This is a genomic window from Bradyrhizobium sp. ISRA464, assembly GCF_029910095.1.
Taxonomy (GTDB): Bacteria; Pseudomonadota; Alphaproteobacteria; order Rhizobiales; family Xanthobacteraceae; genus Bradyrhizobium.
Map to the genome: position 1 here is coordinate 856,515 of NZ_CP094526.1, position 115,343 is coordinate 971,857.

Annotated in this window: 98 protein-coding genes (2 of these 98 cut by a window edge); 57 read left to right on the plus strand and 41 right to left on the minus strand. The window is 64.8% G+C overall.

Annotated elements, in window-relative coordinates; translation table 11 throughout:
* The 3 genes from MTX19_RS04005 to MTX19_RS04015 form a co-directional block, all read right to left on the minus strand.
* On the minus strand, positions 1–144 hold the 5' portion of the coding sequence (locus MTX19_RS04005; protein WP_280982531.1) for an HPr kinase/phosphatase C-terminal domain-containing protein. Its footprint begins 423 nt before the window's first position; the window shows 144 of its 567 coding nt (coding positions 1–144); the start codon lies at positions 142–144; the stop codon falls past the left edge of the window.
* Positions 141–1,949, minus strand: a complete 1,809-nt coding sequence (locus MTX19_RS04010) for a sensor histidine kinase (protein ID WP_280974331.1) — start codon at positions 1,947–1,949, stop codon at positions 141–143. Before MTX19_RS04010 ends, MTX19_RS04005 begins: the two co-directional genes overlap by 4 nt.
* A 115-nt stretch (positions 1,950–2,064) precedes the next feature.
* Positions 2,065–2,766 carry a response regulator transcription factor gene (locus MTX19_RS04015; RefSeq protein ID WP_139479670.1) on the minus strand — a complete coding sequence of 234 codons (702 nt, stop codon included), beginning with the start codon at positions 2,764–2,766 and terminating at the stop codon, positions 2,065–2,067.
* A gap of 238 nt (positions 2,767–3,004) precedes the next feature.
* Here MTX19_RS04015 and MTX19_RS04020 point away from each other — a divergent pair, with 238 nt between their 5' ends.
* On the plus strand, positions 3,005–3,739 hold the full coding sequence (locus MTX19_RS04020) for a DUF2470 domain-containing protein (RefSeq protein WP_280982532.1): 735 nt from the start codon (positions 3,005–3,007) through the stop codon (positions 3,737–3,739).
* Positions 3,740–4,648: 909 nt separating this feature from the next.
* Positions 4,649–6,265: a phosphoenolpyruvate carboxykinase gene (locus MTX19_RS04025; RefSeq protein ID WP_280982533.1), complete on the plus strand. Its 1,617-nt coding sequence runs from the start codon at positions 4,649–4,651 to the stop codon at positions 6,263–6,265.
* A gap of 231 nt (positions 6,266–6,496) precedes the next feature.
* Here the strand turns inward: MTX19_RS04025 and rocF are convergent, their stop codons facing one another.
* The 3 genes from rocF to MTX19_RS04040 form a co-directional block, all read right to left on the minus strand.
* On the minus strand, positions 6,497–7,474 hold the full coding sequence (gene rocF / locus MTX19_RS04030) for an arginase (RefSeq protein ID WP_280982534.1): 978 nt from the start codon (positions 7,472–7,474) through the stop codon (positions 6,497–6,499).
* 184 nt (positions 7,475–7,658) lie between these two features.
* A complete protein-coding gene (locus MTX19_RS04035) occupies positions 7,659–8,477 on the minus strand; it encodes a thioesterase family protein (protein WP_280982535.1) in 819 nt (272 codons plus the stop codon).
* A 215-nt stretch (positions 8,478–8,692) separates the two neighbouring features.
* Positions 8,693–11,203, minus strand: a complete 2,511-nt coding sequence (locus MTX19_RS04040; RefSeq protein ID WP_280982536.1) for a glycogen/starch/alpha-glucan phosphorylase — start codon at positions 11,201–11,203, stop codon at positions 8,693–8,695.
* 301 nt (positions 11,204–11,504) lie between these two features.
* On the opposite strand from MTX19_RS04040, the gene MTX19_RS04045 reads away from it, so the two are divergent.
* Positions 11,505–11,738 carry a hypothetical protein gene (locus tag MTX19_RS04045; protein WP_280982537.1) on the plus strand — a complete coding sequence of 78 codons (234 nt, stop codon included), beginning with the start codon at positions 11,505–11,507 and terminating at the stop codon, positions 11,736–11,738.
* A 335-nt stretch (positions 11,739–12,073) separates the two neighbouring features.
* On the opposite strand, the gene MTX19_RS04050 is transcribed toward MTX19_RS04045, so the two are convergent.
* Positions 12,074–12,364, minus strand: coding sequence for a GIY-YIG nuclease family protein (locus MTX19_RS04050; RefSeq protein WP_280982538.1), 291 nt, complete (start codon positions 12,362–12,364; stop codon positions 12,074–12,076).
* Positions 12,365–12,561: 197 nt separating this feature from the next.
* On the opposite strand from MTX19_RS04050, the gene MTX19_RS04055 reads away from it, so the two are divergent.
* The gene (locus tag MTX19_RS04055) at positions 12,562–12,993 is read left to right on the plus strand and encodes a hypothetical protein (RefSeq protein ID WP_280985849.1); all 432 of its coding nucleotides are present in this window, start codon (positions 12,562–12,564) and stop codon (positions 12,991–12,993) included.
* Between the two features lie 64 nt (positions 12,994–13,057).
* Here the strand turns inward: MTX19_RS04055 and MTX19_RS04060 are convergent, their stop codons facing one another.
* On the minus strand, positions 13,058–13,852 hold the full coding sequence (locus tag MTX19_RS04060) for a DUF2865 domain-containing protein (RefSeq protein WP_280982539.1): 795 nt from the start codon (positions 13,850–13,852) through the stop codon (positions 13,058–13,060).
* A gap of 209 nt (positions 13,853–14,061) precedes the next feature.
* Positions 14,062–14,625 carry an orotate phosphoribosyltransferase gene (gene pyrE, locus MTX19_RS04065; protein WP_280974322.1) on the minus strand — a complete coding sequence of 188 codons (564 nt, stop codon included), beginning with the start codon at positions 14,623–14,625 and terminating at the stop codon, positions 14,062–14,064.
* A gap of 266 nt (positions 14,626–14,891) precedes the next feature.
* On the opposite strand from pyrE, the gene MTX19_RS04070 reads away from it, so the two are divergent.
* The gene (locus MTX19_RS04070) at positions 14,892–15,518 is read left to right on the plus strand and encodes a glutathione S-transferase family protein (RefSeq protein ID WP_280982540.1); all 627 of its coding nucleotides are present in this window, start codon (positions 14,892–14,894) and stop codon (positions 15,516–15,518) included.
* A gap of 167 nt (positions 15,519–15,685) precedes the next feature.
* Here MTX19_RS04070 and MTX19_RS04075 read toward each other — a convergent pair whose 3' ends face one another.
* Positions 15,686–16,321, minus strand: a complete 636-nt coding sequence (locus MTX19_RS04075) for a LysE family translocator (RefSeq protein WP_280982541.1) — start codon at positions 16,319–16,321, stop codon at positions 15,686–15,688.
* 539 nt (positions 16,322–16,860) lie between these two features.
* Here MTX19_RS04075 and ltrA point away from each other — a divergent pair.
* Positions 16,861–18,183, plus strand: coding sequence for a group II intron reverse transcriptase/maturase (gene ltrA, locus MTX19_RS04080; RefSeq protein ID WP_280980119.1), 1,323 nt, complete (start codon positions 16,861–16,863; stop codon positions 18,181–18,183).
* 265 nt (positions 18,184–18,448) lie between these two features.
* Here ltrA and MTX19_RS04085 read toward each other — a convergent pair whose 3' ends face one another.
* The 6 genes from MTX19_RS04085 to MTX19_RS04110 form a co-directional block, all read right to left on the minus strand.
* On the minus strand, positions 18,449–19,846 hold the full coding sequence (locus MTX19_RS04085; protein WP_280980118.1) for an IS1380 family transposase: 1,398 nt from the start codon (positions 19,844–19,846) through the stop codon (positions 18,449–18,451).
* Positions 19,847–20,047: 201 nt separating this feature from the next.
* On the minus strand, positions 20,048–23,098 hold the full coding sequence (polA, locus tag MTX19_RS04090) for a DNA polymerase I (protein WP_280982542.1): 3,051 nt from the start codon (positions 23,096–23,098) through the stop codon (positions 20,048–20,050).
* 252 nt (positions 23,099–23,350) lie between these two features.
* Positions 23,351–24,088 carry a response regulator gene (locus MTX19_RS04095; protein WP_280982543.1) on the minus strand — a complete coding sequence of 246 codons (738 nt, stop codon included), beginning with the start codon at positions 24,086–24,088 and terminating at the stop codon, positions 23,351–23,353.
* Positions 24,085–25,833 carry a DUF3369 domain-containing protein gene (locus tag MTX19_RS04100; protein ID WP_280982544.1) on the minus strand — a complete coding sequence of 583 codons (1,749 nt, stop codon included), beginning with the start codon at positions 25,831–25,833 and terminating at the stop codon, positions 24,085–24,087. The genes MTX19_RS04095 and MTX19_RS04100 overlap by 4 nt, the downstream gene beginning before the upstream one ends.
* Entirely contained in the window at positions 25,803–27,794 is a 1,992-nt protein-coding gene (locus MTX19_RS04105; RefSeq protein WP_280984687.1) for a HAMP domain-containing sensor histidine kinase, read from the minus strand. The genes MTX19_RS04100 and MTX19_RS04105 overlap by 31 nt, the downstream gene beginning before the upstream one ends.
* Before the next feature lie 97 nt (positions 27,795–27,891).
* Positions 27,892–28,137 (minus strand): hypothetical protein, encoded by a 246-nt coding sequence (locus MTX19_RS04110; RefSeq protein ID WP_280982545.1) that lies wholly within the window; start codon positions 28,135–28,137, stop codon positions 27,892–27,894.
* Between the two features lie 198 nt (positions 28,138–28,335).
* Between MTX19_RS04110 and ugpB the strand changes: the two genes are divergently transcribed.
* A complete protein-coding gene (gene ugpB / locus MTX19_RS04115) occupies positions 28,336–29,637 on the plus strand; it encodes a sn-glycerol-3-phosphate ABC transporter substrate-binding protein UgpB (RefSeq protein WP_280984688.1) in 1,302 nt (433 codons plus the stop codon).
* A gap of 106 nt (positions 29,638–29,743) precedes the next feature.
* Entirely contained in the window at positions 29,744–30,697 is a 954-nt protein-coding gene (locus MTX19_RS04120; RefSeq protein ID WP_280982546.1) for a phosphotransferase, read from the plus strand.
* Positions 30,698–30,727: 30 nt separating this feature from the next.
* Here the strand turns inward: MTX19_RS04120 and MTX19_RS04125 are convergent, their stop codons facing one another.
* A complete protein-coding gene (locus tag MTX19_RS04125) occupies positions 30,728–31,258 on the minus strand; it encodes a MarR family winged helix-turn-helix transcriptional regulator (protein WP_280982547.1) in 531 nt (176 codons plus the stop codon).
* Between the two features lie 157 nt (positions 31,259–31,415).
* Between MTX19_RS04125 and MTX19_RS04130 the strand changes: the two genes are divergently transcribed.
* Positions 31,416–33,272 (plus strand): feruloyl-CoA synthase, encoded by a 1,857-nt coding sequence (locus tag MTX19_RS04130; protein WP_280984689.1) that lies wholly within the window; start codon positions 31,416–31,418, stop codon positions 33,270–33,272.
* A gap of 482 nt (positions 33,273–33,754) precedes the next feature.
* Here the strand turns inward: MTX19_RS04130 and MTX19_RS04135 are convergent, their stop codons facing one another.
* On the minus strand, positions 33,755–34,279 hold the full coding sequence (locus MTX19_RS04135) for a MarR family winged helix-turn-helix transcriptional regulator (RefSeq protein ID WP_280974313.1): 525 nt from the start codon (positions 34,277–34,279) through the stop codon (positions 33,755–33,757).
* Between the two features lie 82 nt (positions 34,280–34,361).
* Here MTX19_RS04135 and MTX19_RS04140 point away from each other — a divergent pair, with 82 nt between their 5' ends.
* The 3 genes from MTX19_RS04140 to MTX19_RS04150 are packed head-to-tail and all read left to right on the plus strand — an operon-like array spanning position 34,362 to position 37,171.
* Positions 34,362–35,564, plus strand: coding sequence for a cytochrome P450 (locus MTX19_RS04140; protein WP_280985850.1), 1,203 nt, complete (start codon positions 34,362–34,364; stop codon positions 35,562–35,564).
* Positions 35,565–35,575: 11 nt separating this feature from the next.
* A complete protein-coding gene (locus tag MTX19_RS04145; RefSeq protein ID WP_280982548.1) occupies positions 35,576–35,899 on the plus strand; it encodes a 2Fe-2S iron-sulfur cluster-binding protein in 324 nt (107 codons plus the stop codon).
* Between the two features lie 60 nt (positions 35,900–35,959).
* Positions 35,960–37,171: an ABC transporter substrate-binding protein gene (locus MTX19_RS04150; RefSeq protein ID WP_280982549.1), complete on the plus strand. Its 1,212-nt coding sequence runs from the start codon at positions 35,960–35,962 to the stop codon at positions 37,169–37,171.
* A gap of 308 nt (positions 37,172–37,479) precedes the next feature.
* Here the strand turns inward: MTX19_RS04150 and MTX19_RS04155 are convergent, their stop codons facing one another.
* Both MTX19_RS04155 and MTX19_RS04160 read right to left on the minus strand, forming a co-directional pair.
* Complete coding sequence (locus MTX19_RS04155; RefSeq protein ID WP_280982550.1) at positions 37,480–38,754, minus strand: NAD(P)/FAD-dependent oxidoreductase; 1,275 nt, start codon at positions 38,752–38,754, stop codon at positions 37,480–37,482.
* A gap of 115 nt (positions 38,755–38,869) precedes the next feature.
* Positions 38,870–40,276 (minus strand): DHA2 family efflux MFS transporter permease subunit, encoded by a 1,407-nt coding sequence (locus tag MTX19_RS04160; RefSeq protein ID WP_280982551.1) that lies wholly within the window; start codon positions 40,274–40,276, stop codon positions 38,870–38,872.
* Positions 40,277–40,436: 160 nt separating this feature from the next.
* On the opposite strand from MTX19_RS04160, the gene MTX19_RS04165 reads away from it, so the two are divergent.
* The 3 genes from MTX19_RS04165 (at position 40,437) to tnpA (ending at position 42,336) form a co-directional block, all read left to right on the plus strand.
* Positions 40,437–40,745, plus strand: coding sequence for a hypothetical protein (locus MTX19_RS04165; protein ID WP_280982552.1), 309 nt, complete (start codon positions 40,437–40,439; stop codon positions 40,743–40,745).
* A 19-nt stretch (positions 40,746–40,764) separates the two neighbouring features.
* Positions 40,765–41,649: a sigma-70 family RNA polymerase sigma factor gene (locus MTX19_RS04170; RefSeq protein ID WP_280982553.1), complete on the plus strand. Its 885-nt coding sequence runs from the start codon at positions 40,765–40,767 to the stop codon at positions 41,647–41,649.
* A gap of 222 nt (positions 41,650–41,871) precedes the next feature.
* On the plus strand, positions 41,872–42,336 hold the full coding sequence (gene tnpA, locus MTX19_RS04175; RefSeq protein ID WP_280984622.1) for an IS200/IS605 family transposase: 465 nt from the start codon (positions 41,872–41,874) through the stop codon (positions 42,334–42,336).
* Between the two features lie 420 nt (positions 42,337–42,756).
* Here the strand turns inward: tnpA and MTX19_RS04180 are convergent.
* Both MTX19_RS04180 and MTX19_RS04185 read right to left on the minus strand, forming a co-directional pair.
* Positions 42,757–43,823 (minus strand): IS630 family transposase gene (locus MTX19_RS04180; RefSeq protein ID WP_280979624.1). Its coding sequence is split into 2 segments (ribosomal slippage): positions 42,757–43,337 and positions 43,337–43,823, totalling 1,068 coding nucleotides; the frame shifts between segments, so codons are not numbered across the junction.
* Between the two features lie 398 nt (positions 43,824–44,221).
* Positions 44,222–44,773 carry a hypothetical protein gene (locus MTX19_RS04185; protein WP_280982554.1) on the minus strand — a complete coding sequence of 184 codons (552 nt, stop codon included), beginning with the start codon at positions 44,771–44,773 and terminating at the stop codon, positions 44,222–44,224.
* A 389-nt stretch (positions 44,774–45,162) separates the two neighbouring features.
* Between MTX19_RS04185 and MTX19_RS04190 the strand changes: the two genes are divergently transcribed.
* From MTX19_RS04190 to MTX19_RS04210, 5 genes are all read left to right on the plus strand, one after another.
* Entirely contained in the window at positions 45,163–46,335 is a 1,173-nt protein-coding gene (locus MTX19_RS04190; protein ID WP_280985852.1) for an ABC transporter substrate-binding protein, read from the plus strand.
* A 232-nt stretch (positions 46,336–46,567) separates the two neighbouring features.
* Entirely contained in the window at positions 46,568–47,485 is a 918-nt protein-coding gene (locus MTX19_RS04195) for a branched-chain amino acid ABC transporter permease (RefSeq protein ID WP_280974303.1), read from the plus strand.
* Positions 47,482–48,429 (plus strand): branched-chain amino acid ABC transporter permease, encoded by a 948-nt coding sequence (locus MTX19_RS04200; RefSeq protein WP_280982555.1) that lies wholly within the window; start codon positions 47,482–47,484, stop codon positions 48,427–48,429. The genes MTX19_RS04195 and MTX19_RS04200 overlap by 4 nt, the downstream gene beginning before the upstream one ends.
* 4 nt (positions 48,430–48,433) lie before the next feature.
* Entirely contained in the window at positions 48,434–49,201 is a 768-nt protein-coding gene (locus tag MTX19_RS04205) for an ABC transporter ATP-binding protein (protein WP_280984690.1), read from the plus strand.
* Positions 49,194–49,922 (plus strand): ABC transporter ATP-binding protein, encoded by a 729-nt coding sequence (locus tag MTX19_RS04210; RefSeq protein ID WP_280982556.1) that lies wholly within the window; start codon positions 49,194–49,196, stop codon positions 49,920–49,922. Before MTX19_RS04205 ends, MTX19_RS04210 begins: the two co-directional genes overlap by 8 nt.
* 81 nt (positions 49,923–50,003) lie before the next feature.
* On the opposite strand, the gene MTX19_RS04215 is transcribed toward MTX19_RS04210, so the two are convergent.
* Both MTX19_RS04215 and MTX19_RS04220 read right to left on the minus strand, forming a co-directional pair.
* On the minus strand, positions 50,004–51,440 hold the full coding sequence (locus MTX19_RS04215; RefSeq protein WP_280985853.1) for a glutamine synthetase family protein: 1,437 nt from the start codon (positions 51,438–51,440) through the stop codon (positions 50,004–50,006).
* A 120-nt stretch (positions 51,441–51,560) separates the two neighbouring features.
* Entirely contained in the window at positions 51,561–52,919 is a 1,359-nt protein-coding gene (locus tag MTX19_RS04220) for an aromatic ring-hydroxylating dioxygenase subunit alpha (protein ID WP_280982558.1), read from the minus strand.
* A gap of 111 nt (positions 52,920–53,030) precedes the next feature.
* Between MTX19_RS04220 and MTX19_RS04225 the strand changes: the two genes are divergently transcribed.
* Positions 53,031–53,816, plus strand: coding sequence for an IclR family transcriptional regulator C-terminal domain-containing protein (locus MTX19_RS04225; protein WP_280982559.1), 786 nt, complete (start codon positions 53,031–53,033; stop codon positions 53,814–53,816).
* Positions 53,817–53,821: 5 nt separating this feature from the next.
* Here MTX19_RS04225 and MTX19_RS04230 read toward each other — a convergent pair whose 3' ends face one another.
* Positions 53,822–54,766 (minus strand): helix-turn-helix transcriptional regulator, encoded by a 945-nt coding sequence (locus MTX19_RS04230; RefSeq protein WP_280985854.1) that lies wholly within the window; start codon positions 54,764–54,766, stop codon positions 53,822–53,824.
* 109 nt (positions 54,767–54,875) lie between these two features.
* Between MTX19_RS04230 and MTX19_RS04235 the strand changes: the two genes are divergently transcribed.
* The 5 genes from MTX19_RS04235 to MTX19_RS04255 all read left to right on the plus strand — a co-directional run bounded on the left by MTX19_RS04235 (position 54,876) and on the right by MTX19_RS04255 (position 62,282).
* Positions 54,876–56,417, plus strand: a complete 1,542-nt coding sequence (locus MTX19_RS04235; protein WP_280982561.1) for a benzoate-CoA ligase family protein — start codon at positions 54,876–54,878, stop codon at positions 56,415–56,417.
* Between the two features lie 358 nt (positions 56,418–56,775).
* Positions 56,776–57,582, plus strand: coding sequence for an alpha/beta hydrolase (locus tag MTX19_RS04240; protein ID WP_280982562.1), 807 nt, complete (start codon positions 56,776–56,778; stop codon positions 57,580–57,582).
* A gap of 340 nt (positions 57,583–57,922) precedes the next feature.
* On the plus strand, positions 57,923–59,611 hold the full coding sequence (gene boxC, locus MTX19_RS04245) for a 2,3-epoxybenzoyl-CoA dihydrolase (protein WP_280982563.1): 1,689 nt from the start codon (positions 57,923–57,925) through the stop codon (positions 59,609–59,611).
* A gap of 126 nt (positions 59,612–59,737) precedes the next feature.
* Entirely contained in the window at positions 59,738–61,189 is a 1,452-nt protein-coding gene (boxB, locus tag MTX19_RS04250) for a benzoyl-CoA 2,3-epoxidase subunit BoxB (RefSeq protein ID WP_280982564.1), read from the plus strand.
* 250 nt (positions 61,190–61,439) lie between these two features.
* Positions 61,440–62,282 (plus strand): alpha/beta hydrolase, encoded by an 843-nt coding sequence (locus MTX19_RS04255; protein WP_280982565.1) that lies wholly within the window; start codon positions 61,440–61,442, stop codon positions 62,280–62,282.
* A 145-nt stretch (positions 62,283–62,427) separates the two neighbouring features.
* Here MTX19_RS04255 and MTX19_RS04260 read toward each other — a convergent pair whose 3' ends face one another.
* On the minus strand, positions 62,428–63,228 hold the full coding sequence (locus MTX19_RS04260) for an SDR family NAD(P)-dependent oxidoreductase (RefSeq protein WP_280982566.1): 801 nt from the start codon (positions 63,226–63,228) through the stop codon (positions 62,428–62,430).
* Positions 63,229–63,328: 100 nt separating this feature from the next.
* Positions 63,329–64,387 (minus strand): polysaccharide deacetylase family protein, encoded by a 1,059-nt coding sequence (locus MTX19_RS04265; RefSeq protein WP_280982567.1) that lies wholly within the window; start codon positions 64,385–64,387, stop codon positions 63,329–63,331.
* 168 nt (positions 64,388–64,555) lie between these two features.
* Here MTX19_RS04265 and MTX19_RS04270 point away from each other — a divergent pair, with 168 nt between their 5' ends.
* From MTX19_RS04270 to phoB, 14 genes are all read left to right on the plus strand, one after another.
* Positions 64,556–65,950 carry an OmpA family protein gene (locus MTX19_RS04270; RefSeq protein ID WP_280982568.1) on the plus strand — a complete coding sequence of 465 codons (1,395 nt, stop codon included), beginning with the start codon at positions 64,556–64,558 and terminating at the stop codon, positions 65,948–65,950.
* Between the two features lie 2 nt (positions 65,951–65,952).
* Entirely contained in the window at positions 65,953–66,249 is a 297-nt protein-coding gene (locus tag MTX19_RS04275) for a hypothetical protein (protein ID WP_280982569.1), read from the plus strand.
* Between the two features lie 108 nt (positions 66,250–66,357).
* Positions 66,358–66,948, plus strand: a complete 591-nt coding sequence (locus tag MTX19_RS04280; protein ID WP_280982570.1) for a TetR/AcrR family transcriptional regulator — start codon at positions 66,358–66,360, stop codon at positions 66,946–66,948.
* Positions 66,945–67,853 carry a haloalkane dehalogenase gene (locus tag MTX19_RS04285; protein ID WP_280982571.1) on the plus strand — a complete coding sequence of 303 codons (909 nt, stop codon included), beginning with the start codon at positions 66,945–66,947 and terminating at the stop codon, positions 67,851–67,853. Before MTX19_RS04280 ends, MTX19_RS04285 begins: the two co-directional genes overlap by 4 nt.
* Before the next feature lie 18 nt (positions 67,854–67,871).
* A complete protein-coding gene (locus MTX19_RS04290) occupies positions 67,872–68,099 on the plus strand; it encodes an Rdx family protein (protein WP_280982572.1) in 228 nt (75 codons plus the stop codon).
* Between the two features lie 2 nt (positions 68,100–68,101).
* On the plus strand, positions 68,102–68,563 hold the full coding sequence (locus tag MTX19_RS04295) for a GNAT family N-acetyltransferase (RefSeq protein ID WP_280982573.1): 462 nt from the start codon (positions 68,102–68,104) through the stop codon (positions 68,561–68,563).
* Between the two features lie 296 nt (positions 68,564–68,859).
* On the plus strand, positions 68,860–69,915 hold the full coding sequence (locus MTX19_RS04300; protein WP_280982574.1) for a lysylphosphatidylglycerol synthase domain-containing protein: 1,056 nt from the start codon (positions 68,860–68,862) through the stop codon (positions 69,913–69,915).
* 81 nt (positions 69,916–69,996) lie between these two features.
* A complete protein-coding gene (locus MTX19_RS04305) occupies positions 69,997–71,301 on the plus strand; it encodes an ATP-binding protein (protein WP_280985855.1) in 1,305 nt (434 codons plus the stop codon).
* A 133-nt stretch (positions 71,302–71,434) separates the two neighbouring features.
* Positions 71,435–72,445 (plus strand): phosphate ABC transporter substrate-binding protein PstS, encoded by a 1,011-nt coding sequence (gene pstS, locus MTX19_RS04310; RefSeq protein WP_280982575.1) that lies wholly within the window; start codon positions 71,435–71,437, stop codon positions 72,443–72,445.
* Between the two features lie 228 nt (positions 72,446–72,673).
* Positions 72,674–73,672: a phosphate ABC transporter permease subunit PstC gene (gene pstC, locus MTX19_RS04315; RefSeq protein WP_280982576.1), complete on the plus strand. Its 999-nt coding sequence runs from the start codon at positions 72,674–72,676 to the stop codon at positions 73,670–73,672.
* Between the two features lie 4 nt (positions 73,673–73,676).
* Complete coding sequence (pstA, locus tag MTX19_RS04320; protein WP_280982577.1) at positions 73,677–74,522, plus strand: phosphate ABC transporter permease PstA; 846 nt, start codon at positions 73,677–73,679, stop codon at positions 74,520–74,522.
* Positions 74,519–75,337 carry a phosphate ABC transporter ATP-binding protein PstB gene (gene pstB, locus MTX19_RS04325; RefSeq protein ID WP_029079896.1) on the plus strand — a complete coding sequence of 273 codons (819 nt, stop codon included), beginning with the start codon at positions 74,519–74,521 and terminating at the stop codon, positions 75,335–75,337. The genes pstA and pstB overlap by 4 nt, the downstream gene beginning before the upstream one ends.
* An 11-nt stretch (positions 75,338–75,348) precedes the next feature.
* The gene (gene phoU, locus MTX19_RS04330; RefSeq protein WP_280982578.1) at positions 75,349–76,068 is read left to right on the plus strand and encodes a phosphate signaling complex protein PhoU; all 720 of its coding nucleotides are present in this window, start codon (positions 75,349–75,351) and stop codon (positions 76,066–76,068) included.
* Between the two features lie 58 nt (positions 76,069–76,126).
* A complete protein-coding gene (gene phoB / locus MTX19_RS04335; RefSeq protein WP_044541087.1) occupies positions 76,127–76,837 on the plus strand; it encodes a phosphate regulon transcriptional regulator PhoB in 711 nt (236 codons plus the stop codon).
* Between the two features lie 98 nt (positions 76,838–76,935).
* Here the strand turns inward: phoB and MTX19_RS04340 are convergent, their stop codons facing one another.
* A complete protein-coding gene (locus MTX19_RS04340) occupies positions 76,936–77,448 on the minus strand; it encodes a GcrA family cell cycle regulator (RefSeq protein ID WP_280982579.1) in 513 nt (170 codons plus the stop codon).
* A 484-nt stretch (positions 77,449–77,932) separates the two neighbouring features.
* Between MTX19_RS04340 and MTX19_RS04345 the strand changes: the two genes are divergently transcribed.
* From MTX19_RS04345 to MTX19_RS04355, 3 genes are all read left to right on the plus strand, one after another.
* The gene (locus MTX19_RS04345; protein ID WP_280982580.1) at positions 77,933–79,141 is read left to right on the plus strand and encodes an aspartate aminotransferase family protein; all 1,209 of its coding nucleotides are present in this window, start codon (positions 77,933–77,935) and stop codon (positions 79,139–79,141) included.
* Positions 79,141–80,067 (plus strand): ornithine carbamoyltransferase, encoded by a 927-nt coding sequence (argF, locus tag MTX19_RS04350; protein ID WP_280982581.1) that lies wholly within the window; start codon positions 79,141–79,143, stop codon positions 80,065–80,067. The genes MTX19_RS04345 and argF overlap by 1 nt, the downstream gene beginning before the upstream one ends.
* Positions 80,068–80,217: 150 nt before the next feature.
* Complete coding sequence (locus tag MTX19_RS04355; protein ID WP_280982582.1) at positions 80,218–81,219, plus strand: Hsp33 family molecular chaperone; 1,002 nt, start codon at positions 80,218–80,220, stop codon at positions 81,217–81,219.
* A gap of 134 nt (positions 81,220–81,353) precedes the next feature.
* On the opposite strand, the gene apaG is transcribed toward MTX19_RS04355, so the two are convergent.
* Positions 81,354–81,752 carry a Co2+/Mg2+ efflux protein ApaG gene (gene apaG, locus MTX19_RS04360; protein WP_280982583.1) on the minus strand — a complete coding sequence of 133 codons (399 nt, stop codon included), beginning with the start codon at positions 81,750–81,752 and terminating at the stop codon, positions 81,354–81,356.
* Positions 81,753–82,012: 260 nt separating this feature from the next.
* Here apaG and MTX19_RS04365 point away from each other — a divergent pair, with 260 nt between their 5' ends.
* From MTX19_RS04365 to MTX19_RS04390, 6 genes are all read left to right on the plus strand, one after another.
* Positions 82,013–83,275 carry an OpgC domain-containing protein gene (locus MTX19_RS04365; RefSeq protein ID WP_280982584.1) on the plus strand — a complete coding sequence of 421 codons (1,263 nt, stop codon included), beginning with the start codon at positions 82,013–82,015 and terminating at the stop codon, positions 83,273–83,275.
* A complete protein-coding gene (locus MTX19_RS04370) occupies positions 83,272–84,036 on the plus strand; it encodes an SGNH/GDSL hydrolase family protein (protein WP_280982585.1) in 765 nt (254 codons plus the stop codon). Before MTX19_RS04365 ends, MTX19_RS04370 begins: the two co-directional genes overlap by 4 nt.
* A 5-nt stretch (positions 84,037–84,041) precedes the next feature.
* Positions 84,042–85,061: an SGNH/GDSL hydrolase family protein gene (locus MTX19_RS04375; RefSeq protein ID WP_280984691.1), complete on the plus strand. Its 1,020-nt coding sequence runs from the start codon at positions 84,042–84,044 to the stop codon at positions 85,059–85,061.
* A 376-nt stretch (positions 85,062–85,437) separates the two neighbouring features.
* On the plus strand, positions 85,438–86,940 hold the full coding sequence (gene glpK, locus MTX19_RS04380) for a glycerol kinase GlpK (protein ID WP_280982586.1): 1,503 nt from the start codon (positions 85,438–85,440) through the stop codon (positions 86,938–86,940).
* A gap of 256 nt (positions 86,941–87,196) precedes the next feature.
* Positions 87,197–87,790 (plus strand): GNAT family N-acetyltransferase, encoded by a 594-nt coding sequence (locus MTX19_RS04385; RefSeq protein WP_280982587.1) that lies wholly within the window; start codon positions 87,197–87,199, stop codon positions 87,788–87,790.
* Positions 87,791–87,990: 200 nt separating this feature from the next.
* A complete protein-coding gene (locus MTX19_RS04390) occupies positions 87,991–88,617 on the plus strand; it encodes a glutathione S-transferase family protein (protein ID WP_280982588.1) in 627 nt (208 codons plus the stop codon).
* 712 nt (positions 88,618–89,329) lie between these two features.
* Here MTX19_RS04390 and maiA read toward each other — a convergent pair.
* The 3 genes from maiA to metF form a co-directional block, all read right to left on the minus strand.
* Positions 89,330–90,130: a maleylacetoacetate isomerase gene (gene maiA, locus MTX19_RS04395; RefSeq protein ID WP_348638378.1), complete on the minus strand. Its 801-nt coding sequence runs from the start codon at positions 90,128–90,130 to the stop codon at positions 89,330–89,332.
* An 81-nt stretch (positions 90,131–90,211) separates the two neighbouring features.
* Entirely contained in the window at positions 90,212–94,078 is a 3,867-nt protein-coding gene (metH, locus tag MTX19_RS04400; protein WP_280982589.1) for a methionine synthase, read from the minus strand.
* Positions 94,079–94,081: 3 nt separating this feature from the next.
* A complete protein-coding gene (gene metF, locus MTX19_RS04405; RefSeq protein ID WP_280982590.1) occupies positions 94,082–94,996 on the minus strand; it encodes a methylenetetrahydrofolate reductase [NAD(P)H] in 915 nt (304 codons plus the stop codon).
* A gap of 401 nt (positions 94,997–95,397) precedes the next feature.
* On the opposite strand from metF, the gene MTX19_RS04410 reads away from it, so the two are divergent.
* Positions 95,398–96,453: an LLM class flavin-dependent oxidoreductase gene (locus tag MTX19_RS04410; protein ID WP_280982591.1), complete on the plus strand. Its 1,056-nt coding sequence runs from the start codon at positions 95,398–95,400 to the stop codon at positions 96,451–96,453.
* On the opposite strand, the gene MTX19_RS04415 is transcribed toward MTX19_RS04410, so the two are convergent.
* Together MTX19_RS04415 and MTX19_RS04420 are read right to left on the minus strand one after the other, a co-directional pair.
* Positions 96,434–97,294: a prephenate dehydratase gene (locus MTX19_RS04415; RefSeq protein ID WP_280982592.1), complete on the minus strand. Its 861-nt coding sequence runs from the start codon at positions 97,292–97,294 to the stop codon at positions 96,434–96,436. The genes MTX19_RS04410 and MTX19_RS04415 overlap by 20 nt on opposite strands.
* 33 nt (positions 97,295–97,327) lie before the next feature.
* The gene (locus MTX19_RS04420; protein WP_280985856.1) at positions 97,328–98,068 is read right to left on the minus strand and encodes a 3-deoxy-manno-octulosonate cytidylyltransferase; all 741 of its coding nucleotides are present in this window, start codon (positions 98,066–98,068) and stop codon (positions 97,328–97,330) included.
* Between the two features lie 202 nt (positions 98,069–98,270).
* Between MTX19_RS04420 and MTX19_RS04425 the strand changes: the two genes are divergently transcribed.
* The 6 genes from MTX19_RS04425 (at position 98,271) to MTX19_RS04450 (ending at position 106,751) form a co-directional block, all read left to right on the plus strand.
* Positions 98,271–98,819, plus strand: a complete 549-nt coding sequence (locus MTX19_RS04425) for a cytochrome c family protein (RefSeq protein ID WP_280974260.1) — start codon at positions 98,271–98,273, stop codon at positions 98,817–98,819.
* A 217-nt stretch (positions 98,820–99,036) separates the two neighbouring features.
* Positions 99,037–100,938, plus strand: a complete 1,902-nt coding sequence (locus tag MTX19_RS04430; RefSeq protein ID WP_280982594.1) for an extracellular solute-binding protein — start codon at positions 99,037–99,039, stop codon at positions 100,936–100,938.
* Positions 100,939–100,954: 16 nt separating this feature from the next.
* Positions 100,955–102,832 (plus strand): extracellular solute-binding protein, encoded by a 1,878-nt coding sequence (locus MTX19_RS04435; RefSeq protein WP_280982595.1) that lies wholly within the window; start codon positions 100,955–100,957, stop codon positions 102,830–102,832.
* Positions 102,829–103,938: a microcin C ABC transporter permease YejB gene (locus MTX19_RS04440; protein ID WP_280974257.1), complete on the plus strand. Its 1,110-nt coding sequence runs from the start codon at positions 102,829–102,831 to the stop codon at positions 103,936–103,938. The genes MTX19_RS04435 and MTX19_RS04440 overlap by 4 nt, the downstream gene beginning before the upstream one ends.
* A complete protein-coding gene (locus MTX19_RS04445) occupies positions 103,938–105,122 on the plus strand; it encodes an ABC transporter permease (protein WP_280982597.1) in 1,185 nt (394 codons plus the stop codon). The genes MTX19_RS04440 and MTX19_RS04445 overlap by 1 nt, the downstream gene beginning before the upstream one ends.
* A gap of 3 nt (positions 105,123–105,125) precedes the next feature.
* Entirely contained in the window at positions 105,126–106,751 is a 1,626-nt protein-coding gene (locus MTX19_RS04450) for an ABC transporter ATP-binding protein (protein WP_280985857.1), read from the plus strand.
* 102 nt (positions 106,752–106,853) lie between these two features.
* Here MTX19_RS04450 and MTX19_RS04455 read toward each other — a convergent pair whose 3' ends face one another.
* Both MTX19_RS04455 and MTX19_RS04460 read right to left on the minus strand, forming a co-directional pair.
* A complete protein-coding gene (locus MTX19_RS04455; protein ID WP_280982598.1) occupies positions 106,854–107,696 on the minus strand; it encodes an NlpC/P60 family protein in 843 nt (280 codons plus the stop codon).
* Complete coding sequence (locus tag MTX19_RS04460; RefSeq protein WP_280982599.1) at positions 107,689–109,068, minus strand: leucyl aminopeptidase family protein; 1,380 nt, start codon at positions 109,066–109,068, stop codon at positions 107,689–107,691. The genes MTX19_RS04455 and MTX19_RS04460 overlap by 8 nt, the downstream gene beginning before the upstream one ends.
* Positions 109,069–109,275: 207 nt before the next feature.
* On the opposite strand from MTX19_RS04460, the gene MTX19_RS04465 reads away from it, so the two are divergent.
* A complete protein-coding gene (locus MTX19_RS04465; RefSeq protein ID WP_280982600.1) occupies positions 109,276–110,085 on the plus strand; it encodes a tetratricopeptide repeat protein in 810 nt (269 codons plus the stop codon).
* A 199-nt stretch (positions 110,086–110,284) separates the two neighbouring features.
* Here MTX19_RS04465 and MTX19_RS04470 read toward each other — a convergent pair whose 3' ends face one another.
* The 5 genes in view from MTX19_RS04470 to MTX19_RS04490 are tightly spaced (at most 24 nt apart) and all read right to left on the minus strand, a layout consistent with a single transcriptional unit that may run on beyond the window.
* Positions 110,285–111,259 (minus strand): type II secretion system F family protein, encoded by a 975-nt coding sequence (locus tag MTX19_RS04470; protein ID WP_280974252.1) that lies wholly within the window; start codon positions 111,257–111,259, stop codon positions 110,285–110,287.
* Positions 111,260–111,268: 9 nt separating this feature from the next.
* Positions 111,269–112,246, minus strand: coding sequence for a type II secretion system F family protein (locus tag MTX19_RS04475; protein ID WP_280982601.1), 978 nt, complete (start codon positions 112,244–112,246; stop codon positions 111,269–111,271).
* Positions 112,247–112,258: 12 nt separating this feature from the next.
* A complete protein-coding gene (locus tag MTX19_RS04480) occupies positions 112,259–113,722 on the minus strand; it encodes a CpaF family protein (protein ID WP_280985858.1) in 1,464 nt (487 codons plus the stop codon).
* A 24-nt stretch (positions 113,723–113,746) separates the two neighbouring features.
* Positions 113,747–115,015, minus strand: a complete 1,269-nt coding sequence (locus tag MTX19_RS04485; RefSeq protein WP_280982602.1) for an AAA family ATPase — start codon at positions 115,013–115,015, stop codon at positions 113,747–113,749.
* Positions 115,012–115,343, minus strand: partial view of a CpaD family pilus assembly protein gene (locus MTX19_RS04490; protein WP_280982603.1) — the 3' portion only. The gene runs 421 nt beyond the window's last position; the window shows 332 of its 753 coding nt (coding positions 422–753); the start codon falls outside the window, past its right edge; its stop codon occupies positions 115,012–115,014. The genes MTX19_RS04485 and MTX19_RS04490 overlap by 4 nt, the downstream gene beginning before the upstream one ends.

Below are 115,343 nucleotides of genomic sequence, written 5' to 3' on the forward strand. Positions count from 1 at the left end.
GGCTGTCGGAACCTGTCCGGAGCGGCCGGCAAGAATCAGGTCGAACGCCAGGCGGGACTTGCCGGCGCCTGACGGCCCCCGGATCAGCACGGCACGCTCGCCGACGAGAACGGCGGACGCATGCACGCTGACATTGCGGCTCATAGTATCGGCAGCCTGACCACGAAGCGCGCGCCGGCGACCGTGGGCTTGCCGTCCTCACCGGCCGGGCCCAGGCGATTTTCCGCCCAGATGCGCCCGCCATGCGCTTCGATGATCTGCTTGGAGATCGAGAGTCCAAGGCCGGAGTTCTGGCCAAAGCCCTGGTGCGGCCGGTCGGTGTAGAAGCGCTCGAAGATCCGCTCCAGCGCATCCTGGCCGATGCCGGGCCCGTCGTCGTCGACGACGATCTCGACCTCGTTGCGGATGCGCCGGCAGACGATGCGCACCTTGTCGCCGGGCTTGGAGAAGGACTGCGCGTTCGACAGCAGGTTCGAGATCACCTGGCCGAGCCGCGAATCATGGCCCGGCACCGAGAATGTGTCGGTCGGTCCGCGGCCGTCGAAGCGGGCCTCCACTGCGACGTCGTGGCCGAGCCGTGTCTCATTGGCGACGCCGGTCAGCGTCGTCAGCAGCCGGCGCAGATCGACCTGCGCCATGTCCTGCCGTTGCAACTCGGCATCGAGCCGGCTGGCGTCCGAGATGTCGGAAATCAGGCGATCGAGCCGCCTGACGTCGTGCTCGATCACGGCGAGCAGCCGCGCGCGGCTGCTGTCGTTGCGTGCCAGCGGCAGCGTCTCCACCGCTGAGCGCAGCGACGTCAGCGGATTCTTGAGTTCATGCGCGACATCGGCAGCGAACATCTCGATCGCCTCGATGCGGCTGTAGAGCGCGTTGGTCATGTCGCGCAGCGCGCCGGAGAGATGGCCGATCTCGTCGCGGCGCCCGGTGAAGTCGGGAATCTCGACGCGGGTCTGGATGCGGTGGCGGACGCGCTCGGCACCGTCGGCGAGCCGCCGCACCGGACCTGCGATCGTGCTTGCCAGCAGGAGCGACAGCATGATCATGACCGCGGAGGCGACGCCGCCGACCTTCAGGATGGCGAGGCGTTCGGACATCACCATCTGGTCGATGTCGTCGCCCTGGGTGGTCAGCATCAGCGCGCCGCGCACGGCTCGGAAGTGCTGCACGGGGACCGCGACCGACACCACGACGGCACCGCGCTCGGTGACGCGGACCATGCTGCTGTTCAATCCCTCGAGCGACTGCGCGACTTCCGGATAGCCCTTGCCGCCTTCGGGCCCGAGTTCGCGGTAAATCGGCAGGTCGCCGCGGTTGAACCAGGTCTTGATCGAGATCTTGGCTCTCTCGTACAGCGACGGCTTCTCCGATGGCGGCGGCAGCTCCATGCGAAGCACGTCGCCGCGCGCGAACAGGTTGCGGCTGTCGAGGATCAGTCCGCCGTCACGGTCGAAGATGCGGGCCCGCGTCTTGGTCGGCGCGATCAGGCGGCGCAGGATCGGCGCGACGCGCTCGGGATTGATCGGGAAGTCCGCCGATTCATCCGGCTGGCCAAAACTCTCGCCGGGCTTCAGGTCGAGCAGGCGATCGGGATCGATGGTGACGGTGTTGCCTTCGACGGTCGCCGACGCAGCGATCGCCTCCGAGATGATCTCGGCATAGACCATGAGGCTCTGCGTGCGCGCCTCGATCAGGCCGGCACGGAACTGCGAGAGATAGAGGATGCTGGCGACCAGCGCGACAAGTCCGGCCAGGTTGAGCGAGACGATGCGGCGCGTCAGGCTCGAGAACGACAGCGCAAAGAAAAACTGGCCGGCACGGCGCAGCCAGCCGAGCGGGCGCCGCCAGCCTTTCTCCTGCGCCACGTCGTCAGCTACTGCATCATGTTCGAGGAGCTGTGACGCGTCCTCGGTGTTCAGTCCCTGCTCGGGCTGCGTTCGATCAAGCACTGGCAAAGCTGCCGGTTGGTTTGGATGTCGTCCCGCGAAGCACGCAATCGCCCGCGCAACCTTACCCCAGCCGCGCGGGCCCTGTCAGTTAACAAAGCGCCCCTGGAAGCGCAGATCAGGCTTCCTTGAAGCGATAGCCGACGCCATACAGCGTCTCGATCATCTCGAACTCGTCGTCCACCACCTTGAACTTCTTGCGCAGCCGCTTGATGTGGCTGTCGATGGTGCGGTCGTCGACATAGACTTGGTCGTCGTAGGCGGCGTCCATCAGCGCATTGCGGCTCTTCACCACGCCGGGGCGGGTGGCGAGCGCCTGCAGAATCAGGAATTCGGTCACCGTCAGCGTGACCGGCTCGTTCTTCCAGGTGCAGGTGTGGCGCTCCGGGTCCATCCGCAGCAGGCCGCGGTCGAGCGCACGGGCGTCCGGCTCCTTCGGCGGGGCGGTCGGATCCTTGGGCTGGCCGCGGCGGAGCACGGCCTTGACGCGCTCGACCAGCAGGCGCTGAGAGAACGGCTTGCGGATGAAATCGTCGGCGCCCATTTTCAGGCCGAACAATTCATCGATCTCCTCGTCCTTGGAGGTGAGGAAAATCACCGGCAGGTCGGACTTCTGCCGCAACCGTCGCAGCGTCTCCATGCCGTCCATGCGCGGCATCTTGATGTCGAGGATCGCAAGATCGGGCGGCGAGGTGCGAAAACCATCCAGCGCCGATGCTCCGTCCGTATAGGTCATGATACGATAGCCTTCGGCTTCGAGCGCAATCGAGACGGAAGTGAGAATGTTGCGGTCGTCGTCGACCAAGGCGATTGTGGGCATGTGCTGCTTTCACAATGAGAGTGGCTTAAGCGGCGGGCATTCCAGCGACGCGCCGTACAATAGGGCTTCGAACGCAGTCAACGAGCAATGCAAGCTGGGCTGAAGTGTGACCGAGTTCCGCAAAAACGCTTCTGCGACCCATGCGTTGGACCCCCATATAGCACCCTGAGATGATGAGGAAAGGCCCTTTTTCGCTAAGAAATCGGCCGGTTCCGCAATAAAATGACCCGATAGACCCATGCAACCGACCCCCGATTTCAATCCCGCTCACCAGGTCCGCTCGCTGCTTCGACGCAGCCGCCAGGGGGCGCTCGCCACACTGATGGCCGGCAGCGGCGATCCCTATTGCTCGCTGGTCAATCTGGCGGCCCATCCGGACGGCTCGCCGATCCTGCTGATCTCGCGCCTAGCGCTGCATACGAAGAACATCCTGGCCGATGGCAGGGTCTCGCTCATGCTGGATGAGCGCGCCGAAGGAGATCCGCTGGAAGGGGCGCGGATCATGCTGGCGGGTCGGGCGGAGGAGGCCGCCGCGGTTGAGACACCGCTGCTGCGCCGGCGCTATCTTGGCGCCCATCCCTCCGCCGAAGCTTTTGTAGACTTTAAGGATTTTGCATTCTTTCGGATCCGGCCCAGCGGCGCCCATCTGGTCGCCGGATTTGGCCGGATCATCGATCTGAAGCCGGGGCAGTTTCTGACCGATCTGAGCGACGCTGCGCCCCTGCTGGAGGCAGAGGCGGGCGCGGTGGCGCACATGAATGAAGATCACCGCGAGGCGATGAATCTCTACGCCACGCGCCTGCTTGGGGCAGAGAGCGCGGATTGGATCTGCACCGGCTGCGATCCCGATGGCATGGACATGCAGGCGGACCGCAAGACGCTGCGGCTCGACTTCTCCGAAAGGGTTACGACCAGTGCGGAATTGCGCAAGATGCTGGTCCGCCTCGCCGGCGAGGCGCGCGCCAAGGGATAGTTCAAAAAGAACAATCCGAACGATTGTCGGCCGACCGAGCCGCGTTGCCGTCGTCGCGACGAGGCATGGTGTCGCATGGCCGCGGCTCGCTGTGCATTCGTCGAGACCCAGCGCGGCGTCTGGTGATGGGGACCTTTGCCGCGCGCCTGACAGCGCGATCATCTTGCGCAGGCGGATTGTCACCGCCGACGAACCGAATGCGGTCGAAGAAAATCATGGCGTCACCGCGGGAAGATTCGATCGCGATGGGTGGAGCGCTGTAGCGCGCCTGGTTCGCTGATTGCGGTATCATCTACGGCGCTGCGCGGCCTCGCCGCAGACGATGAGATATGTATTGCGGAACCTTTGCCCCAGTTGTGCATTACAGCAATTCAGCTTCGGCGATGGCTCGTTGGCCTTGATCGAAGTTGCGCGACTGAAGCTCGGTGCCGATCAGGTGGTGCTGCCCCGTGCAACACGATAGTGGGCGACATGCGCGACGCAGCGGCGTTGCGTCAGGTCCTGCCGAAGCAACTCAACGACGTATCATCGCCGCGAAATGCATACCCGGCATTCTCGGTACTCTTGGCGTTGATCGGAGCGGGCGCGCTCCACGCACTGGCACCATTTGTGCATCGCAGTGCCATGGTTTCGGGGAAAACCGCGATCAAACCTCGCGCGACTCCCGTGAAATAGACAGGAAAACGAAAGCGAAGCGAAACAGTCCCGCGCTGCGGTATATGCGTCAAATGATCTGCCTGCCTTGGAATAAACCAAAACCCGGTCGACTAGCTTGGCAAGCCCGGCGATCCCCACTATTAGGTCGCCGGACCGGAGCCGGAAGGCTATATTCAACAGGCGGTCACCGCGGCGGGGCGCGATTGGCGACATTCGCGCGAACAAGGATACGCGGGTTCGAGGAGGTTCTTCGTGCAAGAGACGGGCGTGCATAACGGTGCCTTCGGCGCCGACAAATTCGGCTTAAAAAATCTCAAGGGCGTTCACTGGAACTACGGTGCGCCCCAGCTCTATGAGCACGCACTGCGCAACAATGAAGCGGTGCTATCGGCCGATGGCGCGCTCTGCGCGGACACCGGCGTGTTCACTGGCCGCAGTCCGAAGGACAAGTTCACGGTCCGCGACGGCCTCACCGACAAGAGCATGTGGTGGGCTGGCAACCAGTCGATCACGTCGGAGCAGTTCGCTGCGCTCTATGCCGACTTCCTCAAGCACGCCGAAGGCATGACGCTGTTCGCGCAGGATCTCTATGGCGGCGCCGATGCCAAACATCGCATCAAGACGCGCGTCTTCACCGAGCTTGCCTGGCATTCGCTGTTCATCCGCACGCTCTTGATCCGTCCCGAGACGTCGGAGCTTGCGAGCTTCGTTCCCGAACTCACGATCATCGATCTGCCGAGCTTCCGCGCCGATCCGAAACGTCATGGCGTGCGCTCGGAGAACGTCGTCGCCATCGATTTCGCCCGCAAGATCGTCCTGATCGGCGGCTCGCAATATGCCGGCGAAATGAAGAAGAGCGTGTTCACCACGCTGAACTACTATTTGCCCGAGAAGGGCGTGATGCCGATGCACTGCTCAGCCAATGTCGGCCCCGACGGCGACACCGCGATCTTCTTCGGCCTCTCCGGCACCGGCAAGACCACGCTCTCCGCCGATCCGAAGCGCACGCTGATCGGCGATGACGAGCATGGCTGGAGCGAGGACGGCGTCTTCAATTTCGAAGGCGGCTGCTACGCCAAATGCATCAAGCTGTCCGGCGAAGCCGAGCCCGAGATCTATGCCGCCAGCAAGCGCTTCGGCGCCGTGCTGGAAAACGTCGTGCTCGGTGAAAAGGACCGCGTGCCCGATTTCGACGACGGCTCCAAGACGGAGAACACCCGCTCGGCCTATCCGCTCGACTTCATTCCGAACGCTTCGCGCACCGGCTGCGCGCCGCATCCGAAGAACGTAGTGATGCTGGCCGCCGACGCCTTCGGCGTGATGCCGCCGATCGCCAAGCTGACGCCGGCGCAGGCGATGTATCACTTCCTGTCCGGCTACACCGCGAAGGTCGCCGGCACCGAGCGCGGTCTCGGCAACGAGCCGCAGCCGGAATTCTCCACCTGCTTCGGCTCGCCGTTCCTGCCGCGCGATCCGTCCGTGTACGGCAACATGCTGCGCGAGCTGATCGCCAAGCACAATGTCGATTGCTGGCTGGTCAACACCGGCTGGACCGGCGGCAAGTACGGCACCGGCCGCCGCATGCCGATCAAGGTGACGCGTGCGTTGCTGACTGCCGCGTTGAACGGCAGCCTGCGCAACGCCGATTTCCGCACCGACCGGTATTTCGGCTTCGCGGTGCCGACCTCGCTGCCAGGTGTCGAGCCGCACATCCTCGATCCGATCAAGACCTGGGCCGACAAGGCCGAGTTCGACAAGACCGCGCGAGCGCTGGTCGGCATGTTCCAGAAGAACTTCGCCAAGTTCGAGAGCCAGGTCGACGCCGAAGTCCGCGCCGCCGCGCCGGAAGTGAAGCTGGCGGCGGAGTAAAACCGCGCGCACCGGTCTCGCGATTTGAAAAGGCGGCCTTCAAGGCCGCCTTTTCTGTTGTGATTCTCTGCTGCGCGCAGCGCACCGATGTCTTGCTCCGTCATCCTGAGGAGCGCGTAGCGCGTCGCGAAGGATGAACGGCCCGGCTGGTGGCCGTCGACCCTTCGATACGCGCGCAAGTGCGCGCTCCTCAGGGTGACGGAGCGGAAGTCGTGTGCGTTTCGCCACTCGCTATTCACCCATCTCCGGCAACACCGCGTTGCTCGGCGTCTGGCGGTCGGTGATCTGCAGGCCGAACAGGCTGCCGATCAATTCGACCGCGACGCGCGCGGTGCGGCCGCGCTCGTCGAGGAACGGATTGAGCTCGACGATGTCGAGCGAGCGCACCAGGCCGGAATCGTGCAGCAGCTCCATGATCAGATGCGCCTCGCGATAGGTCGCGCCGCCCGGCACCGTGGTGCCGACGCCGGGCGCCACCGCCGGATCGAGGAAGTCGACATCGAAGGAGACATGCAGCACGCCGTTTTTCGCCCTGACGCGCTCGATCACGCGGCGGGTCAGCACGGCGACGCCGAACTCGTCGATCTGGCGCATGTCGGCGATCGACACGTTCCGCTGCCGCAGCAATTTGCGCTCCAGCGGATCGACCGACCGCGTGCCGATCAGGTCGAGCTGATCGGGCGGTATCGAGGCGCGCGGCAGCCCGCCGAGCAGGTTGTCGAGGCCGTCCTCGCCGCACAGGAAGGCCGCCGACATGCCGTGCATGTTGCCCGTGATGGTGGTGGCCGGCGTGTTGTAGTCGGCATGCGCGTCAACCCACAGCGCGAACAGCGGCCGGCCCTTCTCCTGCCAGTAGCGCGCGACGCCATTGATCGACCCCATCGACAATGAGTGATCGCCGCCCATGAAGATCGGGATCGCGCCGGAATGCGCCAGCCAGTAGGCGCGCTCGGAGAGCGCGCGGGTCCAGGTCTTCACCTCGTCGTAGAATTTGGTGTTTGCCGGCACCGGGCCGTCGGCGACGACAGCCGGGATCGCCAGGTTGCCGTGGTCGTCAACGGAAAAGCCCAGCTGCTCGAGCAGGCGCGCGATCCCTGCCGTGCGCAGCGCATCCGGTCCCATCAGCGGACCGGCCTGCGCCGCGCCGATCTCGATGGGAACGCCAAGCAGCGCGATGCGCGAGGGTCTGGACGTGTCGGCTTCGGACATGCGGCAATGCTCCAAAGGCGAGAAACAGAAGCGATGCGCCAATGTTCCCTCAACCCCTGAAATAGGCAATCCGATCGTAACAGACCAATGTGGATATTTGCCTTCGCCTCCGGCTCCGATTGAATCAGAACCGAAGCTGGCATTTCCTCAGGTGAACCGTTGTCCGCTTCGCTCGAAAACGCTTCTAGGCCTTGAAATAAGCGATCTGCGTCGTGGTGGCGAGCAGGCGGCCGGACGGCGACCACAATTCACCGTGCTGGTCGCCGTAGCTTTTGTGGAAAATCTTGGCGTCCGCGACGGCGAGCACGCGGGTGGTGTCCTCTGCGTCGAGGTCGGCCGCGTCGACATGGAAATAGGTCGTCAGCGACACCGTGCCGAACGGCACCAGCTCGCGCCGCGCGTGGAAAACGCGGCCGAAGAAGGCATCCGACATCGACATCAGCGACAGCAAATCGACCTTGCGCGGGGCGCGGTCGGCGATCCAGAGCTTTGAATAGGCGCTCGACGGCTGCTTCGGTGCGGCGCCGCCGAGCTCCGGTTCGCCCTCGACGAAGCGGAAGTCGTATTGATTGGCCCAGGTCATCGCGAGTTTGGGATAGGACCGCAGCTGCTCGAACGGCGTGGCGCCGGGAAACGCGGCCGGCTGGTGCGACCATGACGGCCGGCGCTCGGCGAACACGGCGGTCGCCAGCGTTGCGACCTCGCCTCCTCCCTGGGTCATTTCGACCGACCAATGCTGGCTCGAGCGGTTGGCCTTCACGAGGCGGACGTCGAGATCGAACGTGCCTTCGGCGACCGGCGCGCAATAGTTCACGGTGAGCGCCAGCGGATCGCCCGCGCGCTGCGGATGCTGCATCAGCGCCCGCAGGATCGTTGCCGCGGTGCAGCCGCCGAACGGCCCGACGAACGCCCAGTAATCCGGGCTGGTGCGCCCCTGCCAGCGACTGTCGCCGGCGGTAACTGCGGTGGCTTCATCGAAAAGGTGCGGGGTCTTGGTGAGCATACGAGTCCTTAATCGCAGACGTCCGTCTCTGTCATTGCGAGCGAAGCGAAGCAATCCATGCTTCAACAAGCGGAGGCATGGATTGCTTCGTCGCTTCAGCGCAAAATACTCCGCAATTTTGTCGCGAGCTCCTCGCAATGACGCGCAACATCAGTACCTCGGCAAGCGCGCCGAACTCAATGACGTTGGACGTAATCGATTTCCGTGCCCCGGGATTATCCCTTGGCCTCGCGCTGAGTCCCGATCTGTGGCGGCGCGCTCGGGTGCACCGGCACGTGCCAGATGTCCTCGGCATATTCGCGGATGGTGCGGTCGGAGGAGAACCAGGCCATCCGCGCGACATTGAGGATCGAGGCGCGGGTCCAGGCCGGGATCACCTGCCAGCGCGCGTCGATGCCGCGTTGCGCGTTGTAGTAGGAATCGAAATCGGCCGAGACCATGTAGTGGTCGAGATAACGCAGCGCGTGGCCGATCGAGGCGAAGCGGGCGGGATCGCCGGGCGAGAACTCGCCGCTCTCGATGGCGCGGATCGCGCGCTCCAGCCGCGGCGATTTGCGGATCACGTCGCCAGCGTCCAGTCCCTGCTTGCGGCGGACCATGACGTCGCCGGCCTCCATGCCGAAGATCGCGATGTTCTCCGGCCCGACCCAGTCGCGGATCTCGATATTGGCGCCGTCGAGCGTGCCGATCGTCAGCGCGCCGTTCAGCGCGAGCTTCATGTTGCCGGTGCCGGAGGCCTCCATGCCCGCGGTCGAGATCTGCTCGGAGAGATCGGCGGCCGGGATGATCACCTCGGCGAGGCTGACATTGTAGTCGGCGAGGAAGGCGACCTTCAGCTTGCCGCCGAGTGAAGCGTCGTTGTTGACGATCTCGGCGACGTCGTTAATCAGCTTGATGATCAGCTTGGCGTAACGATAGCTCGCCGCCGCCTTGCCGGCGAAGATCTTCACGCGCGGCACCCAGTCGCGCTGCGGCTCATCCTTCATCGCGTGGTAGAGCGCGACCGTCTCCAGGATGTTGAGCAGCTGCCGCTTGTATTCGTGGATGCGCTTGATTTGTACGTCGAACAGCGCCGACGGATCGACCTTGATGTTGTTGCGCTCTCCGATCAGCCGCGCCAGCGCCAGCTTGTTGTGGTGCTTGACGTCGCGGAACGACGTCTGGAACTCGAGATCGCTTGAGTGGCTCTCGAGCCGTTCGAGCAGCGAGAAGTCGTCAAGCACGGCCTCGCCGCAGGTCTCGCGCAACAGCGCGGTCAGCCTCGGATTGGCCAGCATCAGCCAGCGGCGGAAGGTGATGCCGTTGGTCTTGTTGGTGATGCGCTGGGGATAGAGATGATGGAGATCGTGGAACACGGTCTCCTTCATCAGGTCGGAATGCATCGCCGAGACGCCGTTGATGCGATGCGAACCGACGAAGGCGAGCTGGCCCATCCGCACGCGGCGGCCGCTCTTCTCGTCGATCAGGGACACCGAGGCGCGATATTCGATGTCGCCGGGGCAACGCTCATCGGCGAGCGCGAGATGCTGCACGTTGATCCGGTAGATGATCTCGAGATGCCGCGGCAACAGCCGTTCAAACAGCTCGACGGGCCAGGTCTCCAGCGCCTCCGGCAGCAGCGTGTGGTTGGTATAGGACAGCGTGGCGACGGTGATCTTCCAGGCCTCGTCCCAGCGGAAATTGTTCAGGTCGACCAGGATGCGCATCAGCTCCGCGACGGCGAGGCTCGGATGGGTGTCGTTGAGCTGCACCGCGGCCTTCTGCGCGAGATTGCGCAAGCCGCCGTCGGATGCGAGATGCCGCTTCACGAGATCCTGCAGCGAGGCCGAGACGAAGAAATATTCCTGCCGCAGCCTGAGCTCACGCCCCGCAGCGCTTTCGTCGTTCGGATAGAGGAACTTGCAGATCGCTTCCGCGCGCGCCTGCTCGGCGCTCGCGGACACGTAGTCGCCGGTGTTGAAGACGTCGAGCTCAAGCGGGTCGGGCGCGTGCGCCGACCACAGGCGCAGCGCGTTGACGTGCTCGCCGCGCCAGCCGACGATCGGCGTGTCGTAGGCCATCGCCTCGACCGTCTCCGTCGGGTGCCAGGTGGCGCGATCGCGGCCGCGTTCGTCGACATGCTCGACATGACCGCCGAAATGAACGTTGTAGACCACCTCCGGCCGCTGGAACTCCCAAGGATTGCCGAAGGCGAGCCATTCGTCGGGATATTCCTGCTGCCAGCCGTGGTTGATGATCTGGCGGAACAGGCCGAAATCGTAGCGGATGCCGTAGCCGGTGGCGGGGATTGCAAGCGTCGCCATGCTCTCCATGAAGCATGCGGCGAGGCGGCCCAGGCCGCCATTGCCGAGCGCGGCGTCCGGCTCGCATTTGCGCAAGTCCGAGAGGTCGACGCCGAGATCGCCAAGCGCGGCCTCGAACAGCGGCAACAGACCCATATTGTTCAGCGCGTCGGTGAACAGGCGGCCAATCAGGAACTCGAGCGAGAGATAATAGACGCGCTTGGCGCCGGCGTCGTAGCTCTCCTTCTCGGCGCTCAGCCAGCGATGCACGATGCGGTCGCGCAGTGCCAGCGCCGCGGCCTTGTACCAGTCGCGCCTGGTCGCCGCGTTGGCGTCCTTGCCGATCGCAAGCCGGAGCTTGGCGAGAATCGCGCTCTTGATTTCGGCCAATGCCAGTTCGTCGACCGGCTGATTCAGTGCCGGGTAGTTTGTTTGTTCCTGCAACGCGCCAATCCCTGCCGTTCAGACTTCCGGATCATGACGCAATTGCACGCATCATGATCTCATCTCCTTATTCGAGCGTGGTCGTTTCGGAAACCGGTTCCACTTGCCCCGACCATACCCCAACACAATGATACGCACGTTGCACCGCAATCGAAACCATCGAGAGAGCCTGCCGTGCGCCGCGCTGCCGTGATTTTATGCAAGGACCGGGCCGATCTGGGAACCCTTCGAACCTGCCATCATCGGTGTTACGATTGGCTTCGAAGCCGACATTTGGCGACATTTTAGCGGAGGATGCGCGATGAGGCTATTGATCGAGATCGCGGCCGCAACCTTGCTCGTGGTCTGCATCAGCGCCACGAGCGCCGCTTACGCCGCAGGCAAGATCGGCCGCAGCGCCGACGGACTGAGCTGCCGCTTCAGCGTGACACCGAACGCCACCCCGGCCGCCCGCTGTGCTGCGATCAAGCGGCAATGCGGCGGCAAGTTCTACGCGAACGCATGCGGCGACAAACTGCTGTCGGCTGCAAGCTGAGCCGCTCGCGCAGGCCGCAAGACGGCTGGTTCATTCGCGCGCGGCGGCCGGTTCAAACACGCGTTTTTCCAGGTGGCGGCCCGCGCGCCGCGCGCATCGGGAACACCGTGGTGATACGGATTTCCAAGGCTTAACGAGTTCCTTACAAAATCGACTGCCGCGCGTGGGGCAGGCGCATTTCATACCGAAGCAATTTTTACGGCCGGGCCGCTGACATCGTTCAGCGGCCCTTATTGCTCTTGAAGGGCGCGCGAGTTGATTGGCTGGGTGCGTGAAGTCCTGTTCCGCTCCAACATCGTCGTCCTGGCGAAAGCCAGGACCCATTACCCCGCCCGTCAAATGAGGCCCGACCGGTCGTTCCAGTCGGGATTTTCTGCTTCGATCAATTTGATCTTCCACTCGCGTTTCCAGAACTTCAGTTGCTTCTCACGCGCAATGGCTTCCTGCGGCGTGGCGAATTCTTCCACATGAACGAGACGGAAGATCTTGTACTTCTGCACGAACCTGGAGCCATGACCTGAACGATGCTGTTCGAGCCGCGTCCGAAGGTCGTTGGTGACGCCGATGTAGAGCGTTCCGTGATGATGGCTTGCCAAGATGTAGACGTAGTAGCTGCCTGCACTCATGGGTCGGCTCAAGCTCACAAGATGACGACCTGCCGGGGTAATGGGTCCTGGCTTTCGCCAGGACGACGTCCTTGGATGGTGCTATTAACTCCATCGGAACAAATTAAGAACACTTTAGCAAGTCTTTGATATATCATTGTGATTCGACGCCTGCGCCGACACAATATCTATGGTCTATCAGCCTCCGCGAGGACTACATGTCCACCATCGCCTTTGATCAGTTTGCCCTCACCCGCATTGCGGATTTCGCCCGCTCGTTGTCGCGGCTGCATCAGGCCTCGCGGCGCCAATGGGTCGATGACGACCAGCTCGACCGCGAGTTCAACGCGGTCTGCATGTCGATCTGGGGCTACACCACGGACGATTTCAGCGACGATCTGTTCTCGCTCGAGGATCACGCCTGGCTCGATTCGCTCGACGAGGCGCACGCGCGCATCTTCGCCGCCGAGCAGGGCTACGATCTCGTCGACGATCACGGGATGCTGACGGACTGGTGGGGCTATTGCTGGATGATCCTCGCCGAGAAGCGCGGCATCCTCAATCCGGAGAACCGTGCCGCCGCGCGCGCGGCGATCGAGGACAAATATCGGGCCGCGCCAAACGTGATCGGCGTGATCGTCGGGCGGTAGCACTGGTCGGGTCGATATTCCGGCTTCGATGCTCTGCATCGCCCCGGAATGACGGCGCGAGCCGTCAGTTCGCTTGCGCCCGCTTGGCCGGCTTCGGCGCCGTGGTTTTCGGCACCGCCGAGGACGGGGCCGAGGGCGCGGCGTCGCGGCTGGTTTCCGGCGGCGGCGCGTCGCTGGCGACATCGGCGCTGACCGGCGCGACCTTCATTTCACCGAGCCGGGCGCGGACCGCTGCCGTCAGCCCGGGATAGGACGCGACCGGCGTGAAGTCGAACGCCTGGTCGTTGCCGACGCGGATGCCGGTATAGGCGACAAGTCCGTCGGTGGTGGCGACTACGTCGCCGGCACGCAACGAGGCGTCGAGTGCGAGGTCGACCGGCGCAAGGCCGGCCGGATCGCGGCCGTTGCAGGTGCAGTCGGCGCGCAGCGCCTTGCGATAGGCGTAGGCGTTCTCGCTGTCGGCGTAGCGCTCGCCCGCGGTCGACGAGGCGCTGTCGATATTGCTGCCGTAGTAAACCTTGGTTGGGCTCGCCGGGCAGAAGGCCTGGCAGAGCTGCACCGGCGTGGCGTTGCCGCGCATGGTCAGCGGGAAATACTTGCCGTCGCAGCTGCGCACGCAGAAGGCCGGCCCCGATCCGGCGACGCGCGGCGCGGACACCGGCGCGGACGGCCGTTCAGCCTGCTGATTGAGGCCGAACGGGTCGGCAAAGAAATTGGCTTGCGGCGGGGCCTGGCGCGCCTGTCGCTTTTGCCCACCGCCGAAGAAGAAGTCGAGCAGGCCCTCGGCCGATACGCGAGCAGGCATGCACATGGTGACGCCCGCCAGCGTCGCGGTCACAAGCATCACGCGACGCTGCATGCGCCGATCATTCAATCCTGTACGCAACGCTCGCTCCACCCAACAGAAAGCGCCGTGGCGATCGCTGCCCCGGCACGATTCACCCTAGTGTGGGATGGTAAACGAGCGATTGATTGTGGTGAATCTACGGAGGGAAGCAGCGTGCGGCTGGTTCCATTCGTCATGCCCGGGTCAAACCCGGGCACGACGATAGAGGATGCGGTGAGAACTCAGCCCCTTAGAAACTCGCCTGCCGTGTACAGCGCGCGGAACGGCAGTCCGGCTTCTGCAAAGGTTTCGGTTGCGCCTTCCTCGCGGTCGACCATGGTGAAGACGAGCGCGACTTCTCCGCCGGCCTCGCGCACGGCTTCCACCGCCTTCAGCGCCGAGCCGCCGGTCGTGGTGACGTCCTCCACGATCACGATGCGCTTGCCTTGAAGCGTCTCGCCCTTGGCGAGTCCTTCGACCGAGAGCCGCGCGCCATGTTCCTTCGGCTTCTTGCGCACGAAGAACGCCGCGATCGGGTGGCCCTTCAGCCAGGAGAGCTGTGCGATGGCGCCGGCGAGCGGCACCGCGCCCATCTCGAGGCCACCGACGAAATCGAGCTTGTCGTCCTTCAGCGCCTCATAGGTGAGCTCGGCGAGCAGCGCCGCGCCTTCGGGGTCGAGCATCGTCGGCTTCAGGTTGAAATAGAAATCGCTCTTGCGGCCCGAGGCCAGCGTGATCTCGCCGCGTCCAAACGAACGCTTGCGAATGATCTCGGCGAGGCGGGCACGGGAGGCTGATTTCGACAAGGTTTTTTCCTACGGGTTCGAGGCGGGCGGCAATGTATCGGCGCTTTTCGCCACATTCCAGCGCGGAAATTACGCCGTCAACAGCGCCCGCGCGGCGATTTTCGGCGGACACATGTGCGGAAAGCGCGGGTTGTGCCGCCTTCCGGTTCCCCGTAAGCAGGCGCCAAAGCTGAGATCATGTTGCGGTTGCATCATGATCTCAGCTCATTGATCGAGCATGAAAGTCGGCGTCCACTTTTCCGGATCATGCCCGCGGGGAAGCGAAAATGACCATCGAACTCTACACCTGGAACACGCCGAACGGCCGCAAGATTTCGGTGGCGCTGGAGGAAATGGGGCTGCCCTACAAGGTGATCCCGGTGAACATCACCAAGGGCGAGCAGATGGCGCCCGCCTTTCTCGAAATCAGCCCAAACAACAAGATCCCCGCGATCGTCGACCCCGATGGCCCCGGCGGCAAGCGCGTCAGCATCTTCGAGTCAGCCGCGATCCTGCTCTATCTCGGCGAGAAGACCGGCAAGTTCCTGCCGAAATCGCTGGCGGACCGGATTCCGGTCTATGAGTGGCTGATGTGGCAGATGGGCGGTTTCGGCCCGATGCCGGGGCAGGTGCACCATTTCATCGCGCTGGAGAACGAGCAGGACCGCGCCTATGGCCTCAAGCGCTACATGGCCGAGACGCGGCGGCTCTATGGAGTGCTGGATCGACGGCTTGCGGGGCGCGAATTCGTCGCCGGCGATCTCTCGGTTGCCGATTTCGCGATCCTCGGCTGGGCCTGGCGTCACCCGCGCCACAAGGTGGATCTGGCCGATTTCCCCAACGTCAAGCGCTGGTACGACGCGCTGATGGCCCGCCCTGCGACGAAGCGGGGCATGGAAGCGAAGCTGGATTGAGGGGGCGCTGAGCGCTCTTGCCTTCTCCCCTTGTGGGAGAAGGTGGCTCGCATCGACAGATGCGAGCCGGATGAGGGGTCTCTCTCCGCGGAGGCAGACCCCTCATCCGGCTTCATCTCGCTTCGCTCGATTTCGCCACCCTCTCCCACAGGGGGAGAGGGTACTTGCTACGCCCTGCGCGCCTCGAGTGCCATCTTCACCGCGAGCCCCGTCAGCACGGTGCCCATCAGCCAGCGCTGCACGAGCAGCCAGGTCGGGCGCGTGCCGAGGAACACCGCGATCGAGCCTGCGGCAAGCGCGATCATCGCGTTGACGCTGACGCTGATCGCGATCTGGATTGAGCCGAGCGCGAGCGACTGCGTCAGCACGCTGCCGCCGGCGGGATCGATGAACTGCGGCAGCAGCGCGAGATAGAGCATCGCGATCTTCGGGTTGAGCAAATTGGTGACGAAGCCCATCGCGAACAGCTTGCGCGGGCCGTCGATCTTCAGCGTCTTGACCTGGAACGGCGAGCGACCGCCGGACTTCAGCGCCTGCCATGCCAGCCACAGCAGATAGGCCGCGCCGGCAAAGCGCAGCGCGTCATAGGCGTAGGGGATCGCGAACAACAGCGCGGTGATGCCGAATGCCGCGCACAGCATGTAGAACACGAAGCCGAGCGCCACGCCGCCGAGCGAGACGATGCCGGCCGCGGGCCCCTGCGTGATCGAGCGCGAGATCAGGTAGATCATGTTCGGTCCCGGCGTCAGCACCATGCCGAGGCAGATGAGCGCAAAGCCGAGCAACGCGGATGTATGGGGCATGACGGGGACTCGTGAGGGGATGCACGCACTTCTAGCCCGCATTTCTCAGTGCGCCCCGACGGCGCGCATCACCAGTGGAGGAGGATTCCACCCAGATAGTTGTCGATTGATCTGGTAGCTGACGAGCGGATCGGTCGGGTAACCGGCCGGTTCGAAGCCTCGTGACAAAGGCCGCCTTGGGCGGTCGAGCAATCCAGCGGGCCGTAATATGAGTGAAGTCTGAGCAGGCCTCGAAAGTGAAGATGCGGATGCCGACCCGCCTGAGATACGGGGAAGGCCGTGTGGATAGGGAAGCAATCGACGTGCGCACCTGTTTGATCCGCCGGGGTAGTGGACTCGGCACGCTGGAAGGGCGATGCGGGTAATCGGGGGAGACCCGCAGCGGGCGGAGGTCGCGTCTTCAACGTCGCAATTGGCGGCGGCCTGCAGCGGGAGTCGGACAGGGACGCGGTACCGTTGAAACCGGGTAATGCCGGCGGAGGGAAGGTCCCTGACTTCTGGTGTGCTTTCAAAGACGGTGAGGAAACAGGTGATTGGCGATGAGCCTCGAAACGCCTGAAAGGATCAGGACCCTTCAGAGAAAGCTCTATTGCAAGGCGAAGGCGGAGCCTGCCTACCGCTTCTATTTGCTCTACGACAAGATCTGCCGTGAGGACATTCTGCGCCACGCCTACGCGCTGGCCCGTGCCAATGCGGGTGCGCCTGGTGTTGACGGGGTGACCTTTGAGCAGATCGAGGCGTCGGGCGTGGAAGCATGGTTAGCGGGGCTGCGCGAGGACCTCGTTTCGAAGACGTACCGACCCGATCCGGTGCGGCGGGTGATGATCCCGAAGCCCGGGGGAGGCGAGCGCGCGCTCGGCATTCCCACGATCCGCTGTCGCGTCATTCAGACTGCCGCCAAACTCGTGTTGGAACCGATATTCGAAGCGGACTTCGAGGACAGTGCTTATGGCTATCGTCCGCGTCGCAGCGCGGTCGATGCGATCAAGGAAACGCACCGGCTGATTTGCCGGGGCTATACCGACGTGGTTGACGCCGATTTGTCGAAATATTTCGACACGATCCCGCATTCGGACCTCCTCAAATCGGTGGCCCGACGCATCGTTGACCGGCATGTGCTGTGGCTGATCAAGCTGTGGCTGCAAGCGCCGGTCGAGGAGCGGGACGGCAACGGGAAGCGGCGCATGAGTGGCGGCAAGAACAGCAAGCGCGGCACACCGCAAGGCGGTGTTGCAAGCCCGCTGCTCTCCGTCATCTATATGAACCGGTTCCTGAAGCATTGGCGATTGACCGGACGCGGCGAAGCCTTCCGCGCCCACATCGTCTCGTACGCCGACGACTTCGTCATCCTCAGCCGCGGCTATGCGCACGAGGCTCTGGCGTGGACGAAAGCGGTGATGACGAAACTCGGGCTGACGCTCAACGAGGCGAAAACCTCGGTGAAGGATGCCCGGCGCGAGAGCTTCGACTTCCTTGGTTATAGCTTCGGGCCGCATCGGTACCGGAAAGATGGCCATTGGTATCTGGGCGCGAGCCCGTCCAAGAAGAGTGTTCAGCGGCTCAAAGCCAAGGTGAGCGATATCCTGGTCCCCGGCAACACCGGGTGCTGGCTTGACGTGCGTGACCGGCTCAATCGCTTGTTGCGAGGCTGGAGCACGTACTTCGGCTACGGCACTCGGAAACCGGCGTACCGGACCGTCGATAACCATGTGTACGAACGGGTCCGCGGATTCCTGGTCCGACGTCACAAGGTGCCGTCGCGTGGCACCCGCCTCTTCCCGCGAGAGGCTGTGTTTGGCGCGCTCGGGGTCTTGCACCTCCGACGCGTCCACTTGGGACCGCCGCCGTGGGCCTTGCACTGAAGCCAGTCGGAAAGCCGGATGCGGTAGCTCCGCACGTCCGGTTTGATGAGCGAGGAAGGGAAACGGGGCGTTGCCGAATGGCCCAAGCTACCGCGCCCTTCCCCGACTCTACCAGGGCCGACTGATCTGACAACACCGATTTGGTGTGCCAGTATGGCCATGAAGGGTTGCTGCGCGGGAAGGCGCGGCTGGCGGGATTAGGTTGTGGGTTTCTCCGGTGGGCCAGTTGGCGATGCCGCGGTTTGGCGCGTCGCAGCTTCGCGTGTCAGGCCGGCGAGGCGCGGGCTCCGGCGGCTTTGGCCAGGCGGTGCGCGGCGATGCCCCACGGTTCGGCGGCCGGACAGGCCGAGGCCATGGCGATCTTGATGCGGCGGACGCTGATGCGCACCAGTGCGCCGATCTTCAGGAGCTTGAGGCGGATGGTGCCGCAGGTGGCGTCCGCAAAGATGGTTTCGGCAAGGCCGATGCGCCTCAGGGCACAGATCAGCACATAGGCCATCGAGGCGAACCACAACCGCAGTTGGTTGGCGCGCATGGTCGCCGCGGAAGTGCGGTCGGCGTAGAGATCGAGCTGGCACTCCTTGATGCGGTTTTCCATCTCGCCACGGGCGCAGTAAATGTCCTCGTAGAGCTGCCGCGCACCCGCCTCGGCCCGCTTGAGCGAGGTCACGACGAAGCGCGGATTGGCTTCCCCTTTTGTCCACTCCGCCTTGGCGACGACGCGGCGCCTTCGGCTCCAGGTGCCGCGCGTGCTCCACTGGAAGTCCTTGAAGCGGCGCGCCGGGCGGCCGGTCTTCTCGGCTGCAGCCCGCGCCGCGGCGAGCTCCTCTTCGATCATGGCGACCAGGCGCGTGTTGCGGGCGAGCCCGAACAGGTAATCCACGCGGTTCCGTTCGCACCACGCCATCAGCGCCTCGCGCGCAAAGCCACTGTCGGCGCGCAGCAGGATGCGCACGAACGGCCAGTGGACGCGGATTTGCCGGACAATCCGCTCGACCTCCGCGACGCTGCCCGCGCTGGCGTCAATGTCGGAGGGCCGCAGCTTGGCCGCCAACAGATGCCGGCCGCAGAACACGTACAGCGGCAGATAGCAGTAACAGTCGTAATAGCCGTGGAAGAAGCGTCCTTCCTGATGCCCGTGCAGCGGGTCGTCGGTGGCGTCGAGATCGAGGATGATCTGCGCCGGCGGTCGCTTGTGCGCCTCCAGGAATAGCGTCACCGGCAACGCCTCGATCGCCGCCGCGTCGTAGGCGATCTTGTGATAGCGCGAAGGCTCGTTTCGGCTCAGCTCCAGCCGGTTCAGCGTCGACTTGCCGGCCACCGGCGCGCAGTCCTCGCGCTTGGCCTCAAGCTTGCCCGCCAGCACCGCCATCAGCGGGTCGTGCCGCAGCTCGTCGTGATCGTTGAGATCTTCGTAGCCAAGTGCAATGCCAAAGACCCGTTGTCCGACCAACGTCCCGACCGCATGCTCGATCAAGTCCGGACGGCGATGATCGCGAAAGCAATCTGCAAAACGCCCCACCAGATCGATCGCTCGATCGGCGGCGCCCAGAAGCAGCGCTCCAGCGTCCGACGTCACCAGGCCAGCATCAAAGGCCGCTTCCACAGCCCGGCCTTCCACCACTCCAAAATCAAACCGTTCTGCGCTACACTCTGTCGGCATCGGGGCATTCCTTGAATCATCGCAAAGTCCTTCTCGCAAAAGAACTTTCGCTGATTCGCGCCCCGATGCGCCTCAACACTGTGAGAAATGCGGGCTAGCGTGCCGTCCGCTGCGCGGCCATCCTGGAATTGCTCTCGGAGCAATGTAGCGGAGGCGCTGATCTGCTACCTCGCCCCGCAAGCGGGGCGAGGTAGGGTTTCTTCAATGCGCCTCGTCCCAGTTGGTCGCAGCGCGCGCGTCGACCTGCAGCGGCAGCGACAGGGCCACCGCCGGGAAGGGCGCGTCCTGCATCACCTTCTGCACCACCGGCAGCGTGGCCGCGACCTCGTCATCGGGCACCTCGAAGATCAATTCGTCATGCACCTGCAGCAGCATCTGTGCCGACAGCTTCTTCTCGGCGAGTGCGTCCTCGATCCGGATCATGGCGCGGCGGATGATGTCGGCCGCGGTGCCTTGCAGGCGGGCGTTGATCGCGGCGCGCTCATTAAAGGCGCGCACCGAGGCGTTCGAAGCCTTGATGTCGGGGTAGTAGCATTTGCGGCCGAACAGCGTCGTGACGTAGCCGTTGCGGCGGCAGAAATCCTTGGTCTCGTCCATGTAGGCGCGGATGCCCGGGAAGCGCTCGAAATACTTCTTGATGTAGGCGGAGGCCTCCTCGCGGGCGATGCCGAGCTGGTTGGCAAGCCCGAAGGCCGAGATGCCGTAGATGATGCCGAAATTGATCGCCTTCGCGCGGCGGCGCACCTCGCTCGGCATGTCCTTGATCGGCACGCCGAACATTTCGGACGCAGTCATCGCGTGAATGTCGAGCCCGTCGCGGAACGCCTGGCGCAGCACCGGCACGTCGGCGATCTCGGCGAGCAGCCGCAATTCGATCTGCGAATAGTCCGCCGACACCAGCTTGTGGCCGGGGGTGGCGATGAAGGCGCGGCGGATCTTGCGGCCGTCCTCGGTGCGAACCGGGATGTTCTGCAGGTTCGGCTCGTTCGACGACAGCCGGCCCGTCGTCGTCGCCGCCAGCGCGTAGGTCGTGTGCACGCGGTGAGTCTGCGGGTTGACGTAGTTCGGCAGCGCGTCGGTGTAGGTCGATTTCAGCTTCGAGACCTGCCGCCACTCCAAAATCTTCCTCGGGAATTCGTGACCCTGCTCGGCAAGCTCGTCGAGCACCTGCGCGGTGGTCGACCATGCGCCGGTCTTGGTCTTGGTGCCGCCGGGCAATCCCATCTTGCCGAAGATGATGTCGCCGATCTGCTTCGGGCTGCCGACATTGATCGGCTCGCCCGCGATCTCCTGGATCTCGGCCTCGACGCGCGCGGCGGTCTGGGCGAAATCGCCCGACAGGCGCGACAGCACCTGGCGGTCGATCGAGATGCCGCGCCGCTCCATCCGCGCCAGCACCGACACCAGCGGCCGCTCCAGCGTCTCGTAGACCGTCAGCATCCGCTCGGCGATCAGGCGGGGCTTCAGCACGCGCCACAGGCGCAGCGTCACGTCGGCGCTTTCGGCCGAATACTCCGCGGCCTTGTCGATCGCGATCTGATCGAAGGTCAGCCTGCCCTTGCCGCTGCCGACGAGCCCGCCATAGTTGACGACGGCATGGCCGAACCAGCGCTCGGCCAGCGCCTCCAGCGCATGCGAGCCGCGGCCGGCATCGAGTGCGTAGGACATCAACTGCGCATCATCATAGTTGCGCAGCGTGATGCCGTGCTGCGCCAGCAGCACCGCGGCGAACTTGACGTTGAAGCCGACCTTCTGGATGCCCGCCGATTCCAAGAACGGCTTCAGCGCATCCAGCGCCTCGGCGGTCTTGAGCTGGCCCGGCGCAAGCCCCGCGTCGAACAGGCCTGCGCCGCCGCCGGGCTGCTTGTGGCCGAGCGGCACATAGCAGGCCTCGTTGGGCGCCAGCGCCAATGCCAGTCCGGAGAGCTCAGCCTGCATCGGGTCGATCGATTCGGACATCGCCTCGACAGCGAAATGACCGGTGTCGTGCACGCGCGCGAGGAACGTCTGCAGTTGATCGAGCGTGCCGATCGCCTGGTAGGCCTTGCGATCGAAGCCGATCTTGCGGATCGCCTCGCCGCGGGTCTCTGCGAGCGTGGCCGGCGTGCCCTTCAGGCTGGAGGCCTTGTCGTCCCGGGCGCCGGTCGGCTTGGTGCGCTCTTTCGCCGTTGGGGCCGTGCGCCCGGCAGCCTCCTGTCCGGGCCCGGGCGTCGGCTTCACGTCCGAGGGCGGCAGTGGTGAGAACACGCTCGCGCCGCTCCTGTTGCCGGGATCGGCCTCGACGTCGGCCGGGTCGATCTGCGAATAGTCGGCGACACGGCGGGTGAGGGTGGAGAACTCCATCGCCTTGAGGAAGGCAATCAGCTTGCGCGCGTCGGGCTCGTGCACCGCAAGATCGTCCAGCGGCACTTCGAGATCGACCTTGTCGTCGAGCAGCACGAGCTGGCGCGAGATCCGCGCCTTCTCGGCATTCTCGAGCAGCGCCTCGCGCCGCTTCGGCTGCTTGATCTCGGTGGCGCGGAACAGCAACTGGTCGAGGTCGCCGTACTCGATGATGAGTTGCGCCGCGGTCTTGACGCCGATGCCGGGAACGCCAGGCACGTTGTCGGTGGAGTCGCCGGCCAGCGCCTGCACCTCGACCACCTTCTCCGGCGGCACGCCGAACTTCTCGATCACCTCTTCGCGGCCGATGCGGCGATCCTTCATCGTGTCGTACATCACGACCTTGTCGTTGACGAGCTGCATCAGGTCCTTGTCCGAGGACACGATTGTCGTGGTCGCGCCGCGCTCGCTGGCCTGCCGCGCATAGGTCGCGATCAAATCGTCGGCCTCAAAACCGATCTGCTCGAGGCAGGGCAGCTCGAAGGCGCGCACCGCCTCGCGGATCAGCGCGAATTGCGGGATCAGGTCGTCCGGCGCCGGCGGCCGGTGCGCCTTGTACTCGGCATAAAGCTTGTTGCGGAAGGTGATCTCCGACTTGTCGAACACGATCGCCAGATGGGTCGGCCGGTTGTCCTCCGGCATGTCGCGCAGCAGCTTCCACAGCATGTTGCAGAAGCCGAGCACGGCATTGACCTGCAGCCCGTCGGATTTGCGGTTCAGCGGCGGCAGTGCGTGATAGGCGCGGAAGATGTAGGACGAGCCGTCGACCAGGAAGACGTGGTCGCCCTTCGCCGTCGCCTTGGCGGCAACGGGCTTTGGCGCGGTCTTGGAAGCGGGCTTGGCGGGGGCTTTGGGGGCTGTTTTCGGCATGGCCGAAATTTAGGGATTTTTGCGGGAATTGACAGCCTTGCGTGTGTGGATTCTGGGTGTGCCGCACAGCCAATTGTCGTCCTGGCGAAGGCCAGGACCCATTACCCCGGGTGGCTGTTGTTGGGCTTCGCTGGGGCCCCAGCTTTGTCAAGCTGAGGCAGTCGTGGTTATGGATCCTGGCTTTCGCCAGGACGACATCAAAAGGCGCGGCTGGCTTTCGACGGGACGACGAGCAAATTACGGACGAGAAAACTAAGCCTTATCGCCGGTCGGTGAGAACAGATAGCCGCCGCCCCGGATGGTCCGGATCACCGACGGCTTGGTTGGATCGAACTCGATCTTGCGGCGGATGCGCATGATGCGCAGGTCGACGGCGCGGTCGAAGGCTTCGGCATCGCGCGCATTGGCGAGTTCCAGCAGCCGCTCGCGCGACAGCACGCGCTTGGGATTGGCCGCGAACACCTTCAGCAGGCCGAATTCGGACGCCGTCAGCGGATGCTCATTTCCCTCGTCGTCGCGCAGCGCCTGGGCCTCGAGATCGAGCCATTTGGTGCCGAACCGCACCAGATGCTCCTTTTGGGCCTTCGCGCTCGCCGGCTCCGGCGCGGCCGCCTTCGCAGGTCCGCTTCGCCGCAGCACCGAGCGGATGCGCGCCATCAGCTCGCGCAGTTCGCAGGGCTTTGCGACATAGTCGTCGGCGCCGAGCTCGAGCCCGACCACGCGGTCGATCGGGCTGGCAGTGGCTGTCAGCATGATAACGGGGACGTTGATGCGGCTCTTGAGGTCGCGGATGATCGACAGCCCGTCTTCCTCGGGCATATTGAGGTCCAGCACGACGAGATCGGGCGTGCTGGTCTCGATCTCCTTGCGCAGGCTCTTGCCGCCATCGCACAGCGTCACGCCGAAGCCGTGCATCTTGAGGTAATCGCCGACCATTTCGCGGGCCGGTGCCTCGTCATCGACAATGAAGATATGCGGTGTCTGGCTCATGATGTCTCTGTCGCCGGCAATGTAACCGTAAAGGTCGATCCTTGTCCGGGGCCTGGGCTCTGCGCGGTCACATGGCCGCCATGCATGTCGATGATGCGCTTGACGATCGAGAGCCCCAGGCCGGTCGAACTCTCGCCCGCGGTCGGCTTGGCCGACAGCCGCTGGAACCGGCCGAACAGCCGCCCGAGGTCCTCCGGGCTGAGCCCGGGGCCCTGGTCGGCGATGCGGATCACGGTGTTGTCGCCCTCGTGGCTGATCGTGACGGTGATCTTGCCGCCGATTGGCGAATATTTGATGGCGTTGCTGACCAGATTGTCGATCGCCTCGCGCATCCGGTCGGCGTCGCACATCGTGACGAATTGCTGCGGACCCGAGACCGAGATGCTCTGCTGCTTGTTGACCGCCGAAGGCTGGTTCGCCTCGGTCACCTCGTTGACGAGGGCTGCGACGTCGACCGGCTCGCGGCGGATGGTGATGTCGAAGGCATCCGCCATCGCGTCCGAGATCAGATGGTCGACCATCGAGGTCAGCCGCCTGGTGGCGTCCCTGATATGCTCGACCTGCGCCGTGACGTTTTCCTTCGGGGAGCCGGCGCCGATCAATTCAGTCAGCATCTCGGTGCGACCGAGGATCACGCCGAGCGGATTCTTCAGGTCGTGGGCCACGGTGCCGAGGATTTCGTTCTTGAAGCCGTTGGCGCGCTGCAGCCGCAGCCACTGCGCCGACAGCCGCCGGTTGGCCTGCATCAGCGCGCGGGTGCGCTGCGCGACGCGGTCTTCGAGCTGGGTGTTGGCTTCGTGGAGCTGCTGGTACAGGATCACGTTGTCGAATGCGATCGACAGCCGGCTCGAGAAGATCTCGACCAGCGCGCGGTCGGTGTCTGAGAGCTGGCGCTCCGCCTGCAGGAGCACCACGACCTCGCGGCCGCTGCCGGTGCGCGAATAGAGCACGCTGCGGTGATCGGCGAATTCATTCTTGCGACGCTGGAAGGCGGCTTCCACCATCGCCCGCAGGTCGGGGTCGAGCGCCTTCGAGGAGGTGGTGCCGATGAAGCGGCTGTAGCAACCGGAGCAGGCCAGCACCGAGAAATCGTCGGCCGCGGCATTGCCGTTGTCGCGCAACACCAGGATGCCGGCGCAGTCGACATTCAGCAGCGAGGCGAGCTGGGTCAGCACGCCTTCGGCCAGCCGCTGCATCGACTTGAAATCGTACAGCGTCGAGGCGGCGTCGATGATGATCTCGAGCCCGCGCCGCGTCTGCACCATGCGCTCGAGCTGCTGGTAGCTGCGCAGCGCGGCCGTCAGCGAGGTGAACAGCTTGTCGGCGGTGAGCTCGGTCTTCGCCTTGTAGTCGTTGATGTCGTACTGCACGATGACGCGCCGTTCCGGCGCCTGGCCGGGCTGGCCGGTGCGCAGGATGATGCGGACGGTCTCGTTCTTGATCTCGTTGCGGATGTATTCGACGAGCTCGAGGCCGGCGACGTCGGTCTCCATGATGACGTCAAGCAGGACGGCAGCGACGTCGGGGTTGTCCCGCATCAGCGTGCGACCTTCGGCCGCGGAGTAGGCCGAGAGGATTTCCAGCGTCGCGCCGTTCAGATTGTAGTCGCTGAGCGCGAAGCGGGTGCCCTCATGCACCGCTTGATCGTCGTCGATGACGGCGATCTTCCATTTGCGCGCCGGCGAATCCTCCAGGGGACTCTCGGTATCGTCGATCAGGTGGAGGACATCGTCCTGTTCGGCCATTGACTGGTTCCGTCGGCTGCTGGGTCAGTGATAGTGGGCACGCCCTTGGCGATCCTCGGCATGATAATGCGAAAAGTGGTGCCTTGTCCCACCCTTGACTCCAGCATCATGCGTCCGCCGAGCTGCTGGGTGACGAGGTTGTAGACGATGTGCAGGCCAAGACCGGTGCCGCCCTCGTTGCGGCGCGTCGTGAAGAACGGGTCGAACGCCTGCCGCTGCACGTCCGGCGTCATGCCGGCTCCGTCGTCGGCGAAGATGATCTCGATATCGTCGGCCCCGCGTGCCCGCGCCGAGATCGAGATCGCGCCGGAGCGGCCGTCCGCGAAGGCATGATTGACGGCGTTGAGGAAAAGATTGGTTAAGATTTGCCCATAAGCGCCGGGGTAGCCGTCGATCAGGAGGCCCTCTGGCACATCGACCGTTAGCGTGACGGCGGCCTTCTTCAGCACCGGCCGCAGGCTCGCGACGATCTGGTCGGTTGATTCAGTTAAGTTGAACTGGCGCCGCTCGGCGTGCGACCGGTCGACGGCGACCTGCTTGAAGGACTGGATCAGCTCGCCGGCGCGCTGCAAATTGGCGACGAGCTGCTGCGATGCATCGCGCGAGCTACGGACGAATTCGTCGAGCTTCGAGCGGCGCAGCGGCCCGCTCTTCAGCTCGCTTTCGAACATTTCGGCGCGCCGGGCGAAGCTCGAAGCGACCGTGAGGCTGATGCCGATCGGATTGTTGACCTCGTGCGCGACGCCGGCGACAAGGCCGCCGAGGGCCGCGAGGCGCTCGGCATCGATCAGGTTCTGCTGTGCGGCGTTGAGCTCGAGCAGCGCGCTCTCGGCCTTTTCCTTGGCGGTGCGCAGCTCGTCCTCGGTCTTGCGCTTGGCGATGGCGTTCTCGCGGAACACCTCGACGGCGCGGGCCATCGCGCCGACCTCGTCCTTGGCCGATGCCCCCTGCACCGGCCGGTCGAGATCGCCCGAGGTGATGGCGCGCATCGACGCCATGATCTGCGCCAGCGGCAGCCGGATCGACAGCGCGATCATCACACCGGCGGACATGATGACGCCGAGGAAGATCACGGCGATCGACAGCACCCTGCGCGAGATGGATGACAGTGTCCTGTCGAAGGTCTCCTGCGCCTTCTGCTCGCGCTGGCGCATCTTGGCCGAGAGATCGTCGATCGCGCCGATTGCGTCGGCCTGGCTGGCGTCGATGGTGTTGCGCAGCAGCTCGGTGCGGTTGGCGAGTTGCTCGCTCAGCCTGGCGAGACCGTCGCGCAACTCCGCTGTCTTGACGTTGAGCCGCGCCAGCGCCATGCGCTGCAAGTCGTTCTCCGCAAGATCGGTCATGATCGGGATCGTCTTCTCGATCGTGTCGGTGTTGCGGCGGGCTTCCTCGGCCGATTCCGGAGCGAGCGACAGATAGTAGGTGTTGGCAGCGACCAGGAGCGACGTGAACGCTTCGCGGGACTTGCCGAGCGCCGGCCAGATCTGCGCGTCGCGATGGCCGGTCGCGCCCTCGATGATCGAATAGAGGCCCGCCATGTCCCTGGTCGGCGCCAGCACCTGCTCGTTATAGGTCTTGGATATCTTGGCCTGCACGGCGCGCAATTCGCCGAAGCCGTCGAGGAAGCGGCTGGTGACGCGTTCAAGCTCCTCGACCGACCCCGACAGCATCGGGTCGGTCGAGGCGCGCGTCGTCAGCGTGCCGAGCACGGCCTCGCGCAGCAGCAGGATCTCCGCGAACAGGTCTGGGCTTGGCTGATTGATGTAGCGATGGATCAGGTTTTGCAGGCGGCTCGTCTCGCTTTCGAGATTGGCCAGGATCCTGTCGGATTTCCGCACCTGGCGGACATCCTCCCAGGCCGAGCCGAGCACCTTGGAGCCGTTCCAGATCAGCACTGCGAGCACGATCACGACGGCGGAGTTGAGCAGCGCGATCGACAGGATGCGCCAGCGGATCGGCACCGACCGCAGCAACTGGACGATACGGAAACGGCCCTGCGGGCCGAAGCCCGGCGGCGGTCCTGCATTCCTGTCCTGTTGCGGCGCCGCCAAGTTCCGGTCACTCCACCTTGCGGATGCGTTCGATCAGCGCGGCTGCCGCGGGATCGCGCTCGGCGTTGGCATGGACGCCGGCCATCGCAGCCTCGAACGGCTTACGGTCGAAATCGGTCACGATCTTGACGCCGGAGTCCTCCGCCTGCGCGCGGAATTCGCGCGCAAGCGCATGCGCCGAATCTGCCATTGGCAACAGCGCGACGACGAGCGTCATGGTCCGCGAAAGGCAGGCGCGGCGGTACACAGGCAACAATTCCCCTTGTGATTTGTGTCCAGGGCGGGAAGAAAAGGTTCAACACATTTTTAGCAGAAGGCCGGTGGTTCGCCCATTGGCCAAATCGTTAATTCCGCGCTGCAACCACGAGCATAGATTGAAACCGCCGACGTGGCGGCTTATGACGGCACGTCGCCACCGGGAACGGTCATCGTGAAGTTCGGCTGGAAAGTTCTGCAGCTCGCCGCCGCAGCGGCCCTTCTGCTTGTGTCGCCCGCGCAAGCCAAGACCGATATCATGTGGTGGCACGCGATGTCGGGCGAGCTCGGCAAGCAGGTCGAGAAGCTCGCCGCCGATTTCAACGCTTCGCAATCCGATTACCGGATAGTGCCGGCTTACAAGGGCAACTATACCGAGACCGTCACCGCCGCGATCTTTGCATTCCGCTCGCGCAGCCAGCCGGCGATCGTTCAGGTCAACGAGATCGCCACCGCCACCATGATGGCGGCGCGCGGTGCCATCTATCCGGTATTCGAGCTGATGCGCGATCAGTCGGAGGCGTTCACGCCATCGGACTACCTGCCTGCGGTCGCCGGCTATTACGCCGATGTCGACGGCAACATGCTGTCGTTCCCGTTCAATGCCTCGACGCCGATCCTCTACTACAACAAGGACATGTTCCGCTCGGCCGGGCTCGATCCGGACGTGGCGCCGAAGACCTGGCCCGACGTCGGCGTCGCGGCGAAGCGGCTGCGCGCGGCGGGCATGATGTGCGGGATGACGACGTCATGGCCGTCCTGGATCAATATCGAGAATTTTTCCGCCTTCCATAATCTGCCGATCGCAACCCGGACGAACGGCTTCGGCGGGCTGGACGCGCAGCTGATCTTCAACAACCCGATCGTGGTGCGTCACATCGCGCAGCTCGCGGAGTGGCAGACGACGAAGATCTTCGACTATAGCGGCCGCGGGCAGGCGGCGGAGCCGCGTTTTCAGAAGGGCGAATGCGGCATCTTCATCGGCTCGTCGGGCACGCGCGCCGACATCAAGGCCAATTCGAAGTTCGAGATCGGCTACGGCATGATGCCGTATTATCCCGATGTGCAGGGCGCGCCGCAGAACTCGATCATCGGCGGCGCCACGCTATGGGTGCTGCGCGACCGTCCGCCCGCCGAATATGCCGGGGTAGCGAAGTTCTTCGCCTATCTGTCGCGGCCCGAGGTGCAGGCCGCCTGGCACCAGAACACCGGCTATCTGCCGATCACCCGCGCCGCGTTCGATCTCACCCGTGCGCAGGGCTTCTACGACCGCAATCCCGGAACCTCCATTTCAATCGAGCAGATCACGCTGAAGCGGCCGACCGACAATTCGAAGGGCATCCGGCTCGGCTCGTTCGTTCTGATCCGCGAGGTGATCGAGGAGGAGCTCGAGCAGGTCTTTGCCGGCAAGCGAACCCCGCAGGCCGCTATGGACAACGCCGTCGAGCGCGGCAACCATCTGCTGCGCCAGTTCGAGCGCGCCAATCCGGATCAGTGAGGCGCAGCGACCTTTGTTCCTCCCGTCATTGCGAGCGAAGCAATCCATCGTACCACGGAGAAATCGATTGCTTCGTCGCTTCGCTCCTCGCAATGACGGCTGACCCATGACGTCGGTCCTCCCACTCCTCACCGACTACGACACCTATCGCGCCTGGCGCGGCGACACCTCGCGCTGGCTGCCGGTTGCGCGCGAGATCGCCGATGGCCACGGGCTGCGGTGCGATGCACCGCATGTGTTCTCGACCGGCACGAATCTCGTCATCGGGATCGGTGACGATCTGATCCTCAAGATCTTCCCGCCATTCCTGCGTCCGCAATTCGTCTCCGAGCGCGCCGCACTGATGCAGTTGCGCGGCAGGCTCTGCATTCCGATTCCCGAGATCGCAGCCGTCGGCGAGCGCGACCGCTGGCCCTATCTCGTCATCACCCGTCTCGCCGGCGTCGTGGGCTCGGAGGTGTGGCCGTCGCTGCCCGACGCGCAGAAGGAGCGCGTGCTCACCGAGATCGGCGCTGTGATCGCCGAGGTGCAGCGCGTGCCGCCGGGCGCGCTCTCGGCGATCGAGCCGCGCTGGGATGTGTACATGCGCGGGCAGATCGCGCAATGCAGGGCCCGCCACGAGCGGCTCGGACTGCCGCAGAAATTGCTCGCCGGGCTCGACGATCTGCTGCGCGACGCCGCTGAGCTGATCCCGATGAATGCGCCGCCGGTGATCCTGGTCGGCGAGTACATCCCGGAGAATTTCCTGCTGGCGCGGAGCGGCGACGGCTGGCATGTCGCCGGGCTGTTCGACTTCGGCGACGTGCAGACCGGGTGGGGCGAGTACGACCTGCTCGGCCCGAGCGCGTTCATGGCGGCCGGCCATCTGCGCCGGGTGCGCAGCCTGTTCGACGGCTTCGGCATTTCACGCGAGGACGTGACGTTCGCGCTGAAGCGGCGGCTGATGGCGCTGATGCTGCTGCACCGGGCGTCAGATCCCGTCAGGCACATCTGCATCGAAGGCTGGCCGGAGAAGGTCGGCGACCTCGTGCAGTTGCTGGAGCTGATCTGGCCCGACTAATGGCGCGGCCTGATCAAGCTTGCCGAATCGTCAGGTGAAGCTGGAGAGGATCTGCAGCAGCCGCTCGCGGTTCTCCTTGCCGATCTTGTCGGCCACATGCCGCTCGTGCTTGGCGGCGAGCCGCTTGAACTGCGACAGGGCGGCTTTGCCTGATACGGTCAGGTGCAGCGCATGGGAACGGCGGTCGGTGGCGGACGCGCTGCGGCTGACGAAGTCGCGTTCCTCGAGGCTGTCGAGCAGATGCACCAGCCGCGCCCGCTCGATCCCAAGCCGTTTTGCCACCGCCATCTGGCTGAGCCCAGGATTGGCGCCGACCACGGTCATGACCGAGTACTGAGTCGGGCGGATATCGACCGCAGCAAGCGTCTTGATGAAGTCCTGGAAGATCCAGAGCTGGAAACGCCGCACCGCGTAGCCGGCGTGGCCGACCAGCGCGTCGAGGCCGATCTCGCCGTCCACGTCGTCGCCGTGTGCGCCGCCGTTCGCGCTGCGCGCCGAGGGGCGGCGGATTGCCGCTCCCGGTCGGGCCGCCCTGCGCGCCGCCTGTTGTTTCCTCGCCATGACCAGATGCTAGCGCGACGCCGTCACGAGGGAAAGATTGTTGTTGACGACAACAATTGGTGTCCGCAACATTATGGCCAAAGAGCCTGGATGGGACACGCGGCACCTTGCTGCCATGCGATGTCTCCACAACACGGGCGAGGAGGAAACCATGACGATGGCCACCGCCAGCGGAGACAATCCGAGCAGCCTGTTCGCGACGCCTGCGATCGTCGCCGATCGCCGCGCCGATGGCAGCATCCTGGTCCGCTCCACCACGCCGCTGAAGGAAAGCGCCCGCTGCGTCGGCGACTGGCTGGAGCATTGGGCGCGGCAGGCGCCCGATCGCATCTTCCTCGGCGAGCGCGGCAATGTTGACGCGCCCTGGACCACCACCACCTATCGCGATGCGCTCGGGATCGTGCGTCGTGCCGCATCCTGGATCCTCGGGCACGGGCTGAGCGCGGCGCAGCCGCTCGTCATCCTCTCCGACAACAGCATCGACCATGCGCTGTTCGCGCTCGCCGCCCAGCATGTCGGCGTGCCCTCGGCCGCGATCTCGCCGGCCTATTCGCTGATGTCGAAGGACTTCGACAAGCTGAAGGGCATGGTCAGCCTGCTCGGGCCCGGCGCGATCTATGTCGCGAGCACCAAGCCGTTCGCGGCGGCGCTTGCCGCGATCAAGCCGCTGCATCAGGCGACCATCGTCAGCAGCCATCCCGATGATGCCGACGCTTTGCCGTTCCGCAGCATCGCGACGACGGCGGAAGCTGCTGACGTGGCAACAGCCTTTGCGGCGGTGACGTCAGACACGATCGCAAAATTCCTGTTCACGTCGGGCTCGACAGGCACGCCGAAGGCGGTGATCAACACCCAGCGCATGCTGACCTCGAGCCAGCAGGCCAAGGCGCAGACCTGGACGTTCCTGGAAGCCTCCGGTGACGATCTGATAATCCTGGACTGGCTGCCCTGGAGCCACACCTTCGGCGCCAACCACAATTTCAACCTGGTGCTGCGCAACGGCGGCACGCTCTATATCGACGGCGGCAAGCCCGCGCCCGGCCTGTTCGCGACCTCGCTCGCCAATCTGCGCAGCGTGGTGCCGACGGTGTATTTCAACGTGCCGCGCGGCTTCGACATGCTGATCGCGGCGTTGCGCACTGACGAGGAGCTGCGCCGCAGGTTCTTCGATGGGACCAAGTTCGCCTTCTATGCCGGCGCAGCGTTGCCGCAGAACCTCTGGGATGCGTTGGAGGAGCTGTCGCTTGAGACCGTCGGCCGCCGGCTGCCGATGGTCTCGGCCTGGGGCTCGACCGAGACCTCGCCGCTCGCGACCGATTGCCATTTCCTCGCAAAGCGCTCCGGCAATATCGGCGTGCCGATCCCCGGCACCGAGCTCAAGCTGGTGCCGTCGGGCGACAAGTTGGAGGTGCGCGTGCGCGGCCCGAACGTCACGCCGGGCTACTGGAAGGCGCCCGATCTCACGGCGCAGGCCTTCGACGAGGAGGGATTTTACCTGATCGGCGATGCCGTCACCTTCGCCGATCCAGACAGGCCCGAGCTCGGCCTGTTCTTCGACGGCCGCGTCGCAGAGGACTTCAAGCTCAATTCCGGCACCTGGGTCAGTGTCGGCACGCTGCGCGTCGCCGGGATCGCTGCGCTGGCGCCGCTCGCGCAGGACATCGTGGTCACGGGCCATGGCCGCGACGAAGTCCGCTTCCTGGTATTCCCGAATATCGCCGCCTGCCGCGCGCTGGCCGGGCTACCCGAGAGCGCAAACGCCCGGGAGGTGATCGGCCATCCCGGCGTTCGCAGTGCAATCGCGCAGGGGCTGGCGAAGCTGAAGGCGCAGGGCGGCCATTCCTCCGGCCATGCCACCCGCGCGCTGCTGCTCACTGAACCCGCCTCCGTCGACGGCGGCGAGATCACCGACAAGGGCTACATCAACCAGCGCGCCGTGCTGACCCGCCGCGCTGCCGCAGTGGCGGTGTTGCAGGACGATGCATCGCCCGAACCGATCGTTTGCGCGGGCTGAGTTCGTTCGCAACTACCGACATTTAGCGCGCCCACCGCCGCCGCATCGGAGGTGCGCCCCCTCTCCCGCTTGCGGGGGAGGGTTGGGGTGGGGGTTCTCTCCACGAGTCGTTTCGTGGAGAGAGCCCCCACCCGGATCGCATCTCGCGATGCGATCCGACCTCCCCCCGCAAGCGGGAGAGGTGAGGCGAAGCCGCGGATATGGCGGTCCGCCCCATAAAGCTCCAATCAAAATCCCTCGGCCGTCCCCCCGAACCGGTTCCCGCCTGCTTCCTCTCGCCGCGCCGCACACGTCTGTCTTTTTAGTTGCCACGGCAACTAAGCTGTGCGAGTTTTCGCTCCAATCAGGCTCGGCCGGTCAACGGCCTTGCACTTTGGGGAGGACAAATGCTGCGCAGCACGGCGCGAACGGCACCGATGACTGTCGGAAGCTTGCGGAACGCCGCGGAAGCGCCGGATGGCGCGCTCGGGCCGGCCGTGCGGTCAGGTCGGGCTTTGCCCGGTCACGGTGCCGAGATTCTCGTGCAGCCGGCGCAGCAGGTCGATCAGCACCTCGCGCTCGTCCTTCTTCAGGCAGGACAGCAGCCGCCGCTCGCGCTCCAGCGCCGCGACGATCACCTTGTCGTGGACGGCGCGGCCGCGGGCGGTCAGGGTGATCGAATGGGTGCGGCCGTCATCCGGTGCGGTGCGGATCGTCACCAGCCCGCGCTTCTGCATCGCCGCGAGGTTGCGGCTGACCGGCCCTTTGTCGAAGCCGATGACGTGGCAGATCCGCGAGGCCGGAATGCCCGGCTCGATTGCAAGCTGCGATATGATCCGCCACTCGGTGACGTTGACGCCAAAATTCTTCTGGTAATAGGCGGTTGCGCTGTTCGACAGCTTGTTGGCGATGAAGGTGACGAGCCCCGGCACATAGCGGTTGAGGTCGAGCAGCGGGCCGTTGGCGGCCTCTGCGGGATCGGCCGGTTTCGGCCGGCGGGGCTTTCGGGGAAGGGGCTGACTGCTCATCTCTCGAATCATCGCTGCGAAACCGTTCGGGAGCAATAGACTTGCGCCCTGTCTTGACAAGATCAAACCTCGGGAGGTCCTGATGACTGCAACAGCCAGTACGTCCGTCCCGCATCTCGACGTCGATCCGTTCGCGCTCGAATTCTTCGCCGACCCGTTCCCGACCCATGAGCGGCTGCGCGAGGCCGGGCCGGTGGTCTATCTCGACAAGTGGAATGTCTACGGCGTGGCGCGCTACGCCGAGGTCCATGCGGTGCTGAACGATCCCGCGACGTTCTGCTCCAGCCGCGGCGTGGGCTTGAGCGACTTTGCCAAGGAGAAGCCGTGGCGGCCGCCAAGCCTGATCCTGGAGGCCGATCCGCCGGCGCATACCCGGACCCGCGCGGTGCTGAGCCGGGTGCTGTCGCCGACGGTGATGAAGCAGGTCCGCGACCGCTTCGCCGCCACCGCCGAAGCGCGGGTCGACGTGCTGTTGGAGAAGCGGGAGTTCGATGCGATCGCGGACCTGGCGGAGGCCTATCCGCTGTCGATCTTCCCGGATGCGCTGGGGCTGAAACCGGAGGGGCGCGAGCATCTGCTGCCCTATGCCAGCCTGGTGTTCAACGCCTTCGGCCCGCCGAACCAGTTGCGGCAGGAGGCGATCGAGCGCTCGGCGCCGCATCAGGCCTATATCGCCGAGCAGTGCCAGCGCGAGAACCTGGCGCCCGGCGGCTTCGGCGCCTGCATCCATGCCCGGGTCGACGAAGGCGAGATCACCGCGACCGAAGCGCCGCTTTTGGTCCGCTCGCTGCTGTCGGCCGGGCTCGACACCACGGTCAACGGCCTCGGCGCCGCGGTCTATTGCCTGGCGCGATTCCCCGATCAGTGGGCGCTCCTGCGCAAGGATCCAAGCCTCGCGCGCAACGCCTTCGAGGAGGCGGTGCGGTTCGAAAGCCCGGTGCAGACCTTCTTCCGCACCACCGCCCGCGACGTCGAGCTCGGCGGCGCACGCATCCCGGAGGGCGAGAAGGTGCTGATGTTCCTCGCCGCCGCCAACCGCGATCCGCGGCGGTGGGACAAGCCCGACACCTACGACATCACGCGCCGCACCTCCGGCCATGTCGGCTTCGGCTCCGGCATCCATATGTGCGTCGGCCAGCTCGTCGCGCGTCTCGAAGGCGAGGTGATGCTGTCGGCGCTGGCGCGCCGCGTCGCCGACATCAGGATCACGGGCGAGCCGATGCGCCGCTTCAACAACACACTGCGCGGGCTCGACAGCCTGCCTGTCACAATCACGCCCGTATAGCGAGGATCTCAATGCCTGCCATCACCTTCATCCATCCGAGCGGCGAGAGCACGCGCGTCGAGGCCAATGACGGCGAGAGCGCGATGCAAGCAGCGACCCGCAGCGGCCTCGACGGCATCCTGGCCGAATGCGGCGGCAACGCGATGTGCGCGACCTGCCACGTCTATGTCGACGAGGCCTGGCTAGCCCGCCTGCCCGAAAGGGGCGACGACGAGGACGCGCTGCTCGACGGCACCGCCGACGAGCGCCGCGCCAACAGCCGTCTGTCCTGCCAGATCAAGCTGTCAGGCGCGCTCGACGGGCTGGTGCTGCGCCTGCCGGAACGGCAGGTCTGACGCTTTTCAGTTAGCCGGCGCGATGCCGGCGTAAGACCTGATACAAGGGAGGGGGAGACAATGAGGGGTTTGGGGGTTGGTCTGGCGCTGGCATTGGCCTGTGCCGCGGGCAGCGCACGCGCGGAGATTTCCGACAATGTGGTGCGCATCGGCGTGCTCAACGACATTTCCGGAATCTTCCAGGACACCAACGGCATGGGCTCGGTCGAAGCCGCGCGCATGGCGGCGGAAGATTTCAACGGCGGCGGCAAGGGCATCAAGGTCGAGATCATCTACGCCGATCACCAGAACAAGGCCGATGTCGGCTCGGCGGTCGCGCGCAAATGGCTCGATGTCGAGGGTGTCGATGCCATCGTCGACGTGCCGAACTCGGCCGTCGGGCTCGCCGTCAACACCATCCTGCGCGATAGCAGGATGACGTTCCTGGCGTCCTCGACCGCAAGCTCCGATCTCACCGGCAAGGCTTGCTCGCCGAACACCATCCAATGGGTCAACGATACTTGGGCGACCGGCAACACGACGGCCGCCGCGATGATGCAGCGCGGCGGCAAGGACTGGTATTTCGTCACGGTGGATTATGCGCTCGGCAAGGGCATCGAGGCCGAAGCGACCAACTACATCGAGAAGCACGGCGGCAAGGTGCTCGGCTCCAGCAAGCATCCGCTCGGCACCTCCGACTTCGCTTCCTTTCTGCTGCAGGCGCAGAATTCCAAGGCCAAGGTGATCGGCCTCGCCAATGCCGGCGGCGACACCATCAACGCCGTGAAGCAGGCGGCCGAATTCGGCATCCAGCAGAGCGGCCAGACCATGGTCGCGTTCCTTTTGTTCGTGAACGACATCCATGGCATGGGGCTGAAGGTCGCGCAGGGCCTGCAGCTGCTCGAGGCCTTCTACTGGGACATGAACGACGACACCCGGGCCTTCGCCAAGCGGTTTGCCGCGCGTCCCGGCATGAACGGCAAGATGCCGAGCGGCAACCAGGCCGGCGTCTACGCCTCCACGCTCGCCTATCTCAACGCCATCGCCGCCACCGGCAGCGACGACGCCAAGGTGGTGGTGCCGCAGATGAAGACCTTCAAGGGCAAGGACAGGCTGTTCGGCGACGTCACCATCCGCCAGGACGGCCGCGTCATCCACCCGATGTATCTGTTCGAGGTGAAGAAGCCGGAGGAGTCGAAGTACCCGTACGACTATTACAAGCTGATCGCGACCATCCCGGCCGATCAGGCGTTCCGGCCACTGGCAGACGGCGGGTGTTCGTTGGTGAAGTGAAGCTGCATCCACGCACACAACTGCGCTCCCTCTCCCACGCAACTCGGGTTTACCCGAGTTGCGCCATTCTCAGCATGTCGAAGTCGGATAAATCCGACTTCGACTGGGAGAGGGCTGGGGTGAGGGGTATCTCTCCGCACGGCGCACTGCGAGGAGACACCGCAACCCCTCACCCGGATCGCATTCCGCTTCGCTTCATGCGTTCCGGCCTCTCCCATAAGGGGAGAGGCGAACCGAGTTCGTTGCGCGAGCAATTAGCCTCATGGCAGTAAGGACGCACGCGGATCATCGCGTGCCGGCACGATCCCCTACTGCGCCACCTTGCTGCTGCCCTGGGTGATCAGCCGCGCCGCGCGCTGGTCGCGGGCGTGGATCCAGAGCCAGCTCAGCGCGACGCTGAGGCGGTTGCGCAGGCCGATCAGGAAGTAGATGTGGGCGATGCCCCAGATCCACCATGCGAGTGCGCCGCGCAGCTTGAGCCAGCCGAAATCGATCACCGCGAGCCGCTTGCCGATCTGCGCGAGGCTGCCGGCGTGCTTGTAGCGGAACGGCGGCAGCGTCCTGCCCTTGAGTCGCGCCTTGATCAGGGCGGCGACGTAGCGGCCCTCCTGCTTGGCGGCCGGCGCGATGCCGGGCACCGGATTGCCGTCGGGATCCTTGACCGTGATGGTGTCGCCCACCGCGAAGATGTCGGGATGGCCGGGCACCGTCAGATCGGGCTCGACCTGCAGGCGGTAGGCGCGATCGGCCGGCGCGTTCAGCCATTCGGCGGCGCGGGAGGCGCGCACCCCGGCGGCCCAGACGATGGTGCGCGCCGCCAGTTTCTTGCCGCCATAGACCACGCCGTCGGCCGAGCATTCGGTGACCGCTTCGCCCAGCATTACCTCGACCCCGAGGCTTTCCAGCGAACGCTGCGCATAGGCCGAGAGATCCTCGGGAAAGCCCGCCAGCACGCGCGGGCCGGCCTCGATCAGCACCACGCGCGCCTTGCGGGTGTCGATATGGCGGAAGTCGCGCGGCAGCGTGTCATTGGCGAGGTCGGCGATGGTGCCGGCCATCTCGACGCCGGTCGGGCCGGCGCCGATGATGACGAAGGTGAGCAGCGCCGCGCGTCTTTCCGGATCGGTCTCGCGTTCGGCGCGCTCGAAGGCGACCAGAATGCGCCGCCGCAGGGTGGTGGCGTCCTCCAGCGTCTTCAGCCCGGGCGCGAACGGCTCCCATTCGTCATGGCCGAAATAGGCATGCCGTGCGCCGGTGGCGAGGATCAGGGTGTCGTAGGGGACGCTGTCGCCGTCATCGAGCAGCACGCGCTTTCCCGCGGCATCGACGCCGTTGGCATTGGCGAACAGCGTCGTCACCTCGGGACGGTCGCGCAAGAGATAACGGATCGGCCAGGCGATCTCGCTGGTCGCAAGCGAAGCGGTTGCGACCTGGTACAATAGCGGCTGGAACAGATGGTGGTTGCGGCGGTCGATCAGCGTGATCTCGACCGGCGCGCCCGCCAGCCCGAAAGCGGCCTCGAGCCCTCCGAAACCGGCGCCGACGATCACCACGCGATGAGGTTTGGCCGGCGCGTCTGTCATGGGATCTTGCCCCCGGTTTCGAACGGCTGCGTCACCTCGATTATGCATTCATTCGTACCTCCATTCCAAGACGAATTGCCTGATCGACCGATAGCAAAACCCTATCGTCACAGCCTCACGCGTCCTGCGGCGCGGCCGCGCCCATCGCGCGTTGCCGCGCCGGGAGGATAAATCCCGCGGCCGCGCCGGCCAGCGACAGCGTCGCGGCCAGGCTCATCGCCGCGGCAAATCCGCTCTCGAAATGAACTGCTGAATCGGCGGCGCCATTGGCGGAGAACTCCGCCACCAGCGCGGCGATGCCGAACATCCCGCCGAGGAAGCGGCCCATGTTGAAGGCGCCGGAGGCCTTGCCGATCTCGGTCACCGACACCGAGCTCAGAACCGCGTTCTGCGCCGCCGGCATCGCCATCGACACCCCGACGCCGGCCAGCACCAGCGGCGCGACCAGGTCGGCGTAGGGGATGGTGGGGCTCACGATCTCGCTGATCCAGCCGAGCCCGATCGCCTGCATCAGCAAGCCGGTCACTACCAGCGGCCGCTCGCCGAACCGGTTGACGACGGCGCCCGCGACCGGCGCCGTGACGAACAGCGTCGCGGTCCAGGGCAGCAGGCGAAGCCCGGCGCTGAAGGCGTCGAAGCTGAGCGTGGTCTGCAGGAACTGCGGCAGCAGGAACAGCACGCCATACATCGCGGCGTAGAACAGCACGCTCGCCGCCATGCCCGAGGCAAAGGCGCGGGACGCAAACAGCCGCATCGGCAGCATCGGGGTTGCCGTGCGCAATTCCCACAGCACGAAACCGGCCGCGAATACGGCGCCGGCGGCCAGCGTCCCCATCACCTCGGCGCTCGCCCAGCCGACGGCGTTGCCGCGCAACAGGCTCCAGACCAGCGCCAGCGCTGCCGCGGCAACGAGCGACAGCCCGGTGATGTCGAGCGGTGCGGCCGGCCCGAAGCTTTCGCGCAGGCGCGTCAGCACCAGCGCGATCACGATCAGGCCGATCGGCAGGTTGATCCAGAAAATCCAGCGCCAGCCGAGATGGGTGGTGATGAAGCCGCCGATGGCGGGGCCGACGATCAGCGCGCAGCCGGTGATGCTGCTGAAAATGCCGAGCGCGCGGGCACGCTCCTCCCGGCCGAACGCGCCGCTCAGGATCGCCATCGCCAACGGCATCACGAACGCAGCTCCGGCGCCCTGCAGTGCGCGGGCGGCGATCAGTGCTTGCGCGTTGCCGGCCAGTGCGCAAGCGGCCGATGCTACGATGAACAGGGCGATCCCGGCCGCAAACATCCGGCTCCGTCCGAAGCGGTCGCCGAGCGCGGCGCCGGTCAGGAGCAGCACCGCGAAGGTGAGGTTGAAGGCGCTGACGGTCCATTGCAGCGTCTCCACCGCGCTGCCGAAATCGGCGCGGATGGTTGCGAAGGCCGTCGTGATGATCATGGCGTCCAGCGCCATCATGAAGGATGCCAGCGCGGTGACGCCGAGCACCCAGAGCTGCTCGGCGCGAGCGATCGGGGTCTGCATTTTTGCTCTCCATGGCCGCGCCGCCCTGTTGCGGCGCGCTTCGTCGCCAAGACGAGACGGGAGAGGCAAAGGATGCGGCCCAAGATTATTTTTGCCGGACCGCATCCTTTGGTGGCCGGCAAACGTCCTCGGGGAACGATGACCCTCAAAGGAGCGACCCATGAGACGGACCCTGATCAGGTATAAGGCGAAGCCGGAGATGGCGGACAGGAATGCCGAGCTGGTGAAGGCGGTATTTGCCGAGTTGAAGGCAGCGCAGCCGGACGGCGTGCGCTATCTAACGCTGCGTCTGGAAGACGACACCTTTGTGCATTTTGTCGAGGCCGCGGCCGAGGACGGCTCGAGCCCGATCCCGAAGCTTGCCGCGTTCCAGGCATTCCAGGATGGTATCCGCGACCGCTGTGCCGAACCGCCATTGGTGCGCGGCGCCAGCATCGTCGGCAACTACCGTATGCTGGAGGAGTCCTGACCGGAGTCGGAGTGGAATGATGTCAGCATCGCCTGTCGTCGATCTCAGCCAGCATCTTTCGGCGTTGCGCCCGAAGCTGCATCGCTATTGCGCGCGCATGGTCGGTTCGGTGATCGACGGCGAGGATGTGTTGCAGGACACACTGATCAAGGCGGTGGAAGCCTTCACTTCCGCCGCCCCGATCCAGAACGCGGAAGCCTGGCTGTTTCGGATCGCGCACAACACCGCGCTCGATTTCCTCAGGCGGCGCAACCGCCAGGAAGCGCTCCGCTCGCCGGAGGAGGTGGACATGATGGCCGGAGAGCTCGATGACGTCGCCCGCCGCGAGATCGCAGCAAGCAGCCTGCGCACTTTCATGCGGCTGCCGGTGGCGCAGCGCGCCAGCGTGATCCTGATGGATGTGCTCGGCTGCTCGTTGGCCGAGGTCTGCGACATCATGGATTTCAGCCTGCCCGCGGTGAAGGCGGCGCTGCATCGCGGCCGCACGCAGCTGCGCCAATTCGCCAGCGAACCGGACGATGCACCGCGGCCCGGCCTGTCGGAGACGGATCGCATCCGGCTGAACGCCTATGTCAATCGCTTCAACGCGCACGACTTCGATGCCATCCGCGCCATGATCGCCGACGACATCAGGCTCGAGCTCGTCAACCGCACCAGGCTGAACGGCAAGGCCGAGGTGTCGCGCTACTTCGGCAACTATTCCAAGGCCAGCGACTGGCACCTGGTGCCGGGGCAGGTCGAGGGACGTCCGGCCATCCTGGTGTTCGACCCGAACGAGGCGAACGCGCCGCCGAGATATTTCATGCTGCTCGACTGGTCGGCCGACAAGATCGCCGCCATCAGGGATTTCCGCCATGCGCCCTACGCCATCGACGGCGCGGAGTGGGCGGTGGATGCGGGTTGATCTGGGTGCGACAAAACCGGCGTAGGGTGGGTAGTGAAGCGTAACCCACCACATCACTGCGGCTGGCGGACGATGATCGCATTTCGGTGGGTTACGCCTTCGGCTAACCAAGCCTGCTAAGCCCCCGCCTATGGCGGGGCGAAAACCGGCAGTTCTACAGCTGCGGGAATGAAGTCATGGAGTCTCCTTGGGGAACCGCCAAGAACCCTCAAGGAGACCATGATGGAAGCAGAGTACAATCATCTTAATCACGCGACTTGGGAGTGCAAGTACCACGTCGTGTTTACGCCGAAGTACCGCAAGAAGCTGCTGTTCGGGAAGATCAAGCGACATCTGGGCCAGGTATTTCACGATCTGGCACGACGGAAGGAGTGCCGGATCGAGGAAGGTCACCTGATGCCGGATCATGTCCACATGCTGATATCGATACCTCCGAAATATTCGGTGGCGCAGATCATCGGGTATATGAAGGGGAAGAGTTCGATCTGGATCGCGCAGAACGTCGAACGGAAGATGCGAAATTTCCTGGGCCACAAATTCTGGGCACGCGGATATTTTGTCACGACCGTCGGCCGCGATGAGGAAATGATCCGGGCCTACATCAAGAATCAGGAAATGGCCGACCAGCAACTGGATCAGTTTGAGCTAAAGATTTCAGCTGCCCCAAAATCCAAGCAATCGTCCTAACATCCCTTAAAACCGCCTTTGGCGGTTCCCAATCAAACCTCCAGCTTTGCTGGAGGTTATTGGCTCACCCTACGGCTTCGGCGGACAAGTCGCTTCACTCGCGATGACGATGCGAGGAGACGAGGTGCGACAAAGTAACCCGACGGGCAAATGAGCGCTTCCGTCGTCGGGCAAATCAATGATCCAATCCCGCCCGTCTCACCCGATTGAGGGGCGCTTCGCGATCGTCACAAGTGTTGGGTTGAGATGCGGTGGACGCCGATGTCACGGCTGACGAGCGTGGCAGATAGCGGACGGTGAAGTCGTGCAGGCCTGACGCCCTAGTGGCAGGTGTCTCATCAGTAAGAGCAAGCTCTCTCACTGATGACGGTGACAACAAGCCCAGTCTCGCCGGGGAGAGCACGTATAATACCAATGGCCCTAAGGATTGACTGTTGCCCAAGTGCGGCTTGTGATTGAGGCGATGCGATCTGGATCATTTGCGAAGAAGTTCCAGGCTTCGCAGGTCTTGGCGACGATATCGTCGTAGTCGTCGAAGACGGTGATGGCGAGCTTGTTGGCGCGCAGGTACTGCCAGACGTTTTCAATCGGATTGAGCTCGGGCGCATAAGGCGGCAGCTGTAACAGAGTGATATTTTCCGGAGCTCGGACGGTGCCGGCACTGTGATAGCCGGCGCCGTCGAAGACGAGAACGGCATGTGCGTCGGGTGCAACTTTGCGGCTGATTGCCTCCAAATGCAGTGACATCGCCTCTGCATTTGCCGTCGGCATGACAAGACCCGCGGCGACGCCACGTTGAGGACAGGCGGCACCGAAGAGATAAGCCCAATCGTAACGTCGATCGCGCGGCGCGCGAGGCCGTGAGCCACGCTTGGCCCACACGCGTGTCAGCGTGCCCTGCTGGCCGATCCGCGCCTCGTCCTGGAACCAGATTTCGATCGGCTTGCCTTGGGCGTGAGCGGGGAGCGTTGTCGTGAGGGTCGTAGCAAAGTTTTTTTGAACGCTTCCTGAGCCGCTTCATCGGCTTGCGGATGGCGCGGCCGCACCGAGAGCCGGCGGTACCCGAGCTTGGCCAGAACCTTGCCGACCGAACGTTCGTGCAGTTTGACGCCAAACCGCCGCTCAAGCGCGTCGCGCAAATCCACCCGCCGCCAACGTACGACCCCATGCTGCTCAGGATCGGGACCGGCCTCGACCAACGCGGCCAATTCGGCCTGCTGCTCTGTCGTCAGCCGCGACCGCGGTCCCGTCGGTTTGCGCGACCGCAGTCCCGCCAAGCCTTCGGCGTTATAACGATGCACCCAGTCCCGCAGGGTCTGACGATCCATCCCGCAACTTTCGGCTGCCTTCTTGCGGTCCGCGCCCTCCAGCACAAGCGCAAGCGCCAATATCCGCCGCGCTACCGTACTATTCTTCTCTCTGCGCGCCGCCTTCCGAAGCTCGCCCGCGGTCAAATCAAGCCGCGTAATCGCTACCGCTGCCCCCATCGATATTGCTCCTGTCTACGCAGCAACATCGATTCAGAAACTCACTGATTTGGGAATCCCAAATGTGAGTCAAATCCGGGGGCCGTTGGTATAAGCCGTAACCCATCGCGCAGGGAAAGCCGGGATCGTTCCGGTTTCACCTGTGGTCCTACCTCCCGAGCTTTCCATTTGCTCGGGACCCATGGGTGCGATCGGCACCCGGCTTTCCCTGCGCCCTCTGCTCGAGATGAGGGCGGAACGAGATGCAAAGCTCGGACGATTCCCGTCGCGAGAATGCGGATGCGTGAGCTACAAAATGCGCAACACGCTCGGTGTCGTCCCGGCTTTCGCCGGGACGACACCGAGTGTGGGACGCGACCTTGGCTTCTGCTGATGCGGGGACGACAGTAGAGATGCGCCTACTTCGCTCTGCCGCCGAATTCGCCATTGGCGATGCGCGCGATGCGGTTGGCGGCTGCGGCCGGCGCACTGTTGTTGCGCTGGAAGTCGTCCACTGTCCCGCCCTGATCGCGCGGCAGCGGCGAGGACGCTTCAGAATAGCCACTCGGCCAGACGAACAGTGCCAGCATGAGGGCGGCATTGATGAGCCCGCCAACCAGCGTTCCGGTGAACTGCGGATTGATCGCCCATTCCGGATATCTGCTCGCGATCAGCCGGTCGATCACAACCAGCGCAATCCAAGCCACCATCACGCAAACGGGGTCCCATCCGATGTCGCGGACCCGCATCGACTGCAGCATGAAGGTGATGGCAAGCGCGGCAAAGAAGGCGATCTGCATCGGGCCGCTGCTGGCGGCCTGTACCAGCAGCACGTCCGTCCTGCCGCTTCCCGGCGTCGTGCCGGTGACCCCATAGGCCAGCAGCACAAGGCCGGCTGCAAGCGCGAAGATACAGAGCAAGAAAGGCACCCGGCTGATCCGGGCGTTGAAGCCGAACAGGTAACCCAGCATGTGACGCGTCCCTTTCGGCCGACCGTCGCCTCGGACTGCTTTCCGGACCGTGAAGGCAGGGCGGCCTCGCCGGCGCGTGGTTTCCGGTTGCTTTACCGAATGCATCAATTCTGCTGCAGTGCATCACGGGAGGTCGGCGCCTGCGACGATAGTTGCCCTCGCAACCGGCATTATATTTCTTGCCACGGTTGGCTTAGACGAATTATGGTGCAAGGTGCTGGGGTATGCGCCGAAGGTTCTAAATGGGGCCATCGGTTCGTGCTTGCTGCGCACTCGCGATTTCGCGCACAAAACATGTCGCCGGGAACGGCGCGCCAAGCGTGGCCCGCAAGGTCGGGGCTAAAGCCCGGTCTGGCGGGACGTTCACCTGGTTGAGGAGGGGAGTGAATATGAACAAGGCATTTTGGCTGGCAGGCGCCATGGCCATGGCGCTGGCACAGCCGGCGACCGCGGCCGGCACCATCAAGATCGGATTTGTCTCGACCTTCAGCGGCCCGACCGCCGTGATCGGCAATGACATGCGCAATTCCTTCGAGCTGGCGCTCGACCACATGGGCCGCAAGATGGACGGCAAGCCGGTCGAGGTGATCTACGAGGACGACCAGCAGAAGCCCGACATCGGCAAGCAGAAGACCGAGAAGCTGGTGCAGTCGGACAAGGTGGATTTCATCGTCGGCTACATCTGGTCGAACGTGCTGCTGGCCTCGCTGAAGACCGCGGTCGATTCCAAGACCTTCCTGATCTCAGCCAATGCCGGTCCGTCGCAGCTCGCCGGCGAATTGTGCTCGCCTTACGTGTTCTCGACCTCTTGGCAGAACGATCAGACGCCCGCCGCGATGGGCCTCTACATGAACCAGAAGGGCGTCAAGTCGGTATTCCTGATCGGTCCGAACTACGCCGCCGGCAAGGACATGCTCGCCGGGGTGAAGAGCACCTTCAAGGGCCAGGTCGTCGGCGAGGAATATACGGTGTGGCCGAGCCAGCTCGACTTCTCCGCCGAGCTCACCAAGGCGCGCAACTCCAAGGCCGAGTCGATCTTCGTGTTCTATCCCGGCGCAGCCGGCGTTCAGTTCCTGAATCAGTACGTCCAGGCCGGCATCAAGCAGCAGATCCCGCTCTACACCGCGTTCACCGTCGACGAATTGTCGCTGCCGCTGCAGAAGGACAATGCGATCGGCATTCCCGGCGCGCAGGAATGGGTCAACGACCTGCCGAACGAGCAGAACAAGAAATTCGTCGCGGACTACCGCAAGAAGTACACCGGCCTGCGCCCGACCTATTACGGCGCCCAGGCCTATGACGCCGCCCAGCTCATCAACAGCGCCGTCGTCGCGGTGAAGGGCGACCTCACCAAGAAGGACGCGATGAAGGCCGAGATGGAGAAGGCCAACTTCAAGTCGCTGCGCGGCCCGTTCAAGTACGGCAACAACCACATTCCGATCCAGAACTTCTATCTGCAGGACGTGGTCAAGGACGCCGACGGCCAGCTCTCGCTGAAGACGGTCGCGACCATCGTCAAGGACAACCAGGATCAGTTCCACGACAAGTGTCCGATGAAGTGATTTGAAGTCACCTCGCCCCGCTCTTGCGGGGAGAGGTCAATCGCGAAGCGATTGGGTGAGGGGCTCTTCCTACAAGCTCGACTCGTCGCGAGAGCTCCTCACCCCAACCCTCTCAGGGCGAGCTCTGCTCGTCCTGGCCCCGCAAGCGCGGGGCGAGGGAGAACAAAAAGCCGTAAAGGCGGCGGCGCATGCGCGCTGCCGCTGTTTCATTTGAAGGTGACGTAGCCTCACGATGTATCTCGTCGTCGAACAACTCCTGAACGGCCTGCAATTCGGCCTCCTGCTGTTCCTGCTGGCGGCCGGCCTGACGCTGGTGTTCGGCATCATGGACTTCGTCAATCTGGCGCACGGTTCGCTCTACATGATGGGCGCCTATTTCGCCGCGACCTTCGTGGCCTGGACCGGCAGCTTCGTGCTCGGCGCACTGATGGCGCTGGGCGCCAGCCTGCTGCTTGGCGTCGTCCTCGAATATGTCGCGCTGCGACATCTCTATGGCCGCGACCATCTCGACCAGGTGCTCGCGACCTTCGGCCTGATCCTGTTCTTCAACGATGCCGTGCGGCTGATCTGGGGCCCGGCCGGCCTCGCGCTGCCGCTGCCGGCCTGGCTGACCGTGCCGGTGCAGATCATTCCTGGCGTGTACTATCCGGCCTATCGCCTGCTGATCATCACGGTCGCGCTGGCCGTGGCCGCGTTGCTCTATCTCGTGGTGATGCGCACCCGCGTCGGCATGCTGATCCGCGCCGGTGCCTCGAACCGCGAGATGATCGGCGCGCTCGGCATCAACATCAAGCTGCTGTTCACGCTGGTGTTCGGCCTCGGTGCCGCGCTCGCCGGCCTTGCCGGGCTGATGCAGGCGCCGATCCTCACCGTGCAGATCGGCATGGGCGAGAACATCCTGATCCTCGCCTTCGTCATCATCGTGATCGGCGGCATCGGCTCGATCCGCGGTGCCTTCCTGGCGGCGATCTTCGTCGGCATGATCGATACGCTCGGCCGCGCCTTCCTGCCGGACCTGCTGCGCAAGGTGCTGAGCGGGGCTGCGGCGTCGACCGCGGCGCCGGCGCTGTCCTCGATGCTGATCTACCTTCTGATGGCGATCGTGCTGGTCGTGCGGCCGGAGGGGCTGTTTCCGGCCGCCAAGCGATGATGCCCAAGCTCAACGTCCCCGGCGCCGTCGCGGCGCTCCTCTGCGTCGCCCTCGCCCTGCTGCCGGTTTACTCGGCGGTGTCAGGCAATATCTTCATCCTCACGCTGTTCACTCGCATCGTGATCTTTGCGCTCGCCGCCGCGAGCCTGAACCTGATCATGGGCTATGGCGGCATGATGAGCTTCGGCCACGCCGCCTATCTCGGCATCGGCGGCTACGCGGTCGGCATCCTTGCCGCCGAGGGCATCGGCTCCGGCTTCATCCAGTGGCCGGCGGCGCTGGCGGTCTCGGCGCTGTTTGCTCTGGTGATCGGCGCGCTCTCTTTGCGCACCCGCGGCGTCTACTTCATCATGATCACGCTGGCCTTCGCGCAGATGGCCTATTACGTGGCCTCCGGCCTGTCGCGCTACGGCGGCGACGATGGCCTCACCATCTACAAACGCAGCGATTTCGCCGGCCTGATCAACCTCTCTGATCGCACAGAGTTCTACTATCTCTGCCTCGCCTGTCTGTTCGGCGGCCTCTATTTGATCTGGCGCATCGTCAATTCGCGCTTCGGCCTGGTGGTGCAGGGCGTCCGCTCCAACGAGCAGCGCATGCAGGCGATCGGCTTCCATGCCAACCGCTACCGCCTGGTCTGCTTCGTCATCGCTGGCACCATCTGCGGGCTATCCGGCGCGCTGCTCGCCAACAACACCGACTTCGTCAGCCCGGCGGTGATGTACTGGACCCGCTCCGGCGATCTCATGGTGATGGTGATCCTGGGCGGCATGGGCTCGCTGTTCGGCCCGGTGCTCGGCGCCATCGTCTACCTGGTGCTGGAAGAGCTGCTGTCGCAGTTCACCGAATATTCGGGGCTGATCCTAGGCCCGGTGCTGCTCCTGATCGTGCTGTTCGCGCGCGGCGGCATCATGGGCCTGCTCGGGAGGATGAGGCGTGACTGATTCCTTGGCTGATCCCTTGCTCCGCGTCGACAATCTGGTGCGCCGCTTCGGCGGCATCACCGCGACCGACAATCTCTCGATGGAGGTTAAGCCGGGCGAGCTGCACGCCATCATCGGCCCGAACGGCGCCGGCAAGACCACGCTGATCAGCCAGCTCACCGGGCAGTTGATGCCGAATTCCGGCACCATCCAATTCGGCGGCCGCGACGTCACACGGCTGCCGTCCTACAGGCGAAGCCGGCTCGGGCTGGCGCGCTCGTTCCAGATCACCTCGCTGCTGAAGGACTTCTCGGCGATCGACAATGTCGCGCTCGCAGCGCAAGCCCATGACGGCCACTCCTTCCGTTTCTGGGGCAATGCGCGGAAAGAGCCGCATCTGCGCGAGGCCGCACGCGCCGCGCTGGAGCGCGTCGGTCTTGGCGCGCGCGCCAATGTCGTGGTCTCGCAACTGAGCCATGGCGAGCAGCGCGAGCTCGAGCTGGCGGTCGCGCTCGCCACCAGGCCGCAGCTCCTGTTGCTGGACGAGCCGATGGCCGGCCTCGGCGTCACCGAATCCGCGCGGATGGTCGCGCTGCTCAAGGAGCTGCGCAAGGAAGTGACCATCGTGCTGGTCGAGCACGACATGGAGGCTGTGTTCGCGCTGGCCGACCGCATCACGGTGCTGGTCTACGGCCGCGTCATCGCCTGCGACGTGCCCGATGCGATCCGCAAGCACGATGAGGTCAAGCGCGCCTATCTCGGCGAACAGCATGCGGTGACGCGCCATGGCTGAGACCAAGATGGTTGAGACCCTGCTCGAAGTCGACGCGATCGAAACCTGCTACGGCCTGAGCCAGGTGCTGTTCGGCCTGTCGTTACAGATCAAGGCAGGCGAGATGGTTGCGCTGATGGGCCGCAACGGCATGGGCAAGACCACCACCATCCGCTCGATCATGGGCCTCACGCCCGCGCGCGCCGGCGCCATCCGCTTTGCCGGCGAGCAGGTGCGGGGCCTGCCGTCCTACAAGATCGCGAAGCTCGGCATCGGGCTCGTGCCCGAGGGACGCCAGATCTTCCCGAATCTCACCGTACGCGAAAATCTTGTCGCCGCGTCGGGCAACCGCCTGGGCGCATCCGATCCGTGGACGCTGGAGAAGATCCACGTGCTATTCCCGCGGCTCGCCGAGCGCGGCAACAATATGGGCGTCACGCTCTCCGGCGGCGAGCAGCAGATGCTCGCAATCGGCCGCGCGCTGATGACCAATCCGAAACTCCTGATCCTCGACGAGGCGACCGAGGGCCTTGCGCCGCTGATCCGCGACGAGATCTGGAGCTGCCTGTCGATGCTGAAGGGGCAGGGGCAGTCGGTGCTGGTCATCGACAAGAACGTCGAGAACCTCGCCCGCATCGCCGACCGCCACTACATCATCGAGCGCGGTAAGACGGTGTGGTGCGGCACCAGCGAGCAGCTGATCGCCGAGCCCGATCTGCAGCACAAGTATCTGGGGATTTGAAACTGGAAAGTGAAACGCTCAATCTACCTCCGTCATCCTGAGACGCGCGTGCCGCGCTCCTCAGGATGACGGATCACTTAGTCAAAACATCTCGAAATATTCGCGATGTTCCCAATCGGAGACCTCGGCCTGAAACCGTTCGATCTCGGCGTTCTTGATGTGGACGTAATAGTCGACGAACTCCGGCCCCAGCGCCTGACGGAAGAACGGATCGTCGTTGAGCGCAAACACCGCTTCGCGCAGCGACTTCGGCAGCAGCGCGGCCTTGGTCTCGTAGGGCGTGTCGGCGGAAGGGCCGGGATCGAGCGTGCGGTCGACGCCGTCCAGGCCGGACAGGATCTGGCTCGCCATGTAGAGATAGGGGTTCGCGGCCGGCTCGCCGATCCGGTTCTCCAGCCGTGTTGCAGGATCGTTCGCACAGCCGAGCACGCGGATCATCACGCCGCGGTTGTCGCGGCCCCAGATCGCGCGATCCGGCGCCAGCGAATAGGAGCGGTAGCGCTTGTAGCCGTTGATGGTCGGCGTCGTGAACACGGTCGAGCCCCGCGCGTGCTCGATCAGGCCGGCGAGATAGGCGCGACCGAGCGGGCTCAAAGGCTCGCCGGTCTCCTTCGCCATGAAGGCGTTCTCACCCGTGGCGCGCGACACCAGCGATTGGTGCAGGTGCCAGCCGCTGGCAAACACGTTCGGCAGTTTCGGCCGGCACATGAAGGTGGCGTGATAGCCGTGGCGCCGCGCGATCTGCTTCACCGCGGAGCGGAACAGCACCATGGTGTCAGCCGGCGCGAGCCCAATCGTCGGCTGGAAGGTGAACTCGCACTGGCTCGGGCCGAATTCGACCTCGACCGAGCGCAGCGGCAGGCCGAGCGCGACGATGTCGCGGCGGATGATCTCGAGCGCGGGCTCCATCAGGTCGTAGCGCTGCTCGGTCAGATATTGGTAGCCCTGCGACAACAGGCTCACCGACGGCGGCCTGCCGGGCTGGCCGGCATCCTCCGGCGCCATGTGGGCGTCGTCGAGCTTGAACAGATGGAATTCGACCTCGAGCCCGGCCACGAAGTCGTAGCCGCGGCTCGCGAGCTGATCGAGCACCTTGCGGTAGAGATTGCGGGTGGCGAACGGCACCGGCCGTCCGTCGCTGAAATAGAGGTCGCAGAGCAGCCAGCCGGTGTTGGGCGTCCACGGCAGCACGCGGAACGTGGTGGGATCGGCGACCATCAGCACGTCGGCCGCGCCCTCCATCTCCTTCATGCCGAAGCCGCCGCCGGCGGTGAACACCGGGAACACCGTCTTGTGCGAGGTGTCCTTGGCCAGCATCGTCGTGGTGATGGAGCAGCCGCCCTCGAGCGAGCGCACGGCTTCGCTTGCGATCAGCGTCTTGCCGCGCGGGATGCCATGCTGGTCGGGAAACGACAGCCTGACGACTTCGAGGTTGTTCTCCTCGACGATGCGGCGGAGGCGCTCTGCGGCCTCCTTCTGCTCGTTCGACCACAGGCCGTGGCGCTCGACGAAGCTCACAGCGTCACTCCTTTGTCCGATCAGTCGTCATTGCGAGGAGCGCAGCGACGAAGCAATCCATGCCTCCACAAGCGGCGCGATGGATTGCTTCGCTTCGCTCGCAATGACGGAGAATGGCCATCACTCGGCCGCGGTCAAATGATGCACCTTGCCGGCGATCTCGCGCGGCACGGGGGCGGCCCACGGCGCGCCGCGGCGGCGTTTGACGTCGACCTCCATCCAGTAGAGCTCCCAGCCCTGTGTCGGGCCGATGCCGTCCATCGTCGCCGGGCCCTGGATGCTGCGCGCGGTGGCGTCGTCGAGGAACAGCATCGGCTTCTCGCCGCCCGCGACCTTCTCGATCTCCTGCCGCAGCAGCCGGCGATACTGCACGATCGCCTTGTCGCTCTGGCCGAGATGCTCGTTGGTGCGATCCTGGATCGGGCCCATCGACTCCACCGCCCACTGGTCGTGAACGTTGATGTCGGTGCCCATGCCGGTGTAGGTCGCGGTTGCCTGCTCGTGCGGGTCGAAGCCGTAGTCGTTGGTCTTGTTCTTCCGCGACTTGTAGTCGGGCAGCTCGTAGAGCTCGAGCCGCTGGTCGCGCATCTTCTGTTTGTCGACCGGCGCCGTGTAGCTGGTGAAGATCGCGTACCAGTAGCAATTCTCGTCGTCGATCGGCACGTGCCACTGCGTGATGGTCATCTCGGTCGACATCGGGATGACGAAGCCGTGCGGAAACAGCTGGTTGGTCACGCGCACATGGGTGCGCTCCTCGTCGAGCTCGCGCAGTGCGATCAGGCGCAGGCCGTATTCGGTGTGCTCGACATTGATGATCGGCCGATCATATTCGCGCAGGACCTTGGTCATCGGCATGTCGCTGCCGGCCGACGCGCCGCGGAATTGTTTTCCGTAGGCGGCCGAGGTGTCCTCGTCCTCGAAGAAGCGATGCAGATAGGAGGCGTGCGCCGGGTCGATGCCGACCTCGAGCGCCTGCAGCCAGTTGCAGTTCATGTGGCCCTTGAAGGCAAAGGTGTGGCTGTCGGGCGCGACGAAGCAGTCGATCTCCGGAAATGCCGGCGGTTCGCCTTCGCCGAGATAAGCCCAGAGAATGCCGCTCTTCTCGACCACCGGATAGGAGCGCTGCTTGATGCCCTTGCAGAGCTGCGATCCAACAGGCTCGGCCGGCGTCTCGATGCACTGGCCGCTCGCGTCGAATAGCCAGCCATGGAAGGCGCAGCGCAGGCCGCCATTCTCCAGCCGGCCGAAGGCGAGGTCGGCGCCGCGATGCGCGCAGTGGCGATCGATCAGCCCGTAGCGGCCGTCTTCGCCGCGGAACAGCACTAGGTTCTCGCCGAGCAGGCGCACCGGCCGTACCGGGCGCGCGCCCTGCAACTCGTCCACCAGCGCCGCCGGCTGCCAATACATCCGCATCAGCCTGCCGCACGGGTCCTTAGCCCCGGTGCGGGTGATCAGGTCGTTCTGTTCCTGGCTCATCATGGCGGCGTCTCCCAAGATCGGATTTGTTCGCCTATTGAACGAATGTGCGAATTATGCCATGTCTGGTTTGGACAGCAAGTCCAATTTTTGAACCGTTCAAAGCCGGACCCGATGCCCAAGCTGAAGCGGACCGATCAGGACGAGCGTGCCACCGACTTCGTCGAGAGCCTCGATCGGGGCCTGCGCCTGCTGCAGGTGTTCGGCACCGTCAGTGGCCCGGCGACACTGAGCGATCTCGCACGCGCCGCCGACCTGCCGCGCGCCACGGCGCGGCGCATCCTGTTCACGCTTGCGCATGGCGGCTTCGTTGCGACCGACGGCAAGCTGTTCACGCTGACGCCGCATGTGCTGACCCTCGCCGGCTCCTATCTGCAATCCAACCAGGTGGTGACGGTATTGCAGCCGGTGCTCGATCGCATCGCGACCGCGGCGCAGGAGATCGCTTCGCTCGCACTTCTCGACGGCGACGACGTCGTGTTCGTGGCGCGCTCGAGCCCGACGCGGGTATTCTCCGCCGGCCTCGATATCGGCTATCGGCTGCCGGCGTTCTGCACCTCGGTGGGGCGTGCGATGCTCGGCCGGCTCGGCGATAGCGAACTCGCGACACGGTTGAAGGCGATGCGCCGTGAATCCGTGACGCCGCAGACCGTGACCGATCCGAAGCAGCTGCTCGCCACCATCATCGCCGATCGCGAGCAGGGCTATTCGCTGGTCGACCGCGAGGCCGAGCCGCACTTCCGTTCGATCTCGGTGCCGGTGCGCCGCTACGACGGCACCATCGTCGCTGCCATCAACATGGGCGCCCATGTCGATCGCGTGCCGATGCAGGAACTGATCGACCGTTTCCTGCCGCTGCTGCGCGACGGTGCGGAGGATGTGAAGAGCCGGCTTCTGTGAGGCAGCTACAGCGCCACGCTGCGCAGGCCGAAGCTGCGCGCTTCGTTCTGCAGCACCGGCCGCACTGAATCGATCAGCCGCGCGGCGGCGGCATCAACCGAGAGGCCGGCGGTGTCGACCACCGCTGACGCGCGTGCGTAAAGCGGCTCGCGGCTGACCAGGATGTTGCGCAACTCAGCCATCGCGGAGCGGTCGTCGGCCATCGGGCGCAAATCGCCCTGGCGGCGGACGCGGGCCATGTGCTCCTCGGGCTCGGCCTTCAGCCAGATCGTGTAGAACGACGACAGGATCAGGTCGAAGGTGAGCGGTTCGGAAACGATGCCGCCGCCGGTTGCGAGCACCATCGGTTCCTTGCGCGCCAGCAGCTGCGTCAGCGCCGCCTGCTCCATGCGGCGAAAGCCTTCCTGGCCGTAGAGCGCGATGATCTCGGCGACGGAGAGGCCATTCTGTGCCTCGATCTCCTTGTTGAGCTCGACGAAGCTCCAGCCGATCTTCTTCGCCAGCATCCTGCCGAGCGTGGTCTTGCCGGCGCCGCGCAGGCCGATCAGCGCAATGCCGGAGAACGACGCGCGCCGCGGCGCCGACGGGCTGCCGCCGGCGAGGATATCCTTGGCCTGCGCGATCTGGTTCGGCGAAGCTTTCCGCAGCAGGTCGCGGATCACCGCCCAGTCGGGCACCGGCTCGCTCGACGGGATGAGGTCTTCGAGATGCGCGCCCATTGCGCCTGCGACGCGGCGCAGCAGCACGATCGAAACATTGCCTTTGCCGCTCTCGAGCTGGGCGATGTAGCGTTCGGAAATGCCTGAGACCTTGGCGAGCACCTTGCGCGACATGCCGCGCAGGGCGCGCATCGTGCGCACGCGCTGGCCGAGCTGTTCGAGGAAGCCGGTTTCCGGATCGTTATCCTGGGTCATGATCCTCGTGCGACGCGCGCGGGTTTTCGGAAACATAGTGCCGATGAGGATTGACAGCAAGCCGATGTAGTGGCTTTGTATGAATTATAATTCTTAAATTCACAGGAGAGGGAAGCGTGGCGCGTCTGGGTCCGAGGAGCGGGGCATGACTTACAACGCGGTGACCTGGCTGCTCGACCGTAATGTCGATGAAGGCCGCGGCAACAAGGTCGTCTTCGACGACACCGTGTCGAAGCTCACCTATGGCGAGCTGCAGCAACAGACCCGCCGGCTCGGCAACATGCTGCGCCGGCTCGGCGTTCGCCGGGAAGAGCGCGTTGCGATGATCATGCTTGATACGGTCGATTTCCCGATCGTGTTCCTGGGCGCGATCCGCGCCGGCGTGGTGCCGGTGCCGCTGAACACGCTGCTGACCGCGGAGCAATATGCCTACATCCTCGGCGATTGCCGCGCGCGCGTGCTGTTCGTCTCCGAAGCGCTGTTGCCGGTCGTGAAGGACGTCATCGGGCGAATGCCCGACCTCGAGCACGTCGTGGTCTCAGGGCAGGAGGCGCACGGCCACAAGAAATTCTCCGACGAGCTCGCGCGCGAGAACGATACGTTCGCGACCGCGCCGACGCATACCGACGAGCCGGCGTTCTGGCTCTATTCGTCGGGCTCGACCGGCATGCCGAAGGGCGTGCGCCATCTGCATTCCAACCTCGCCGCGACGGCGGAGACCTATGCCAGGCAGGTGCTCGGCATTCGCGAGGACGATGTCGGTCTCTCCGCGGCGAAGCTGTTCTTCGCCTATGGCCTCGGCAATGCGTTGACCTTCCCGATGTCGGTTGGCGCCACCACGGTGCTGAATTCGGAGCGCCCGACGCCGGCCGTGATGTTCGCGCTGATGAACAAGTATCACCCCAGCATCTTCTTCGGTGTGCCGACATTGTTCGCGGCGATGCTGAACGACGAGGCGACGAAGGCGCAGCGCGGCGGCGATCGCCTGCGCATCTGCACCTCCGCGGGTGAGGCGTTGCCGGAATCGGTCGGCAACGCCTGGAAGTCGCGCTTCGGCGTCGACATCCTCGATGGTGTCGGCTCGACCGAGCTCCTGCACATCTTCCTGTCGAATGCCCCCGGCGACATCAAATACGGCACCTCGGGCCGTCCGGTGCCCGGCTACAAGGTGCGGCTGGTCAACGAGCTGGGTGCCGAGGTGGCCGACGGCGAGGTCGGCGAGCTCCTAGTCGATGCGCCCTCGGCCGGCGAGGGTTACTGGAACCAGCGCGGCAAGAGCCGCTCGACCTTCGAGGGTGCGTGGACCCGCACCGGCGACAAATATGTCCGCGACGCCGAAGGCCGTTACACCTTCTGCGGCCGCGCCGACGACATGTTCAAGGTCTCGGGCATCTGGGTCTCGCCGTTCGAGGTCGAGAGCGCGCTGATCACCCATCCTTCGGTGCTCGAAGCCGCTGTCGTGCCGGAAGCCGACCCCGAGGGACTCTTGAAGCCGAAGGCGTTCGTGGTGCTGCGCCCCGGCAGCTCGACCGACGGGCTGCACGAGGCGCTCAAGGAGCACGTCAAGCAGAAGATCGGGCCCTGGAAGTATCCGCGCTGGATCGATGTCGTCGACAGCCTGCCGAAGACGGCCACGGGCAAGATCCAGCGGTTCAAGTTGCGCGACGGTGAAGGCGCGAAGCACTGAGGCTCCCGTGAGAAGCTGCGCGCATCAGAACTCCCGTGAGGTGAGCATCCTGGGCACGCTCCCTCCCCCCTTGCAGCAGGGCAATCGCATATGACCTGCGCGCACTCCGGGGCTGACGTTTACGCGTCGTCATGGCCGGGCTTGTCCCGGCCATCCACGTCTTTCTTCGCGTGGAGAACCAAACACGTGGATGCCCCGGACAAGCCGGGGCATGACGAGTTTGTGGGTAGACCAGCCAAACCACAGGCATCGAACGCGCAGCATAACTGGCATATGCGATTGCCCCTCCCCCGCAAGGGGGGAGGGAATGAGAGAGCCGTTGTTGCGTCGCTCGCATGTTGAGAGAACGGAGTTTCGCATGACCCTTTCGCCCTCGGGCTTCCTTACTATCGACCGCGCCGATCTCGAATACCGCATGATCGGCCCAATGCCGGACGCCGCCCCGACTATCGTGATGCTGCATGAAGGGCTCGGCTCGGTCGGGCTGTGGGGCGATTTCCCGGAGAAGCTGCAGGCTGCGACCGGCGCCGGCGTGTTCGTCTATTCCCGTGCGGGCTATGGCGCGTCGAGCCCGGCCAAGTTGCCGCGCCCGGTCGATTACATGCATATCGAGGCGCTGGAGGTGCTGCCGAAGCTGCTCGATCAGATTGGCTTCCGCCGCGGCTTGCTGGTCGGCCATTCCGACGGCGCGTCGATCGCGGCGATCTATGCCGGCTCGCGTCAGGATCATCGCCTGCAGGGGATCGCGCTGCTCGCGCCGCATTTCATCGTCGAGGACATCTCGGTGAAATCGATCGCCGAGATCAAGACGGCGTATGAGACCACCAATCTGAAAGAGAAGCTCGCGCGCTGGCACAAGGATGTCGACAACGCGTTCTACGGTTGGAACGGCGCCTGGCTCAATCCGAAATTCCGCGACTGGGATATCTCCGACTACCTCGCCTATATCCGCGTGCCCGTGCTGATCGTGCAGGGCAAGGACGATCAATACGGCACGATGCGCCAGGTCGAGATCGCGAGCGAGGAGTGCTACTGCCCGGTCGATGTCGCGGTTATCGAAGGCGCCGGCCACTCGCCGCACCGCGAGGCGCCCGCCGTGACCCTGGAGGCGGTCACCGAATTCGCCAAGGCGGCGCTTCGGGATGACCAGACGCTGGCCGCGTGAGAGGCTGCGAATGCATCCAGGTCCGTCATTGCGAGGAGCTCGCGACAAAATTGCGGAGCAATTTTGCGCTGAAGCGACGAAGCAATCCATCGCTCCGCATGTGCGGGACGATGGATTGCTTCGTTTCGCTCGCAATGACGGGGATGGAGCAGCGCGCGCCATCTATCGGGCCATCCTGACGTCCATCATCCGTCTAGGTCATTGGCCGAACGGGCGATTCCGTGAACATGAAACAAAATGCATGTTTTTGAATTTTGAACTGGACCAGTTCGAAAACATGCATTATTGTGCATATAGCTGAACCGACAAAGTCAAACAAACAACGTTGAAGGGTGGCCCAATGGCTGGCGACGATCGCGTCCTCGCAGGCGGGGCGAAATACATCGATTTCCAGACCGAGCCGTCGCGGTACCGGCACTGGAAGCTGGACGTGCAGGGCGACGTCGCGACGCTCACCATGGACGTCGACGAGAACGCCGGCCTGTTCGAGGGCTATCAGCTGAAGCTGAATTCCTACGACCTCGGCGTCGACATCGAGCTGGCGGACGTTGTGCAGCGGTTGCGCTTCGAGCACCCCGAGGTGAAGGTCGTGGTGATGCGCTCGGGCAAGAACCGCGTGTTCTGCGCCGGCGCCAACATCCGCATGCTGGCGGGCTCGACCCACGCCCATAAGGTCAACTTCTGCAAATTCACCAATGAAACCCGCAACGGCCTGGAGGACTCCAGCGAGAACTCCGGCCAGAGCTTCATCACCGTCGTAAACGGCACCGCGGCCGGCGGCGGTTACGAGCTTGCGCTCGCGACCGACCACATCATGATGGCCGATGACGGCGCGGCCGCGGTCGCGCTGCCGGAGGTGCCGCTGCTCGCGGTGCTGCCGGGCACCGGCGGGCTCACCCGCGTGGTCGACAAGCGCAAGGTGCGCCGCGACCATGCCGATTTTTTCTGCACCATCGAGGAAGGCATCAAGGGCAAGCGTGCGGTCGCCTGGCGCTTGGTCGACGAGATCGCACCGAACTCCAAGCTCGAGGGCAAGCTCGCCGAGCGCGTCAAGGAGTTTGCCGCGAAGTCGAAGCGCAACGGCGCGGGTCCGGGCATCGCGCTGACGCCGCTGAAGCGGATCATCGACGACAGCGCGATCCGCTACGGCTTCGTCAGCGTCGATATCGACCGCGCGGCGCGCATCGCCACGATCTCGATCAAGGCGCCGGAAGCAGCGCCGCCGGCAAGCATCGACGGCATGATCGCGCAAGGCGCGTCGTTCTGGCCGCTGCAGGTCGCGCGCGAGCTCGACGATGCGATCCTGCATCTGCGCCTCAACGAGCTCGGGATCGCGATGCTGGTGTTCAAGAGCCACGGCGACGCCGCCAGCGTCGTCGCTTATGACGGCTTCCTCGAGGCCAACAAGGCGCACTGGCTGGTCAACGAGATCAGGCATTTCTGGAAGCGCGTGCTCAAGCGCATCGACGTCACCTCGCGCACGCTGGTGACGCTGGTCGAGCCCGGCTCCTGCTTCGTCGGCACGCTCGCCGAACTCGTGTTCGCGGCCGACCGCTCCTACATGCTGATCGGCCAGAAGCAGGGCGACAACCGCGCCCCGCCGACGATCGAACTGACCGCGATGAATTTCGGGCCGTATCCGATGAGCCATGGCCTGACCCGGCTGCAGTCGCGCTTCCAGGCCGATCCGTCCGATCTGGAGCGCGCGCAGGCGTCGATCGGCAAGGCGCTCGATGCGGAGGAGGCCGAGGAACTCGGTCTCGTCACCTTCGCGCTCGACGATATCGATTGGGACGACGAGGTGCGCGTGTTTTTCGAGGAACGCACCTCGTTCTCGCCGGACGGCCTCACCGGCATGGAAGCCAATCTGCGCTTCGTCGGGCCGGAGACCATGGAATCGAAGATCTTCTCGCGCCTCACGGCGTGGCAGAACTGGATCTTCCAGCGGCCGAACGCGGTCGGTGAGGAGGGCGCGCTGCGCCGCTACGGCACCGGCCAGAAGGCGCAATTCGACATGACGCGCGTGTAGGAATTTGCCGCGTCATGCCCGGCCTTGTGCCGGGCATCCACGTCTTCCTTCCGTCAACGAAGCAAGACGTGGATGGCCGGGTCAAGCCCGGCCATGACGAAAGAAATCTGCCCCAAGGAGGCTGCCATGAACGTCAACATCATGAACGTCGATTACTCGACCAAGATTCCGAACAACGTGAATCTCGCCGAGGACCGCCAGGTGCTCAAGGCGCTGGAGGGCTGGCACCCCGGCTACATGGACTGGTGGAGCGACATGGGCCCGGACGGCTTTCAGGAATCGCTCGTCTATCTGCGCACCGCCTATTCGGTCGATCCGCGCGGCTGGGCCAAGTTCGATTACGTGCGCATGCCTGAATATCGCTGGGGCATCCTGCTTGCGCCGCAGGAAGAGAACCGCGTGATTCCGTTCGGCGAGAACTACGGCAAGCCGGCCTGGCAGGAGGTGCCCGGCGAGCATCGCGCGCTGCTCCGTCGCCTGATCGTGATCCAGGGCGACACCGAGCCGGCGTCGGTCGAGCAGCAGCGCCATCTCGGCAAGACCGCGCCCTCGCTCTACGACATGCGCAATTTGTTCCAGGTCAATGTCGAGGAAGGCCGCCATCTCTGGGCGATGGTCTACCTCTTGCAGAAGTATTTCGGCCGCGACGGCCGCGAGGAAGCGGATGATTTGCTGCGCCGCCGCTCGGGTGACGCGGATTCACCGCGCATGCTCGGCGCCTTCAACGAGGCGACGCCGGACTGGCTGTCGTTCTTCATGTTCACCTACTTCACCGACCGCGACGGCAAGATGCAGCTGCATTCGCTGGCGCAGTCGGGATTCGATCCGCTGTCGCGCACCTGCCGCTTCATGCTGACGGAAGAAGCCCATCACATGTTCGTCGGCGAGACCGGCATCACCCGCGTCGTGCAGCGCACCTGCGATGCGATGAGGGAAGCCGGCATCACCGATCCGACCGATATCGCCAAGGTCCGCGCGCTCGGCGTGATCGACCTGCCGACGATCCAGAAGAAGTTGAACCTGCACTATTCGCTGTCGCTCGACCTGTTCGGCTCGGAAGTGTCGACCAACGCCGCGAACGCCTTCAATGCCGGCATCAAGGGCCGCTACAAGGAAACCACGATCGACGACGATCATCAGCTCAAGAACTCGACCTATCCGGTCATGAAGCTGGTCGACGGCCAGATCAAGATGGTCGATGAGCCGGCACTGACCGCGCTCAACATGCGCCTGCGCGACGACTACACGCAGGATTGCGTCAAAGGCATGCTGCGCTGGAACAAGGTGATCTCGACCGCGGGCTATGACTACAAGCTCACGGTGCCGAACACCGCCTTCCACCGCCAGATCGGCGAGTTCAAGGATGTTCATGCGACGCCCGACGGCCTCTTGATCGACGATGCCACCTGGGCCAAGCGCAGGAATGAGTGGCTGCCGTCGAGCGAGGACGGTGAGTTCATCGCCTCGCTGATGAAGCCCGTGACCGAGCCCGGCCAGTTCGCCTCCTGGATCTCGCCGCCGAAGGTCGGCATCGACAACAAGCCGGGCGATTTCGAGTATGTGAGGATCGAGAGCTGATCACCTGAGGGTTCTCTCTCCTCTCGGAGAGGGCAGGAGAGGGGCGAGCCGAGAGGTCCCTGGCTTGCCCCTTTTCTTTGTTGAGAGCGGTACGCTCGTGGCTCCGACGACATGGTCGCCGGTATGCGAAGCGGGGCGTGCCGGAGTGAAGCGCGTCCCGTCTTGACAAGCGCGACGCGTTCGCGCCGAAATCCAAACACGATGGACCGCGACGACAGGCGTCGCGGTTCCGGAATTCGGCGGTGCCATCATGAGTGAAGAAGAACCTTTTCCAGGCGCTGACCTGCGTCCGCTCAAGCTACAGATCGACGGGCAAACGATCGCCGGCTTCGAGAGTCCGGGCACCGGCCGCGACATCCTGCTCGTCCACGGCAATTCGTCGTCATCCCGGATATGGCAGAAGCAACTGCAGGGACCGCTCGGCGCCAAATATCGGCTGGTTGCGATCGACCTGCCGGGTCATGGCGCATCGTCGCCCGCGCCCAATCCGGAGCATGGCTATTCGGGCGAAGGCTACGCCGCTTGCCTTGCAGCCGTCGCACGCGAAATCGGCCTGAAGGATGCGGTGGTCGTGGGCTGGAGCCTCGGCGGGCATACGGTGCTCAATGCAGCCGCGTCGCTGCCAATGGCGGCCGGGCTGATGATCTTCGGCACGCCGCCCGTTGCCAAGACGCCGGACGGATTTTCCGGCTTCAAGGGATTGTCGGCCACCACCTTCACGCCGGCGCCGAGCGATGCCGAGATCGAGGAGTGGATGCAATCGGCCTTTGCGCCGGGCTATTCGCCGCGTCCATCCTTCTTTGAAGCCGATTTTCGTCGCACCGACGGCAACGCACGAGGCTATCTCGGCGCCAGCGTGCAGGCCGGCCGCTTCGCCGATGAGGTCGAGATCGTGCGCAACCTGAAAATCCCGCTCGCGATCGTCCAAGGCAGCGAAGAACAGCTCGTCGATCTCGGCTATCTGCAGCGGCTGTCCGCTCCGACGCTGTGGCGCGGACAGGTCCAGGTGATCGAAGGCGCCGGCCACACCACGCAATGGGAGAAGGCGGAAGCCTTCAATCGCACCCTCGACGCATTCGCGTCGAGCCTTTGAGCGCGGTCAGCAAGGCCTGTCGTCACCCGCGAATGCGGGTGATGACAGTATTCCAGAGACAGAGCAGGAATCGAGAGGCCGCGGCGTAGTGGATGCCCCGGTCAAGCCGGGGCATGACAGTGAGATTGTGGGCGATCGCTCGGTCCTACCCGGCGATCTCGGCGCCGGCATTCGCGTAGACCACGCCACCGTCGACCGCGATCGTGGCTCCGACGACATAGTCGCCGGCACGCGAGGCGAGATAGATCGCAACCCCCGCCATATCCTCGTCGGTCCCGACCCGCCGCGCCGGAACGCGCTTGGCGACGTCGTCGGCGTGGTCGCGCGCGGCCCGGTTCATGTCCGACTTGAATGCGCCCGGCGCAATCGCGGTGACGTTGACATGGTCCTTGATCAGCCTCGTTGCCATGCGCCGCGTCAGATGGATGACCGCAGCCTTGCTCGCTGCATATGAATAGGTTTCCATCGGATTGACGAAGATGCCGTCGATCGAGGCGATGTTGATCACCTTGGCCGGCTGCGCCGCGCTGGCCGCGGCACGCAGCGGCTTCGCCAGCGCCTTGGTCAGGAAGAACAGCGACTTGACGTTGAGGTTCATCACCTTGTCCCAGCCGCTCTCGGGAAATTCGTCGAAATCCGCGCCCCAAGCCGCGCCGGCATTGTTGACGAGGATGTCGAGCTTCGGCTCCAGCTTGATGACTTCGCCAGCGAGTTTTTCGCAGCCCTCGATCGTCGAGATGTCGATCGGCAGCGCGATGCATTCGCCGTCATAGGCGGCCGACAGCTCCTTGGCGGTGGCTTCGCAGGGACCCGCCTTGCGCGCGGTGATGTAGACCCTGGCCGCGCCCTGCGCGAGGAAACCGGCCGCGATCATCTTGCCGATGCCGCGCGATCCGCCGGTCACCAATGCGACGCGGCCCTTGAGCGAGAACAGATCCTTGAACATGCGTTCCTCCGTTGCGTTACCGGTGGTTCTGGGCGCAGCCGGGGATCGAGTCAAGGAAGCTGAACACCCTCTCCCCTTGTGGGAGAAGGGAAGCGGAGAGCTACGCCGCGTCGATGCGGCGGAAGCCGCTCCACACCGCCGTGGCGGCGCCGGAGGTCAGGACCGGCAGCAGGCGCGCCTCCTGGTAATTGCCGTTCAGCGAAACGCGCTGCAGGGCGGTCAGATGATCGGCGCTTTCGGCGAACAGCATGCCTGGCCGCGTCGTCACCGCGGTCCGGAAGCCGATCGTCTTGGCGAGCGCGAATTCGCGCTGTCCGGCGGCCGTCCTGTCGCCGTAGGGATAGGCGAGATGCAGCGCCGGCCGCTGCAATGCGTCCTCGATCCGCGCACGGCTGGTTGCGAGCTCGAACGATGCGATCGTCTCGCTTTGCTTGGCGAGATTGCAATGGCTGACGGTGTGGGCGCCGATCGTGACCAGCGGATCGTCGGCAAATTTGCGCAACTCATCCCAGGACAGGCAGAGCTCGCGCGCGATGGCGGTTTCGTCGACACCGTGGCGGATGCAGAGCGCGGAGATTTCGCGCTGCACGTCGCGTTCGCCCGGCAGCGCGCGCAGCCAGTCGTGGATGCGGTCGAACGCCGCCTGCTTGGCCTGCGCAGTGGAGGTATCGAGGCGCGTCATGCTGCCGCCGATCGGCACCTCGATGGCGGACGCCGCCGATATCAGCCGCTCCAGCGCGATCCACCACAGCCGGCCGGAGCCGTCGGCGAAATCGCTGGTGACGTAGACGGTCAGCGGTGCGTCGAACTCGCGCATGACAGGCAATGCGAAATCCCGGTTGTCGCGATAACCGTCGTCGAAGGTGAAGCAGGCGAAGCGCCGCGCGAAGTTCCGCTCGGTGAGGCGACGATGAGCTTCGTCGATGCTGATGACGTCGACGTCGAGCGCGCGCAGATGCGTCAGCATCGCGCGCAGGAAGTCCGGTTCAACCTCGAGATGGTGATTCGGCTGGAACGCGTCGCCGCGCCGCGGGCGAACGTGGTGCAGCATGAAGACGGCGCCGACGCCGGCGAAGATCGGCCGCAGCAGGACGTGCGCGCCGGAAAAATACAGTGCCTCCAGCCCGGCGCGGATCACGGTGTTGCGAAGCTGCTTCATGAGGGCACGGGCGGGCCGATTTGCATTCCGCCGCAAACTTAGCGAAAGACCACTGAAGAAACTGTTAGCCCGATCGGAACAAGGCGGCTCCGCCGGGGATTGCGATTTGGGTTTGACAGTCAGCCAAGGGTTTGTTTTCTCTCTGATTCCCGAGCCGCAGGACCCTGAATGCACGGACTTTTCAAGTGGAGTAGCAAATGGTGGCCGGGGGTGATTCCACTGGTCATCTTTTGGGGCATTGCGGCCTGGACCAGCACGGCGACGGTCGAAGCCGATCTTGCTGCGCGCTCTAACGCCGCACTCAAGGAGACCGTCCTCGACAAGCGCCGCATCAGCGTCGACGGCCGCGACGTGACGTTTGCCGCCAATGCGTTTTCCGAGGATGGCCGCCTAAGTGCGGTGGCATCGGTCGAAGCGGTGCCCGGTGTACGGCTGGTGAACGACGAAACCCGCCTTGTTGCCGAAGCCAAGCCGTATGTCTGGTCCGCCGAGCGCGATGTCGGCCGGGTGACGCTCGGCGGCAATGCGCCGCTGCCATCGAGCAAGGGCAAGCTGGTGGAGGCCGCGAAGGCCCATCTCGGCGGCGTCGAAGTGGCGGATCAGATGGCGCTCGCCCGCGGCGCGCCGTCGCGGTTCGACACCGCTGCGCTGCTGCTGCTCGACCAGATCGGCAAGCTGAAGGACGGCAAGATCACGCTGACCGACACCAAGGTCAGTCTCGTCGGCATGGCGCGCGAACTCGGCGGGCGCGAGGCGATCGCGGAGGCGCTGAAGAATCTCCCGGAGGGCTATTCGATCGCCGCCAACGACATCAAGGCTCCGCCTTACGTGTTCCAGGCCTACAAGGATCCGGTCGCGCTGACGCTGACGCTGACCGGCTACGTTCCGGACAACACCGCGCACGCGGCGCTGATCGCTGCCGCCGGCCGCAATTTCTTCAGCGAGAAGGTCGTCGACAATCTGAAGGCCAGCCTCGGCGCGCCTTCCGGCTTTACCGCGGCCGTGGTGCCTGCGCTCGGCGCGCTGTCGCGGCTGTCGACGGGAACGCTGGTGGTGTCTGACCGCGAGGTGAAGCTGTCGGGCGATGCGCTCTATGACGCCGCCGCCGGCCAGATCCGCAGCGGGTTGGGCAAGGAATTTCCGCAAGGCTGGCAGTACAAGGCCGAGGTCACGGTCAAGCCGCCATCGGCGCCGGTCGACGCCTCGGTGTGCCAGCAATTGTTCGCCGACATCCTGGTGAAGGGGCGGATCCGCTTCGAGTCGGGCAAGGCCGATATCGTGCCCGATTCCGTAGGCCTGCTCGATCGCCTGATCGAAACGGCGATGCGTTGCCCGACGACCAATATCGAGATCGCCGGTCATACCGACAGCGACGGCGATGAAGCCGCCAATCAGGCGCTGTCGGAAAAGCGTGCGCAGGCGGTGGTGGATTATCTTGTCCGTGCCGGATTGCCGGCCAACCGCTTCACCGCGGTCGGTTTCGGCAGCACGCAGCCCGTGGCCAGCAACGACACCGCAGACGGCAAGGCGCAGAACCGGCGCATCGAATTCGTGGTGAAATAGCGATGATCGCAGTCGCAACATTCTTCTGGGGCTGGCTGCTGGCGGCACTGCTGCTCGGCTTCGGCATGGGCTGGATCGCCGTGGTGCATCGGGCGCGGGGCGTCTCGAAGGCCTCGATCGGCTGGCTGTCCGTGCTCGCCGTCGCGCTGGTTGCCGCGTCGTTCACCCACATCGTGCCCGGCCGCTTCGGCTATTGGCTCGATCTCTTCCTGGTCATGTTTGCGCTCTATCTCTGCGGCTGCGCCGTCGGCTCCTGGCTGCGTGACTGGGTGGTTTCGCGCAGCAAGCCCGCGAACTGACCTTCAACCCCTTGATCCATCGGGCCTGAGCGGCGCCGCCATGCGAGGCGCGAGCCGCGATCATTTTGCAGTTGACAATTAATACGTACGTACGTATTAATTTCGGCCATGCCAAAGCCCTCCCTCCGTGATGCCATCCTCGACGCCGGCCTGAAGGCGATGTTCCGCACCGGCTATCACGGCACCAGCGTACGCGACGTCACCGCCGCCGCCGGCGCGCCGCAGGGCTCGTTCACCAACCATTTCCGCTCGAAGGAGCTGTTCGCGTCCGAAGTGCTCGACCGCTACTTCCTCTATGTGCGCGGCCTCGTGGCGGAAGCGCTGGGGGACACGTCGCTGACGGCGCGCGAGCGGCTCAGGCGCTATCTCGATCTCATCACCGGCAAGCTCGCGCATGACGGCTTCACCCGGGGCTGCCTGATCGGCGATTTCAGCCTGGAGGCGTCCGGCTCCAGCGAGATGCTGCGCGAGCAGCTCGACGCGATCTTCCGGGAGTGGCGCGCGCCGTTTGCCGCCTGCATTGCCGAGGCGCAGGCCAAGGGCGAGATCGCGTCCGATTTCGACCCCGATGAGCTTGCCGATTTCCTGCTCGCATCCTGGCAGGGCGCGATGCTGCGCATGAAGGTCGAACGCAGCGCGGCCGCGCTCAACCGCTTCAAGACGATCGCATTCCAAACCGTGTTCAAGGAGTTGCCATGACCGTACCTGCCGATATCAGCCTGCGCTACCGGTCCGTGCGCGGATCCACGATGGCCTATCGTGAAACCGGACGCGGCGACGCGCCGCACGTGCTGTTCCTGCATGGCAATCCGACATCGTCCTACATCTGGCGCAACATCATGCCGCTGGTCGCGCCCGTCGGGCATTGCATCGCGCCCGACCTGATCGGCTACGGTCAGTCCGGCAAGCCGGACATCGCCTACCGCCTCTTCGACCACGCGGACTATCTCGACGCGCTGATCGACGATCTCGGCATCGGCTCGGCCTATCTCGTCGCGCAGGACTGGGGCACCGCGCTCGCGTTTCACCTCGCCGCGCGCCGCCCGGATTTCGTGCGCGGGCTCGCCTTCATGGAGTTCATCCGACCGATGCGCGACTGGTCCGATTTCCACCAGCATGACGCCGCACGCGAAACGTTCCGCAAATTCCGCACGCCGGGCGAGGGCGAAGCGATGGTTCTCGACCACAATGCATTCGTCGAGCGCGTGCTGCCGGGCTCGATCCTGCGCAAGCTCAGCGAGGAGGAGATGGCCGCCTACCGCGCGCCGTTTGCGACGCGCGAGAGCCGCAAGCCGACCTTGATGCTGCCGCGCGAACTGCCGATTGCAGGCGAGCCGGCCGACGTCGACCAGGCGCTCACCGTGGCGCACGCCGCCCTTGCGGCCGCGACCTATCCGAAGCTGCTGTTCGTAGGGTCTCCTGGGGGCCTGGTGTCGCCGGCCTTCGCTGCGGACTTTGCCGCGACGCTCAAGCATTGCGCGGTCATTCAACTCGGCGCCGGCGCCCACTATCTGCAGGAAGATCATCCGGAGGCGATCGGTCGCTCGGTCGCCGGCTGGATCGCCGGCATCGAGGCCGCCAACGCACAACGCCTCGCAGCATGAGCTGATGGAGAGCACGCCATGACCCATATCTCGATCACCTATTGCCGTCCCTGCGGCTACGAGAAGCGCGCCAGGGAGGCCGCCGCGCTGCTGCGCGAGCGTCTCGGGCTCGATGCGGAGCTGGTGCCCGGCAAGGGCGGTGTCTTCGAGGTCAAGCTTGACGGCAAGGTCGTCGCCACGCGCACCAAGGGGCATTTCCCCGATGCCGCGGAGATCGTCACCGCCGTGGCTTCGGCGCGGGCATGACGATGAGCGGACCCGCCTCCTCTCCGCTGTCCTGGAGCGACGATCTGTCCGCGATCGACTGGGACGAGCTGTCGGCGCTCTATCGCGTGGCGCCGCTCGGCGACAAGACCGGCGCCGACCTGAGGCTCGTGTTCGGCAACAGCATGTTTCGCGCCTTCGCCTTCGATGACGGCCGGCTGGTCGGTGCCGGCCGCGTGCTCGCCGACGGCCGCGATTGCGCCTATCTCTGCGACATCGCCGTGCATCCGACCCATCAGGGCCGCGGGCTCGGCAAGGAGATCGTGCAACGGCTGGTCCGCCTGTCGGCGGGGCACCGCAAGATCATTCTCTATTCCGTGCCCGGCAGGGAGCCGTTCTACGCAGCCTTCGGCTTTCGTCGCATGACCACGGCGATGGCGATTTTCGAGAATCCGGCGAGGGCGTTCGCCGCCGGCTATCTGTCCGACACCGGACCGCAGTCCTGAGACGCCGCGCCGCGGCGTCGCGCTCCGTCGTCCGTAGTTTCCCGGGGATGCCGCGCGGGCGGCTCGGCGGGCTATCTGACGCACCCGCTCGTCAAGGCCTTGTCCGTGCAGCGGGAAACGCTCAAATTGTCCATGCGCCGTCATGAATCATCTCTAATATCTTGAAGAAACGCGTTTTATTGTTGTTTGACGAATTCCACTCCCGCTCAAAACGCGCTACAGGGTTCGGGGAACAGCGGAGCGTCGGCGGGGTTCGCCCGGGAGCCGCCGTCGCGGGATCGCAATTCGAGGTCTAGATGCTGGAAACAATACGCAGGGCGATGGCGTTTCTGCGCCAGAAGCAAATCCTGCATAAGCTGGGTGTTGTCATCAGCATCGCCGTTATCGGCATCGCCTGTTTCGTTCTCTACCATATGCTGCGCGGCATCGACACCCACGAGGTGATCGAGGCCATCAAGAGCACCGAGCAGCGCCAGATCGTACTGGCGGCGCTGTTCGTCGCAGCAGGCTACTTCACGCTCACCTTCTATGACCTGTTCGCGGTGCGCGCGATCGGCCACTCCCATGTCCCGTATCGCATCAACGCGCTCGCGGCGTTCACCTCCTATTCGATCGGCCACAATGTCGGCGCCAGCGTCTTCACCGGCGGCGCGGTGCGCTATCGCATCTACTCGGCCTGGGGCTTGAACGCGATCGACGTCGCCAAGATCTGCTTCCTCGCCGGCCTCACCTTCTGGCTCGGCAACGCGGCGGTGCTCGGCCTCGGGATCGCCTATCACCCGGAGGCCGCCGCCAACATCGATCAGCTCCCGCCCTGGCTCAATCGCGCCCTCGCATTCGCGATCATCACCGCGCTCGTCGCCTATGTGGTCTGGGTCTGGACCCAGCCGCGGGTGGTCGGCCGCGGCCCCTGGACCGTGACCCTGCCGGGCGGGCCGCTGACCTTGCTGCAGGTCGCGATCGGTATCCTCGACCTCGGCTTCTGCGCGCTCGCCATGTACGTGCTGGTGCCGGATGAGCCGAACCTGGGTTTCGTCGTGGTCGCCGTCATCTTCGTGTCGGCGACCTTGCTCGGCTTCGCCAGCCATTCCCCCGGCGGCCTCGGGGTATTCGACGCCGCCATGCTGGTCGGCCTCTGGCAGATGGACCGCGAGGACCTGCTTGGCGGGATGCTGCTGTTTCGGCTCCTCTACTATATTGTCCCGTTCGTCATATCTGTAATCTTGCTGACGTTTCGCGAGGTTATTGTCGGCGCCCGACTCAAACAGCTGCCGCAGGCTGATTCGGGGCCCCGCGTCGAGCCGCACCACGAGGCGGTTTTCGTCCGCAAGCGCGGTGTGGCGCCTGATTGAAGCGGCCAGATGGCTCCTTGCGCGACGTCGGTTTGACCTCGCCCGGGCGAGATCTGAACCGAAGGGAAGAAAGCCGCCGCGATGGCAATCGATGATTCACCCGCCTCCATGTTCTCGCCGTGGCCGGACCGGTTGCGTCATGCCGCGATCATCCTGCTGGCCGCGGCACTTGCGCTGAGCGTGGTCGTGACGCTCGGCGAGCTGTCGCTGGTGCGGGCCTGCGCGGTGTTCATCTGCATCGCGGCGGCGGCCCTGGTGCCGTGGCGGCTGCACGATACCGCGACGTCGCGCGAGGATGTCCGCGGCGTCAACCCGGTCGAGGCGGCTGCCGTCAGCGCCGTTGTCGCCGGCATGCCGGACCCGGCCGTGCTGCTCGATCGCGCCGGCCGCGTCATCCACCTCAACGCCGCCGCTGCCCAGCTTGCGCCGGCGCTGCGCAAGAACGAGCTGGCGCAGTTTGCCTTGCGCTCGCCCGAGATCATCACCGCGCTGCGCGAGGCGATCGCGACCACCGAGCCGCGCCGCGCCACCTATACCGACCACGTGCCGGTCGATCGCTGGATGGAATTGGTCATCACGCCGGTTCCGGTGCCGACCCTGTTCGGCGGCACCGACAAGTGCATGCTGATGACCTTCCACGACCAGACGCCGCTGCGCCGGGTCGAGGAGATGCGCGCCGACTTCGTCGCCAATGCGAGCCATGAGCTGCGTACGCCGCTCGCCGCGCTCTCCGGCTTCATCGACACGTTGCAGGGGCCGGCGCGGGACGACGCGCGGGCGCGCGAGCGCTTCCTCGGCATCATGCATATCCAGGCCACCCGCATGGCGCGGCTGATCGACGATCTCCTGTCGCTGTCGCGGGTCGAGCTCTCGGCGCATGTCCAGCCTGAAGCCCTGATCGACATCGTGCCGATCATCCGCCAGGTGGTCGATGGGCTCGAGGCGCTGGCACGGGAGCGCCAGGTCGAGATCAACCTCGACCTGCCGCCGGTGCCGGTCACAATCGCCGGCGATCGGGAGGAGCTGCTGCGGCTGTTCGAGAACCTGATCGAGAACGCGCTCAAATACGGTGCCTCCGGCGGCCGCGTTATAGTGTCGCTGAGTCAGCCGGCGCCGGGCGAGGCGAATCCCGAAATCCGCGTCATGGTGCGGGATTTCGGTCCGGGCATCGCGCCGGAGCACCTGCCGCGGCTGACCGAGCGCTTCTACCGGGTAGACGTCGGCGACAGCCGCAACCAGGGCGGAACGGGCCTCGGATTATCGCTGGTGAAACATATTCTTAACCGTCATCGCGGGCGTCTTTTGATCGAAAGCGTGCCGAAAAACGGTGCGACTTTTACCGCCTGTTTTCCCCGCCCAAAGACCCCAATACCGGTTCAAAGCTGAGCGTTTTCAGACGCTTAGTGCTGTCATCCAACTGTCATCTAACCTTCGTAAAAGCAGCATCGACCGCTCCTAGATGGACCGGCGTGAGCGCGATCGGGCGCATTCGGTGCTTCGCTCACCAAAGGAGATCAGCATGAATTTCATCAAGACAATCGTCGCTGCCGGCGTGTTGGCGGTGGCGACGCCCGCCTTCGCGGCAGACATCACCGGCGCGGGATCGACCTTCATTTTCCCCGTGCTCTCGAAGTGGGCTGACGCCTACAAGAAGGAATCCGGCAACGGCGTGAACTATCAGTCGATCGGCTCGGGCGCCGGCATCAAGCAGATCCAGGCCAAGACCGTGACGTTCGGCGCGACCGATGCTCCGCTGAAGGCCGACCAGCTCCAGAAGGACGGCCTGGCCCAGTGGCCGATGATCATGGGCGCGATCGTTCCGGTGGTGAACATCGACGGCGTCAAGCCGGGTGCCATCGTGCTCGACGGCCCGACCCTCGCCGAAATCTTCCTTGGCAAGATCACCAAGTGGGACGATGCCGCGATCAAGAAGCTGAACCCGAACGCCAAGCTGCCGTCGGAAGCGATCTCGGTCGTGCATCGTGCTGACGGTTCCGGCACCACCTTCAACTTCACCGACTACCTCTCGAAGGTCAGCGCCGACTGGAAGAGCAAGGTCGGTAGCGGCACGGCTGTCGAGTGGCCGGTCGGCGTCGGCGCCAAGGGCAACGAGGGTGTTGCGGCGAACGTCGGCCAGACCAAGAACTCGATCGGCTATGTCGAGTATGCCTACGCCAAGCAGAACAAGCTGACCTACACCGCTCTGGTCAACAAGGCCGGCAAGACCATCCAGCCGACCAACGAAGCGTTCCAGGCCGCGGCCTCGAATGCCGACTGGGCCAACGCTCCCGGCTACTACCTGATCCTCACCGACCAGCCCGGCGACAAGTCCTGGCCGATCGTCGCTTCGACCTTCGTGCTGATGCACAAGGAAGCGGCCGACAAGGCGGCGTCGCAGGAAGCCCTCAAGTTCTTCAAGTACGCCTTCGACAAGGGCAGCAAGATGGCTGAGGATCTCGACTACATCCCGATGCCGGACTCCGTCATCAAGATGATCGAGAAGACCTGGAATTCCGACATCAAGAGCTGAGCGCTCTCGTTGCGATAGCGAACTTTCCCTCTCCCTTCCACGAAGGGAGAGGGGCGGCACTTCTGGACTACCTCTTGTGAATTTGACGTTCCGGCCGCTCGCAGGCGTTCCCTCACGCTCCGCCGGGCTCGCCGAACTCCAGCCCGCCACCCGGATGGCAGGCCAAAAGGGCGCAAGTGAATGCTGCCCGTGAAACGTAAAAGCGGACAGGGGATTAGCGTGGTAGATATGGCCGTTCAAAGCGACACGAGCAACGTGATCGACGCTCTCGGACCCTACGACCGCGCCAAGGCGCTGAGTGCTTTCAAGGCCGGCGATCTCACATTCTACTGGATCACCCGGATCTCCGCGATCTCGGTGCTGCTGATCCTTGGCGGAATCATCATCTCGCTGATCGTCGGCGCCTGGCCGGCGATGCGCGAATTCGGCTTCGCGTTTCTGACGACCCAGCGCTGGGCGCCGTCGGCCGATCCGCCGGTGCTCGGCGCGCTCGGGCCGGTTTACGGCACCATGCTGACCTCGATCATTGCGATGCTGATCGCAATTCCGGTCGGGCTCGGCATTGCTGTGTTCCTGACCGAGTTGTGCCCGCAATGGCTGCGCCGCCCGATCGGCATCGCGATCGAGCTGCTCGCCGGCATCCCCTCGATCATCTACGGCATGTGGGGCTTCTTCGTGCTCGGCCCGTTCCTGGCCAACACGTTCCAGCCGTTCATGATCAGGATCTTCGACGGCGTGCCGGTGCTCGGCAGCATCTTCGCCGGTCCGCCGTCCTATCTCAGCCTGTTCAACGCCTCGCTGATCCTCGCGATCATGGTGCTGCCGTTCATCACCGCGATCTCGGTCGACGTGTTCAAGACCGTGCCGGCGGTGCTGAAGGAAGCCGCCTACGGCATGGGCTGCACCACCTGGGAGGTCGTCCGCAGCGTCGTGATCCCCTACACCAGGGTCGGCGTGATCGGCGGCATCATGCTGGCACTCGGCCGCGCGCTCGGCGAAACCATGGCGGTGACCTTCATCATCGGCAACTCGTTCCGCATCTCCTCGTCGATCTTCGCGCCGGGCACCACGATCTCGGCGGCGATCGCCTCCGAATTCGCCGAGAGCGACGGCCTGCACCAGTCCGGCCTGATCCTGCTCGGCCTGCTCCTGTTCGTGCTGACCTTCTTCGTGCTGGCCGGAGCGCGGCTGATGCTGCTGCGGCTGGAAAAGAAAGCGGGGAAGTGACGCCATGAACCCGATCTACAAATCACGCCGCCGCAGTGACATCGTCGTCCGCGCCTTGTGCATCGGCGCCGCGCTGTTCGGCGTCACCTGGCTGGCGCTGATCCTGTTCACGCTGCTCTACAACGGCGTCGCGGGCCTGAGCGTGCAGCTCTTCACCCAGAACACGCCGCCGCCGGGCTCGACCGAGGGCGGCCTGCTCAACGCCATCGTCGGCTCGATCATCATGACGGTGATCGGGGTCGGCATCGGCGCGCCGCTCGGCCTGTTCGCCGGCACCTACCTTGCCGAATACGGCCGGCATGACAAGCTCACCTCGGTGATCCGCTTCATCAACGACATCCTGCTCAGCGCGCCCTCGATCATCATCGGCCTGTTCATCTATGGCGCCGTGGTGGTGCCGATGCGCGGCTTCTCGGCGATCGCCGGCGCGCTGGCGCTCGCCGTGATCGTGATCCCGGTCGTGCTGCGCACCACCGAGGACATGCTGCTGCTGGTGCCCAACCCGCTGCGTGAGGCGGCTTCCGCGCTCGGCCTGCCGCGCTCGCTGGTGATCAAGCGGATCGCCTATCGTGCCGCCCGATCGGGTCTGATCACCGGCGTGCTGCTGGCCACCGCCCGCGTCGCCGGCGAAACCGCGCCGCTGCTGTTCACCGCGCTGTCGAACCAGTTCTTCAGCCTGAGCCTGACCAGCACGATGGCCAACCTGCCGGTGACCATCAACAACTTCGTGCAAAGCCCCTACGCCTACTGGAAGGAGTTGGCGTGGAGCGGTGCATTGCTCATCACCATCACCGTGCTCGCGCTCAACATTGGCGCGCGTATCCTCGGTGCCGAAAGGGCCGCAAAATGACCGAGCTTTCCGTTTCGACGACTGTCGCGAGCCACGTTCCCCAGGTGCCGCTTCCGGAGGCACCGCCGAAAGTCACGGTGCGCAACCTCAACTTCTATTACGGCGAGCACCACGCGCTGAAGAACATCAACCTGACGCTGGGCACCAACCGCGTCACGGCGTTCATCGGTCCGTCGGGCTGTGGCAAGTCGACGCTGCTGCGCATCTTCAACCGGATGTATGACCTCTATCCGGGCCAGCGTGCCGTCGGCCAGTTGATGCTGGACCAGACCAACATCCTCGACCCCAAGCTCGACCTCAACCTGTTGCGCGCGCGGGTCGGCATGGTGTTCCAGAAACCGACGCCGTTCCCGATGACGATCTACGAGAACATCGCCTTCGGCATCCGTCTCTACGAGAAGATCTCGAAGTCCGAGATGGACGACCGCGTCGAGAAGGCGCTGCGCGGCGGTGCGCTGTGGAACGAGGTCAAGGACAAGCTGAACGCTTCGGGCCTCTCGCTCTCGGGCGGACAGCAGCAGCGCCTGTGCATCGCCCGCACGGTCGCGGTGCGGCCCGAGGTGATCCTGTTCGACGAGCCGTGCTCGGCGCTCGACCCGATCTCGACCGCCAAGGTCGAGGAGCTGATCCAGGAATTGTCCGAGGACTACACGATCGCGATCGTCACCCACAACATGCAGCAGGCGGCGCGCGTGTCCGACAAGACCGCCTTCATGTATCTTGGCGAACTGATCGAGTTCGACGACACCAACAAGATCTTCACCTCGCCGAGCGATCGACGCACCCAGGACTACATCACCGGCCGGTTCGGCTGAGGAGACACGCGATGGCTTCTGAACATACCGCCAAGGCATTCGACAGCGATCTGCAGGAACTCACCCGCCTGGTCGCCGAGATGGGCGGCCTCGCCGAGCGCATGATCACCGAGTCCGTCGACGCGCTGATCCGCCGCGACGTCGCGCTCGGCAAGCGCGTCGTCGCCGCCGACGTCGAGATCGACGGTCTGCAGCGCATCATCGAGGAGCGCGCGGTGCTGACGATCGCGCGCCGCCAGCCGATGGCGATCGACCTGCGCGAGATCGTCGGCGCGATGCGGGTGGCCACGGATCTCGAGCGGATCGGTGACCTCGCCAAGAACATGGGCAAGCGCGTCGCGGCGCTGGAGAGCGATTTCCAGCCGCTGAAGCTGATCCGCGGCCTCGAGCACATGACCGACCTCGTGCTGTCGCAGGTCAAGTCGGTGCTCGACGCCTACGCCGCACACGACCTGCCGGCTGCGATGACCGTCTGGAAAGGCGACGAGGAGGTCGACGCGATCTGCACCTCGCTGTTCCGCGAACTGCTCACCTACATGATGGAGGACCCGCGCAACATCTCGTTCTGCATCCATCTGATGTTCTGTGCCAAGAACATCGAACGCATCGGCGACCACGCCACCAATATCGCCGAAACCGTGTTCTACATGATCGAAGGCCAGCAGATCACCGACAAGCGACCGAAGGGCGACATGACCACCTTTGCCACGACGGTGCCGGGCAACGGCTAGCTGAGGTGCTTGGTTCGCGTCCGGGCAACGGATCAACACAGAGAAAGAACATAGACCGATGAGCGCACGCATTCTGGTAGTCGAAGACGAGGAAGCGCTGACGACGTTGTTGCGCTACAACCTCGACGCGGAAGGCTACGACGTCGAAACGGTCGGGCGCGGCGACGATGCCGACACAAGGCTGAAGGAGCGTATTCCCGATCTCGTGGTGCTTGACTGGATGCTGCCGGGCCTTTCCGGCATCGAATTGTGCCGCCGCCTGCGCGCGCGCCCCGAGACCAAGCAGCTTCCGATCATCATGCTGACCGCGCGCGGCGAGGAGAGCGAGCGGGTGCGCGGTCTCGCCACCGGCGCCGACGATTACATCGTCAAGCCGTTCTCGGTGCCGGAGCTGCTGGCGCGCGTGAAGGGCCTGTTGCGCCGCGCGAGCCCCGAGCGGCTCGCGACCGTGCTGACCTATGGCGACATCGAACTCGACCGCGAGAAGCGCCGCGTGGCGCGCTCGGGCCGTCCGATCGATCTCGGGCCGACCGAGTATCGCCTGCTCGAGTTCTTCCTCGAGCATCCCGGCCGCGTGTTCAGCCGCGAGCAGCTGCTCGACAGCGTCTGGGGCCGCGACATCTATATCGACGAGCGGACCGTCGACGTGCATATCGGCCGGCTGCGCAAGCTGCTCAATCCCGGCCGCGAGCAGGATCCGATCCGCACCGTGCGCGGCGCCGGCTATGCGCTGGACGACCGCTTCGCCAAGGCCGAGCCGCAGCAGTAAGCGTGAGTGTCGTCGCGGCGCCTGCCGGGACACATCACCAGACTCTGCAGGCATAAAAAATCCCCGCTTGCGCGGGGATTTCGTTTTATGAGCTGTGTTTACCGTGTCGGCGGTTTGTTGGCCGGGCGGCGCCGATCGGCGGCCGGCTGGTAGGCGACACGCGAGTGATGCGCGCAATAGGGCAGGCCGGTGAGCGCCTTGCCGCCGCAGAAGAAGAATTCGGGGCTCGAGGGGTCGCCGACCGGCCAGTGACACGTGGCCTCGCTCAGCTCGAGCAGCGACAGCCGCTGGCTCATCGGCACCACATTGTCATAGGCGACCGGATCCGGCTCCAGCTCGACCTCGAAGGCGTGCGCGAGCGCGGTGTTGCCGCGCGAGACCGGGCGCGCCACCCGCATCATGTGTTGGGCGGGACGGGCCTTGCGCTGCCGCGGGGCAGCCGTGGAGGGGGCCTTGGCACGGCCGGACAGGCCAAGCCGATGCACTTTGCCGATCACGGCGTTTCGCGTCACATTGCCGAGTTCCGCCGCAATCTGGCTGGCCGACAGGCCCGCCTCCCAGAGCTTCTTCAGCTGCTCGACGCGATCATCGGACCAGGTCAATACCGTCATCGCATTCTTCCCTTCGCCTTGCGCCGGCCAGACATTGGAGCGGCGCTGCGAGCCAAATCTGACAAATATCCCTGCGGTCAGAATCCCTTAGCCCTCGCCGGACGCGGTTTCGCGCCCGAACGTGTACGCAGAACGAAAGCTACTTAGAGGGTCCAATACTGCCGCACGAGATGTCGTATCCGACAGGCCAAACGCTACAATATGGCGTGACTCTGGCGCAAGAGTCCGCGGCAACGCGTCCACATGTTCCCACACTTATGCATTGCAATGAGGCTTTTCCACCTCACCGGAATGCACCGGATCGCGCGCGTTTCGCATTGCAGGAAGGTCACTTCGTGGCGATTGACAGCGACTGCCCGCAGCATACAATGTTCGCCACGTGCCGCCCGAAAAGGCGGCACGTTTTGTTTTCCGAAGCTGGCCGTTGCTGCGCTGGCGTCAAGGCACGCGGCAATTGTCGGCCTCAAACCCGTCAGTGATTGCCATGACCAATAGCGCCACGTCGCATCTGCTTCCCGTCTTCGCCAGGGTCGATCTCGGCTTCGAACGCGGCGAGGGCGCCTGGCTCATCGCAACCAACGGCGACCGCTACCTCGATTTCACGTCGGGTGTCGCGGTCAACGCGCTCGGGCACGCGCATCCGCATCTGGTCAAGGCGCTGCAGGAACAGGCGACCAAGCTCTGGCACATGTCGAACCTGTTCAAGAGCCCGGACGGCGAGGTGCTCGCCGCGCGGCTGTGCGAGCAGAGCTTTGCCGACTACGTGTTCTTCTGCAATTCCGGCGCGGAAGCGATGGAAGGCGTGATCAAGCTGGTCCGCCACTATCACTTCTCCAAGGGGCATCCCGAGCGCTACCGCATCATCACCTTCGAGGGCGCGTTCCATGGCCGCACGCTCGGAACGCTGGCCGCCACCGGTTCCGCCAAATATCTCGAGGGCTTCGGCCCGCCGATGGATGGTTTCGACCAGGTTCCGCACGGCGACATCGAGGCGGTGAAGAAGGCGATCGGGCCGCACACCGCCGGCATCCTGATCGAGCCGGTGCAGGGCGAGGGCGGCGTGCGTTCGGCGCCGCAAGCCTTCTTCAAGGCGTTGCGCCAGCTCTGCGACGAGCACGGCCTGTTGCTTGCGTTCGACGAGGTGCAGACCGGCATGGGCCGCACCGGCGAACTGTTCGCCTACAAGCGCGTCGGCGTGACGCCCGACGTGATGTCGCTTGCGAAGGCGCTCGGCGGCGGCTTCCCAATCGGCGCCGTGCTGGCGAGCGCAAAGGCCGCGGCTGGCATGGCGCCGGGTTCGCACGGCTCGACCTTCGGCGGCAATCCGCTGGCGGTGGCGGCGGCCAATGCCGTGCTCGACGTCATGCTCAAGCCTGGCTTCTTCGATCACGTGCAGAAGATGTCGTTGCTGCTCAAGCAGAAGCTCGCCTCGGCCGTCGACCGCTATCCCGGCGTGATTTCGGACGTGCGCGGCGAAGGCCTGTTGATCGGCGTCAAGGCCGTGGTGCCCTCGGGCGATCTCGTCACCGCGCTGCGTGAGCAGAAGCTGCTCACCGTCGGCGCCGGCGACAACGTCGTCCGGTTCCTGGCGCCCCTGATCGTCACCGAGGCCGAAATCGACCAGGCGATCGGAAGCCTTGAGCGCGCCTGTGCCGCGCTGGCGACCGCACAGCCGAAGAAGGCGGCAGGATGATGAGCAAGCCTGTCCGCCACTTCCTCGACATTAACGAATTGCCGCTCGCCGAGCTGCGCAACATGCTCTCGGCCGGCGCCGCCATGAAGGCGAAGCTGAAGGCCCACGAGAAGGGCAGGAAGCCGCTCGAAGGCAAGACGCTCGCGATGATCTTCGAGCGCCCGTCGACCCGCACGCGGGTGTCGTTCGACGTCGGCATGCGCCAGCTCGGCGGTGAATCGATCATGCTGACCGGCGCCGAGATGCAGCTCGGCCGCGGCGAGACCATCGCCGACACCGCGCGCGTGCTGTCGCGCTATGTCGACGCGATCATGATCCGCATCCTCAACCACGATGCGCTGCTGGAGCTTGCAGCGCACGCCACCGTTCCCGTGATCAACGGGCTGACGCGTCGCTCGCATCCGTGCCAGGTGATGGCCGACCTGATGACCTTCGAGGAAAATCGCGGGTCGATCGAGGGCAAGACGGTGGCCTGGACCGGCGACGACAACAACGTGCTGGCCTCCTGGGCGCATGCCGCCGAGCGCTTCAAGTTCAATCTCAACGTGGCGACCCCGCCGGAGCTCGCGCCGAAGAAGGCGATGCGCGACTGGATCAAGACCACCGGCGCGTCGATCGTGCTCGGCACCGATCCGGAAGCCGCGGTCCGCGGCGCCGATTGCGTCGTCACCGACACCTGGGTGTCGATGGGCGACAAGGAGGGCGAGCACCGCCACAACGTGCTCAGGCCCTACCAGGTCAATGAAAAGCTGATGTCGCTGGCCAAGCCCGACGCGCTGTTCATGCACTGCCTGCCCGCGCATCGCGGCGAGGAGGTCACCGACGAGGTGATCGACGGCCCGCAGTCCGTCGTGTTCGACGAGGCGGAAAATCGCCTGCATGCGCAGAAGGGCATTTTGGCCTGGTGTTTTAACGCGGTCGCATAGCGCGCATTTAATGCTGTCGTCCCGGCCTCGCGCCGGGAGCAGTAACTGCTGCTGTGAGTTGTCGCGAATACTTGAGCTCATCAGGCTTGGGCTCAGGCGTCGCGCGTGTGCCCCTTTCGTTTTGCGGTCCGAGACCCCAGATAGAGCGCCATGGTTCCACAATCCCCCGACACCAAAATCGCTGCCGAGGCGCCGACCCGCGCGCCATCGGCTATTCCGGTTGACGACGCGGTGCTGGCCTTCGAGGTCGACGCGCTCGACCTGCGCGGACGGCTGACCCGGCTCGGTCCCGCGCTCGACGAGATCCTGCACAAGCACGATTACCCGCCGCCGGTGGGCAAGCTGCTGGGCGAGGCCATCGTGCTGACGACGCTGCTCGGCTCATCCGTCAAGTTCGAGGGCCGCTTCATCCTGCAGACCCGGACCGACGGTCCGGTCTCGCTGCTGATCGTCGATTTCCGGGCGCCCGACCGGCTGCGCGCCTACGCGCGCTACGATGCCACCCGCCTCAAGCCGGGCCTCACCTCGGGTGAGCTGCTCGGCAAGGGCCATCTCGCGATGACCATCGACCAGGGTTCGAAAACGAGCCGCTATCAGGGGCTGGTCGCGCTGGAGGGCGGCAGCCTGGAAGACGCGGCGCACGAGTATTTCCTGCGCTCCGAGCAGATTCCGACCCGGGTCCGCCTTGCGGTCGGCGAGGAGATGCGCGGCGGCGAGGGTGGCAAGCTGCACTGGCGCGCCGGCGGCATCATGCTGCAATTCCTGCCGAAGGCGCCGGAACGCGCCAAGCAGGCCGATCTGCATCCCGGCGACGCGCCGGAGGGTACCGAGGCGCACAGCGTGCCCGAGGACGACGCCTGGGTCGAAGGACAGTCGCTGATCTCGACCGTCGAGGACGTCGAGCTGATCGATCCCGACCTCTCCGGCGAGCGGCTGCTCTATCGCCTGTTTCACGAACGCGGCGTCCGCGTCTTCACCCCGCAACCGTTGCGCGCGGAGTGCTCCTGCTCGCGCGACGCGGTGTCCGCGATGCTCAAGAGCTTCACGCCGAAGGATCGCGCCGACATGGTCAAGGATGGCAAGGTGGTCGTGACCTGCGAGTTCTGCTCGTCGGTCTACGAGTTCACGCCGCAACAAGCGGGCGTCGAATAGTACATGCGTCACCACACGTGACACTCGTCATCACCCGCGAAAGCGGGTGATCCAGTATTCCAGAGACGTTTGTAAACGATGGAAAAGCCGCGGCGTACTGGATGCCACGCATGCGCGGGGCATGACACCACGGGCTAATTCAGTACGCGCTTGCCGTCCGGGCTGGGGCTGTCGAGCGAGAAGGTCGGTACGTCGATCTCGAAGCGCTCGCCGCTCTCGCTGACCATCTGGTAGCTGCCCGTCATGAAGCCGGAGGCGGTCGGCAGCGGCACGCCCGAGGTGTATTCGAAGCGCTCGCCGGGGGCGAGCACCGGCTGCTCGCCGACCACGCCCTCGCCGCGGACCTCCTGGCGGCGGCCGGTGGCGTCGGTGATGATCCAGTGCCGCGTGCGCAGCTGAACGGTCTCCGGGCCGGAATTGGTGATCACGATCGTGTAGGACCAGAAATATTCGCGCCGCTCAACCGACGAGCGTTCCGGCATGAAGTTCGGCTCGACGGTGACTTCGATCTGGCGGGTTACGGCACGGTACATGCAACAAATTCCGATGGTCTTGGAGCATGATGATAAGATCATGCTGAAACAGGGAGCCATCATATCGAATTGGGCCGCCGGAACCAATCGGGGCGGCGAAAAGCTGGCCCGGTAGGCGCCGGTCCATCCCGGTTTCAACATAGTTCCGTTCTAGGAGCGCGGCGGCATGCCGCCGCTGCCAGCGCTTGGTCCGCAAGCCGCGGGCCGATATTATCTTTTCTCCACGGCGTGCGAGTATCCCGCAGCCGACATGGTGCTTGATGAGCTCGATTGCCGATCCCATAGCCAGTTCGCCCGCAGCTGATGCCAAGGTGGCAAAGGCCAAGGCGGCAAAGGCCAAGGCGGTCGCGCCGGCGATCACGCTGCCGGCGGCGGGCGAGCGCGAACTGCGGCTCGATCTGTTCCGCGGGCTCGCGCTCTGGCTGATCTTCATCGATCATCTGCCGACCAATCTTCTGACCTGGCTCACGATCCGCAATTACGGATTTTCCGACGCCACCGAGATCTTCATCTTCATCTCCGGCTACACCGCGGCCTTCGTCTATGGTCGCGCGATGCTGGAGGCGGGTTTCGTGATCGCAACCGCGCGGGTGCTGCGCCGGGTCTGGCAGATCTATGTCGCGCACGTCTTCCTGTTCACGATCTTCCTCGCCGAGATCTCCTACGTCGCGACCTCGTTCGAGAACCCGCTCTACACCGAAGAGATGGGGATCATGGACTTCCTCAAGCAGCCCGACGTCACCATCGTCCAGGCGCTGCTGCTGCGCTTCCGTCCCGTCAACATGGACGTGCTGCCGCTCTACATCGTGCTGATGCTGTTCCTGCCGCTGATCCTGTGGCTGATGAAATGGAAGCCCGATGTCACACTGGGCCTGTCGGTGCTGCTCTACGCGCTGACCTGGCAGTTCGATCTTTACCTCTCGGCCTATCCGAACGGCGTCTGGGCGTTCAACCCGTTCGCCTGGCAATTGCTGTTCGTGTTCGGCGCCTGGTGCGCGCTCGGCGGCGCGCGGCGGATGTCGCGCATCCTGGCGTCGCCGATCACGATGTGGATCTGCATCGCCTATCTGGTCGCGGCGTTCTTCGTGACACTGACCTGGTACGTGCCGCAGCTCGGCCACGTCATGCCGAAGATCATCGAGCAGTGGATGTATCCGATCAACAAGACCGACCTGGACGTGCTGCGTTTCGCGCACTTCCTGGCGCTCGCCGCGCTGACCGTGCGTTTCCTGCCGCGCGATTGGCCGGGGCTGAGATCGCGCTGGCTGCGACCTTTGATCCTGTGCGGCCAGCATTCTCTTGAGATATTCTGTCTCGGTGTCTTCCTCGCCTTTGCCGGTCATTTCGTGCTCGCCGAGGTGTCGGGCGGTGCCGCACTGCACGCCTTGATCAGCGTCTGCGGCATCCTCATCATGTGGGGCATGGCGTGGATCATTTCGTGGTACAAGCATTCCGCCGACAAAGGCGCCTCGCGAACGAAAGGCGCCGGCGGCAATGCCGATCTGGCGGGAGGGGGAGCATGAAGTCCGCGCGGACGCTGGGTCTGGCGCTGCTTGCCGCGTGCCTTGCGGCCGCGCCGGCGCGTGCCGGCGACGCGGCCGAGCCGCCGCCGCAGCCCTGCGACCTCCCGGCCTATCTGCTGGCGAGCGAGAGCTCGCTGCCGAAGGTCACCGACACCGTCAAGGGCGGGCGCCCGCTGGAGGTGCTCGTGGTCGGCAGTCGCTCCTCCACCATCCCCGCCAACGAGCCGAGCGCCTACCCGGCCCAGTTGCAGGCGGCGCTGAAAGAGGCATTACCGTCAGCGACGATCAATCTATCCGTGGAATTACAGGCAAAGAGCACGGCCGAGGAGACCGGAGGAAGTCTCGTTAAGCTTGTTGAGGCAAAAAAGCCGACTTTGGTGATCTGGCAGACCGGAACCGTGGATGCTATGCGAGCGGTCGATCCCGATGATTTCCGCGGCGCTGTCGACGACGGAGTTGTTGCGCTGCGGAACGCTGGGGTCGACGTCGTTTTGGTCAATCTGCAATACAGCCCGCGTACGGAGACGATGATCTCTGCGCCGCCATATCTCGACAATATGCGTGTGGTGGCACAGCAGCACGATGTCCCGCTGTTCGACCGGTTCGCGATCATGAAGCAGTGGAGCGATGCGGGATATTTTGACCTGTTCAGCACCTCGCACGGTGTCGATCTGGCCAAGCGCGTGCATGCCTGTCTCGGCCGCGCGCTGTCGAAATTCGTGATCGACGCGGCCCATCTGGGCTCGGTGCAGCAGAATTGAAGGATCTGGAGTCAATGAGGTTTGCCGTCCCTTTTCGCCCGACCACATGGCGGAGCGTGTCCGCCGTTGCCGCGCTCCTGCTGATGCCTGGCGCGATCACAGCGCTTCGTGCGCAAACCGCGCAGGCCGACCAGCATGCGGCACTGTCGCAGGGCGGAAAAGCCGACGGCGCGAAGCCTGATGCGGCTGCGCCTGCGGCGACGACGGCCGCTCCGGCTAGCCTCACCGACCAGCGCAGCGCGGCCGCCGCGGCGATCGACAAGGTCAAGCAGGCTGCGAAATCCGCCAGCGACATGTTCCGCCGCGTGCCCTGCCTGCAGCCCAAGGGCGTGCCGAACACGACCGGCTCGCTGCCGCATGTCGCAGCCAAGCTCGCCGAGGGCCGGCCCGTCGTCATCGTCGCGTTCGGATCGTCCTCGACCCAGGGCTACGGCTCGTCGGCGCCGGAATTCACCTATCCGAACCGGCTCGCTGCGCAGTTGCGCCGGCACTATCCGTCCGCCGACATCACCGTGCTCAATCGCGGCATCGGTGGCGAGGATGCGCCGGAGATGATGAAGCGGCTGCAGACCCAGGTGATCGACGTGCACCCGGATCTTGTGATCTGGCAGGTCGGCACCAATGCGGTGCTGCGCAACCTCGATCAGCGCGCGACCGGCAAGCAGATCGAGGACGGCGTGGCGCGCATCCAGGCCGCGGGCGCCGACGTGGTGCTGGTCGATCCGCAATATTCGCCGCGCGTCACCGAGCGGCCCGAAAGCGCGCGCGGCATGGTGAAGCTGCTCAGCCGCATCGCTGCGCTGCGTCACGTCGGCATCTTCCCGCGCTTCGAGGTGATGCGCGACTGGCACGAGCAGCAGGCGATCCCGATCCACGATTTCGTCGTCTCCGACGGCCTGCACATGAACGACTGGGGCTACGCCTGCTTCGCGCAGCTGCTCGGCGACGACATCATCCGCTCGGTCGGCCAGATCAAGCTCGGCGTCAACGTTCCCTCCGACGTGCGTGCGTATCGTCCGATGTGACCTGGCCTCTCCTTGCTTGCAGGCGGCAGGATGAAGAGTGCTGCGCCGCGCGCAAGGTCGTGATCAGATTTGGTTGAATAGTTGTTGCGAAGGACGCCTCGCTCCCTCTCCCGCTTGCGGGGGAGGGTTGGGGTGGGGGTCTCTCCGCGATGGGAATACTCTTTGTGGGGTGAGAGCCCCCACCCGGATCGCATCTGTCGATGCGATCCGACCTAAGAGCGAGCTTCGCTCGTCTCGACCCCGCAAGCGGGAGAGGTCGCAGCGAATCTGCCGCCGGACCGCTCCAACCTAACATCCACCCAAGCTTGACGTTGCCGCGGTAATCCGCTCCTTTGGCCCCGATAAATCACCTTCGGGATGCCTTAAGGAAACGCTCATGTCTTTCGTGCTGGCCATTGATCAGGGCACCACCTCGTCGCGCGCCATGGTGTTCCGCAGCGACATTTCCATCGCCGCGGTCGCGCAGCAGGAATTCCCGCAGCATTTCCCCGCCTCGGGCTGGGTCGAGCACGAGCCGGAGGATATCTGGACCTCGACCGTGATGGTGTGCCGCGAGGCGCTGGAGAAGGCCGGGTTGAAGGCGAAGGATATCGCCGCGATCGGCATCACCAACCAGCGCGAGACCACCGTGGTGTGGGACCGCGCCACCGGGCAGGCGGTGCACCGCGCCATCGTCTGGCAGGATCGCCGCACCGCCGATATCTGCGCCGCGCTGAAGGCCGAGGGCCTTGAGCCCGCGATCTCGGCCAAGACCGGCCTGATCATCGATCCCTATTTCTCCGGCACCAAGGTCGCGTGGATTCTCGATCACGTGCCGGGCGCGCGCGAGCGCGCCGAGCGCGGCGAGCTGCTGTTCGGCACCGTCGACTGCTACCTGCTGTGGCGGCTCACCGGCGGCAAGGTGCACGCCACCGATGCCACCAACGCCTCGCGCACGCTGCTGTTCAACATCCACACCGGCGAATGGGATGACGATCTCGTCAAGCTGCTGCGCGTGCCGCGCTCGATGCTCCCGGAGGTGAAGGATTCCTCCGCCCGCTACGGCGAGAGCAGCGCCGATTTGTTCGGCGGCCCAATCGCGATCTCCGGCATCGCCGGCGACCAGCAGGCCGCGACCATCGGCCAGGCCTGCTTCGAGCCGGGCATGATGAAATCGACCTACGGCACCGGCTGCTTCGCGCTGCTCAACACCGGCACGACGCCGGTCGTCTCGAAGAACAAGCTGCTCACCACCATCGCCTATCAGCTCGGGGGCATGCGCACTTATGCACTCGAAGGCTCGATCTTCGTTGCCGGATCCGCGGTGCAGTGGCTGCGCGACGGGCTTGGCATCATCAAGCATGCGGCCGAGACCGGCCCGCTCGCCGATAAATCGGATTCCATGCAGAGCATCTATCTGGTGCCGGCCTTCGTCGGCATGGGCGCGCCGTACTGGAATCCGCGCGTGCGCGGCGCGCTGTTCGGGCTGACCCGCAACACCGGCCCGGCCGAGCTCGCCCATGCGACGCTGGAGAGCGTCTGCTACCAGACCTTCGATCTGTGGGCCGCGATGCGCACCGACTGGCCGGAGGCCAACGCCGCCAACACCGTGCTGCGCGTCGACGGCGGCATGACGGCATCCGACTGGACCATGCAGCGGCTCGCCGATCTGCTCAACGCGCCGGTCGACCGCCCGATGATCCAGGAGACCACGGCGCTGGGTGCCGCCTATCTCGCCGGCCTCAACGCCGACGTCTATCCGGAGCCCGCGAAATTCGCCGACAACTGGCGGCTCGAGCACCGCTTCAAGCCGGCGATGAGCCAGGCCACGCGCGAGCGCAAGCTCGCCGGCTGGGCCCGCGCCGTGAAGGGCGTGCTGGCAAGCGACGAGGGGGAATAGGGGCGCGGTCGTGCGGCGGGCTCGCTGCACCTCTCCCGCTTGCGGGGGAGGTCGCTGCGCTCAAGAGCGCAGCGGGTGGGGGTTCTCTCCACAATATGATTCGCGGAGAGAGCCCCCACCCAACCCTCCCCCGCAAGCGGGAGAGGGCTCTTCCCTTCCGGTTCGAGCCGGTCACGTCGCGTACTGATCTACTTCGCCTGCATCTGCTGCAGATCGAGCATCGCCTGCAACGTGGAAACAAAACAGGGGTCGCGTGATGATGTTGCCCGATGGCTACTCCGATGTCCCCGCCGGCAAGATCGCTGCCGTCGTCACCCATCTCGAAATGACCGCGCGTCCGCCGCAGCGCGACGATCCGGCCGGCGTATGGCGCCTGCGCCGGGTCGATCGGCCCGCGCTCGACTGGTATCGCGACCTCTATCGCCGCGTCGGCGAGGAGTGGCTGTGGTTCTCCCGCACGCGGCTGAGCGACGCGAAGCTCGCCGCGCTCATCCACGCGCCCGGCGTCGAGATCTATGCGCTGGTCGCAGATGGAAGCGACGAGGGCCTGCTCGAACTCGATTTCCGCGAGCACGGCCATTGCGAGCTCGTCTTCTTCGGCGTCACCTCAAACCTGATCGGCAGCGGCGCCGGCCGGTATCTGATGAACCGCGCGCTCGAGCTTGCCTGGAGGAACGACGTCGGGCGCGTCTGGGTGCACACCTGCACCTTCGATCACCCGTCCGCACTCGCCTTCTACCAGCGCTCCGGCTTTCGTCCGTTTCGGCGGCAGATCGAAGTGGCTGATGATCCGCGGCTCGACGGGACTGCACCGCGCGATGCGGCGAAGCATGTGCCGATGATAGGGTAAATGGATAGGCCAGCTCCGCCGGCGTCCCTCGTGCAAGCTCCAGCGCGACCCACGACCAAAGATCATGATCTTGTTGCAACGCGGCGCAGCCCATCTAGGATGGTGCAAAGCGCAACCTTTGACCTCGGCGCGGCCGTCTCTCTTCGAAATGCCCGGCTTTCGAAGCATGGTCCGCTGCGGCATGACCGACGAGATGACACATGTTCCTGATCGGCCAGTACGACTCGCCCTTCGTTCGCCGCACGGCGATCGCGCTCAGGCTCTATGGCTTCAACTTCCAGCACAAACCGTGGTCGACCTTCGGCGATGCCGAGCTGATCGCGCCCTACAACCCGCTGCGGCGGGTGCCGACGCTGGTGCTCGACGACGGCGAGGCGCTGATCGATTCGGCCGCGATCCTCGATTATCTCGACGAGACCGTTGGGCCCGAGCGCGCCATGCTGCCGCCGAGGGGACAGGAGCGGCGCCACCAGCTCCGCATCTGCGCGATCGCCACCGGGCTCGGCGACAAGTCGGTGAGCCTCGTCTATGAGAGCGTGCTGCGCAAGGAGCAGCTCAAGCTCTGGGTCGATCGTTGCGAGGCGCAGATCACGGGCGCGCTCGATGCGCTGGAGAAGGAGCGAAGCACGATCACGACGCCCTATCTGTTCGGCGAGCGCATCGGGCATTCCGACATCGCATTGGCCTGCGCGCTGCGCTTCACCGGCGAAGCGCATCCGCATCTGTTCGACCATCGCTACCAAGCGCTGAAGGCCCACGCTGAACGCTGCGAGGCGCTGCCGGCGTTCAAGGAGATCGTGCAGCCGCTGGCGCCACCGAAGGGGTAAGTATTCCGGCAAGGGGTGCGACAAATCACCCCGACGGGCAAGTTTCCGCTTCGCGTTTGACCCAACTCAGGTGTTGAATCCGCGCGTCTCACCCGATTGAGGGGCGCTTCGCGGTCGTCACGAGTGTTGTGGTGAGATGCGGTGGACGCCGAGCGTGTGACTGACGAGCACCCGCAAGGCGGACGGTGAAGTCGTGTGGTTCCGACGCCCCAGTGGCAGGTGTCTCGTCGCAAAACGCGGAACGCGTCTTTGCGAAGACGGTGACAAAAAAGCCAAGTCTCGCCGGGGAGAGCACGAAGTAAGCCGTAACCCATCGCGCAGGGAAAGCCGGGATTGCTCCGGTTTCACCTGTGGTCCTACCCCTGTGCTTTTTTTTGTCGCACAGGGCCCATGGGTGCGATCGGCCCCCGGCTTTCCCTGCGCCCTCTGATCAAGGAGAGGGCGAAACGAGATGCAAAACTCGGGCGGTTCACGTCGCGAGACTGCGAACCCATATCCCTCAATCGTCATGCCCCGCGCATGCGGGGCATCCAGTACGCCGCGGCGTCTCGGCTCAAACACCGACGTCTCTGGAATACTGGATCACCCGCATTCGCGGGTGATGACAGTGCGACAGGCTGTTTGACAATTGAACGCGTCCTCCAGGTCGTCTCGGTTATCACCGGGACGAATCGAGAGAGACCTCGGCGCGATCGACGGCTTTGATTGCGTACTACTTCGCCGGCATCGCCTCCGGCGTGTCGGGCTGCGCCGAGGGGTGCGCCTTGGCAAAGGCGGGCAGCGCCATCGCGGTCTCGTGGATGCGTTTCACGGTCGGCCAGGGCGAGAGGTTGATCTGTTGGTTGATTGCCGCGGTGACATGGCTGACCAGGCAGATGTCGGCGAGACCAGGTGCATCGCCGTGGCAGAACTGACCGGTCGCCTTGTTGCCGGCGAGGTGGCCTTCGAGCGCGACCAGCGTCTCGACCGTCCAGTGCCGCCGCCAGGCGCTTTGCTGGCTGTCGCGCAGATCGAGCTCGCGGTCGAGATAGCGCCGCACCCGCGGCGTCAGCAGTGGATGGCCCTCGCAGGCGACCATCAGCGCCAGCGCGCGCACCCGCGCCCGGCCGAGCGCGTCGGCCGGCAGCAGCGGCGGGGTCGGATAGGTCTCGTCGAGATAGTCGATGATCGCGAGCGACTGCACCAGCACGGTGCCGTCATCGGTGATCAGCGCCGGCAGCGCCATCTGCGGATTGATCTTGCGATAGGCCTCGGCCCGATGCGCATCGGCATCGATGTCGACCAGGATCACCTCGGCCGGCACCTGTTTCAGGTTGAGCGCGATCCGCACCCGAAAACTCGCCAGCGACCGCCAGAAGGAGAAGAATTGCATGGGCAGCTCACTCCGCTCGTCATGCGCGGACTTGATCCGCGCATCCATCGACGTCAGCGAGAAGATTGTCGGAAGATGGATCGCCGGGTCAAGTCCGGCGATGACAAGTGTCAGGGCAATCGTAACCCGGATGAAGCGCAAGCGAAATCCGGGACCGGCGACCGTTCAATCGCAGCTACCCCGGATTGCGCTTCGCTGCATCCGGGCTACGGCGCCGAAGAGCTACCCCACGCCCACTTTCTTCTTCCGCCAGGCGAGATGCATGGCGCAGGTGCAGCCCTGCGGGTGCGAGGCGAGGTCCGCTTCGGTAACGTCGTTGGCCGGCGTGGCCGCCGGCGCGATCGCGGGCTCCTTCGCGCCATCCTGCGACGGGATGTAGTTCAGGATCGGCGCGAGCCAGCGCTCGATCTCTGCGGTCGTCATGTCCTTGCGCGCGGCGTAATCCTCGACCTGGTCGCGCTCGATCTTGCCGACGCCGAAATAGAAGCTCTCGGGGTGCGAGAAGTAGAGTCCCGAGACCGAGGAGCCCGGCCACATCGCAAAGCTCTCGGTGAGCTTCACGCCGGCGGTGTTCTCGGCATCGAGCAGCGAAAACAGCGTCCGCTTCTCGGTGTGGTCGGGCTGCGCCGGATAGCCCGGCGCGGGACGGATGCCGTCGTATTTCTCGAGGATCAGCTCCTCCGACGACCAGGCCTCGTCAGGCGCGTAGCCCCAGAACTCCTTGCGCACGCGCTGGTGCATGCGCTCGGCAAAGGCCTCGGCCAACCGGTCGGCCAGCGCCTTGCACAGGATCGAGGAGTAGTCGTCATTGGCTTTCTTGAAGCGGTCGGCGACCGCATCCTCGCCGATGCCGGCGGTGACGACGAAGCCGCCGATATAATCCGGCAAGCCGGACTCCTTCGGCGCGATGAAGTCCGACAGCGCGGCGTTGAAGCGGCCCTCGCGCTTCTCGAGCTGCTGGCGCAGCGTATGGAAGGTCGCGATCTTCTCGCTTCGCGTCTCGTCGGCATAGACTTCGATGTCGTCGCCGACCGTGTTGGCCGGCCAGAAGCCGATGGTGGCGCGGGCGGTGAACCACTTCTCCTTGATGATCGTGTCGAGCATCTTGCGCGCGTCGTCATAGAGCGAGCGAGCAACCTCGCCGATCTTGGGATCGTCGAGGATCGCCGGGAAGCGGCCGGCCAATTCCCAGGTTTGGAAGAACGGCGTCCAGTCGATGTAGCCGGCGAGCTCGGCGAGGTCGTAGGCGTCGAAGCTCTTCAGGCCGAAGAACGCCGGCTGCTTCGGCGGCGCGGCGGCAAAGTCGATCGCGACCTTGTTGGCGCGGGCGTCGGAGAGCTTCAGCCGCCTCTTGTCGGCCTGGGCGCGGAAATGCGCCGCGGAGATCTTGGCGTATTCGGCACGCACCTCGGCGGCATAGGCCTGCTTCTTCTCGAGCGACATCAGCGAGGAGGCGACGCCGACCGCGCGGCTCGCGTCATTGACGTGGACCACCGGCCCGCCCGGATAGTTCGGGTCGATCTTCACGGCGGTGTGGACCCGGCTCGTGGTGGCACCGCCGATCAGAAGCGGCAGCTTCAGGCCCTGCCGCTCCAGCTCGCCGGCGAGGAAGCTCATCTCGTCGAGCGAGGGCGTGATCAGGCCGGACAGGCCGATGATGTCGGCGCCTTCGGCCTTCGCGGTCTCGATGATCTTGTTGGCGGGCACCATCACGCCGAGGTCGATGACCTCGAAATTGTTGCACTGGAGCACGATGCCGACGATGTTCTTGCCGATGTCGTGGACGTCGCCCTTAACGGTCGCGAGCACGATCTTGCCGGCGGCGCTGCGGCCGTCGCCGGTCACGCCGTTGGCGAGGTTGCGCGCCTTCTCCTCCTCCATGAACGGCATCAGATAGGCGACCGCCTGCTTCATCACGCGCGCCGACTTCACCACCTGCGGCAGGAACATCTTGCCGTCGCCGAAGAGATCACCGACCACGTTCATGCCGGCCATCAGCGGCCTCTCGATGACATCGAGCGGGCGGGCGGCATTCTGCCGGGCGGCTTCGGTGTCTTCCTCGATGAACTCGGTGATGCCGTGCACCAGCGCGTGGCTCAGCCGCTTCTCGACCGGCCATTCGCGCCAGGCGAGGTCGGCCTCCTTGGCCTGCTTCTCCTTGCCGCGGAACTTGTCGGCGAGCGCCAGCAGCCGCTCGGAGGCGCTCGCGTCGCGATTGAGGATCACGTCCTCGCACACCTGGCGCAGCTCGGGATCGATGTCGTCATAGACGATCATCTGTCCGGCATTGACGATGCCCATGTCCATGCCGGCGTGAATCGCGTGATACAGGAACACCGAGTGCATCGCCTCGCGCACCGGCTCGTTGCCGCGGAACGAGAACGACAGATTGGACACGCCGCCCGAGATGTGGGCGCCGGGCAGGTTCTTCCGGATCCAGCGCGTCGCCTCGATGAAGTCGACGCCGTAATTGTTGTGCTCATCGAGGCCGGTCGCGATCGCGAAGATGTTCGGATCGAAAATGATGTCCTCGGGCGGGAAGTCGAGCCTGACGACCAGGATGTCGTAGGCGCGCTTGCAGATCTCGATCTTGCGCGTGAAGGTGTCGGCCTGTCCGGTCTCGTCGAAGGCCATCACCACCACGGCGGCGCCGTGGCGCCGGGCGACCGTTGCCTCGTGGATGAACTTGTCCTCGCCTTCCTTCAGCGAGATCGAGTTCACGATCGGCTTGCCCTGGATGCATTTCAGGCCGGCCTCGATGACGTGGAATTTCGAGGAGTCGACCATCATGGGCACCCGCGCGATGTCGGGCTCGGCGGCGACGAGGTTGAGGAACGTCACCATCGCCTGCTCGGAGTCGAGCAGGCCCTCGTCCATGTTGACGTCGATCACCTGGGCGCCGTTCTCGACCTGGTCGCGAGCGACCTGAAGGGCTGCGGTGTAATCGCCGGCGGTGATCAGCTTGCGGAAGCGCGCCGAGCCGGTGACGTTGGTGCGCTCGCCGACGTTCACGAAGGGGATCGCATCGGTCAGCGTGAACGGCTCGAGGCCGGACAACCGCAGCCGCGGTGCGATCTCGGGCACCACGCGCGGCTTGTGTGGAGCGACGGCCCTGGCGATCGCGGCGATATGGTCGGGGGTGGTGCCGCAGCAGCCGCCGACGATGTTGACGAGGCCGTCGCGCGCGAACTCGCCGATCAGCCGCGCCATGTAGTCCGGCGTCTCGTCATACTGGCCGAACTCGTTGGGCAGGCCGGCATTCGGATACGCGCAAACCAGCGTGTCGGCGACACGTCCGATATCGGCGATGTGGCTGCGCAGATCCTCGGCACCCAGCGCGCAGTTGAAACCGATCGTCACAGGCTTGGCGTGCCGCACCGAGTGCCAGAACGCTTCCGGCAACTGGCCGGAGAGCAGGCGGCCGGACTTGTCGGTGATGGTGCCGGAGATCATCACGGGCACGTCGATGCCGCGCTCCTCGATGATCTCGGAGATCGCGTAGAGCGCGGCCTTGGCGTTCAGCGTGTCGAAGATGGTCTCGACCAGCAGCATGTCGGCGCCGCCATCGAGCAAGCCGCGCGCCTGCTCGCCATAAGCCTTGCGCAAATCGTCGAAGGTCACCGCGCGGTAGCCGGGGTTCGACACATCGGGCGAGATCGAGGCGGTGCGGTTGGTCGGGCCGAGCGCGCCGGCCACGAAGCGCTGCTTGCCGTCCTCGGCCGAGACGCGCGCCGCGGCGGCACGCGCCAGCTTCGCGCCCTCGCGGTTCAGCTCATAGGCGAGGTCAGACATGTCGTAGTCGGCCTGCGCGATCGAGGTCGAGGAGAAGGTGTTGGTCGCGACGATGTCGGCTCCGGCGCGCAAATAGGCGGCGTGGATATCCTCGATCGCGTCAGGCTGGGTCAGGATCAGGACGTCGTTGTTGCCCTTGATGTCGCGGTGGAAGTCCTTGAAGCGCTCGCCGCGGAAGGCGGCCTCGTCGAACTGCAGGCCCTGGATCATCGTGCCCATGGCGCCGTCGAGCACCAGGATGCGCTCGCGGGCAGCCGCGAGCAGGGCGGTACGCTTCGGAGAAACAGGGACTGTCATGGATCAGGCAGCTTTCTGGGTGCCATTCGGCCGGATGCCGAGCAGATGGCTGATCGCGAACACGAGGTCCGCGCGGTTCATGGTGTAGAAGTGGAACGTGTCGACGCCGTGCTTGAACAGCTTCTGCACCTGGCCGGCGGCCACGGTGGCGGCGACCAGCTTGCGGGTCTCGGCGTCGTTGTCGAGGCCGTCGAACTTCTCGGCGAGCCAGTCCGGCACGCTGGTGCCGGCGCGGGTCACGAAGTTGCGGGCCTGCTTGAAATTGTGCATCGGCATGATGCCCGGAACGATCGGGATCTCGATGCCGCGCGCCCGCACCTTGTCGACGTAGCGGTAATAGAGCTCGTTGTCGAAGAACACCTGGGTGATCGCGCGCGCAGCACCCGCATCGACCTTGGCCTTCAGCGTATCGATGTCGGCATCGAAGCTGGCGGCTTCCGGATGCTTCTCGGGATAGGCCGACACCGAGATCTCGATATCGGGATGGCGCTTCTTGATCCCGGCGACGAGCTCGGCCGAGCTCTGGTAGCCGTCCGGATGGGTGAAATAGGGCGTGCCGATGCCCCCCGGCGGATCGCCGCGCAATGCCACGATGTGGCGGACGCCGACCTCGTGATAGCGGTCGACGATCTCGTCGATCTCACCGCGCGCGGCGCCGACGCAGGTCAGATGCGCCGCCGGCAGCAGCTCGGTCTCCCGCAAGATGCGGGTGATGGTCGAATGGGTGCGCTCGCGGGTCGAGCCGCCGGCGCCATAGGTCACCGATACGAAGTTCGGCGTCAGCGGCGCCAGACGGTTGATGGCCTCCCAGAGATTGCGCTCCATCTCCTCGGTCTTCGGCGGGAAGAACTCGAAGGAGATTTTGGGAGTCTTGGGCGCGCGGTGCCCGTTCGACGCGGGCGAGACGATCTCGGTCATGATACGCAAGAGCTCCGCAACACGTGGGCAGACGTCAGGCTTGAATATGGACGCGTTAGGATAAGCGAAACCGCACTCTCCTTACAGCCCATCGAATATGGGAAATTGCCCAATATGGATAGATATGTGGTCCAAGTCGCTCAGAGAACAAGGAGAGTGGGATAGCGCCTGATGGTCTTGTTCTAAAACAGCAAATAATTGAAACTGTTAAAAAAAATTCATGAGCCACCAGGCAATTGCGTTGGCAATAGGTGTGGGCAGGATTGTGTCATTGGCGAATTGTCGTATTTCATCCCAATCTGCACAAGGGCCGCGACCACGGGCATCGCCCTTCCGATGCGGGACTGACCTGCGCGGCCTGGGCCTTTGTCGGCTCTGCGGGCCACACTAGGTTGTTCGCCATGATCCCGCTGTCCGTCCTCGACCTTTCCGTCGTCACATCAGGCACCAGACCTGCCGCCGCGCTGCGCAACAGCATCGATCTGGCGCGCCACGTCGATGGCCTCGGCTATAGCAGGTATTGGCTCGCCGAGCATCATAACCTTGCTTCCGTTGCGAGCCCCGCGCCCGATCTGATAATCGGGCAGATCGCGGCGGTGACGCAGAACATCCGCGTCGGCTCCGGCGGCGTGATGCTGCCGAACCATGCGCCGCTCGTGGTCGCCGAGCGCTTCAAGATGCTGGAGGCGCTGTTTCCCGGCCGGATCGATCTCGGACTTGGCCGCGCGCCTGGCACCGATGGCGCCACGGCCCACGCCCTGAGGAGCCGGCTCGATCGCCGCGAGGGCGATGATTTCCTCGAACGGCTGCATGAGCTGACCTTGTGGGAGACGCGCGATTTCCCGGCCGGTCACCCCTACAACAAAGTCGTGGCGATGCCGGACGATTCGCCGCTGCCGCCGATCTGGCTGCTGGGCTCGAGCGATTACTCCGCCGAGCTCGCGGCGCAGGTCGGGATGGGTTTTGCGTTCGCGCACCATTTCGCCACCCATGATGCGATCGCCGCGATGACCAACTATCGCGCGCATTTCACGCCGTCGGGCTGGCGCGCCGCTCCGCAGGCGATTCTTGCCGTCGCCGTCGTCGCGGCCGAGACGGATGCGGAGGCCGAGAAGCTCGCGCTGTCGATGGATCTCAACCGGCTGCGCCGCGACCGCGGCCAGTATCTGCCGCTGCCGAGCGTCGAGGAGGCGGAGGCCTATCCCTACACCGACGCCGATCGCGCCTCGATCGTGCGCAACCGTTCGCGCTTCTTCGTCGGCAGCCCCGCGACCGTGATGACCAAGCTGCAGCCGCTGATCGCAGCGACCCAGGCGGACGAACTGATGGTGGTTACCGCGGTCTACGACCACGACGCGCGGAAGAAGTCATACAGCCTGCTCGCCGAGGCGTTCGGGCTGCGCAAAAAGGCGGCGGCGAAAGTGCAGGTGGAGGGGCCTAGTCCTGCCTCTCACTGAAGGTCGCGCGGAAGGGGTGGCCGGGATAGACGCCGACGATGCGGAATTCGCGCGAGAAGAATTTCAATTCCTCCAGCGCAAAGGCAAGGCCGCGGTCGTTCGGATGGCCGTCGACGTCGGCATAGAATTGCGTGGCGAAGAAATTGCCGTCGACCATATAGCTCTCGAGCTTGGTCATGTTGACGCCGTTGGTGGCAAAGCCGCCCAGCGCCTTGTAGAGCGCAGCGGGCAGGTTGCGCACCCGGAAGACAAAAGTGGTGACCAGTGGCCCCGAGCCCTGCTCGGCCCATTTGGCCTCACGCGCCAGCACCACGAAGCGGGTGGTGTTATGGGCCTCGTCCTCGATGTCCTCGGCCAGGATATCGAGACCGTAGATCTCGGCGGCGAGGCGCGAGGCGATCGCCGCCACGCTGCTGTCGCCGCGGTGGGCGATGTCGCGCGCGCTGCCGGCGGTGTCGCCGGCGACGAGCGGCCGGATGCCGAGCTTGCGGATCATGCGCCGGCACTGGCCGAGCGCGTGGACATGGCTCTCCACGGTCTTGATGTCGGCAAGCTTGGTCCCCTTGATCGCCATCAGCTGGTGGCGGATCGGCAGGAACCACTCGCCGACGATGAACAGGCCGGAATCCGGCAGCAGATGGTGGATGTCGGCGACGCGGCCGGCGACCGAGTTCTCGATCGGGATCATGCCGAGATCGGCCTCGCCCGAGGAGATCGCGGCCAGCGCGTCCTCGAAGGTCGGGCAGGGCATCGGTTCGGCGTCCGGATAGGCCTCGACGATCGCGATATGGGAATTGGCGCCAGGCTCGCCCTGGAACGCGATTTTTAGCTTCTTGGTCATGGTCTCTTTCCTGCGCGGCCTTTTAGCACCCGGTCAGGCTTTGGAAAGCATCCGCCGCGCGGTTTCGAGGTCGGCCTGGGTGTCGACGCCCCGTGGGACGGTGTCAACGATCGTGATGTCAATCCGCATGCCGGCCTCCAGGGCGCGAAGCTGCTCGAGCTTCTCCTGCAATTCCAGCGGCGAGGGCGGCAGCCGCACAAACCGCTCAAGCGCTGCGCGGCGGTAGGCATAGAGGCCGATATGATGGTAGCGCGGACCGTCGCCATGGGGCGCGGTGGCGCGGGTGAAATAGAGCGCGCGGAGCCGGTTCGCCCCGATCGGCGAGCCGACCGCCTTGACGACGCTGGGGGCCCGGTCCTCCTCCTCGGTGTGGATTTGCGAGGCCAGCGTCGAAATATCGACGGCAGGGTCGGCCAGTGCCGGCATCACGCTGCGGATGGTGTCCGGCGTGATGGTCGGGAAATCGCCCTGCAGATTGACCACGATCTCGGCGGTCTGCTCCGGATCCAGGATCATCATCGCCTCATGGACCCGGTCCGAGCCGGACGGATGGTCGGCGCGGGTCATCACCACCTCGCCGCCCGCGGCCTTCACCGCGTCGGCGATCTCCGCCGTGTCGGTGGCGACCGCAACCCGGCCGATCCGGGCCGCTTCGGCTCGCCGCAGCACGTGGACGATCATCGGCTGGCCCGCGATGTCCAAGAGCGGCTTTCCCGGCAGCCGCGTGGCGGCCATGCGGGCGGGAATCAGCACCAAGGTACGCGGTTCGGTCATTCGTGTCGGGGCCCGTCCGGCCTGCGGAAATTGATGGGGAGGGGGTTGAATCCGGCGCGTTTATACGGGTTGCCAGAGCGCGGGCAAACCGATATCTCAAACGCTGCTTGGGGGGCGGTGCGATAGGCCGATTCCCAGGTCCTTCCGCGCGGCCGTATTCCCGGCCTGAAGTCGACATTCAAGGCCCGGAGCCTGACCCAAAATGGACTCCTTCGAACTCAATAAAATTCTCGGTGCGCTTCTCGGCACCTGCATTGTTGTCCTGGTGACGAGCTTTGCCGCTGGCGCGGTGTTCACGCCGAAGGCGCCGGAGAAGCCGGGCTTTGAGATCGCGGCGAAGGAGGAGGCCCCCGCTGGTGGCGGCGAGGCTGCCCCGGCCAAGTCGGAGCCGATCGAGAAGCTCCTGCAGACCGCCTCGGCGGAGAAGGGCGCTGCCGCGGCCAAGAAGTGCCAGGCCTGCCACACCTTCGAGAAGGGCGGTCCGAACCGCGTCGGTCCGAACCTCTATGGCATCGTCAACGAGCCCCGGGGCGAGGGCCGCGGCTTCAACTTCTCGGCCGCGATGAAGGCCAAGGGCGGCACCTGGACCTTCGACGACCTCAACAAGTTCCTCACCAACCCGAAGGGCTTCATCCCGGGCACCGCGATGGGTTTCGCCGGCGTTCCGAAGGACAGCGAGCGCGCCGACATCATCGCCTATCTGAACTCGAATTCGGACCATCCCGCTCCGGTCCCGACGGCTTCGAAGTAGCGATTTGCTTTTCGCGATCACGCGGGAACGAAACGGCCAGGCAATGCCTGGCCGTTTTCGCATGGGTATTGAGTGTCGCGGGGTTGTTATCGGGACGTTTCGCCGCACCGGGACCGTTCCTGGGTTACTATCATGAGGAAAAAGCAACGTAATTTGTCGAACCGTTGCCTTATATTGGGTCCCATGTAACCGGGGGCCGCGAGCAGGAAAGACGAATTTGGCGATCACCCGACGACATCTTCTTCAAGGCAGCGCACTGGCCGCAATGGCTCCCGCGCTTGGGCTCAACTCCGGCTTGTCCACGGTCACGCCGGCCTTCGCGGATAGCGCCCCGAACGGGCTCAAATGGCGGCATGGCCTGTCGCTGTTCGGCAATGTCAAATACCCAGCCGACTTCAAGCGATTTGACTATGTCAATCCGGATGCACCGAAGGGCGGCCTTGCCCGGCAAATCGCCATCGGCACTTTCGATAATTTCAACATCGTCGTCTCGGGCGTGAAAGGCTCCATCGCAGGCGGTGTCGCGCAGATCTATGAATCGCTGACCACGCCTTCGCTCGACGAAGTCTCAACCGAGTATGGATTGCTGGCGGAGGCTGCAAGTTATCCCGACGACTTCTCCTATGTCGTTTATCGCCTGCGCCCTCAGGCAAAGTGGCACGACGGAGCGCCCGTTACCCCGGAAGACGTGATCTTTTCGCTCGGCGCCTTCAAGACGCACCATCCGATGTTCTCTGCCTACTACAGCCATGTGGTGCGCGCGGAGAAAATCAGCGATCGCGAAGTGAAGTTTGTCTTTGACATGCCGGGCAATCGCGAACTGCCGCAGATCGTGGGCCAACTGACGATCCTGCCCAAGCACTGGTGGGAGGGCACCGATGGCCAAGGCCGAAAGCGTGATGTCTCCGCGACAACGCTGGAGAAGCCGCTCGGATCGGGACCGTATCGCATCAAGGAGTTTGTCGCGGGACGGACTGTGACTCTGGAACGGGTCAAGGACCATTGGGCGCGCGACCTCGCGACCAATGTCGGCTCCAACAATTTCGACGAGCTGCGTTACGAGTACTTCAGGGACCCCACGGTTGCGATCGAGGCGTTCAAGGCCGATCAGATCGATTGGCGTACGGAGAACAGCGCGAAGGCCTGGGCGACCGCCTATGATTTTCCGGCCGTCACCGACAAGCGCGTGGTGCTGGAGGAGTTTCCCAACCGCAGTTCCGGCATCATGCAAGCCTTCGCGCCGAACCTGCGTCGCGCCAAATTCGCCGATCCGCGCGTCCGGCGGGCTTTGAACTTTGCCTTCGACTTCGAGGAAGTGAACAAGCAGCTGTTCTTCGGCCAGTACAAGCGCATCACGAGCTACTTCGACGGCGCCGAGGAGTTGATGGCGACAGGCCTGCCACAGGACAAGGAGCTTGGCATTCTCGAACCGTTGCGTGGACAGGTGCCGGCCGAAGTATTCACGACGGCCTACACCAATCCGGTCGGGGGAAACCCTGAAGCCGTGCGCGCCAATCTTCGCGAGGCATTACGCCTGCTCAAGGAGGCCGGCTACGAGGTGCGCGACCGCAAGCTGGTGAACTCAAAGAGCGGCGAGCCCTTCTCGATCGAATTGCTCAGCCAGGATCCGAATTTTGAAAGGGTCATGCTGGCCTACAAGCCCTCACTCGAGCGGCTTGGAATGTCGGTCAGTGTGCGCACGATTGATCCAATTCAATATGAGAACCGACTTCGCGATTGGGATTTCGACATTGTTGTCGGGTCCTGGCCGGAATCCCTCTCTCCTGGCAATGAGCAGCGCGAATTTTGGGGAACGAAAGCCGCTGATGCGCCGGGATCCCGCAATATCGTCGGCATCAAGAACCCGGTGATCGACAAGCTGATCGAGCGGGTGATTTTTGCGACGGACCGCGAAGATCTCGTCGCTGCAACCAAAGCGCTCGACCGCGTGTTGTTGTGGAATCATTACGTCGTCCCGCAATGGAACTATCCGAAGGTGCGTACGGCGCGCTGGGATCGGTTCGGTCGGCCGGCACAGTTGCCGAAATACGGTCTGTCGGGATTCCCGTTGATCTGGTGGTACGACGCCGACAAGGCGGCCAAGCTCAAGAGTTCATAAGGTCAAGGATTCGCGCATGGCGCTATTCACCCGTCGGCACGCACTTGGTCTCGGCATCGGTGCGTTGAGCGCTGCAGGATTTCGCGCAGCCCCGGCCGCCGCCGATAACGGATCCGAGATGCACGGCATATCGGCGTTCGGCGACCTGAAATATCCAGCGGATTTCAAGCAGTTCGACTATGTCAATCCGAACGCGTCGAAGGGTGGGGTGTTCTCGACGATCCCATCGGTGCGTGCCAACAACCAATCCTATTACACCTTCAACTCGCTCAACGCCTACATCATGAAGGGCGAGGGCGCGCAGGGCATGGACATGACCTTCGCGACGCTGATGTCGCGCGCCAATGATGAGCCCGACGCGATGTACGGCTACGCCGCGAAGTCGGTGCAGATCTCGCCGGACAAGCTCACCTACCGCTTTACCATGAGGCCAGAGGCGCGCTTCCATGACGGCTCGAAGCTCACCGCGCAGGACGTCGCCTTCTCGCTCAGCACGCTGAAGGAAAAGGGCCATCCGCTGATCGTCGTGCAATTGCGCGACTTCGTGAAGGCCGAGGCGCCCGACGATGCGACCGTCGTCGTGAGCTTCGCGCCGAATCGCGCGCGCGACGTGCCGCTCTTTGTCGCGGGCCTGCCGATCTTCTCCAAGGCCTATTACGCGACGCGGCCCTTCGATGAATCGACGCTCGATACGCCGCTCGGCTCGGGGCCGTACAACGTCGGCAAGTTCGAGGTCAACCGTTACATCGAATTTAACCGCGTCAAGGACTGGTGGGGAGCCGACCTGCCGGTCAGTCGCGGCAACTACAATTTCGACACCGTGCGCTACGAATTCTATCGCGATCGCGATGTCGCCTTCGAAGGCTTTACCGCGAAGAACTATTTGTTCCGCGAGGAGTTCACCGCCCGCGTCTGGGCGACCCGGTATGATTTCCCCGCGGTGAGGGACGGCCGCGTCAAGCGCGAGACGCTGCCCGACGACACGCCATCCGGCGCACAGGGCTGGTTCATCAACACTCGACGCGACAAGTTCAAGGATTCCCGCGTGCGCGAGGCGCTGATCAACGCCTTCGACTTCGAGTGGACCAACAAGACCATCATGTACGATGCCTATGCGCGAACGGTCTCGCCGTTCCAGAATTCGGACATGGTGGCGGAAGGATCGCCTTCGCCGGAAGAACTCGCGCTGCTCGAGCCGTTCCGCGGTCAGATGCCGGACGAGGTGTTTGGCCTGCCCTATGTGCCGCCGATGTCCGACGGTTCGGGCCAGGATCGCACCCTGCTGCGCAAGGCCGCGCAGCTTCTCAATGACGCCGGCTACCTCATCAAGGACGGCAAGCGCGTGCTGCCGACTGGCGAGGTGTTCACCATCGAATTCCTTGCCGACGAGCCCTCGTTGCAGCCACACCATGGCCCCTTCATCAAGAATCTCGGAACGCTGGGCATCGATGCGACGCTCCGCTTGGTCGATGCCGTGCAGTATCGCGCCCGGGTGGAAGATTTCGACTTCGACCTGACCATGCAGCGCTTCAGCTTCTCGGCTACACCCGGCGACAGCATGCGTCCGTTCTTCTCCGCGCAGGCGGCCAAGACCAAGGGCTCCTACAACCTCGCAGGGACCTCCAGTCCCGTCATCGACGCACTGGTCGAAAAGATCATCGGCGCCAACAGCCGCCATGAGCTGACGGTTGCCTGCCGTGCCTTCGATCGCGTGTTCCGCGCCGGACGCTATTGGGTGCCGCAGTGGTACCGCAACACGCATCCAATCGCTTACTGGGACCAATTCGATCATCCGGAGAAGCTGGCGAAATATACGTCGGGCGTCGGTGCGCCTGACAACTGGTGGTACGATGCGGCCAAGGCCGCGAAGCTCGAACAGGCGAGTAGACAATGAGCGCCTATATTGCCCGTCGCATTCTCCTGATGTTGCCGACGCTGCTGGGCATCCTGTTCGTCTCCTTCGTGGTCGTGCAGTTTGCTCCGGGCGGACCGGTCGAGCGCGTCATCGCGCAGATCAACGGCGCCGATACGGGCGGCACCTCGCGCGTGTCGGGCGGCGGCGGTGATTTCGCGGCGCAGCGCGGCCAGGGTGGCGCTGCGGCCAGCTCGATCAACTCGAAATACCGCGGCGCGCAGGGTCTCGATCCCGACTTCATCAAGAAGCTCGAGGTGCAGTTCGGCTTCGACAAGCCGGCGCCGGAGCGCTTCCTCCTGATGGTGTGGAATTTTGCCCGCTTCGATTTCGGCAAGAGCTATTTCCGCGACATCAGCGTGATCCAGCTCATCAAGGAGAAGCTGCCGGTCTCGATCTCACTCGGGCTCTGGATGACGCTGCTGACCTACCTGATCTCGATCCCACTCGGCATCCGCAAGGCGGTCCGGGACGGATCGCGGTTCGACACCTGGACCTCGGCGGTGATCATCATCGGTTTCGCGATTCCGGGCTTCCTGTTCGCGATCTTCCTGATCATCCTGTTCGCCGGCGGCTCGTTCTTCAACATCTTCCCGCTGCGCGGGCTGACCTCCGACGGCTGGTCGCAGTTTCCCTGGTACTGGAAGATCATCGACTATTTCTGGCACATCACGCTGCCGATAATATCGATGGCGCTCAGCGCCTTCGCCACCATGACGCTGCTCACCAAGAACTCGTTCCTCGACGAGATCCGCAAGCAATATGTGATGACGGCGCGAGCCAAGGGCTGCAGCGAGCGGCAGGTGCTCTATGGCCATGTCTTCCGCAATGCCATGCTGATCGTGATCGCGGGATTCCCGGCCGCGTTCATCCACGCCTTCTTCTCCGGCTCGCTCCTGATCGAGACCATCTTCTCGCTCGACGGGCTCGGCCTGCTCAGCTTCGAGAGCGTCCTCAATCGCGACTATCCGGTGGTGTTCGGGACGCTGTTCGTCTTTTCGCTGGTCGGGCTCGTGGTCAATCTGATCTCCGATCTCACATATATGTGGATCGATCCGCGGATCGATTTCGAGGCGCGGGAGGTCTGATGACGATGCTCGCGCCAAAGCCGGTCGAGACCTCGACGCAATCGCCGCTCGGCGAGGTGGTGCCCGCCACGCGCCACGGCTTCGCGCCGTCGCCGCTGAACAAGCGGCGCTGGCAGAACTTCAAGGCGAACCGCCGCGGCTACTGGTCGTTCTGGATCTTCCTCGTGCTGTTCGTGGTGTCGCTGTTCGCCAACGTCATCGCCAATGACAAGCCGCTCGTCGTCAAGTACGACGGCCACTACTACTGGCCGGTGCTGTTCAGCTACGCCGAGACCACCTTCGGCGGCGACTTCGAGACCGCGGCGGACTATCGCGACCCCTACCTGCAGAAGCAGATTGCGGCCAAGGGCGGCAGCATGTTCTGGCCCCCGATCCGCTATTCCTATGACACGCGTAACCTCGATCTGCCGACCCCGGCGCCATCGCCGCCCACCTGGTGGTTGACCGAAACGCAGTGCAAGGACGTGGTGCAGCGGAAGGGCCTGAAGAGCTGCCGCGACCTCGAATATAACTGGCTCGGCACCGACGATCAGGGGCGCGATGTCCTTGCGCGGCTGATCTATGGCTTCCGCATCTCGGTGCTGTTCGGCCTGACGCTGACCATCCTGTCCTCGATCATCGGCGTCGCCGCCGGCGGCGTGCAGGGTTATTTCGGCGGCTGGATCGACCTCACCTTCCAGCGGCTGATCGAGATCTGGACCGCGATTCCCTCGCTCTATCTGCTCCTGATCATCTCGGCGGTGCTGCCGCCCGGCTTCTTCATCCTGCTCGGCATCCTGCTGTTGTTCTCGTGGGTGTCGCTGGTCGGCCTGGTGCGTGCCGAATTCCTGCGCGGGCGCAACTTCGAGTACATCCAGGCGGCGCGCGCGCTCGGCGTCTCCAACGCCGTGATCATGTTCCGCCACTTGCTGCCGAACGCGATGGTCGCGACCATGACGTTCCTGCCCTTCATCGTGTCGTCCTCGGTGATGACGCTGACGGCGCTGGACTTCCTCGGCTTCGGCCTGCCGCCCGGATCGCCGTCGCTCGGCGAATTGCTGTCGCAGGGCAAGGCCAACGTACAGGCGCCGTGGCTCGGTCTCACCGGCTTCTTCTCGGTTGCGATCATGTTGTCGCTCCTGATCTTCATCGGCGAAGCCGCGCGCGACGCCTTCGATCCGCGCAAGACGTTTTCGAAGGGCTGACGCATGGACGCCATCAACCAGCCCCTGCTCGATATCCGCAACCTCTCGGTCGCGTTCGGCCCTTCGGTCGCGGTCGACCAGATCTCGTTCTCGATCAAGCACGGCGAGTGCGTGGCTCTCGTCGGCGAGTCCGGTTCCGGAAAATCCGTCAGCGCGCTCTCGATCCTGAAGTTGTTGCCCTATCCCGTGGCGTCGCATCCCTCCGGTGCGATCCGCTTTCGCGGCCGGGATCTTTTGACCGCGTCCGACCAGGAGATGCGCGAGGTTCGCGGCAACGACATCTCGATCATCTTCCAGGAGCCGATGACCTCGCTCAATCCGCTCCACACCATCGAATCGCAGATCGGCGAGATCCTGTCGCTGCATCAGGGCATCGGCGGCGCGGCGGCTCGGGCGCGGACGCTGGAACTGCTGCGGCAGGTCGGCATTCCCGACCCGGAGACGCGGCTCAAGAGCTATCCGCACCAATTGTCGGGCGGCCAGCGCCAGCGCGTGATGATCGCGATGGCGCTCGCCAACGAGCCGGATCTGTTGATCGCGGACGAGCCGACCACGGCGCTCGACGTCACCGTGCAGGCGCAGATCCTGACGCTGCTCGCGGAAATCCGCACCCGGCTCGGCATGAGCCTGTTGTTCATCACCCACGATCTCGGCATCGTCCGCCGCATCGCCGACACGGTCTGCGTGATGAACAACGGCAAGATCGTCGAGCAGGGCCCGGTCGAGCAGGTCTTCACGGCGCCGAAGCACGCTTATACCCGCGCGCTGCTCGCGGCCGAGCCGAAGCCCGATCCGGCGCCGCCGCAACCCGGAGCGCCGATCGTGATGTCGGCGGACAATCTCAAGGTCTGGTTCCCCATCAAGCGCGGCCTGTTGCGCTCCACCGTCGGCCACATCAAGGCGGTCGACGGCGTCAGCCTTGCGGTTCGCAAGGGCGAGACGCTCGGCGTCGTCGGCGAGTCCGGCTCCGGCAAGACCACGCTGGGGCTGGCGCTGTTGCGCCTGATCTCGTCGAATGGACCGATCGTGTTCCTCGGCAAGGATATCCAGGGCCTGCGCTTCAAGGAGATGCGGCCGTTCCGCCGCGACATGCAGATCGTGTTCCAGGACCCGTTCGGTTCGCTCAGCCCGCGTATGTCGGTGGGCGACATCGTTGCCGAGGGGCTGGAAGTGCACCAGCCGCAACTGTCGCGTGAGGAGCGCGAGGCGCGGGTGGTGAAGGCGCTCAAGGATGTTGGCCTCGATCCCGACTGGCGCTTCCGCTATCCGCATGAATTCTCCGGCGGTCAGCGCCAGCGCATCTCGATCGCGCGCGCGGTCGTGCTGGAGCCGAACTTCATCGTGCTGGACGAGCCGACCTCGGCGCTCGACATGCTGCTCCAGGCGCAGATGGTCGACCTGTTGCGCGACCTGCAGCGCAAGCGCGATCTCACCTACATGTTCATCTCGCACGATCTGCGCGTGGTGGCCTCGCTCGCGAGCCACCTGATCGTGATGAAGTCCGGCAAGGTCGAGGAGGAGGGGCCGGCCTCGGCGCTGTTCAAGAACCCGAAGAGCGAATACACCCGCGCGCTGTTCGCCGCCGCGTTCCGGCTGGAGACCGACGGCGAGGGGGCGGTGGCGACGTAGTGATCCGAGTAGGATGGGTAGAGCGAAGCGAAACCCATCATCTCGCCGCGCCGTTGCAGCCCGATGGGTTTCGCTGCGCTCTGCCCATCCTACACGATCTGGCTAAAGCCGCTTGATCGCGGCGATCTCGCTGCCGGCGGCCTTGATGCGGGCGATGGCGGCTTGCGTGGGCTCGATCACGGTTGCCATATGATGCGCGTTGGCGTGCACGAGGGTGGAGGCGTCGCGCACAACAGCGACATGGCCTTTCCAGAAGATCAGGTCGCCGCGCCGCAGGTGCTTCTGCTTGGCCGTGCTCAGGTCCCGGCCGAGTCCCTCCTGCTGCATATCGCTGTCCCGCGGGCAGCCGGTGCCAGCAGCGGTCAGCGCGACCTGCACGAGGCCGGAGCAATCGATGCCGAGGCTCGATTTGCCGCCCCAGAGATAGGGCGTGCCGACGAAGCGCTCGGCGATCGCGACAAAATCCTGTTCCATCGCGTCGAGCGGGCCGAGATGCAGGCGTGGCAGATGCCAGCCCTCGCGGGTCACCGCGAAGAGGCCGTCCTCGCGGATAACCGTCAGCTTCGTTCCCATCGCCAGCGCGTCGGCCGGCGGCAGCTTGATCGACGGTCCCGGAAAGGCAAACGTGCGCAGCGCCGTCACTTTGTGGGTCGGCGCCGCTCCGGGCCTGGTCAGCGCGGCGTCGGGGATCCAGCCGACATAGCCATCATCGGCGAGTTGGCCCCACGCCCAGCCTTCGCCGTTGCGGTCGTAGACGGTGACGCGCTCGCCCTTCAGCGCCTGCGTCATCTGCTCGGCATCGGCGGCCGGCGCGCTGCGAAGCGGCGCGATGGCCTCGCTGACCTCGAACTCCTCGCCCTCGGCAAAGCGTGCGGCCTTGACCTTGCCCTCGAGATATTTCGCAGCGAGGTCGTCTCGGGCCGGGGTCAAACGCGGATCATGCATAGCGCTGGCTCAACAGTTTGTAGATCGCACGCGCGGCCTGGCACTCGCCGCCTTCGGGGCGCCCGGGCTTCGCCGAGGGCGTCCAGCCGTAGATGTCGACATGCAGCCACGTCTTCGCGTGCTCGACAAAGCGCTGCAGGAACAGCGCGCAGGTGATCGAGCCGGCGAACCCGCCCGACGGCGCGTTGGTGATGTCGGCGGTCTTGGAGTCGAGCCAGGCGTCGTAGGCCGGCCAGAGCGGCAGACGCCACAACGGATCGTTCTCGCTCTTGGCGTGGGCGGCGACGTCGCCGGCAAGCGTCTCATCATTGGTGTAGAACGGCGGCAAATCCGGTCCCAGCGCCACGCGCGCCGCGCCGGTGAGCGTGCCCAAATCGACCAGCAGATCGGGCTTTTCCTCGTCGGCCAGCGCCAGCGCGTCGGCGAGCACCAGCCGTCCCTCGGCATCGGTGTTGCCGATCTCGACGGTGATGCCCTTGCGCGACCTGATGATGTCGAGCGGGCGGAACGCATTGCCGGCGACGGCGTTCTCGACCGCCGGGATCAGCACGCGCAGCCGCACCTTCAGCCTGGCGTCCATCACCATCTGCGCCAGCGCCAGCACGTTGGCGGCGCCGCCCATGTCCTTCTTCATCAGCAGCATGCCGCTCGACTGCTTGAGATCGAGCCCGCCGGTGTCGAAGCAGACACCCTTGCCGACCAGCGTCACCTTGGGATGTGCCGGATCGCCCCAGGTCAGATCGATCAGCCGGGGCGGGCGCGCAGAAGCCATGCCGACCGCGTGGATCAGCGGAAAACCCTGTTCGAGCGCCTCGCCTGTGATGCAGTTGAAGCTGGCGTTGAAACGCGTCGCCAATTCATGCGCCGCGTCTGCAAGCTCGGCCGGACCCATGTCGTTGGACGGCGTGTTGATGAGGTCGCGCGCAAGTGCCGCCGCGTCCACCATGCGCGCGATATCGGCGGCGTCGACGCCGTCGGGTGGCACCAGCCGCACATCGGTCGCCTCTTTCTTGCGATAGCGGCCAAAGCGGTAGCAGCCGAGCGCGAAGGCGAGCGCAGCGAGCCTGACGTCATGCGGCGCATTGGCGAAGTGGTAGACACCCGACGGCAGCAGGCCAGGCAGGGCGCCCGGCCGGAACGGATCGCGCGCCTTGTGGCTCTCGTCCTCGAGGCCGAACAGCACCTGTGCGATGCTGCCGTCAAATGCCGGCAATACCAGGCATTTGCCGGGCTTTGCCGCAAAGCCGTTGGCGTCGGCGAACTGACGCGCCGGAGCCGGCAGCTCGGTCCGGATCGCATCCCATGTCGTTTTGGTGACAAAGGTGATCGGGATGGCGTCGGTTGCAGGCGCGGTTTCGAACACGGATGACATGCGGTTCTCGGCTGTTCTGGCGTCGTTGGTCGCTACTACACGCCTTTCGCTGCGGATGGTAGCGCGGCAGCGGTTGGCGGCACCGGCAGAATCGGACCCGGGCCCGGCGTTCGCGACGGACGCCAATTAACCAGACGTTAGGGTTAACAGTCTATTGCTGGCCCATTCGGCTCGTTCCCTTTGCCCGATTTCGTGAGTCAAAGTGCCATGCGTGGACAGTCCAATCTGGGCCGGCTTGCTGCCCGGCATTTCACTTCCGCGGCCGTCGTGGCGATCCTGGCTGCAGGCCTCGGCGGCTGTCAGACCATGTCCGACGTGACGGGGTCCCTGGCGGCCCGCACGGCACCGGCGCCCGACGATCCACGCCGTGCCGTCGAGGTCTACGGGGAGCGCTACCGCAAGAATCCGAAGGACGTCGACACCGCGATCGCCTACGGCCAGGCCCTGCGGGCCACCGGCCAGCGCGAGCAGGCCTGCGCCGTGCTGGAACAGGCAACCTTGGCCAATCCGGGCAACCGGCCGCTGCTCGCGGCCTATGGCCGCGCGCTCGCCGACAACGGCAATTCGCAGGCTGCCTTCGACGTGCTCAGCCGCGCCCACACCCCGGACAACCCGGACTGGCGCATCCTGTCGGTGCAGGGCACCACGCTCGACAAGATGGGCCGGCACGACGAGGCGCGCCGCTATTATGCAAGCGCGCTGCGGATCGCTCCGGACGAACCGTCAGTGCTGTCCAATCTCGGCCTCTCCTACATGCTGACCAAAGAGCTGCCCAAGGCTGAGGAGACGTTGCGCCGTGCCTATGCCGGCGCCCACAACGACGGACGGATACAGCAGAACCTCGCGCTCGTCGTCGGCCTGCAGGGCCGCTTCGCCGAAGCCGAAAGCATCGCAAAGGCCGACCTGCCACCGGGCGAGGCGGAGGCCAATGTCGCCTATCTGCGCGACATGCTGAACCGCAAGGACGGCCCGCGCACCGCGTCGAAATCCGCGCCGGTGGTCGCGCGGGACGATTAGAACAGGACGAACAAGGCAAGCTGCCATCAGCGCGGTGCAACCCGCAAAAAGCAACGCCCGGCCAGGCCGGGCGTTTTCGTTTCCGTGTGTCCGCGTCCTTAGAGCATGATCCGGAAAAGTGTGAGGCGGTTTTCCGAAAAGATCATGCTCAAACAAAGAGCTAAAGCGCGATGACGATTCAACCTAATCTCATCGCGCTTTAGTAGATCGCCGAGATCTTGATGTAGGACGGCCCGAGGATCACGATGAACAGACAGGGCAGGAAGAACAGGATCATCGGCACGGTCAGCTTGGGCGGCAGCGCCGCCGCCTTCTTCTCTGCCTCGTTCATGCGCATGTCGCGGTTTTCCTGCGCCATCACGCGCAGGCTCTGGCCGAGCGGCGTGCCGTAGCGTTCGGACTGCTGCAGGGCGAGGCACACCGACTTCACGCCCTCGAGCCCGACGCGACGCGCCAGGTTCTCATAAGCGGCCTTTCGATCCTGCAGATAGGAGAGCTCCGCCGTGGTCAGCGCGAACTCCTCCGACAGCGCCAATGACTGTCCGGCGATCTCCTGGGCCACCTTGCGGAAGGCGACTTCGACCGACATGCCCGACTCGATGCAGATCAGCAGCAGGTCGAGCGAGTCGGGGAAGGCGCGCTTGATCGAGAGCTGGCGCTTGGTGATGGCGTTCTTCAGGAACAGCATCGGGGCCTGCAGGCCGGCATAGGTCGCCGCGACGCAGATGCCGATCTTGAGCGTGATCGACCAATTGGCGCCCGCGATGAAGAAGGTGTAGACGATGGCCGCAATCAGCATCACGATCGGGGCGACCGCGCGCGCGAACAGGAAGGTGACGTAGGGGGCGTGGCCGCGATAGCCCGCCATCACGAGCTTCTCGAGCGCGGCCTCCTGGGCAAGCCATTTGGTGAGGTTCAGGTCGTCCACCACTTTGGAGACGATCTGTTTCGGCGTCTGCCGCAGCGCCACCTTTTCGGACTTGGCGAGACGGTCGCGTTCGCGCTGCCGGATGCGTTCGCGCTCGCTGGCGACGGCCTTCATGCGCTTGTTGAGATTGCCCCCGGCGAACAGCGGCATTACCAGCGTATAGACCGTGGCACTTGCCGCGAAGAAGGCAAGCAGCATGGTCATGAACCTGACATCGTGGAGCTTGGCGACAAGGAAATCGATCATGCTGCACCGTCAGAAATCGAAGTTGATCATCTTCTTCATCACGAGAACGCCGATCGACATCCAGATGGCGCAGAACACCAGCATCAGCTGGCCGGTCGGATTGGTCCACAGCAGCGCGATGTAGTCGGGCGTCGTGATAAACACCAGGAGCATCACGATCGGAGGCAACGATCCGATGATGCCGGCGGAGGCCTTCGCTTCCATCGACATGGCCTGGATCTTCTCAGCCATCTTCTTGCGGTCGCGCAGCACCCTCGACAGGTTGCCCAGCGCCTCCGACAGGTTGCCGCCGGATTTCTGCTGGATCGCGATCACGATGCCGAAGAAGTTCGCTTCCGGCAGCGGCATGCGTTCGTAGAGCCGGGCGCAGGCGTCGGCGAGCGGCATGCCGATCGCCTGGGTCTCGATGATCGCGAGAAACTCGCTGCGCAACGGTTCGGGTGAGTCGCTGGCGACCACCTTGAGGGATTCGAACAGCGGCAGACCGGCCTTGATACCGCGCACGATGACGTCGACGGCATCGGGCAGCGCCTTCAGAAATGCCTTTTCGCGGCGTTTCTTCAGGAAACTGAGGAGCCAGCGCGGCAGGCCGAAGCCCATGGCGAAGCCGATGCCGGCCGCGCCGAGCAGACCGCCGCCGACCAGGGATGCAGCGCCGAACCCGAACAGGCCGAGCACGCCGGAGATGATCCAGAATTTCTGTTCGGACCATTCCAGCCCGGCCTGCGAGATGCGCATGCCGAGCGGGATCTTCTTGTCCTTCTGGCTCCGCGCCTCGAGCTCCTTCAATGATCCTTCGACCTGCTCGCGGCGGGAGCGTTGCGAGCGTTCGGCGCCGCGCGCGGCTGGCGGCTCGGAGCGCGCCACCGATGCGCGGCGGGACTCGGCCTTCTTCTCCCCGGACAGATGGGGATACAGGAAGACCCAGGCGAGGCCGCCCACGGTGGTGGCGGCGAGGAAGGCCATGGCAAGGGTTTGCATCTGCATCGTACGCTTCCCTTAGGCCGGCGGCGGGGCTTCGGAGGCATCGAGCGCCGCGGCAAGCCGCTTCTCTTCATTGTAGTAGCGCGCGCGGTCCCAGAACTTGGGCCGGCCGATGCCGGTCGAGCGGTGCCTGCCGATGATCTTGCCGTTCGCGTCTTCCCCGAGAATGTCGTAGAGGAAGATGTCCTGGGTGATGATGGTGTCGCCTTCCATGCCCATCACCTCGGTGATGTGCGTGATGCGGCGCGAGCCGTCGCGCAGGCGCGCCGCCTGGACGATCACGTCGATCGAGGCGCAGACCATCTCGCGGATGGTGCGGGAGGGCAGCGAGAAGCCGCCCATGGTGATCATTGATTCGCAGCGCGACAGGGCTTCGCGCGGGTTGTTCGCGTGCAGCGTGCCCATCGAGCCGTCGTGGCCGGTGTTCATGGCCTGCAGCAGGTCGAATGCTTCGGGTCCGCGGACTTCGCCGACGATGATGCGCTCCGGGCGCATACGCAGGCAGTTGCGGACCAGTTCGCGCATCGTCACCTGGCCTTCGCCCTCGATGTTCGGCGGGCGGGTTTCCAGCCTCACCACATGCGGCTGCTGCAACTGAAGTTCGGCGGCGTCTTCGCAGGTGATGATGCGCTCGTCGTGCTCGATATAGTTGGTGAGGCAGTTCAGCAGCGTGGTTTTTCCGGAGCCGGTGCCGCCCGAGATCAGCACGTTGCAGCGGACGCGGCCGATGATCTGCAGGATGGTCGCCCCTTCGGGCGTGATCGCCCCAAACTTGACGAGCTGCTCCAGCGTCAGCTTGTCCTTCTTGAACTTGCGGATGGTGAGCGCGGGCCCGTCGATCGCCAGCGGCGGGACGATGGCGTTGACGCGGGAGCCGTCGGCGAGACGCGCGTCGCAGATCGGCGAGGATTCGTCGACGCGCCGGCCGACCTGGCTGACGATGCGCTGGCAGATATTCAGGAGCTGCTGGTTGTCGCGGAAGCGGATGCCGGTGCGCTGGATCTTGCCGCCGACTTCGATGAACACGGTGCCCGCGCCGTTGACCATGATGTCGGCGATATCGTCGCGCGACAGCAGGGGTTCCAGCGGTCCATAGCCCAGCACGTCGTTGCAGATGTCGTCGAGCAGCTCTTCCTGCTCGGCGATCGACATCACGATGTTCTTGATCGCGATGATTTCGTTGACGATGTCGCGAATTTCCTCGCGTGCCGACTCGCTGTCCAGCTTGGCGAGCTGGGCGAGGTCGATCGCCTCGATCAAGGCGCCGAAGATCGTCGCCTTGACCTGATAGTAGTTGTCCGAGCGACGAGTTTCGACGGTGGGAGCCGGCGCCACCTTTGCCGGGGCGAGCGGCGGCGACGATATCGCCGGTGCGGCGGACTCGCGCGACATGGCTGACGGCCCGGCAGGCTCCGGGGTCTGAAATGCGGGCTTGGGCGCCCGCAGGTCCGAATCGCTTCCGCTACGCTTACCAAACACGACGTCTTGACTCCACGCGGGCCGCTACCTCGCCCGCAGCTTGTCGAGCAGGGGTGACAGGAATGAACTCTTCGGCTTCTTGGTCTCGCCGCGGCCGGTTAGCCGCTGCGCCATTTGCAGGAAAATCTCGACCGCACGATGATTGGCGGAGATCTCCGCGATCATCTGGCCGTTGTTGGCGGCCGAACCGAAGATCTGCGGATCGAACGGAATGGCGGCGATCGGCTGGCTTTCGATCGCCTTGGCGAATTCGCTGGCCGCGATCTCCGGACGCTTCGGCACGCCGACCTGGTTCAGGCAGTACAACGGTGCGCGATCGTTCGGCCGGGCTGCCTTGAGTAGGTCGAACATGTTCTTGGCGTTGCGCAGATTGGCGAGATCGGGCGCGGCCACGATCAGGATATCATCGGCCGCGATCAGCGCACGCTTGGCCCAGCCCGACCATTGGTGGGGCACGTCGAGCACGATGCAGGGCATCGTGGTGCGCAGCGTATCGAAGATCGCGTCGAACGCTTCGGCCCCGAAATCGTACACCTTGTCGAGCGTCGCCGGCGCTGCCAGCAGGCTCAGATGGTCGGTGCATTTCGACAGCAGGCGGTCGATGAAGGCGGTATCGACGCGGTCGGGCGAGAACACGGCGTCCGCGATGCCTTGCGCCGGGTCCTGATTGTAGTTGAGACCAGCCGTACCGAAGGCGAGATCGAGGTCGGCGACGACCGAGTCGAGCGCGAGGTCGCGGGCGATCGCCCAGGCAACGTTATGGGCGATCGTCGAAGCGCCGACGCCGCCCTTGGCGCCGACGACGGCAACGATGCGGCCGACCGCCTTGGCTTCCGGCGCCGAGAACAGGTTGCAGACCGCGCGCACCACGTCGATCGCCTGCGCCGGCGCGATCACATAGTCGCTGACGCCGCGGCGCACCAGCTCGCGGTACAGCGTGACGTCGTTGACGCGGCCGATCACGATCACGCGGGTACCGGCGTCGCAGACCGTGGCGAGCTGATCGAGGCCGGCCAGGATGTCGTTGCGGGCTTCGGTTTCGAGAACGATGACGTTGGGCGTCGGCGCCGAGCGATAGGCCTCGATGGCCGCCGCCATCCCGCCCATCTGGATCTTGAGATGGGCCTTGGCCAGCCGGCGATCTTCGCCCGCCGACTGCACGGCGGCAGCGGTCTCGACCGTCTCGCAGAAGGCCTGGACCGAAACCCGCGGCGCCGGCGCAATATGATCCTCGACGGGCGGCGACGTGACGTCCGGCTGCTCTTCGGAGTTTTGTCTCGCGTAGGTGATCATTTGCCAGTGTCGCTGAGTTTGGCCTTGTCGGCCTCGGGATAGGTCGTCGTGGTGGTGGTCCCCTTCCGATACTTGTCGAAGGCGATGTTACGACGCGGCGTATAGGCCGGAGTTTCCGCGCGCGGCTGCACGATGTCGGTCGGATCCTCGACCATGGCCGCGAAGTTGCGCTGAGTGGCGCAGCCAAAATTGTAGTACTGCCCGTTCTCGATGTAGGACTTGTTGTGGATCGATGGGCCGAGGTCTTCCGGCCAAAGTCCGCATGGTCCGGCGACCGCCGTCATCCTCGGATAGTTCACCCGGATTGCCGGCAGCTGGCGCGGGTCCT

Coding starts and splice junctions, on each gene's coding strand:
- MTX19_RS04015 (WP_139479670.1), bottom strand. CDS start 2,766: ATGCCCACAATCGCCTTGGTCGACGACGACCGCAACATTCTCACTTCC.
- MTX19_RS04020 (WP_280982532.1), top strand. CDS start 3,005: ATGCAACCGACCCCCGATTTCAATCCCGCTCACCAGGTCCGCTCGCTG.
- rocF (WP_280982534.1), bottom strand. CDS start 7,474: ATGTCCGAAGCCGACACGTCCAGACCCTCGCGCATCGCGCTGCTTGGC.
- MTX19_RS04035 (WP_280982535.1), bottom strand. CDS start 8,477: ATGCTCACCAAGACCCCGCACCTTTTCGATGAAGCCACCGCAGTTACC.
- MTX19_RS04045 (WP_280982537.1), top strand. CDS start 11,505: ATGAGGCTATTGATCGAGATCGCGGCCGCAACCTTGCTCGTGGTCTGC.
- MTX19_RS04050 (WP_280982538.1), bottom strand. CDS start 12,364: ATGAGTGCAGGCAGCTACTACGTCTACATCTTGGCAAGCCATCATCAC.
- MTX19_RS04055 (WP_280985849.1), top strand. CDS start 12,562: ATGTCCACCATCGCCTTTGATCAGTTTGCCCTCACCCGCATTGCGGAT.
- MTX19_RS04060 (WP_280982539.1), bottom strand. CDS start 13,852: ATGCAGCGTCGCGTGATGCTTGTGACCGCGACGCTGGCGGGCGTCACC.
- MTX19_RS04070 (WP_280982540.1), top strand. CDS start 14,892: ATGACCATCGAACTCTACACCTGGAACACGCCGAACGGCCGCAAGATT.
- MTX19_RS04075 (WP_280982541.1), bottom strand. CDS start 16,321: ATGCCCCATACATCCGCGTTGCTCGGCTTTGCGCTCATCTGCCTCGGC.
- ltrA (WP_280980119.1), top strand. CDS start 16,861: ATGAGCCTCGAAACGCCTGAAAGGATCAGGACCCTTCAGAGAAAGCTC.
- MTX19_RS04085 (WP_280980118.1), bottom strand. CDS start 19,846: ATGCCGACAGAGTGTAGCGCAGAACGGTTTGATTTTGGAGTGGTGGAA.
- polA (WP_280982542.1), bottom strand. CDS start 23,098: ATGCCGAAAACAGCCCCCAAAGCCCCCGCCAAGCCCGCTTCCAAGACC.
- MTX19_RS04095 (WP_280982543.1), bottom strand. CDS start 24,088: ATGAGCCAGACACCGCATATCTTCATTGTCGATGACGAGGCACCGGCC.
- MTX19_RS04100 (WP_280982544.1), bottom strand. CDS start 25,833: ATGGCCGAACAGGACGATGTCCTCCACCTGATCGACGATACCGAGAGT.
- MTX19_RS04120 (WP_280982546.1), top strand. CDS start 29,744: ATGACGTCGGTCCTCCCACTCCTCACCGACTACGACACCTATCGCGCC.
- MTX19_RS04125 (WP_280982547.1), bottom strand. CDS start 31,258: ATGGCGAGGAAACAACAGGCGGCGCGCAGGGCGGCCCGACCGGGAGCG.
- MTX19_RS04130 (WP_280984689.1), top strand. CDS start 31,416: ATGGCCACCGCCAGCGGAGACAATCCGAGCAGCCTGTTCGCGACGCCT.
- MTX19_RS04135 (WP_280974313.1), bottom strand. CDS start 34,279: ATGAGCAGTCAGCCCCTTCCCCGAAAGCCCCGCCGGCCGAAACCGGCC.
- MTX19_RS04140 (WP_280985850.1), top strand. CDS start 34,362: ATGACTGCAACAGCCAGTACGTCCGTCCCGCATCTCGACGTCGATCCG.
- MTX19_RS04145 (WP_280982548.1), top strand. CDS start 35,576: ATGCCTGCCATCACCTTCATCCATCCGAGCGGCGAGAGCACGCGCGTC.
- MTX19_RS04150 (WP_280982549.1), top strand. CDS start 35,960: ATGAGGGGTTTGGGGGTTGGTCTGGCGCTGGCATTGGCCTGTGCCGCG.
- MTX19_RS04155 (WP_280982550.1), bottom strand. CDS start 38,754: ATGACAGACGCGCCGGCCAAACCTCATCGCGTGGTGATCGTCGGCGCC.
- MTX19_RS04160 (WP_280982551.1), bottom strand. CDS start 40,276: ATGCAGACCCCGATCGCTCGCGCCGAGCAGCTCTGGGTGCTCGGCGTC.
- MTX19_RS04165 (WP_280982552.1), top strand. CDS start 40,437: ATGAGACGGACCCTGATCAGGTATAAGGCGAAGCCGGAGATGGCGGAC.
- MTX19_RS04170 (WP_280982553.1), top strand. CDS start 40,765: ATGTCAGCATCGCCTGTCGTCGATCTCAGCCAGCATCTTTCGGCGTTG.
- tnpA (WP_280984622.1), top strand. CDS start 41,872: ATGGAAGCAGAGTACAATCATCTTAATCACGCGACTTGGGAGTGCAAG.
- MTX19_RS04185 (WP_280982554.1), bottom strand. CDS start 44,773: ATGCTGGGTTACCTGTTCGGCTTCAACGCCCGGATCAGCCGGGTGCCT.
- MTX19_RS04190 (WP_280985852.1), top strand. CDS start 45,163: ATGAACAAGGCATTTTGGCTGGCAGGCGCCATGGCCATGGCGCTGGCA.
- MTX19_RS04195 (WP_280974303.1), top strand. CDS start 46,568: ATGTATCTCGTCGTCGAACAACTCCTGAACGGCCTGCAATTCGGCCTC.
- MTX19_RS04200 (WP_280982555.1), top strand. CDS start 47,482: ATGATGCCCAAGCTCAACGTCCCCGGCGCCGTCGCGGCGCTCCTCTGC.
- MTX19_RS04210 (WP_280982556.1), top strand. CDS start 49,194: ATGGCTGAGACCAAGATGGTTGAGACCCTGCTCGAAGTCGACGCGATC.
- MTX19_RS04220 (WP_280982558.1), bottom strand. CDS start 52,919: ATGATGAGCCAGGAACAGAACGACCTGATCACCCGCACCGGGGCTAAG.
- MTX19_RS04225 (WP_280982559.1), top strand. CDS start 53,031: ATGCCCAAGCTGAAGCGGACCGATCAGGACGAGCGTGCCACCGACTTC.
- MTX19_RS04230 (WP_280985854.1), bottom strand. CDS start 54,766: ATGTTTCCGAAAACCCGCGCGCGTCGCACGAGGATCATGACCCAGGAT.
- MTX19_RS04235 (WP_280982561.1), top strand. CDS start 54,876: ATGACTTACAACGCGGTGACCTGGCTGCTCGACCGTAATGTCGATGAA.
- MTX19_RS04240 (WP_280982562.1), top strand. CDS start 56,776: ATGACCCTTTCGCCCTCGGGCTTCCTTACTATCGACCGCGCCGATCTC.
- boxC (WP_280982563.1), top strand. CDS start 57,923: ATGGCTGGCGACGATCGCGTCCTCGCAGGCGGGGCGAAATACATCGAT.
- boxB (WP_280982564.1), top strand. CDS start 59,738: ATGAACGTCAACATCATGAACGTCGATTACTCGACCAAGATTCCGAAC.
- MTX19_RS04255 (WP_280982565.1), top strand. CDS start 61,440: ATGAGTGAAGAAGAACCTTTTCCAGGCGCTGACCTGCGTCCGCTCAAG.
- MTX19_RS04260 (WP_280982566.1), bottom strand. CDS start 63,228: ATGTTCAAGGATCTGTTCTCGCTCAAGGGCCGCGTCGCATTGGTGACC.
- MTX19_RS04265 (WP_280982567.1), bottom strand. CDS start 64,387: ATGAAGCAGCTTCGCAACACCGTGATCCGCGCCGGGCTGGAGGCACTG.
- MTX19_RS04270 (WP_280982568.1), top strand. CDS start 64,556: ATGCACGGACTTTTCAAGTGGAGTAGCAAATGGTGGCCGGGGGTGATT.
- MTX19_RS04275 (WP_280982569.1), top strand. CDS start 65,953: ATGATCGCAGTCGCAACATTCTTCTGGGGCTGGCTGCTGGCGGCACTG.
- MTX19_RS04280 (WP_280982570.1), top strand. CDS start 66,358: ATGCCAAAGCCCTCCCTCCGTGATGCCATCCTCGACGCCGGCCTGAAG.
- MTX19_RS04285 (WP_280982571.1), top strand. CDS start 66,945: ATGACCGTACCTGCCGATATCAGCCTGCGCTACCGGTCCGTGCGCGGA.
- MTX19_RS04290 (WP_280982572.1), top strand. CDS start 67,872: ATGACCCATATCTCGATCACCTATTGCCGTCCCTGCGGCTACGAGAAG.
- MTX19_RS04295 (WP_280982573.1), top strand. CDS start 68,102: ATGAGCGGACCCGCCTCCTCTCCGCTGTCCTGGAGCGACGATCTGTCC.
- MTX19_RS04300 (WP_280982574.1), top strand. CDS start 68,860: ATGCTGGAAACAATACGCAGGGCGATGGCGTTTCTGCGCCAGAAGCAA.
- MTX19_RS04305 (WP_280985855.1), top strand. CDS start 69,997: ATGGCAATCGATGATTCACCCGCCTCCATGTTCTCGCCGTGGCCGGAC.
- pstS (WP_280982575.1), top strand. CDS start 71,435: ATGAATTTCATCAAGACAATCGTCGCTGCCGGCGTGTTGGCGGTGGCG.
- pstC (WP_280982576.1), top strand. CDS start 72,674: ATGGCCGTTCAAAGCGACACGAGCAACGTGATCGACGCTCTCGGACCC.
- pstA (WP_280982577.1), top strand. CDS start 73,677: ATGAACCCGATCTACAAATCACGCCGCCGCAGTGACATCGTCGTCCGC.
- pstB (WP_029079896.1), top strand. CDS start 74,519: ATGACCGAGCTTTCCGTTTCGACGACTGTCGCGAGCCACGTTCCCCAG.
- phoU (WP_280982578.1), top strand. CDS start 75,349: ATGGCTTCTGAACATACCGCCAAGGCATTCGACAGCGATCTGCAGGAA.
- phoB (WP_044541087.1), top strand. CDS start 76,127: ATGAGCGCACGCATTCTGGTAGTCGAAGACGAGGAAGCGCTGACGACG.
- MTX19_RS04340 (WP_280982579.1), bottom strand. CDS start 77,448: ATGACGGTATTGACCTGGTCCGATGATCGCGTCGAGCAGCTGAAGAAG.
- MTX19_RS04345 (WP_280982580.1), top strand. CDS start 77,933: ATGACCAATAGCGCCACGTCGCATCTGCTTCCCGTCTTCGCCAGGGTC.
- argF (WP_280982581.1), top strand. CDS start 79,141: ATGAGCAAGCCTGTCCGCCACTTCCTCGACATTAACGAATTGCCGCTC.
- MTX19_RS04355 (WP_280982582.1), top strand. CDS start 80,218: ATGGTTCCACAATCCCCCGACACCAAAATCGCTGCCGAGGCGCCGACC.
- apaG (WP_280982583.1), bottom strand. CDS start 81,752: ATGTACCGTGCCGTAACCCGCCAGATCGAAGTCACCGTCGAGCCGAAC.
- MTX19_RS04365 (WP_280982584.1), top strand. CDS start 82,013: ATGAGCTCGATTGCCGATCCCATAGCCAGTTCGCCCGCAGCTGATGCC.
- MTX19_RS04370 (WP_280982585.1), top strand. CDS start 83,272: ATGAAGTCCGCGCGGACGCTGGGTCTGGCGCTGCTTGCCGCGTGCCTT.
- glpK (WP_280982586.1), top strand. CDS start 85,438: ATGTCTTTCGTGCTGGCCATTGATCAGGGCACCACCTCGTCGCGCGCC.
- MTX19_RS04385 (WP_280982587.1), top strand. CDS start 87,197: ATGATGTTGCCCGATGGCTACTCCGATGTCCCCGCCGGCAAGATCGCT.
- MTX19_RS04390 (WP_280982588.1), top strand. CDS start 87,991: ATGTTCCTGATCGGCCAGTACGACTCGCCCTTCGTTCGCCGCACGGCG.
- metH (WP_280982589.1), bottom strand. CDS start 94,078: ATGACAGTCCCTGTTTCTCCGAAGCGTACCGCCCTGCTCGCGGCTGCC.
- metF (WP_280982590.1), bottom strand. CDS start 94,996: ATGACCGAGATCGTCTCGCCCGCGTCGAACGGGCACCGCGCGCCCAAG.
- MTX19_RS04410 (WP_280982591.1), top strand. CDS start 95,398: ATGATCCCGCTGTCCGTCCTCGACCTTTCCGTCGTCACATCAGGCACC.
- MTX19_RS04415 (WP_280982592.1), bottom strand. CDS start 97,294: ATGACCAAGAAGCTAAAAATCGCGTTCCAGGGCGAGCCTGGCGCCAAT.
- MTX19_RS04420 (WP_280985856.1), bottom strand. CDS start 98,068: ATGACCGAACCGCGTACCTTGGTGCTGATTCCCGCCCGCATGGCCGCC.
- MTX19_RS04425 (WP_280974260.1), top strand. CDS start 98,271: ATGGACTCCTTCGAACTCAATAAAATTCTCGGTGCGCTTCTCGGCACC.
- MTX19_RS04435 (WP_280982595.1), top strand. CDS start 100,955: ATGGCGCTATTCACCCGTCGGCACGCACTTGGTCTCGGCATCGGTGCG.
- MTX19_RS04440 (WP_280974257.1), top strand. CDS start 102,829: ATGAGCGCCTATATTGCCCGTCGCATTCTCCTGATGTTGCCGACGCTG.
- MTX19_RS04445 (WP_280982597.1), top strand. CDS start 103,938: ATGACGATGCTCGCGCCAAAGCCGGTCGAGACCTCGACGCAATCGCCG.
- MTX19_RS04450 (WP_280985857.1), top strand. CDS start 105,126: ATGGACGCCATCAACCAGCCCCTGCTCGATATCCGCAACCTCTCGGTC.
- MTX19_RS04455 (WP_280982598.1), bottom strand. CDS start 107,696: ATGCATGATCCGCGTTTGACCCCGGCCCGAGACGACCTCGCTGCGAAA.
- MTX19_RS04460 (WP_280982599.1), bottom strand. CDS start 109,068: ATGTCATCCGTGTTCGAAACCGCGCCTGCAACCGACGCCATCCCGATC.
- MTX19_RS04465 (WP_280982600.1), top strand. CDS start 109,276: ATGCGTGGACAGTCCAATCTGGGCCGGCTTGCTGCCCGGCATTTCACT.
- MTX19_RS04470 (WP_280974252.1), bottom strand. CDS start 111,259: ATGATCGATTTCCTTGTCGCCAAGCTCCACGATGTCAGGTTCATGACC.
- MTX19_RS04475 (WP_280982601.1), bottom strand. CDS start 112,246: ATGCAGATGCAAACCCTTGCCATGGCCTTCCTCGCCGCCACCACCGTG.
- MTX19_RS04485 (WP_280982602.1), bottom strand. CDS start 115,015: ATGATCACCTACGCGAGACAAAACTCCGAAGAGCAGCCGGACGTCACG.